The sequence below is a fragment of the Alteromonas sp. ISO5 genome, assembly GCF_058105165.1.
Window position 1 is genome coordinate 3,804,829 of record NZ_CM176572.1, and the last position, 115,343, is coordinate 3,920,171.

Here is a 115,343-nt window from a genome sequence, read left to right on the forward strand (position 1 = left end):
CTGGCCAGAGTGCTGGATAAAAAGCGCAGTAACGTTACGCGTATATTAAACACCAGTCAGTACCATTTGATCACAGACTACCTGGTGTATTTTGCCAACCAGGTGAAAAAGGATTTTACCCCATGACTACTATGACGCTGCTGGTGTTATTGATCGCGGGTCACGTAGTGGCTGATTTTTACCTGCAGCCTTTACAATGGATATCGCAGCGCACTGAGCGTCATTTCTCGGCGCCCTGTTTATATTGGCATGGAGCTGTCCATGGCTTGATTGCCGCAGTGATGTTAGCGCTGGTAACCGATACTCATCCACTTAAGGTGGCAGCTTATGCGGTGCTCCTGGGTGGTTCGCATATAGTAATCGATGGTTTGAAGTCCTACGCCGGCCCATCCATGAGAGCATTTTTAGCCGATCAACTGGCCCACCTGCTCGTAATAGCGTTTGTGGTGTTGTTAGTCTGGCAACCGGAACAAACCATATTAAGTGCCTGGCTGAAGCAAACGCTTAACTATAAGACACTGGCCATCATCACCGGTTACCTCGTGGTGCTGCGGCCGGTATCGATTATTATCAGGCAAATTCTTGCGCCATGGAGTAACGCTATGGAGGCTGACAAACCGGCGGATGAAAGCGAAACTTCATTGCAGGCTGCCGGGCAGAATATTGGCTACCTGGAAAGGGTTCTGGTACTCACCTTTATTTTGCTCAATCAGTTTGCCGCAATTGGTTTTCTGCTGGCGGCGAAGTCGGTCTTTCGCTTTGGCGATTTGCGCCACAGTGAAGATAAAAAACTAACTGAATATGTGTTACTCGGCACCTTAACCAGCTTTGCCTTAACCATTGCCGTAGGATTATTGGCCAGCAGCCTGGCCACACAGCTTCCCATTGGCAAATAACCAAACACGATGTTTACCGGGCGAAATACTGCTGCTGAATGCGCTGACAATAGTCGCTCAGGTTAATGTACTGGCAAGCCAGACGGGTAAGGTCGTTATCGAGCTCCACCAGAATGGTTTCGGCTAAAAACGCATACACGGTGGCATCCAGTGAACAGGGTTTATCACCCAGGCAAAAAGGGTTGTCGCCAATCATTACCGATAACGCGTCGAGTGTTTGTCTGGCAATACCCAGTACCTCTTCTTTATTGTGACGACCGGTTCCCTGATGATAAATCTGTTTGGTTACCCCCCGACGGGCAATCAGCGGCGCAATGATGCTAAGCGGCAAGGGCAGCTTACCAAACAACGCTGTTTTAACCGCTGGCCAACTGGCGTTATCGGCCCAGCGGAAATACACCAGGCACCAGTAAAAATTTTCGTCCAGCGACTTACTCACAAGTGTGGCGGTTGCTTGCTGCGGGAGAGATAAATGGCTGTCGAAATCAGCAACGTAATGGCTTTTGAGATAGTTAATAATAAACGTAGAATCGCAAACGATGGTGCCGTTATCATCGATATAAGGCAACTTTTTCTTAGGCGCTTTAAACACGTAATTGACGTTACCACTGTAGCGATAATCGATATCTGCCAGGCGTAAAAACGCAGCGACTTTGAGTACAAAAGGGCTGGGGTCGTACATGCCTAGCCCCGGGCCAAATCCATACAATGTGATCATCTGTGATGTCCTTATGTCATCAAGCCAGCAGAGCTTGAGTTAATCACAGATAGCCGCAAAAGTAACTAGCGCTGTTTGTACTGGGTAGGACAGTAGCCGCGGTTGATATCGGGCGAGCGAAGCTTAAGGTGTTTGGTGGTGCGCCCGGCAGTGCGTTTGCGCCAGAGCCTGAAACTGGATGGCTTCAGTTCACTGCGCATGATTTTAATCACGCTGTTCTGAGACACGCCATATTCTTTTTCAATGGCTTCAAAGGGGGTACGGTCTTCCCAGGCCATTTCAATAACGCGCGACAAGGTAGCATCTGTTAGTGGGTGTTTTGATGGCATGCAATCTCTCCTGCTAATGCCACCAATACGCTGTAATGTGTCCTTTGGATTGCTTTAACTTACCACAAACTGACTCAGGCCCGTGCGAGTTGAACTGGCCAACGACTGAGCGTGTTCAGCCTGCTCCACGCTGGCGGCCATGGAGTGCTGAATATCCATACTGAGCTGGGTGATTTGGCCGGCAATTTCGGTGGCCTGGGCCTGTTGTGATTCCAGTACGTTTACAGAATTCATAATCAGCTGAAAGGCTTGCATGTTTTGTTTGAAGTCGTCCATCATTTGCTCAAAGGTAGAAGAGGTATCACTGATACTCTGCTGCATCTGACCCGACGCATCAATTAAACGGCTGGACTCTTGCTGGGTTTCGCCCACCAGGGTTTCCATTTCATTCAGAAAACTGCTGATTTGCTGAGTGGCATCAGCCACTTTGGCCGACAGGCTGCGCACTTCATCGGCCACCACCGCAAAGCCGCGGCCTGCTTCGCCGGCGCGTGCTGCCTCAATGGCGGCATTCAGGGCCAACAGGTTGGTTTGATCAGCAAAGCCTTCTACCATTTTAAGAATGTTGCGCACATTGTCGGCGTTGTTCTGTAACCCACGCACTGTTTCTGAAAACTGGTTAAGCAACTGTGTAATACGCTCAATTTGCTGTTTCGAGGTGATCAGAGTTTGATTGGCGGTGGTGGCATTGGCCTGATTTTGACTGTTGGTGGTGGAAACCTGTTCTGAGGCCGACACTATATCGTGAATACTATGACTCACTTGTTGTGACGACTGGCTGATGTTGTCGCTCAGGTGCTTTTGCGTGGCGGCCTGGCTATCAACGTTTTTGACCAGCGCGCAGACTTCCTTATTGGCATCACTGGAACGTTCGGCATCTTTGTAAACCCGTTCAATCAGTTCGCTGAGGTTATGCGCAAACTTATTGTAGGCGGCAGATAGCTCGCTGAACTCATCACAGCTAAAAGCGGGCAGCCGGGTAGAGAGGTCGCCCTGGGTATGATTAATATTGTTAAGCGTGTTCAGCAGGGCTTTAACCGGCTTCACAATAAGGTGATGCATGTAAAAAATGGTAAAGGCAAAACTCAGGGTGCTCAAAATAAACAGCGTAATTAGCGTAAACTGATAACTGTCCTGCGCTTCAGCAGGGCTGCTCATGAGTGCGTAGAACAGGTAAAAATTTGCCAGCTGGAACAAGAACAAAAAGCTGATATTACCGATTATCTTTCTGGTGAGAGTGTAAAAGAACGTTTTTTCAATTACATCGTAAGTGTGCCAAAACCACTGTGTCATAGCGTAAACTTCGCCCTTTTTTATACATTTATAATAGTTTATTACTGTTACTTTAGTATAAGTAACGCATTAAGCCTATGTATAGTGCCAGATCATGCAAGAATAAATGTACAAATTATAGCGAACAGTGGCAACAGCAGCGTTACTGACAGTAGCGCTGCCGGATAAAGGCCTGTAACAACTTAGTGCAGGCGGGTGTTGAGCTCGTCTATCACTTCCGCCCATTCGGCATCTTCAGCCAGCGCCTGACGCAAAAAGCTGGCCTGAGCATCATTCCAGAATGGGGCGTCGGCCAGCGGCTGGGCTGACTTGAGTCCGCGATGCTCACTGATAAATTTTTCGATAGCCGGCTCATCAGATGGTAAACCTAACTGTACAAACAAATCGTTAATACCGGGTTGTTGCGTAAACATAGTTGCCTCCTTGGGTGCGTTTATGTCTCATGTATGGTTACGGGCCGGGCGCAAAATTGGACCAGTTGCAGGCCGCAACAATAATGATTACATTTCACGTGTGAGGCAAATAAAATCGCCGCCGGGTTAAACACCCTTCTGATTAGCCACCGGATGATGGTAATCTACGGTTTGTATCTAGTTTAATTTCAGAGGTAAAAATGAATTCGCGGGTATTATTGTTGGCCGTTGGTGTACTGGTATTGGCATTGGGTATTGGTTTTATGGTGTATGAGCAGGATAACAGTGCTCCTGTTACCACTATTCCGGCCAGCCCTAAGTCGAATTCTGCAGTGATAAATCCGGCTGAAGCTACTGTTAAAGACATGGCGCAGGGTAACGCCATGGCTCTGGTACAGGTAGTAGAATACGCGTCTTTTACCTGCCCGCATTGTGCTTCTTTTCATAATAATGCGTTTAAGCCACTAAAAGAAAATTACATTGATACCGGCAAAATCCGCTTTGTTTTCCGCGAAGTGTATTTCGATCAGTTTGGATTAGTTGCCTCAATGATTGGCCGTTGTTCAGGTGACACCGAGGATTACTTTTCATATGTAGACAAAGTGTTTGGCCAACAGCAAGAGTGGATGGCCAGTCGCGATGGGAATACTATTCTTAATGAGTTGGTCACACTGGGTAAATCAGTGGGATTGAATGACGAACAACTGCAGGCCTGCTTAAGCGATGATGCCAAATCTGAAAGACTGGTTAATTGGTATAAGCAAAATGCTAAAGCCGATGGAATTCGTTCAACACCAAGCTTTGTAGTAAACGGCAAACTGATGTCGAATATGAGCTATGAGGAATTCGCCAAAGTACTGGATGAAGCGCTGGGCGAGTAATCCCGATGTCACATTAGGGGTGATTAAAGGCTTAATTGCCCCGCGTAGAAGCCGATAGGGATGGAAAGCTTAAGGCATTACAGAGGATTACACAGACCCAATCACCCTGTATCTTCAACAGCAACGGACTGAATACTTAATCTATATGGATATAGAATGAAGAAATTTTCATACGCCTATCTGGCGTTGACTGTATCCCCTGCTTTTGCTGTCGACCAGCCTGATTTTGACTATATAGAACTTGCTTATTCACAGTTGCGCCTGGACAGAAACGACAATACGCCATCAGGTGTAGTGCTAAGAGGCTCCTTACCGTTTTGCCCTACCTGTACGTGACCGGGAGTTATATGAGATTAACCGAGAGCATAGACAGGTATGACTTAAAGTATAACAACCTGAGTTCAGGCTTCGGCAGTTAATTTTATGTGTTTGAGAACTGGGCAATCTATGCAGAAATCACCTATGAGAACGAGGATGGCCTGGGCAATGGTTATCAAGACGGTTATGGTGTTGCTGGCGGTGTACGGGGTGGTTTTTTCAGCGCTTGAAAACAGATGTTAAATACAAGTACATAGATCGAGGCCCGTCCTATTCAGAAAGTACCGGCGGTGTTGAATTTACCGCGCATTATTATTTTGATTCGGGTATGGCTGCCGGAGTTGGTTTTGAGATAAACGATGAATACAACGCGGGGACGTTGTCGATTCGTTATTCACTTTGATGCGTGACTAGAGCTGGTCTTCAATACTCATCAATCACCACAAATAAAAAAAGCCTGCCGATTGGCAAGCTTTCTTTATTTGGTGGGCTGGCGGGATTTGAATTTTTCTATTAACTATTTGTTATTTAAAGACTATGCTGATTTTTATTGGTTTTAATGTTACTTGAGGTGTTACTTCGATTTCCTGCTTAAAGTTCCACTGAACTCGCGTCTGAAAATCTTAAAAACCGATTGATTGAGTGTTGTTTAATTATAAATTCTGTTATTGGGACTAAGTGATACGATATTAGTTCTTTATCTTATGCATTCGAAGTTAAAAAGGAATAACTCTAGCTTGTTACTTCGAGGATTGACCAATTACCGGACCTGCTGTTGAGTCGGAGGATTATATCTTAGTTGTACGGGAAGCAGACATTTTATTTTTCACATGAAAACACAGAGAATGTTGTTCTGTGGAAACGAATGTTACTATGAAATCTCAGTAATAAGTTGTTAGGCATTCAGATGAGTATTGATGAAGTTTTAAAGATTGCAGACATATTAGGGAAAATAGGTCAGTTCTTGTTTGGATTGTTTGCACTACTGTTATCGGTTTACGCACTAATCTCTAAAAGAAAGGATGTGTTTAAATCTGAGTTGTCTAAAGCACAATTTCAAGAGATGGGGCGTATTAGAAATTTACTGAATCAAATATTTTACGATGTGTTCTATGTTAAGGATTTTAAGTCTTATTTAGAAGGTTCCAAATGTAGCCTGGTTAATATGAAAAATGAGATGCCAGAACAATGGGAGCAGTTTCAAAATTATAAGAATAACTCTAACGAACTAATTTTCAAGTTATCATTACCTGAAAATTATTTGATTCCAAATTGGATTGAGCCTGAAATTTTATCAAAGCATTGTGAACAAATGAAGCAGTTTGCTCCATTCACAGTGCATGAGACAGGAATCAAAAAAGAGCTGGTTTCGGACTATCAAAATTCGATGCTCGAACTAATAACGTATATAGATGTTCAGATGAAAAAGAATGCTTAACAAGTTACTTAAAAGGACGCAAAACGCTTGGTTTGTGCTCCTTCATTGTCAATACCCAAGCAGTTTCAGTTTCTTAGTACGGCGTTAGCCCTTTGGAGAAAGAATGTTCAATTTGATTATGAGTGGGAACGACACTGCATGGGATTTACCTGCTTACGAATTTCCGACAAGTAGATTCTTAGAATATACGGTTGATTCCGCCCGAATTCAGATAATAAGTGCACCACTCATGGTTAAAGGGTGACAGACGATCAACTGCCTGTTGATGGTATTCTAAAGTCGCCAAACAATTAGAGTATTACCATGAGTTACAAGCAGTTGATCGAGGGACAACGATACCAGATCGAAGCCTACTTACGCGAGGGTTTCAGTTATCGGGAGATTGGAAAGCGTCTGAGTGTAAGTCACAGCACCATTAGTCGTGAAGTTAAGCGCAATCGAATTCGAGATAGCCATTACCTACCGGAAGTCGCTCAGGCCAAGGCATTAAAACGGCGTTGTCAGGCCGCAAAGTACAGGATATCTGAACTGACGATTACCTTTGTTGAGTTCGGGCTTAACGAAAAGTGGAGCCCTGAGCAGATTACTGGTGTAGGTAAAATCATCGGTCATCACGTCAGTCACGAATGGATTTATGGCTACGTCCAGCGTGATAGATTACGCGGCGGTAAATTGTATAAACAGCTACGTCAGAGCCACCGAAGATACCGTAATGGTAGCCGCGCGAAGCGTGTGATTATCCCGAATCGCGTTGGGATAGAGCAACGTCCAGCTATCGTGGACAAGAAAAAACGCTTCGGTGACTGGGAAGCTGACACAGTTCTAGGGAAGCAAGGTACTGGCGCAATTGTCAGCCTGGTAGAGCGTAAAAGTAAGCTGTATCTGATACGCAAAGTGCCAGCGAAAAGTGCAGCCGATGTGGCCCGTGCCATGGTTGGCATGTTGTGGAAATATCGCAGTCATGTCCGAACTATCACGGCGGACAACGGCAGCGAATTCTGTGACCACGAGCTGGTCGCAGAGAAGCTTAAAACGGATATTTACTTCGCGAACCCTTATTCATCTTGGGAACGCGGACTGAATGAAAACTTTAACGGTTTGCTTCGCCAATACATACGTAAAGGCACCGATTTGCGAACAGTAACGGACAAACAAATTGCTGAGATTGAACGGGCATTAAATGCCAGGCCGAGAAAGTGTCTCGGCTTCAGGCAACCTGTCGCGATATTCAATGAATTACGCAAGGCTGCCTAATTTAGCGAGTGGTGCACTTATTATCTGAATTCGGGAATTCTATAAAGTTCAGGTTATTGAAGTTTATGATAATCCAGTCTTGGTAATAAACGAATATTGAAAAATGGAGAAATTTATTAATGGCAGAGGAAGTAGATGCTCAACCGAATTTTATTATTGTTGATGACAAAGTGACAGAATCATCGGGAGAGCACGTTTCAAGTGAAGCTGCTACTGAGGAACGCGATTTACATCGCCAGGTTTTTAATTTAAGTGACTCTGAATCCGAATTAATTAAAAAATCTAGGCGAAAGCTAAGATTATTTGATCCCGAAGGCGTTTATCTATTCAAAGCTTCTAAAATATCCTATCTCCACTCTTTTCTACACGTTACTAGTTTGGTGATGTCGATATCGCTCCTTTTTTTCTATTTCATTTTTTACTTTTCTCTCAGAAAGGAAAATGTTCCTGGTTTAGGTGAAGTAAATGATGCCGCATTACTAGAGCAGCTGTTCATGCTTGGTATTGTAGCTTTGACATTAATCAAGCTGAAGCTGCTTGTAACGGTGAAAGTAACTGATTTTGATATCAGATATAAATTAGCACTTGTTGCCAACTCTTTTAATCGAATATTGATAGATATATTTAGATTCTCGATGTTTCTGGTTGCGATAGAAACAATTGTTATCCTCGTGCATTATCCAGACGAAAAAGTTGATGTTGCATTTTATCTTTTCGAAAACGGGGTGTTAGCAGACACCATGACATTTTTCTCGTGGGTATTTACGTTGCTTATTTTTGTTAGAGCTTACAAGAGAATTGGCAAGGAGTAGGTTTAATGAAATATCTAATAATACTTGTATTATTCTTTGTGACTCAACCTAGTTATACAAAGGAAACGCTACCTACGGATTGTTCTCATCTAGAAAGTGTGAAGGAAGCTAACTTTGTCCTTTTCAATAAGAAAGAACTAATGCAGCTAGGCGAATGTTTAGCGATTACCTACCTGAAAAAAACGGAAAAGCTCAATCTTGTTAAATCATGTAACGAAGTCGATGAGGACAGGCGTAACTTTCTAGGAGTTATGTCATTGTCAAAGCTTGAATCTATTTTGATAGGGCAGTGTGTCGGTGCAATTAATTATGTTTACGAACATTACCATAATGAGAATGTAGGTTATGTTAATGGTTCAATTGCTTACAGAAAAATATATCGATGTATTAAAGGTGAAGAAGCGATTGATATAATTAGGCAAAGTCCGGTTACTGAATTAGATCGCAGAGAGGTTCGTCACTTACTGTGCAAAGAGGTTTATAACTGATGAGTGATGTTGAAGTTCAGTCATTTCTGGAAATTGCCAGGCTAAGTCTCAATACAGAAAAGCTTCCTGATCCTATACGCAATGCTTTAAATACTATCTTCACAAAAAAAGATGGTGCTAATTTATACAGACCAAAAATAGTAAATGAAAAAATTACTGGTATCCGTCAAAACAAACATCCTTTAATCATAGGCAAGAGAAACGCCGTCAGGAATATTCTTTGTATTTGGTATTTGCTAAATGGACATACAGGAGTTACCAAATCCTTCTTACAGGACTATGTAAAAACAGGAATGACTAAGAAATGGATTGATGAATTACGAGAGCTGGCTAATCAGCAATATCTGGAGTTCTTTTGCTTAGGCGTTGTGAGGGAAAATATCCAAAAAATTATTGAGCAACTAAAGTCAGATGAATTTGATTTATTCACCGATAGGCTCTTTTCGCCCTTTTCTGTAAACAAGAATGACCCCTACGATATTACGCCAATGCTAGCAATGTACTCTCAAGAATTTCCTTGGGAAGAGTATTTGAATCGCTATAAAAAGGCTGAAAACTATTTTAACGACAAGCAATATAAACAGGCCAAAGAAGAGCTGATTGAGCTGGAAAAACTTGCTGTCATTCGTCTTCCGGTTGTAGAAGCTTTGAACAAGAATATTCAAGCAATGGAAGCAGAAACAGCCGAAGCTTGGGAGTATTTTCAAAAAATATTGAAGTGACGCTTGTTTGTGCGGCGCACAAGCAGAGCATGGCTATCACCAATTCAAAGGAGGTAGTCATGACAACATTACACACACTTTTCAGCCAGTATAAAGCGGCGGATTGCCGCAAGCATCTTCACAAAGCAATATTAATTGAGCAAGCCTTGGAAGCTGGTATTGATTACGCTTATTTAGGGGGGCAGCAACTAAAACTCGCGAAGCACCTCGTACGGTTTAAGTTAGGGAAATACCGTCTTATCTTCAAGCAAGCTCATGCAGGCTACACTCCCGATAGCCTCATTCAACGAAAGAACCTCCACCGTTTCCTAAAGCGAAGGTAATACATCGTCGTATTACACAAGTCATTTATACAGGAAACATTCATATGACCCATAAACAGAAAATCAAACCACAAGATAATTCGACTAATCAGAAGAACCCTAATAAAGGTACATCTGGAACGAATCGTCAATATGACCAGAAACACGGTAATCGCAGTAAGCAAAAACAGCAGGGGAGCAAATAAGATGAATCTACTATCAGAAAGCAAATCAACAGAACTCAACGGCATAAACGACGTTGCTTCGGTTAATGCAAATGCTGAGCAATGGTCTTTAGTTAATTCGCTAGATTTCACAAAGCTTAAGTGGAAACTTACAAAATCATCCGAAGCAACCTGGACTGATGAGATGTGTGATTTTGCGGAAGAGGAATATAAAAAGTTACTTTTCTTAAAATTGCTCCATCCTAAGGTGGCACTGGTGCCTAGCAAACTGGTTGATAAATTTTGGCATGAGCACATCTTGGACACGATGTCTTATAAAAATGATTGCGACACCGTATTTGGTTATTTCATTCACCATTACCCTTATTTTGGAATTTATGGAGATGATGATCAGCGAGCGTTGCAAGAATCGTTCGATGAGACGATAGCGTTATATGAGGCGAACTTTGGCAAGTATCCCACAGAGGAACTTTTCGGTTCAATGACCAATGCAGCCGCGCGTTGTGGAGACCATGCATGCCACGTGCCGACATCTTGCGCCTGCCGCACGCCTGGTGCTTGCAAGTAAAAAAAGCTAAAAACATTTGAAGTAATAAAAAAGAGCACCCTCGGGTGCTCTACCTTTCTAATCATCCCCCAATCTACATGTCCCATTTGTTTTGCGACCCACATTGGGTTTTTGCCTTGAGAAAGCATCATAGATGCATATGTGTGTCTGCACTGATACGGATAGCGATACGGTATTTTTAGTTCTTCTAAAGTGGGTTTCCAAACATATTTTCGTAACCCGTCAGCATATTTGTACTCTTCATTGTCCTTGGGTCAATGAAAACCCTTTTGGAATCAACGAACTTTGAGAATTTTATCGATGAAACTGCTTGAACAGCAAGTTCATGTAACTCTACAGTTCTAATACCTCCGGCAGTTTTTGGTGTTTTTTCTCTACCTGAAGTTATGTTGACTCGTATATGTGCCTGGCGATTTCGGATATCAACGTCTTCCCAACGCAGCCCCAGCAATTCACCAGTTCGTAGGCCGGTATAAAATGCAAACTGGTAAAACTCTTTGTAAGGGGGCAGCAAAGCTTTAAGTATTTTTTGGATCTCAGATTGATTAAAAGGCTTTGGCTCAATGGTTTCTTGCTTGTATCTTTCGATGCGTTCAACTGGATTAGATTCGATTACACCATCGAAATAGGCTCGTCTATAATCTGACTAAGTACATTTCGGGTTTCGCTAATGGATTTACCAGACAGCAAACTTTCCGATGCCCACTCATCGAACATGCTGGCTTTAAATTCGGTTAGCTTCAAATCACCCCAGTTAGGTTTAATATAAGAATTATACTTCTGGGTATATCCTCTTATTGTAGTGTGTGACCACCGGCGCTGTTTATGTTTAAACCAGATATTCGAGTAATCATGAATAGTATAGTCACAGCTTGTATCAAAAGCTTTCTGAATGATTTTGCTATTTAGAAATTTTTCGGCAATTGATTTGTCATTCATACTGATAGCAAATTTGTATACGGTTTCCCTATCTTCTATGCGCTTTGAAGCTGATTTATTATGTGGGGCAGGGATATTCTCACAATAGCGCTTATTCTCTAATGTGAAATCTGGTAAGGCATAGCAATCAGAGTACCCTAGGGTTTCTGATTACTATCGGTATACATTGAATAGAGCGTTGTCGTGTGATGCTGGCGGGATTTGCGCAGACCATCCATGGTCTGCGTCCTGCGGACCATGCTAAAGCATGTCCCAAAACGTTCCGGACGTTTTGGTGAACCCGGGATCGTCTTCAGCACCCAATCAATCGCCACAAATAAAAAAAGCCTGCCGATTGGCAAGCTTTCTTTATTTGGTGGAGCTGGCGGGATTTGAACCCGCGTCCAGAAAATGTCTACCTTTGGTACTACATGCTTAGTTTGTCTTTTATTTAACTACTTTAGACCCCGACAAACAGGGTTCCTGGTAGCTGTCCTGATACTATTTCGCGGTTCAACCTCAGGAGAGTTTCCCTCGCTAGTCTACTTATATGACCTTCCAAAATCCTGGCTAGCAGACAGAGCTTAGGTGGAAGGGCCTATGCCGGTTATTAAGCGGCTAGTGCGTAGTTTTCGTCGTTTGCGACTATTTAAATGCGGCTTTTTAAGAGGCAAACCGCTCCTCTGCATGCACCTCCAGCTTCCTAGATCCTGTCGAATCCTAATCAGCCCCGGAGATCGTTACTATTAAACCAGAGAGTATTTGCCCTCTGAACACTGTTTAATATGGGGCGGATACTAACGTATTCAAGGGGGAAGTACAAATATTAACGCGGTGATGGAAGCTGGTTGCTGCTTTGCTGAGCAGCTAAGTGCTGATTATCGCTGGATTTACCGCAGTGATATAATCTTTGTTGGTGTTTTTCGCTGAATTGCTTACATTACCAATAAGTAATCTTAAGAAGTTAGTATTATGCAACCCATGGATGTCTCGGTATTAAGCCGGGTGAATGACTGGCTAGCAGCGGGTAAACCGTTTTGGTTTTGTACGGTGCTGGCGACCTGGGGCTCTTCTCCCCGTGAGCCGGGCAGTTTGTTTGCGGCTACTGCCAGTGATGACTGGGTAGGCTCATTATCTGGCGGCTGTGTGGAAGATGATTTTTTGGCCCGTCTTGGCGATAACGAGTTTAGCGCACCGGTGCAAATTGTGCGTTATGGCGAGGAAGGACCTCAGCAATCGATAAGTTTACCCTGTGGCGGGATCCTCGATGTCCTGGTAGAAAAAATCACCCCTGACGAGGTCGGTGCAGTGCACTTCGCTGGTTACCTGAATTGCTTGCTGGGCAAGGATGTGAAGGTGCGTGAAATTAACACCAGCTCTGGTGAAAGACGGCTAACTGAGGTTACAGAACATACTCCGGCTGTCAGCTGGCAACCTGAGTCCCATCATGTCGCACTGCGTATCGGACCGGCCAGGCGTTTAGTTATTGCGGGCTATTCCCCGGTAGCGGAATATTGCGCTCGTTATGCCCAGTCGCTGGGGTTTGAAGTGATTATTTGTGAACACCGCGAAGCAGAGCAGGTATTGTGCAATATAGAAGGTTGCCGGTTTGTGCCAGATTTTGCTGCCGATTACATTATGCAACCTGGTAATGTACACAGCCATACTGCCGTGGTGGCGTTAACGCACGATCCGCGAGTGGATGATCTGACCATGATGGAAGCGGTGCATACCGACGCTTTTTACATTGGCGTGATGGGTTCTAAACGCACATCGGCCAAGCGAGCAGAGCGCTTACAGCGGGTAGGGCAGCTCACAGATGAACAGTTAAACCATATCCACATGCCTATCGGCCTGGACATTGGCAGTAAAACGCCAGCAGAAATTGGTCTGGCGGTGATGGCAGACATTGTGCGGGCGTACCGCCAGCCGGATTAATTGACAGCCTACCTGGTCATTTCATGATAGGTTATAAACTTCTTTGTTTTCTCGGAGCTTTTTCATGAAAGTCTGGCTAATTGCCGTGATGATGAGTGTACTGCCGATGGCTACATCTGCAGGTGAGTCTTTATTGCGTTTACATAATGGCGAGTATGATATCCCTGCCATCATACATTTACCTGAGTCTGAGCAAGCGGTGCCTGCGGTGGTGTTATTACATGGTACCGCGTCACATAAAAATGAGGTAGGAAATCTCTATGCGCGCCTGGCCGAAGCGCTGGGAAAAATGGGTATTGGCTCCATACGTCTTGATTTTGCCGGTACCGGCGATAGCCCGGTGAGCTACCGTAAGTATACGCTTAACAGTGCCGTTCGCGATGCGGGCGTGGCATTGAGCTATTTGCAGTCACAGCCACAGGTGAATAAACAAAAGTTGGGGATTGTCGGCTTTAGCCAGGGCGGGCTGATTGCTCAGTTACTGATTGCTCAGCAGCCAGTGTTTCAATCATTTGTTGCCTGGTCTTCGGTAGCCGGAGATGGTGTGGGCGCGTTTCGCCCGATGTTTGATAAGATGTACCAACAGGCTAAACGTGACGGCTTTGTTACGCAGGAATATACGTGGCGTGCACCGCTGGATATTTCCGTGGCGTGGTTCGAGCAAATGAAGGCCAATAAATCGCTCACCAATATGGCGGATTATAATGGGGCGTTGCTGGCCATCGCTGGCAGTGCCGACAAGGTGGTTCCGGCTGAAAACGCATTGAGGTTAATTAACGCAACACAGGCTTATCCGGCACAGGCCGTTATCATTAAAGATGCCAGTCATATTTTTAATGTGCTGGATGAAAAAGCGGGCGAAGACGAACAGCTATTGCAGTTAACTGTGGAGTGGTTTACGCAAACCTTACACTAGCCACAACAAAACAGGGTGCCATGGCACCCTGTTGTTACAGATTACTTTAAGCTTTGTGTTTCATCACCCGGGCTTTCTGGCGTTCCCAGTCGCGGTCTTTAATAGTGTCGCGCTTATCATGAGACTGCTTACCTTTAGCCAGATAAATTTCCAGCTTTACCCAGCATTTTTTCCAGTACATGGCGGTGGCCACAATGGAGTAACCCTGGCGGTCTCGCGCACCGATAAGGCGGTCGATTTCGCGCTGATTAAGCAGCAGTTTACGGGCACGCTCAGGCTCACAAACAACATGCGTTGAGGCCTGATTAAGCGGCGTGATGCGGGCACCTACAAGATACGCTTCACCGTTTTGGATGATCACGTAGTTATCGGTGATATTCACTTTGCCCTGCCGAATACTTTTAATTTCCCAGCCTTGCAGAGCAATGCCGGCTTCCATTTTGTCTTCGAGGTGGTAATCGTGACGCGCTTTCTTATTGAGCGCGATGGTACCGCTGTTGGATTTATTTTTCTTCATGGCGGCTATTATACTGATTACATAAATGTTGTCTCGCATTTCCTGCGCTGCCCGAGAAAAATTTGCTGCCTTTCTATGTGATCCACAACAGCTTATTTTCAAAATAAATTTTATGGTAAACTCAGCGGCAACTTGCAGGAGTACAAAATTCGTATGCCGAAAATACAGCGCAGCGCTCTGGTTGCTTACAGCGCACAATCCATGTTTGATTTAGTTAATGATGTTGAGTCTTACTCTGAATTTCTGCCCGGCTGCAGCGACAGCAAAATTGTCAGCCAACAGGGTAATGCCATGCAGGCGGCATTGCTGGTTTCCAAGGCGGGGATAAAACAGTGGTTTACCACCCAGAACGTGTTGGATCCTGCTCAGAGTATTAGCATGACCCTGGTGGACGGGCCGTTTAAGCAGTTGAGTGGCGGCTGGACCTTTTCGTCGTTGTCGGAGTCGGCCTGTAAAATAGAACTGTGCCTGCAGTTTGAATTTAAAAGCAAAATGATTGAGCTGGCGTTTGGTAAGGTGTTTAATTCACTTGCCGCCAGCATGGTTAACGCATTTACCCAACGCGCTAAAGTAGTGTACGCCTGATGGATGAACCCATTAATATAGAAGTGGCTTATGCCACGCCCGCCAAGCAGTCGCTGATTGAGCTCACAGTACCGAAAGGCTCAACGGTAGAGCAGGGGATCCTGGCATCGGGCATTACGGATATTCACCCAGAAATCGATATGAAAACGGCCAAAGTGGGTGTGTGGAACCGTGTGTGTAAACCGTCGGTAGAATTGCAGGATGGTGATCGCATCGAAATTTACCGGCCGCTGATTGCTGATCCTAAAGAAGTACGTAAGCGCCGTGCTGAAAAGGCTATCCAGGAAGGGCGTGCCGATAAAGTTACCGGCGGCCGACCCAATACCTTAAAAGCAGATAAACAAAAGGCCGATTAAATCGGCCTTTTTCGTGCAGGTTCATCGCTCAGCGGCCAGGTTCAATCGTGGCGTTCGGTGAGTGTACCAACTGCCAGTACCGGAGAGGCGTCAATTGATTCAGCATCCATCATGGCAGCAATACGCTGCATAGTAGCTATCATCTGGCTCTGTTCCCATTCCGCTAAGTGGTTAAAGCGTTCTACAAAATGCTCCTGCAATGGCCGCGGCGCCGTAGACACCGCCTTTTCACCAGCTTCAGTAAGATAAACACCTACCTTGCGCTTGTCCTGAGTGCTGCGGATTCGGTGCGCCAAATCGCGCGACTCAAGGCGGTCAAGAATATTGGTAATCGTTGCCGGGCTTAAATTAATGCCATCGGCAATTTCTTTTACCATTATGCCTGGTTTTGCTGCGATATTATGTAATACGAGTAGCTGTGGGCCGGTAATGCCCACATCTTTACTCAACTGTTTGCTGCGTAAGTCTACCGCCCGTATTACACGTCGTAACGCTACCAGTAACTCTTCTTCTTTACGCATTAATAGTAATACTCCTGAATGCATTAATTGAGCAGATGCAAAAAGTGTTGATGTTTCTGGAATTGGTCCAGCACATCATTAATCACGCCGTCTTTCGACCAACCCATCAGATCATAATCCTGACCACCTTCTGACAGGTGGACTTCGGCACGATAATACGTTTGGATCGCAGAAGCATCCTCAGGCGCTTCGTTGGTCAGCGTAGAATCGGGTTGTTGGGTTGCAGTTAAGTATACCGCATAAGTAAAGTCATTCTGACCATTAACCAATACCGTCAACTCAACGTGAGTATCACTGGACTGTAAGCTGGCGTCATACTGGCGGCGTTTAAATTCCTCGCACACCTCGTGCAGAGCAGGGTAAACCACGCGTAACATGTAGCCAGACACTTTCTTTTCGTTCGGGAAGGTAACAATTTCACCTAAACGTTCTTTCCAGGGTTTGTCATGCTCAACCACTGCAGTTTGCATTGCGGTAATCGCCAGACTATCCCGTTTGTGCTTCTCAATACGCAATGATTTTAGCAAGCCATACATTGCTACCAACAGAATAATTGAAAACGGCAATGCTGCCACAATTGTCATTGTTTGTAATGCATTGAGTCCGCCAGCATAAAGCAAAACAGCGCCAACAAGTCCAACCCCTAGAGCCCAGTATACACGTTGCCATAATGGCGTGTCGTTACGACCATGGGAGCACAGCATATCAACCACCATAGCGCCGGAGTCACAGGACGTAACAAAGAATACCATCACCATTAGCAGCGCAACAATGCTAATAAAACCACTAAACGGGAAATGCTCCAGAAACACAAATAAGGCAACCGAGGTATCGTCTTTCACCATCGAAGCGAGCTTATCGAAACCTTCGTTAAACACCATGTCGATCGCAGCGTTACCAAAAATCGTCATCCAGAATAAGGTAAAGGCTGTGGGGATCAACAGAACACCCAGAACAAACTCACGCAGCGTACGGCCGAATGAAATACGGGCGATAAACAGGCCAACAAATGGCGCCCAGGCAAGCCACCAACCCCAATAGAAAATAGTCCAGCCGCCGATCCAGTCGGTTTTTTCATAGGCAAACAGGTTAAAGGTGTTACGAATGATATCCGACATATACGCGCCGGTATTTTGTAAATAGGCTTGTAGCAGAAATACTGTCGGGCCCAGTACTAAAATGAATACCAGTAAAACTACCGCGAGTATCATGTTGGTTTCAGACAAGCGTCGGATACCTTTATCCAGGCCGGTCATCACCGAGATAATGGCCAGACCTACCACAAACATCATCAGGGCCATTTGTGTGAAGGTGGTATTGGGCATGCCAAACACATAGCTTAAACCGGCGTTTATCTGACTCGCGCCAAATCCCAGTGATGTGGAGATGCCGAAAATAGTCGCCGTAACAGCCAGAACATCCACTACATGACCTTGCCAGCCATAAATCTTATCGCCAATCAGCGGGTAAAGGGTAGAGCGCAAGGTCAGGGGTAATTGGTGCCTGAATGCGTAATAACCCAGCACCAGAGCCACTACGGCATAGATTGCCCAGGCATGCAGGCCCCAGTGGAAGAAGGTGGTTCTCATGGCTTCTTTTACCGCCTCAACAGTATAAGCTTCTGCTGTGGGCGGCGCCATAAAGTGCATTAACGGCTCAGCAACGCCAAAAAACATCAAACCAATACCCATACCGGCAGCAAACAACATGGAAAGCCAGGTGAGTATCGTAAATTCCGGTTTGGCGTGGTCCGGGCCGAGGCGGATTTCACCGTACTCTGAGAACCCGATATACACAACAAATATCAGGATGGCAGCTACGGTAAATACGTAAAACCAACTGCCGTTTTCCACCACGGCGGCCTGCATGGTTGAAAACAGAGTTTCTGCGGTTTCAGGCATGGCTACTGCAAACAGCAGCAGCATTAGGATGGCGCCTGAGGCTGCGTAAAAGACCGGTTTATTCAGCTTGGCTGGTGCCGGATTTTCGTGCTTGGGCGTAGTTGTCTGACTCAAGTTATATCCTGTTAATTTACGATAAATAAAACAATTTACGTACAATATACAGCAAATCAATGCGTCAAAACACTTTCTTACGAATAATTAGTGTGGAATTAAACGTATGATCCAGCTTGTGTTGATTTACGTAGAGAAATCCCCGTTAATCTCGAAATATTGGTCGATTAATAGTTAGTACAGAAATTTAATATTATTTCTGCTAGGCTATATAGCAATAAAAATGAATCAATAATAAATAATTCAGCTCACTTCAAAAAAATTAGGAACATTGTTTTATGAGAAAAACACACCTTAGTTGTGCAGTCATCGCTGCGCTAGCATCTAATGGCGTGCTTGCCCAGGCAAGCGAATCGAAAGCCTCGATCGAAACCATCGAAGTGACTGCCACCAAGCGTACTGAGTCTATCCAGGACGTGCCGGTAGCGGTATCAGCCTTAAGCGGCGATGCCCTGGAAAACATGGGTATCGACAACTTCCAGGACTACGTAGAGTTTTTACCTAACGTGGTGTTCCAGGGCACCGGCCCAGGCCAGAACGAAATTTATATCCGTGGTGCAGCCACCACGCAATCCAGCATTACGCTGTCGTCAGTTCAGGCACTACAGCCATCAGTTGCGTTTTATCAGGACGAAATGCCAGTTTCTATGGCTGGTCGTAACCTGGATATCTTTGCCACCGATGTTGAACGTGTAGAAGTACTGCCGGGGCCACAGGGTACCCTGTTTGGTGCCAGCTCACAGGCCGGTACGGTGCGTTTAATTACTCGTAAGCCAGACCACGCCGGTTTTTCTGCCGGGTTTGATACAGCCATTGCCACCACTAAAGGCGGTGATATGAGCAATACGGTTGAAGCGTATATCAATATCACGCCAACCGATGACCTGGCACTGCGCGTGGTTGCTTATAATGACAAACAGGGCGGCTGGATTGATAACATCGAAAATGATCCCAATAATGGTGGTTATATCGGCAGTGCGGTGGTGATCGACCGAATATCCGGTGGCTATAATGGTTTGGCGCTGCAAGGCATGGGTGTAGATCCGGTTGCAATGGATAACCGACGAGAAGTGAATGGTTTTGCCCGCAGTGAAGCTTCGGTGATAACGCCGCGTAACAGTGAGCACGTGGAAGATAACTTTAATGACGCGGTCTATGCGGGTGCCCGCTTTGGTTTGTCTTACCACATTAATTCAGACTGGGATTTGCTGGTTCAGCACACCCAGCAAACGCTGGATACCGAGGGTGTATTTGCCTATGACCCAACGGTAGGCGAAAACAAAGCATTGCGTTTTCAGGCCGACGAAAACTCAGATGAGTTTGGTTTAACGACCTGGACAATAGATGGCCGTCTGGACAAGCTCGACGTGGTGTATGCCGGTGGTTATTTAGACCGTGAAATTGATACACTGACCGACTACACTGGTTATACCAACGGTGGCCTGTACTCAGCCTACTATGTGTGTACCCATTATGACACACCGGATAACCCGAACGATGCCCGGTGTCTGGACCCAACCAAATATTATAAAGAAGACACTACCAGCACTCGTATGACCCACGAATTCCGTATCGATACCAAGTTCGATGCGCCGTTCCGTATCACGGCTGGTTTATTTTATGACGATCAGGAAGTCGCGTCGGTAGGTCAGTTTAAAATTGCCAGCCCGGAAATCTTTGAAAACCTCTCTGGCCCGTGGAACAGTCTGGCCGGTGATCGCGGCATAAATAGTAGCGGCGGGCCGTTCTCACCAGAAATCAGTTTTGTGAATGACATTACCCATACCATCGAGCAGGTTGCGGTATTCGGTCAGTTGGAATATGACCTGACTGATACCTTAACCGCCAGCTTTGGCGCGCGCTGGTATCAGATTGATGATACTTACCGCGGTGCAACCTCAACCCGTGACGTAACCGGTCGTCTTGAAGCCTATGGGCAGGGCGTTACCGACCCGAATGTGTACAAAGACTTAGGTCTTGATGGTCAAGGTGTGGTTGATGCCATTGACGATGGTCAGTTGGAAGTGGACCTGCTGGATAACGACGGCGTACTGACCGTGGATGATACCATCATTAAAGTAGGCCTGGACTGGAAAGCCAGCGAAGACCTGCTGCTGTTTGCTAACTACTCGGAAGGTTTCCGTCCGCCGGTTACCAACCGTTTAGGGGGAGATGCAGCAGCTAACCCATCAGGCGCGCCAGCGTTCGAGAACTTCCGGGTACCGGTATACTCCACCACAGATACGCTGGATAACTATGAAGTGGGTATGAAAGGTGATTTCCTCGATGGTATCCTGCGTATTAACGCTACGGCTTACTACTCAGAAATTACCGATCTGCAGACCTCGCGTTTCGACCCGACTAACATCAGCTTTCTGGTATTTACCGACAACGTGGGTGATGCTGAAATTAAAGGTATTGATGCCGATATTACCTGGCTGGCAACCGATGACCTGGTGATTAACTCGGCTTTCAGCTGGCTGGACACAGAGCTTACCAGCATCAATTCGGAGCTTGAAGGTATTGCACCAGGGGTTGGCGCTAAACTGCCATACTCGGCAGATTTCTCGGGTAACATTAACGCGCGTTACTACTTCGAACTGGATGGTGGACAGCAAGGCTTTGTGAATGCATCAGTAGCTTATACCGGTGATCGTTTAGCCGGCATGGTCATGGATGCCTATGTAATGGAAGATGCCACTCAACTTATCTACGGTGCGGGTTCAGGGCTGAAAATTGAAGACGAAGCGGCGGTATTCGATGGTGTGTCTTACCCCGACGCTGACGGTAACACCTTCCGCGGTGGTCGTTACGTGCAGGAAAGCTACGTGATCAGTAACGTGTCGGTGGGCATGACAGATGACAGCTGGAAAGTGGAGCTATTTATCGACAACCTGTTCGATGAGTCGGCTATTCTGAACATCGATACCCAGCAGTTCACACCAAAAGTGGTGACTAACCGTCCTCGCACAGTGGGCGTTCGTTTCTCTTTCGATTATTATTAATAACTGATATTAATAAATAATAAGAACTAAAAGGCAGGCGTGAGCCTGCCTTTTTCGTCATCAGTTAAAAATACAGCAGCCGTTATGACTCAAGATTTTTCAAACCAGTTTCAGGCAATTAAGCAGTCTCTGCAAAGCAAAAACCTCAATGCAGCAATGGGAAAAATCAGCGCTTTGCAAGCGCTTGAGTTACCGGTTGCACTGCGGATCGAACTTTTCTACTTATCAGCTGTAACACAGCGGATGGCAAATCAGTTCAATCAGGCATTGCAGGAGCTTGATGAACTGTTAAATCTGCGGCCGGAACATGGTCGGGCTTATCAGGAACAGGCTTATAATTATCTGGCCCTCAATCAACAGGACAAAGCCGCCAGCGCATTTTTTCGGGCGACCCATTACAATCCGGCGTTGATCAATAGTTGGAAACAATTACTCAACATTTACCGTCAGCACCAGGATAGCACTGCCGAGCAACTGGCAATGCAGCATATTGCCCATCTGGAGCAATTACCGCCTCCCATTCTGGGGGCTTATGATCTGATGTATGAAAAACAGCTCGCTAGTGCAGAAAAAGTCTGCCGTCAGTTTTTACAACAACATAAGCATCATCCCGAAGGGATGCTGTTACTGGCAGAGTTGGGTATTCAACTGAAGGTTTATCACGATGCAGAGTTTTTGTTAGAAAGCTGCGTTGCACTTTATCCGGATAATCTCAGAGCGGTGATTGCTTATCTTGGCCTGCTGGCTAAGCTTGGTAAACATCAGCGGGTGGTGGAAATCAGCGATGAACAGCTGGCTACCTATCCGGACAACTTACAAATTCTGATGGCCAAAGCCAATGCGCTGCTGGGGATTAACCGCACGGAAGACGCCATCGCTATTTTTAGTGCTTTGCTGAGCGTCGACGAGGATCGTCCCGGCGTATGGCTGGCATTAGGCCATGCATACAAAACCACCGGTAATAAACAACAAGCGATTGAGGCGTACCTCAAGGCGGCACACTATCATCAGCAGTTTGGCGATGCTTACTGGAGCCTCGCTAACATGAAATCTTATAGGTTTGACGATAAATCCCTGCAGGATATGGTTGATATTGAAGCACAGTCATCCATCGGTGTTGAAGACCGTGTTCATTTGTGTTTTGCACTGGGTAAAGGGTTTGAGGATGCCGGGCAATTTGAACAATCGTTCACCTACTACGAAAAAGGCAATCGCTTAAAACTTATCTCTACCGGCTACGATATTGCTCGCACCGAAGAAGCGATGGCTGCGCAGGCAGACGCTTGTCGCGGTGAGGGGTTTGCTAACCTTGCTGGCGGTTTCCCGTCACCGGAGCCTATTTTTATTGTTGGTATGCCACGGGCAGGGTCTACCTTACTGGAGCAAATCCTGGCGTCACATTCTGATATTGATGGCACCATGGAGCTGCATAATATCCTTAGTCTGGCTTCTTCTGTCGGGGCGCAATTAAGTGAAAGCGGTAAGCCTTATCCTTATTCAATTGCTGAGCTATCCGCTGAGCAGTGCTATGAGCTGGGCAAACAATATATTCAGCAAACCCGTTACTACCGCAATTCGGCACCATTTTTTATTGATAAAATGCCCAACAACTTTATGCATGTGGGCTTTATTAAACGTATTTTGCCAAATGCTAAAATTATCGATGCCCGCCGTGACCCGCTGGATTGTTGCTTTAGTAACTTTAAGCAACTGTTTGGTGAAGGGCAGGAATTTTCTTACGGATTAGAAGACGTGTCGCGCTATTATCAGGCTTATGAAAAGCTCATGGATCACTGGGATAAAATATTACCCGGTGCGGTATTGCGCGTTCAGCACGAAGATGTGCTGGATGATCTTGAGGGCCAGGTTAGGCGTATGCTGGATTACCTTGGCGTGCCTTTCCAACAAGCTTGCCTGGACTTTCACCAGACCGACCGGTTGATTAAAACGCCCAGCGCAGAACAGGTTCGCCAACCGATTAACCGTAAAGGGCAGGGCCGCTGGCAGCCGTTTGAAGCGCACCTTGGCCCTTTGCTGAAACGCTTTCGCGCTTAGTATTTACGTCGTTGCAGGCCGGTCTCAGCGAGTATTTTTGCTGAGATCTCCTCAATGGAGTACTTGGTACTGTTTAAGAACGGTATTTTCTCTTTACGATATAAATTCTCCACCTCACGAAGTTCCATACGGCATTGCTGAATCGAAGCATAGCGGCTGTTTGCACGGCGTTCCGAGCGGATTTGGCTGAGTCTCGATGCCTCGATAGTCAGGCCAAACAGTTTTTGTTTAAACTGGCGCAGGGCCGGAGGCAGTTTTAGCATGTCTCCCATATCTTCTTCGGTAAACGGGTAGTTGGCGGCTTTTATGCCGTACTGAAGGGCCAGATAAAGGCTGGTTGGTGTTTTACCGGAGCGCGATACTCCCACTAAAATAATGTCTGCTTCTTTATAATCCTTAAGATTTGAGCCATCATCATTAGCCAGTGCGTAGTTAACTGCTTCTATACGAATATCATAAGTTTTTTCATGAATACTGTGAGTGCGATGTTTTTCTGGTTTTGATGGTACACCAATGATCTTTTCCAGTGGCGCTACAAATTGGTCGAGAAAATTGTAGTTAATTCCCACAGATCTTGCGATGACTCGCCGAACATCGGGGTTTACAACTGTGTAAAAAACGAGCGGTCGTTCCCCGGTATCTTGAAAACTTTCAGATATTTTTTCAATTACGGCGTAAGCCTGTGCTTCAGTTTCAACAAAAGGAATTGTCTTGTGATTGAATTCTGTTGGGAAAAGTGACAATAAAGCGTGGCCAAACACCTCTGAAGTAATAGCAGTTCCGTCCGAAATGTAAAATGCAGTGCGCACAACAACTCCTTAACTTTGTCGTAAATTTATTACGAAATGAAATAAAATTTTACTTTCTTATAATCGGCATTTTAGAATTTCCCTATGGAAAAGCCAGCCTGAATTAAAATCAGTGATGGTTTAACCTCTACCCTACAAGTTCGCGCTGAGTGAACGTAAAGAAAAAGTGACAAGCTGGAGGCTGTAAAGTGCAAGAATACGTACTTTGGTATCAAGAGTTAGGCATGCACGATGTGAATCGTGTTGGCGGTAAAAATGCCTCGTTGGGTGAGATGATCTCAAACCTGGCGAACGCGGGTGTAAAAGTACCTGGAGGATTTGCAACAACAGCTTACGCGTTTAATGAATTTTTAGAACAAAGCGGACTTGAAGCTAAAATTCATGAAGTGCTCGACTCGCTAGACGTAGACGATGTATCGGCACTGGCCGAAGCAGGCAAAAATATTCGCCAGTGGATTATCGATACCCCTTTCCAGGGCAAACTCGAAGAAGAAATCCGCACTGCGTTTGTTACCCTGCAGGGTGACGCCGGTGAGGAAGCATCATTTGCGGTGCGCTCTTCTGCCACCGCGGAAGACATGCCGGATGCTTCATTCGCAGGTCAGCAGGAAACATTCCTTAACGTGAAAGGTTACGATGCGGTTATCGTAGCGGTTAAGCATGTGTTTGCTTCCCTGTTTAACGATCGCGCTATTTCTTATCGTGTGCACCAGGGGTACGACCACAAAGGCGTAGCATTGTCTGCCGGCGTGCAGCGCATGGTCCGCAGTGATATCTCTTCGTCTGGTGTTATGTTCACCATCGATACCGAATCAGGTTTCGAAGACGTAGTATTTATTACCAGCTCATTCGGTCTTGGTGAAATGGTGGTACAAGGCGCCGTTAACCCCGACGAATTTTACGTTCACAAACCTACCCTGGATAACGGCAAGCCAGCCATTGTGCGCCGCAACCTGGGCAGCAAATTAACCAAGATGATTTACTCTGAAGATCAGAGCCATGGTAACCAGGTCACTATTGTTGATATCGACCCGGCAGACAGCAAAACGTTCTCATTAACCGATGATGAAGTGATGGCACTGGCTAAACAAGCGCAAATCATCGAAAAACACTACGACCGTCCAATGGATATCGAATGGGCCAAAGACGGTGCTGATGGGCAGCTGTACATTGTTCAGGCGCGCCCTGAAACCGTCCGCAGCCGCGAAGATGCACAAACTATTGAACGTTTCCAGCTTAAAGGCTCAGCAGGCATTGTCTGTGAAGGCCGGGCAATTGGTCACAAGATTGGTGCAGGTAAAGCCAAAGTACTGGGTTCCATCGATGAGATGGACAAGATCCAGGCCGGCGATGTACTGGTGACTGACATGACCGATCCGGACTGGGAACCGATCATGAAAAAAGCCTCGGCGATTGTTACCAATCGTGGTGGCCGTACCTGTCATGCCGCTATTATTGCCCGCGAGCTGGGTATTCCTGCCGTGGTAGGCTGTGGTAACGCCACGGATAGCATTAAAACCGGCGACGCGATAACCGTATCCTGTGCAGAAGGTGATACCGGTTATATTTACAATCAGGAACTGGAGTTTGATGTCACCACGTCACAGATTGATTCCATGCCAGAATCACCTACTAAGGTGATGATGAACGTGGGTAATCCGGATCGTGCTTTCGATTTCGCCCGTCTTCCACACAAAGGGGTCGGTCTGGCGCGTCTGGAATTCATTATTAACCGCATGATCGGCGTGCATCCTAAAGCACTGCTGAATTTCGATACTCAGCCAGAGGAGCTGAAAGAAGAAATCAGCGATATGATTGCCGGTTACGAGTCGCCTAAAGAGTTTTACATTCAGAAACTGGTAGAAGGTATTTCCACTATCGGCGCGGCGTTCTCGCCAGAGAAAGTGATTGTTCGTATGTCTGACTTTAAGTCTAACGAATACTACAATCTGGTTGGTGGTTATCAGTATGAGCCGGACGAAGAAAACCCGATGCTGGGTTTCCGTGGCGCCAGCCGGTATGTATCGGAAGACTTCCGTGACTGCTTTGCGCTCGAGTGTGAGGCCATTAAGCGCGTTCGCAATGTAATGGGCTTAACCAATGTTGAGATAATGATCCCGTTTGTGCGTACCGTAGACGAGGGTCGTCAGGTAATCGAACTGCTGGCTGAGCAAGGCCTTAAGCAAGGCGAGAATGGTTTACGCGTTATTATGATGTGTGAGCTGCCTTCCAATGCGTTACTGGCTGACCAGTTCCTCGACATCTTCGATGGTTTCTCCATCGGCTCTAACGACATGACGCAGCTGACCCTGGGTCTGGACCGTGATTCAGGATTAATTGCCCATTTGTTTGAAGAGCGCAATGACGCGGTTAAAGCATTACTGGCTATGGCTATTCAGGCCGCTAAAAAGCGCGGTAAGTATGTGGGGATTTGCGGACAAGGCCCGTCTGATCACGAAGACTTTGCAGCATGGCTGGTAGAGCAGGGCATTGACTCCGTATCTCTTAACCCGGATACGGTGGTAGAAACCTGGTTGTACCTGGCGGAAAAACTAGGATAACCAGTGGGTGTAATGAAAAGGCCAGCGTAAGCTGGCTTTTTTGTGCGTGTAGACACGGTTCCACTGTAGGTGGTGCTGGCCGGGTGGATGAGAGCACGGCCGTTGAAAAACTTCCTTCTACTTCATCCAGTTAAATTAAATTCATTGCTATTTACGGGGATCGCTATACTCTAAAGGCTCTTCGTTTTGTCATTTATCTCCGATAGCTGGCTGAGCGCTCAATCATTGAGATAGCCAAATGACAAATCTGCGTTTACGCTACCAAACCATTGAGTTTGGGAAAACCGATATTCACCTTTGCACTTTGCGGGATAAACAAGAGTTTTATGATCCTGAAAGTGTAGCCAGTGAGTTGGGCATATCCTCTGCTACCTGGCCTATATTCGGTGTCATCTGGCCGTCTGCCTTAGTACTGGCTCACCATATGCAATCCATCAAAATTGGCTCCAGGCGCATTTTAGAGGTCGGTTGCGGCATGGCTTTGAGCAGTTTGCTCCTGAACAAGCAACATGCTGATATTACTGCCACGGATTATCATCCTGAAGCTGAACTCTTTTTAAAGCGAAACGCCAGCCTCAATGGTGACACGCCAATTCCTTTTGAGCGGACGGGGTGGGCAGATGATAACGATAGTTTAGGGCTCTTTGATTTAATCATTGGTAGTGATCTTTTGTACGAAGATGAGCATATAGCGCTGCTGTCAGATTTTATTCATGCGCACGCGAAACCACAGTGTGAAGTTATTCTTGTTGATCCAGGTCGGGGAAGGAAAAATAAGCTCGTCAAAAAGCTCATGGGATTTGGTTACCAATCGTCGTTAATTAAACCTGACAATACGATTTATCTGGACACCGTTTTTAAAGGACACATTCTCCGTTTTATGCGGCAATAACTAACCTCTCAACTTATCCAGCTAGAGATTTCGTGTGTTAGCGTGTTTGTGTCGGTGGGATAGGGCGAATCATAGTTGGCCGAGATCCTCAGAGCTTAGTTACCTGATACGTGATCTGCTGAGTTTGCGGTTGAGTAATAACTGGTCCAGGCGGCGGGCAGAGCGGGCCATTTGATTCTGAAAAAAACGCAACCACGTACGCGCTCTTGGCAAGTCATAGCTGAGCAGCATTAACCCACCAATCACCAGCAAAATTGAACCTGGTAGCAGAGTAAGCACAATCCCGGTCAGGAAAAGTATGGCACCAAGGCTTAATCGGACGGTCTTCTTCATTGATCTGGACGCCAGCGGTTAATTAATAAACACTAGTTTACCCAGTTATGGCCCGGAAACAAAATCCTAAATGTAATAAAATATATCGCGCTGTGCGCCCAACGTTTGTCTACGCCTTAAATTGCGGTTTGGCTTGCGCCAGCAGGTCATGAAAAGCTTGAGCCGGCATGGGGCGGGCATACAGAAAGCCCTGTGCTGCTCTGCATCCCATATCGTAGAGCATTTGTGCCTGCTCCCGGGTTTCAACGCCCTCTGCTACCATTTTGCAGCCAAAGGACTGAGAAAGCGTAACTGCCGCGGCAATAATTGCCCGATGGCCCTGGTTCGTGGTCAGGTCGGATATAAATGTCCGGTCAATTTTCAGCACATTCACCCGTAGTTCAGACAGATATGCCAGTGAGCTCATGCCGGTGCCAAAATCATCAATCGCCAGACTCACACCTAACTCACGGATTTGTGCCAGGACAGTCTGGATATGGTTAATGTTGATACAGGTTTCGTTTTCAGTGAGTTCAATTTCAAAAAAACGCGGCGGGATTTGATGGCGTGTGAGCGTTTCACCAATAAATTCTGCCAGCCCTGGGTCCAGCAGGTTGTAAGGCGAGAGATTAATGGCGATCGGCACCAGCAGTCCGGCTAAGTGCCATTGTTGAGCCTGAGCGGCTGCGGTAGCGATGATGTAACGGCCAAACTCCTGAACCTTGCCGGAATGTTCAATCAGGTCAATAAACTCAGCCGGGCCGAGTAATCCCAATCGCGGATGCTGCCACCGGCAAAGCGCTTCTGCGCCAATGACATTGCCACTGGCTAAATCAACTTTAGGTTGGTAGTACAGAATGATTTGTTGCTGTGTCAGGGCATCACTGAGCTCTGCACGGAGTTGCAGTATATCTTTATAATCGGCGATTTGTTTATTGTCATACACTTGCCAGCCACTGCGCATCGCCTTAGCTTTATGCATGGCCGTATCGGCACAGACAATTAACCCGGCGGTATCATTGGCCTGGCCTGGATAGTGAGAGATACCAATACTGGCACCACTGTTAACGGTGAGTCCGTTAATTAATATAGGGGAATTACAGGAGTTGACTATTTCTAAAGAAAGCGACTTAGCCTGGTCAATAGTAAAGCCGGGAGCCCAAATAAAAAACTCGTCGCCGCCAGTGCGGATAAGTTCGACAGGTGCACTGATTAACTCTTTTACACGCCGGGCGACTTCTTTTAGCAGGCTGTCTCCTGCCGCATAACCAAAGGAGTCGTTTACTTCTTTAAAGCGGTCGAGGTCAATAATTAATAAACAGCCTTCATCAACCGGCGTGTCGGCGCCGTCAGTCGCCTGACCCAGCGAGTTTTCAAGCAGCTCAATGAGGTATAAGCGGTTAGGGAGTCCGGTGAGAGAGTCGTGGGTGGCGATGTATGCCAAAGACTCATTCACTTTTTCTACCCGTTTCGCAATATATGAGGCCAGGGTCAGGGCCAGCCATACCGCTATCCAGAACACGATAATGGAAGTGATTAGCAGTCGTTTGGCCACAAAACCCAGGGTGATATCCAGTGCCTGGGTCCGCTGTACAAAGGTTACTGTAAACTGATTAATCTGTTGTCGTTGCCACAGGTACGTGTTGCCATCCATTTCAATAGGTTCAACGTTGTTTGCTGCATTGGCGATTTGCCCGAGTAACTTGCCCCGTTCAGAAGCAGACAACGCCAGTTGCTTATGCCATTGCTGCGATGACGTTTTTACGCTGATGAAGGCCGGAGTATCGACCGTCGAAAGCAGAATTTCGGTTAAAACGGAATCGACGTCAGAGGTATTGTTTACCTGACTGAGCTCATTGCTGACCAGACTGGTGATATGCGCCATGGCCTTTAATTCAGAGCTAACCGTAATATCCGCTGTCAGCCGGTAAGACACCGTTACGTAGATAGCCGACACCAGCAGAGCCACACACAAACACGCCCAAATCAGCCTTGTTTTAACTGACTTGTCCTGTTTTATTTTGGCAATTTGCTGCATAGGTATCGCGATGTTGTTTAGTGTTTGCGAGTGTTAATGCCTGCCAGATGGTAAACAGGACACCAGCCTGAAAACAAAGAAATCAGATTCAGTAAACCGAAGACACCCAGCAAAACCTCGATAAACACATCACCGATGATATCACCATTGAATAGTGCAAAGGCAGTTACGCAAATGCCAATTACGCCACGAATAGAACGATCCCATGGGTTGAGGTTCGATGAAAACGCCATTGACGACATCCTGCAGAAATTTTCTTTATATAGCCTGACCTTATAATTCGTTAAATTTAATTGCAAGCGGTAAGGGAATATAGCCGAGTAAATGGTAATAAAAAATCGGTCAGTAACGGTGGAGACACTGCGTTAGCCTAGGTATACTTAGCCGCCTATTCACCAGTGAGAGCGTAGCTTTGAATTTACCTGTTGTACCAGTTGAATCGACCGTTTCTGATGACTACAGAACCTACCTTCAGCGTCTGGAGAAATCCGCTTTTTCCGGCGACATTGAATACAGCTATGGCAGCCGTCTGGCGGTGGCTACGGATAATTCGGTCTATCAGAAATTACCGCAAGCAGTCATTCATCCCAAAGGGATTAACGATTTACAGACTATTGGTGAGCTGGCTAACCAGCATCCACAGGTAAAATTCAGCGCCCGGGGCGGCGGCACCGGCACCAACGGTCAAAGCCTGACCGACGGTATTGTGGTGGACATGTCGCGGCACATGAATAAAGTGCTGGAGATCAATCCGGAAGAGGGCTGGGTAAGGGTTCAGTCCGGGGTGGTAAAAGATGCCTTAAACGATGCATTACGCCCTTATGGTTTTTTCTTTTCGCCGGATTTATCTACCAGTAACCGGGCCACTCTAGGCGGGATGATCAGCACTGATGCATCAGGGCAAGGTTCCCTGGTATACGGTAAAACCAGTGATCACGTACTGGGCCTGACCTCGGTACTGGCCAATGGTGAAATACTACAAACCCAGCCATTATCCGTTGCCGAAGCCGAGCAGCAAGCTACTCGTAGTGACACCCACGGGCGTATTCTGCGCCAGGTGCTCAATACTTGTCGTGGCAAACGACAAGATATTCTGGCCAAATTCCCGCGTATGAACCGGTTTCTGACCGGCTACGATTTAGAACATGCTTTTGATGAAGAAAAGCAGTTAATTGATGTTAGCCGACTGATCACCGGTTCTGAAGGCTCGCTGGTGTTTGTTGCCGAAGCTAAGTTATCGCTGACCAGAATTTCAAAGCATACGGCGCTGGTGAACATTAAATATGATTCATTTGAGTCTGCCTTACGCCATGCGCCGCGCATGATTGCCGCGCAGGCGACCTCGGTGGAAACGGTCGACAGCAAAGTGCTGAATCTGGCCCGCACCGATATCATCTGGCACTCCATTGCTAACTTGATCGAAGATGTTCCGGGCAAGGAAATGCTTGGCCTCAATATGGTTGAGTATAACAGTAACGATCTGGACGAAATTAAACAGCGCATTGCCCGGTTAGAAGAAGAGCTCACAGCGTCGGCTGAAAAAGGCGAATATGGCGTTATTGGCTATCAGCTTACTTTTGACAAAGCGGATATCAATAAAATTTACGCAATGCGCAAAAAGTCGGTTGGCTTATTGGGCAACGCTAAAGGCAGCCAAAAACCCATTCCTTTTGCCGAGGATACCGGGGTGCCACCGGAAAATCTGGCCGATTTTATTATGGAATTTCGTGCCCTGCTTGACGGCCATGGCCTGCAGTATGGCATGTTCGGTCATGTGGATGCAGGCGTATTACACGTGCGCCCGGCGCTCGATTTGTGTGATGTAGAACAAGAAAAACTGATGCATCAGATCTCCGACGAAGTAGTGGCGTTGGTAGCCAAATACGGCGGCCTGATGTGGGGCGAGCATGGCAAAGGTTTCCGCAGCGAATATGGCCCGGCGTTTTTTGGCGAATCACTGTTTGCTGAACTACGTCGCATTAAAGCGGCTTTTGATCCGGGCAATAAAATGAATCCGGGTAAAATCTGTACACCTATAGACAGTGATGATGAACTGGTTAAGGTGAGTGATCCGAAACGCGCGACCCTCGACCGCACCATACCAGTGGCATTTAAAGAAACCTTTAAGCCCGCCATGGACTGTAACGGTAACGGCTTGTGTTTTAACTACGACACCACGTCGCCCATGTGTCCCTCAAGCAAAATTACCCGTGACCGCCGGCACAGCCCTAAGGGCCGGGCCGGTTTGATTCGAGAGTGGCTGCGTTTGCTGGCGAACCAGGGCGTGGATCATCAGGCGTTAATGGACGGACAGTATAAAAGCAGCTGGCTAACGCGCTGGCAAAACTCCCGGGCCGGTACGGAAGACTTCTCCCATGAAGTGCTGGAAGCAATGAACGGCTGTCTGGCCTGTAAATCGTGTTCCAGCCAGTGTCCGGTGAAAGTGGATGTGCCAGAATTCAGAGCGCAGTTTTTAAATGTTTACTATCAGCGCTATTTGCGTCCGCTGAAACATCATCTGGTGGCCAATGTGGAATCGCTTACTCCGCTGATGGCTAAATTGCCGAAGGTCAGCAATGCCCTGATGAATAACGGTTTGGCAAAATCGCTGCTCGAAAAGGTAGCCGGTTATGTGGATGCACCGCCTTTGTCAGTGCCCACTCTGACCGAGCAGGCAGAGGAGGTCATGCAAACATTTGACCTGGCCGAACTGGAGCAGGTTGATGCCGACCAGCGCGACAACTATGTGTTAATCGTGCAGGATCCTTTCACCAGCTATTATGATGCAGAGGTGGTTACTGACTTTGGCCGCCTGATAAGAGCGCTGGGTAAAACGCCGGTATTATTGCCCTTTAAGCCCAACGGCAAAACGCTCCACGTTACCGGCTTTCTGCAGAAATTTGCCGAAACCGCTACCGACACTGCCGCGTTTTTAAATCAGGTTGCGGCGCTTAACATACCTATGGTCGGGGTCGATACGCCATTGGTGCTGTGTTATCGGGATGAGTACAAAGCTATTGGCGCCGCGCGCGGCGACTTTGTTGTGCAGACTGTCCATGAATGGTTGGCGACACTCCCTGAGTCTACCTGGCAGAGTGGCGATACCTCCTCTGACGCGCCGGTCATGGCATTGTTTGCCCACTGTACCGAGAAAACCGCATTACCGAAAACTGAACAAATCTGGCAGGATATCTTTGCCAGAGTAGGGCAAAAGACTGATATCGTGAAAGTAGGATGTTGCGGTATGGCCGGCAATTACGGTCATGAAGCCGAAAATAAAGCCAATTCGCTGGGCATTTATGAGATGAGCTGGCAGCAGGCGGTGTCCCGTTATCAAGCGCAGCAAATTATGGCCAGCGGCTATTCCTGCCGCAGTCAGGTAAATCGTATCGACCAGTTTAAACCAAAGCACCCGCTGCAAGTGTTATTGCAGTGTCTAACTAAAAGAACATAAGCACTATGACAGAACAACTCACAGAAGAACAAATCCAAACCTGGGCCCGCGAAGCCTTTCAGCAAGCAAATCAGTTTCTGGCAAAGGAAGGCGTGCTCTTTGACACCGTACTGACCGAAGAATGCCGTTATCTTGCACCACTGGTTGCGGTGTGGAAAATAAAAGCCATGGATAACAAGATGTATTGGGTACTAACCGGTGATCTACCAACCGATTTTACCCTGGCCGGTAACGCTGAGGATGCCCGCGGTGCGCTGCGTTATTTTTCCATGCGCTGGCAAATTAAAGCTGAAAATCTGTTGCAAAATAACGTTAAAGCCGATGCTAGCCAGACGTCATATGCGCAGTTACTTGCTGATCGGGCAGAGAAAATTTACTCGCTGCAGGAAAATGACGGTCTTTGGGGATAATTCTTGACGCCAGCCTGGATGGCCACTAGTGAATATGGCGCACATCCGGCAGATCAAAGTTTTGCCGGTTACAGACCATTTTCTGCATGGGAATGCCGGCTTCCATAAACACTTTGCCAACCGGTTTAAAGCCTTTCGCGCGGTGAAACTCAACGCTGGCAAGCTCTGATTGTAGTTGAATTTGTTTGATATTCTGCGCTTCGGCGTGCTTTAAGAGTGTGGCAAACAAGAGTTTATAAACTGCCAGGGTGCGATGCCCGGGCAACACTGCTATTCGCCCGAGTTCGCCGTTTGGTGTCAGGCGACCCGTGGCTATCGGGGTATTTTTATCACAAAACAGCAAGACATGCGCTGCCTTACTGTCCAGGTCATCGAATTCTGTAGCTTCAGGAAGTTGCCATTCCAGCACGTACACCGCTTTTCTCAGTGTTTTTAATTGTTCACAGGCTTCTTGCCAAAGAACTTGCTGGACCTTATACGCCATACTAACCCCCTTGTCGCCATGCTGACCACAATGCCAGCATATTACCCCGTTACCCCGGTGGAGTGTCTGCACCTGTATAGCTGATTTTCAGGTCAGAGTTCCCAGTACCCCATGTTTACCAGTGTAGTGAATGTGCAAAAAATGTCCAGTTCGTCCGGGGCGGGCGTCATATCGGTACGATTAATGTCGGGTTGGCTAACCAGTTGGCGCATCACGTGATAATTCTGTTGCGCAAAATTAACGACTTCACCGTTAATGAACAAACAGTCTGGAAATTGTTTATTTAATAGTGGTCGGCATCCGGTTAATTTAACCAGTTTCCCTCCGCTGGCGAGGTGATCCTGCAATACCTGACTGTCTACCGGTTCATTAATGTCGGCTTCGAGACCTTGTTCGCTGAGCATGGTTACCAGACTTTTACTGAATTGGTCGTCGTCGATAGCGCGGTGGAGTAAGCCCTTTAGCGCATTTAAATCCCTGACATCCACTTCGGCGGGGGAGTCAGACATATTGCGCTCAGTATCTGTGTATCGCGCTGAGCAGGATAGCTGGGTTTGTAAATGCTCGGCGAGATAGTTACCCAGCTGAACCTGGTCCGGGGCGCGAAAGCCTATTGAATAAGTGAGGCTTTCTGCCAGCGTTACACCATCATGAGGCCAGCCTGGCGGGATATAGAGAATATCGCCAGGCTGCAGCTCACAATCAATGATCGGCGTGAAAGTTTCTACCTGACAAAGCCCTTTAACCGGTTGGGTGCTTGTCAGGTTTTCTGGTGCACCTACCCGCCAGCGTCTGCAACCTTTTCCCTGGACTAAAAATACGTCGTACTGGTCGACATGCGGTCCCACCCCAGCACCGGGCACCGCGTAGCTGATCATCAGATCGTCTACGCGCCAGTTGGGAATAAAACTAAATTTGTCCATGAGCGCACTGGCTTCTTCAAGGTATCTGTCCACTCCCTGAACCAATAATGTCCATTGTCCCTGACAGGCTGAAAAATCGTTAAAAGGTCCTTGCTGAATTGACCATGCATCAGCCTGTTTACTGATAATCCGACTATCCAGTTCCGGTTCCATGGCGAGGCCTGCCAATTCATGTTCATCAATAAAATCAGTGAAGTCGGGCAGAGCGTTACGAATAACACCGGGTTTCTTCTGCCAGTTATGCTGTAAAAAATCAGTAATATCTAAATTAAGCACAGGTATCTTTATCGTTTTACGTTTACACCATTATCCCCGGGTTAGCGGAGGATTAAAAGCCAAAGCCGAAGGTTGTTATGTGATTTCCAGTTGGTAATAGTATTGGGTTTCGGGGTGTTTCACACTGGCCAGGGGCTGTTTACCGGCTATCAGGTGATTGGGCAGATGCATCACGGTATCGGGGCATGCCGCTATGCTTTCACTAACGGCGTGATGTTCCAGGCAGGCTGCCAGGTTCACGGTTTCGCCCCAGAGATCAAAATAGGGTCGGGTTTTACTGATAATTCCCGCTGTAAGCGGGCCCGTCGCGATGCCGATGCGCACGGTACAACTGAGATGATGGATCTCGCTGAAGCGATTAATGATTCGATGCAAAGCACAGGCGAAATGGTACATGTTCAAACAACATTGGCGATCAGTTTCAGGCTTTAAACCACTCACCACCATATACTGGTCACCATTGGTTTTAATCTTCTCAACCGGATACCGGTCGCATAGCGTATCAATTTGCAGGTAAAGGTTTTTCAGCGCGTTCAGCGTGATACGGTCGCCAAAACGCCGGTTAAGCCTGGTGTAGCCACGGAGATCGGCAAATAGCACGCAGGCAAAAGGGTAGCGCCTGGTTTTGCCGGGTTGCCAGAAACTGGCTGGTTGTTCTGGATCCTTCGGCAATAACTGGTTGAGGGTACTCAGCGATGACTGATGGGCCCCTCGCAACCCGTGCCAGCGGTTAAGTGCTTGTTGGCGAAGTACCTGGTATATACCAAGGCTTAATGCCCCCAGCGTCAGGTCGTTGGTTAATCTTAGTATGCCAAACTCAAGCTGGGGCTGATAGTGAAGGATACTGAACAGGCTGAATAGAAACACTGCGCCGGTCAGGACGGCGGTTTGTGCAAGGCGTTCACTGCGGGTGAATACAAAGCCACTAATCACCACAGCCAGCAAATAATAGTAATGGGTGTTAGATAGCCCCGGCCACAATAATAAAACCCAGGTAAGGTAACTGTAGTAGAGGGTAAATAGCGTTACCTTTAAGCAGTTAAGGGTAATGAAGCGTTGTAACAGGGACAACGCAAACAGGGCCAGGAAATGGCACAGCCAGTTGTAGCTTTGCAAGGATTCCGGGCGGGCATAATAATAGAGTGCCGGCAGTTGCAGTAGCATCGCAACCGTAAATAGCAGCAAGGTTAACCTGAGCGTCAGTCTGACTTGTTCTGTGGTTCGCTGCGAAACAGGAAGGGTAGTTAAAAGTGGCAAGCTGGCAACTCCTTTTAGTGGGAGTTGCCAAGCGTAGCAAACGGTTAGTCGCCCAGTAACTGATCTACCAGACGGATTGCGTCACCGATATAGGCCTGCGGAGACAGCTGTTTCAACTGCTCTTTTGCACTGTCTGGCAATTCGAGGTTATCGATGAACTCTGCGATCACTGCAGCATTGACTTTCTTGCCGCGGGTCAGCTCCTTGAGTTTTTCATACGGCTTTTCGATGCCGTAACGACGCATAACGGTCTGGATAGGTTCCGCCAGCAGTTCCCAGTTGTTGTCCAGTTCGTTACGCAGACTCTGCTCGTTTACTTCCAGCTTGCTGATCCCTTTCAGGGTGGCCTGATATGCAATTACCGCGTAGCCAACACCTACACCCAGGTTACGCAACACGGTTGAGTCGGTGAGGTCACGCTGCCAGCGCGATACCGGCAGTTTCGCTGCCAGGTGGTCGAAGATGGCGTTGGCGATGCCAAGGTTGCCTTCTGAATTTTCAAAGTCGATAGGGTTCACTTTATGCGGCATGGTCGATGAGCCAATCTCGCCAGCGACGGTTTTTTGCTTGAAGTGACCCAGTGCAATATAACCCCAGACATCACGATCGAAATCCAGCAGGATAGTGTTGAAACGCGCAATGGCATCAAACAGCTCTGCGATATAATCGTGTGGTTCAATCTGCGTGGTAAACGCATTCCAGGTAATGCCCAGGCTGGTCACGAAGTCTTCAGAAATCGTATGCCAGTCCAGTTCAGGGTAAGCCGACAGATGCGCATTGTAGTTACCTACCGCACCGTTAATTTTACCCAGCAGGCTGACGGCAGCGATTTGCTCACGCTGGCGTTGCAGGCGCACGGCCACGTTAGCCATTTCCTTACCCATGGTAGTTGGTGAAGCCGGCTGACCATGAGTACGCGCCATCATTGGAATGCTGCGGTATTCGCGAGCCAGGGCTTTGAGGGCATCGATTAACTTATCGCAGTAAGGCAGGATAACCGTATCGCGGGCTTCGCTGCACATCAATGCATGAGACAGGTTATTAATGTCTTCTGAAGTACAGGCAAAGTGGATAAATTCACTAATAGCGTTCAATTCGCTATTGTCAGCGACTTTTTCCTTGAGGAAATACTCGACTGCTTTTACGTCGTGGTTGGTGGTGCGTTCGATTTCTTTGATGCGGCGAGCATCGTCTACCGAAAATTCTGCCACAATACTGTCGAGCAGTTTATGTGACTGAGGAGAAAAGTCAGGGACTTCGGTGATACCGTCCAGCTTAGACAGTTTTTGTAACCATCTTACTTCAACTTCAACCCGGTATTTAAGCAGGCCGTACTCACTAAAAATAGATCGTAACTCGCCTGTTTTAGAGGCATACCGACCATCGACCGGAGAAATCGCCGTTAATTGGGATAGTTCCACCTTTTGCTCCTCAATTAGTTCATTAATCTCAGTGCCTGCTGGGCACTGCGTAGAATTGCTTTACGTTTAAATAAAATCTGTCGGCGCTGACCGCCCAATTGTCGCCACAATACGGCGGCGCGAACACCCGCCAGCAACAGGGCCCGAACCCGGTGTTGATTGAGTGGTTGACTCAGGCAACTTGGATTACCGGCAATTTGAATCTTGGGTGCCAACGGGCTGATCACGTCTGAATAAATGCTCGCCAGCGACGATAAAATCTGCGGGCTTTCAAAATCCATATGCGCCAGCTGGCGTTGCACATGGGAAATACGCTCACCGAGCTCATTCATAGCTTTGTTGTTGCGCGCCAGTTTTCGCTCGAGTCCGAGAACACTGGCGATATAGCGAGTCAGTTCGGTATCTTTTTTAGAGTTATGATCGCCTAACTGCGCAACAATAACCTGAAAACCGGTTTTTAAATTTTCCAGTTGGCCGAACACCTGTTGTGTGGTGTCTGAATCGGTCACCAGTATGCTTGATAAACTGGCCTCTACGGCCTGTTTATCGGCTTCACCGGTACGGGCAATCGACTGCACTAGTCGCGCGGCCTGACAAACACCTGCCAGACCCAGTTGTTTTTCGATGGCTGTATCCAACATTAGCGTAGATAACTCTCAATAATGCCGCCACCCAGGCAGACTTCATCCTGATAAAATACCGCTGACTGACCGGGCGTTACCGCTTTTTGTGGTTCGTCAAAGCTCACCTTCACCTGATCGTCGCCAATGGGCGTGACCAGGCAGGGAATGTCCTGTTGGCGGTAACGGGTTTTCACTGCGGCGCGAAATGGTGCTGTGGGTACCGTACGGTTAACCCAGTGTAATTGCTTGGCAATCAGACCGTCAGAGTAAAGGCGTGGGTGGTTGGCGCCCTGACCAACGATAAGCACATTACGTTCAACGTCTTTGTCTACCACATACCAGGGATCGTCACCATACTCGGCCAGACCGCCAATATGCAAGCCTTTACGTTGTCCAAGTGTGTGATACATCAACCCTTCATGCTGGCCAATTTCCACGCCTTCGGCGGTTTCAATGATACCGGGTTGTGCTGGCAGGTACTGACTCAAAAAATCCTTGAATTTACGTTCGCCGATAAAACAAATGCCGGTACTGTCTTTTTTACCAGCGGTGACCAGGCCTTGTTGTTCAGCAATTTCCCGAACCCGTGGTTTCTCGATGTCGCCCACCGGAAACAGGGTTTTAGCAACATGCTCTTCGCCCAGCGTGTAGAGGAAATAGCTCTGGTCTTTGTTATTGTCCAGGCCGCGCAGCATTTGCCAATGACCGTCAACTTTGCGACGGCGCACGTAATGGCCGGTGGCAATAAAGTCGGCACCTAAATCTTCGGCAGCGTACTCAAGGAAAGCTTTAAACTTGATTTCCTTATTACACATGATATCCGGGTTTGGCGTGCGGCCGGCTTTGTATTCTGCCAGAAAATACTCAAACACGTTATCCCAGTACTCGGCGGCAAAATTGATGGTGTGCAGGTAGATACCCAGTTTATCGGCAACCGCCTGGGCATCGGCTAAATCTTCAGCTGCGGCACAGTATTCGTCGTTGTCGTCTTCTTCCCAGTTTTTCATAAACAGGCCTTCAACTTCGTAGCCTTGTTGCTGGAGCAAATAAGCAGAAACAGAAGAATCCACACCACCGGACATACCGACGATGACTTTTTGTTTATTGGGGGCCAGATCGGCAAGCTGAGACATTAGTTAACCGTGCACTCTCATGTTATTTACGGGGCGCGGAGTTTACCAGAAAATGCAACTTTTGGCACCTCAAAAAGCGCCTTTTTGCGGCGCTCAACGTGTTTTTTGCCGTTGTTTGGGCTTGCTCCGTCGGGCAGGGCGACGGTTTACCTTATCGACAGGTTTCATTGGCGGGCCAGGCAGGCTGACGTATTCACCATTGGCAATGCCATCGAGCGTCCAGTTTCCCACCCGGTAGCGGATAAGTCGCAAAGTGGGGTTTCCCACATGGGCCGTCATACGGCGAACCTGGCGGTTACGGCCTTCGCTGATGGTGATCGACAACCAGGTGGTAGGAATACTTGCCCGTTCGCGAATAGGCGGGGTGCGAGGCCACACCGCAGGGTCAGCCATGCGCTGTACTTTGGCCGGTCGGGTCAGCCCATCTTTTAATTCCACCCCATGGCGGAGTGCTTCGATAGCGGCATCACTGACTTCACCCTCCACCTGTACCCAGTAAGTCTTACTGGTTTTGGCTTTGGGATGGGCGAGTTTATGTTGCAGGCTGCCGTTATCGGTTAATACCAGCAACCCCTCAGAGTCTCTGTCGAGTCGTCCGGCCGCGTAAACATCGGGCACCTGAATATAGTCCTTGAGGGTTTCGCGGCCCTCGGCGTCAGTGAACTGAGAAAGCACCATATAGGGTTTATTGAACAGAATTACAGTTGATGTCATGCAAAAAAACGTCGGCCGGTTTGGTTTGAGTAAACAGTTTATCAAAGTTGTTGTTTAAGCACAGCGCGAACCTGCCAGTGATGGTTTTTTGCTCACTTTGTTGAATGATTTCCCATGAAAACTAGTTTATTAATCATTTTTTCGTAATTAAGACAAAGGTATGACTTGTAACTGGTCCGCTTGACCCTATACTAAAGACCTTATGATTCATGTGCATTACATGGCCAGCGTCAACCTGTAAATTTAGTGAATTAAATACTCAGTAAAGTGGATACTGAGTGTTTGCGTGCGTGAATCGATACTCCCTTCAGGTTGATACATGTAGGTACGCAGGAAAATCACGAGATCCGGTCTCTTGTCAGAACATCATGATCTGAAAAAAGCGGCTGGAATTTGTTGAATGGAAAAAACGCAGCCAGCTACTGCAACTATTGAGGTACATAATGACCAACCGTAAGTCTACAATTATTTATACCAAAACCGATGAAGCGCCAATGTTGGCCACCTATTCGTTCTTACCTATTATTCGTCGCTTTGCCAGCGAAGCTGATATCGATATTGAAGTGAGCGATATCTCTTTGGCTGCACGTGTACTGGCCTGTTTCCCTGATTACCTGACCGACGACCAGAAGGTTGTAGATGCCCTGAACGAGCTGGGCGAAATGACTCAGGATCCAGAAGCTAACATTATCAAGCTGCCAAACATCAGCGCGTCTATTCCACAGTTACGCGCAGCCATTAAAGAGCTCAATGCACTGGGCTTTAATGTGCCGCAGTTTCCTGAAGATCCTAAAAGCGATGAAGAAAAAGATATCCGTGAACGTTACGGAAAAGTGCTGGGTTCTGCCGTAAACCCTGTTCTGCGTGAGGGTAACTCAGACCGTCGTGCACCTACCGCGGTTAAAAACTACGCGAAAAAACACCCACACAGCATGGGAGAGTGGAGTCAGGCATCACAAACTCACGTTGCGCACATGCGCGGCGGCGATTTCTACTCAGGTGAAAAGTCGGTAACAGTAGAGAAAGAAGGTTACGTTAGTATCGAATTTACCGGTAAAGACGGCAGCAAGAAAACGCTTAAGCCGAAAGTTGACTTACTGGCTGGTGAAGTCATCGACGGTATGTTTATGAGCAAGAATGCACTATGCCAGTTCTTCGAAGAGCAAATCGAAGATGCAAAAAACACCGGCATTCTTTTCTCGCTGCACGTAAAAGCCACTATGATGAAAGTGTCTCACCCCATCGTATTTGGTCACTGTGTAAAAGTATTCTACAAAGAGCTATTTGAAAAATACGGCGAACTGTTCGACGAGCTGGGCGTTAACCCTAACAATGGCTTGGGCAGTGTTTATGACAAAATTTCAACTCTGCCTGAGTCGCAGCGTTCTGAAATTGAGCGTGATATCAACAAATGTTACGCCGATCGCCCACCACTGGCGATGGTAAATTCAGATAAAGGTATTTCAAACCTGCACGTACCCAGCGACGTCATCGTAGATGCTTCTATGCCAGCGATGATCCGTAACTCTGGTCAGATGTGGGGTCCGGATGGAAAGCCACATGATACTAAAGCGGTTATTCCGGAAAGTACTTACGCAACTATCTATCAGGAAGTCATTAATTTCTGTAAGACGCACGGTGCATTCGACCCAACGACAATGGGTACGGTGCCAAACGTTGGTCTGATGGCACAAAAAGCGGAAGAGTACGGCTCACACGACAAAACTTTTGAAATGGAAGCCGACGGTATTGTACAGGTAGTTGATCAGGACGGTAACGTACTGATTGAGCACGAAGTTGAAGATGGCGATATCTGGCGTATGTGTCAGGCCAAAGACGCGCCAATCCAGGATTGGGTAAAACTGGCTGTGACCCGCGCCCGTCAATCCGGCATGCCAACGGTATTCTGGCTGGACGACGAACGCGCTCACGATGCGCAACTTATCAAGAAAGTAGAGGCTTACCTGAAAGAGTACGACACTGACGGTCTGGATATTTCAATTATGTCGCCGGTACGTGCTATCCGCTACTCAATGGAACGTGCGATTCGTGGTCTGGATACTATTTCTGTAACCGGTAACGTACTGCGTGATTACCTGACTGACCTGTTCCCAATTCTTGAACTGGGTACCAGTGCTAAGATGCTGTCTATCGTGCCTCTAATGGCCGGTGGCGGTCTGTACGAAACGGGCGCTGGTGGCTCTGCACCTAAGCATATTCAACAGTTTGTTGAAGAAGGTCACTTACGCTGGGATTCTTTGGGTGAATTCCTGGCTCTGGCGGTATCGCTGGAAGATGTTGCTATCAAACACGACAACAACAAAGCGAAAGTGATTGCCACAGCACTGGATAAAGCAACTGAAGCTCTGCTTAACAACGGTAAGTCGCCACTGCGAAAAGTCGGCGAGCTGGATAACCGCGGTAGCCACGTGTATCTGGCAATGTACTGGGCAGAAGAGCTGGCTAAGCAAACGGATGATGCAGAACTGTCAGCGAAATTTGGTCCTGTTTACGACAAGCTGGCAGCCAACATTGATACCATTATCAGTGAAATTGGTGCGACTGAAGGCAAGCCCCAGGATATTGGTGGTTACTACCTGCCTGATGAAGCAAAAACGACTGCAGCCATGCGTCCGAGCGCCACTTTTAATGAAATTCTGGGCGCCTAATCACCGCCTTAATTTCTGATATATGAATAAAACCGGCTTCGGCCGGTTTTTTATTGCCCGTCTTAAACCACCTACTTCAGTAGGTGGTTATCATTCATGAGAGGGCTTTGCCCGTATACCCACCCATGTTAAATCTCCCTTTGATTTTTAGCGAAGTCAAAAAGGAAATTAACATGAGTAGATACGAGAAAGCATCGCATGTGTTCTGGCGATGTCAATATCACATAGTGTGGACACCGAAATATCGGTTTAGGATTTTGAAAAATAAACTAGGGAAGGATGTCTATAGATGCATTCATGTTTATTGGGAGCAACTAGGTTGTATCGTTATGGAATTGAATGTCCAAATCGACCATGTTCACTTAGTTGTAAAGGTCCCGCCCAAGCTATCCATATCGAATTTGATGGGAGCGTTAAAGGGAAAAATAGCTTTAAAACTCATCAGTAAATATCCGCATTTAAGAAAGAATAAGATGTGGGGCAACCACTTTTGGCAGAGAGGCTACTTTGTTGACTCAGTTGGGATAAACGAAGAGATCATAAGACGATATGTTCGTCACCAAGAGAAGGTTGAAAGACAAGAGCAAGCTCAGCTAGCCCTTGAATAGAAGGCCCCCTTTTAGGGGGTTAACGCAAAGCCACCTTCTTTAGAAGGTGGATTCTTTACTGGGTGGAAATACAACCGCTGGTAATGGCAAATGGTTTAAGCTTCGGGCGTGATTTTGAACGGATCCTCGGAGCGATTTTTTATAAAATCAAAAATGTCACGCCGATGCAAACCGATACGCCGGATCTTGAAGGGGCACTAACCGATAAATCTGACCATACTAGACCGTTCAGGTGGTCTGGATATTTTCTTGATTGGTCACGGTCCGGAAGCCAATGAGGCCTTTCATCTGGCTTAGATCAAACCATTTCCCGGAGCCAGAGCCATCATATGGCCGGTATTATTCCAATCTGCAGTTCCATATTTAAGCCCCATATCAGCAAGTTCAAAGCCGGCGGCCATACCGGGTGTAAAAAAAAGGGTAGTCGGTCGTGGATGATGATACGGCCCCGACGAAGATCAAAACTTACGTAAAGGTAATGCAAACCTCATTGCCCCAGGATGAAAAAGAACTGGCAAGGTTACTGGATGACAACCCGGGTTTGTGGATTCGTTTGTACGACAATGTGAGCTCTTTTGTATTGTCGACAATCATAGAGTCGGAGTCAAAATAAAGGGGAGTCGCGGTTACGGTTGAGTCTGCCACTCCTGGTGGATTAAATTATCCGAGGTTATTTAATAGACTTAGTGGACGACGGGAATTTGTTTTCAGGTACCGCCGCATAAGACAAAAGCGATAAAAACGTCAGGCAACCACCGCCCGTATTTATGAAACCCTTTTGATTGATTTACACAAACAAGCCTTACTCGATTTACCGGGTAAGGCTTGTTACTTAATCTATTTCTTGGGGAGATGCGCTACCGCTCTTCGTCCTCGACAATACCAATGTTTTCAGCATGCAGCCCTTTAGGACCCTGCTGAACTTCAAAAGTAACTTCCTGACCTGCTTTTAATGATCGATAGCCTTCCATTTGTATTGTTGAGTAATGAGCAAATATGTCTTCGCCACCTTCCTCGGGCACAATAAATCCAAACCCTTTCGCGTTGTTAAACCATTTAACTTTGCCAACCGCCATACATCGACTTCCTCTTAATCCTTGAACTCACGGGAAACTGTCCCCACAATACAATAAGGCATGGGACAGCTAGTCTTGTGCGTCACTCACAAAACATATTAAAACTGTAGATATTTTGACCGCATTATGCAAGTGCATTTTATTTTTTTTCCGCGCAAATTAATGGTAAAAAAGATGATAAATTGCTTGCAGACGCACTATGATTAAATTATGAGTAAAGGTAACGCCATAAGTATCGATAAGGAACGCTTACTCGAGCAGGAGAGGAAGAAAACTGAACCGCCTCCGATGTATAAGGTCCTATTGAATAACGATGACTACACGCCAATGGATTTCGTGGTAGAAATTTTGATGCGTTTTTTCCGGATGGATGCTGAAAAAGCAAACCAACTGATGCTAACTGTTCATTACCGGGGCAAGGCTGTATGTGGCATTTATACTGCTGAGATAGCAGAAACAAAAGTCATGCAGGTCAATCAATATGCCCGCAAACATCAACACCCATTGATGTGTACGATGGAGCAGGCGTGAGTTATAAACCTAACAGGGGCAATGTATATGCTGAATAAAGAATTAGAGCAGACGTTAAACGAGGCTTTTGTATTCGCAAGAGAGCATCGTCATGAATTTATGACGGTTGAGCACTTGCTGTTGGCCTTGTTAGATAATTCTGCTGCTCAGGAAGCCCTCAAAGCCTGCGGCGCAGATATCGATAATATCCGTGGCGAGCTGGTAGAGTTTGTGAAGGATACCACACCGTTAATCCTCGATGATCAGGCCAGCGATCGCGAAACTCAGCCAACATTGGGTTTTCAGCGTGTGTTACAGCGTGCCGTTTTTCATGTCCAGTCATCGGGTAAAGAAGAAGTCACCGGCGCTAATGTCCTGGTGGCCATTTTCAGTGAGCAGGAAAGCCAGGCAGTATATATACTGAAAAAATCTGACGTAACCCGCCTGGACGTAGTGAATTTCATCAGCCATGGCGTGAGCAAAGCAGAAGACGAAGCGCCTGAATCCAATGAAGCCAGTGAAGAAGCCGCTGAAGGTGAGGAATCCGGCTCGGCATTGGCGAAATATGCCACTAACCTGAACCGTCAGGCGCAGGAAGGGAAGATCGACCCACTTATTGGCCGCGACATGGAGCTGGAGCGGACGATTCAAATTTTATGTCGCCGTCGCAAAAATAATCCACTGTTGGTGGGTGAGGCTGGCGTAGGTAAAACCGCGATTGCCGAAGGGCTTGCCTACCGCATTGTAGAAAAACAGGTACCTGAGGTTATCGAAGAGTGCACAGTTTACTCGTTAGACCTGGGCGGCCTGCTGGCCGGTACCAAATACCGCGGCGACTTCGAGAAGCGCTTAAAAGGCATTCTTAAAGAGTTATCGCGAGATAAAAACGCCATCCTGTTCATCGATGAAATTCACACTATTATTGGCGCCGGTGCGGCATCAGGCGGTGTGATGGATGCTTCTAACCTGCTCAAGCCGAAGTTGAGTTCTGGTGAACTGCGTTGTGTTGGTTCAACCACATACCAGGAATATCAGGGTATCTTCGAGAAAGACCGTGCCCTGGCGCGTCGTTTCCAGAAAGTCGATGTGGTGGAGCCAAGCGTAACTGACACTACCAAGATCCTGCAGGGCCTGAAATCACGCTATGAAGAGCACCACAGCGTGCGCTTTACGCAAAAAGCACTGCAGGCGGCGGCGGAGCTGTCGGCCAAGTATATTAATGAACGTCACTTGCCAGACAAAGCTATCGACGTAATGGATGAAGCCGGCGCTAGCCAGCGCCTGTTACCTCAGTCTAAGCGTAAGAAAGTTATAAATGTCGGCGAGATTGAGCAAATCATTGCCAAGATGGCGCGTATTCCGGAAAAATCGGTATCTGCATCAGATAAAGAAGTACTTAAGAATCTGGGCCGTAACCTTAAAATGGTGGTATTTGGCCAGGATAAAGCTATTGAGTCGCTGTCTGATGCAATTCACCTGTCTCGCGCGGGGCTGGGTACTGAAGAGAAACCCATTGGATCTTTCCTGTTTGCTGGTCCTACCGGCGTAGGGAAAACCGAGGTGACTCAGCAACTAGCGAAGATTATGGGCGTAGAGCTGGTGCGCTTCGATATGTCTGAATATATGGAGCGTCACGCCGTGAGCCGCCTGATTGGTGCGCCTCCTGGTTATGTAGGCTTCGATCAGGGCGGTCTGCTGACTGATGCGGTAATCAAACACCCGTATTCGGTGGTACTGCTTGATGAGATTGAAAAAGCGCACAGTGATATTTACAACATTCTGTTGCAGGTCATGGACCACGGTACGTTAACCGACAATAACGGTCGTAAAGTCGACTTCAGAAACGTAGTGCTGGTGATGACAACCAATGCAGGTGTGCAGGAAACTATCCGTACTTCTATTGGTTTTAAACAGCAGGATCACAGTCACGATGCCATGAGTGAAATCAACAAGGTGTTTTCACCGGAGTTCAGAAACCGCCTCGATTCGATTATCTGGTTTAATCACCTTGATACCGATGTTATTCTGCAGGTGGTGGATAAGTTTATAATTGAACTCCAGGCACAACTGGATACCAAAGGCGTTTCACTGGAGGTGTCACCGGCCGCGAGAGCGCATCTGGCCGAGAAAGGCTACGATAAGTCAATGGGCGCGCGCCCAATGTCACGGTTGATTCAGGAGTCGCTGAAGAAAGAGTTGGCCAACGAGCTATTGTTCGGTAAGTTGAGCAACGGTGGTGATGTCAGAGTGGACCTGGAAGACGATAAACTGGTGTTTGTCTATAACTCTGAAGACCAGACCGAGTCAGCAACTGAGTCCAGTGACTAAGTTAGACGCTGACGACCATGAACAAAAAACCCGAACACTTGGTTCGGGTTTTTTTATGCTTATCACATTATCGCGTAAGCTGGCGTAGGCCGGTATGAATTAACGCGCGCGATAGACAATACGACCTTTAGTCAGGTCATAGGGTGTCATTTCCACAGTCACTTTGTCGCCGGTCAGAATGCGGATATAGTTTTTACGCATTTTTCCAGAGATATGCGCAGTCACTATGTGACCGTTTTCTAATTCAACACGGAACATGGTATTTGGCAGGGTATCCAGTACCGTACCTTCCATTTCAATACAATCTTCTTTCGCCATCTAAAGCAATAACCTCAATTAATCACAAATTTTTCGCCGCGCAGACATTAACCAATTCATAGATATAAGTAAAGGATTAAATAAGCTTATTGGCGAATTGCTGGACTAGCGGAGTAAATCAACCATCAAATCGTTACCGCGATTAGCCATTTCACTTACCTGCTGCGCATTTTCAAAGCGCTGCCACTGATGATTAAAATAGCGTTCGTGGGGTAAAAACCGGTGTTTGTAGTTCATTTTATTGCAGTCATCTATCTGATACCCCAAATACAGGTAATGCCTGTTGTGTGCCTGGGTATGATGGATCTGCTGCAGGATCATCCAGGTGCCCAGCGAACGATGATGATAATCCGGATCATAAAAGGTATACATCGCCGAAAAACCATCGCGCTGATCGTGGGTATCGATGACATCCGTTACCGCAACTGCGATTAGCTTGTCGCCATCATAGGCCTCGACAAACAGGGGAGAATTCCATTCACAGGCCAGAAAGCTTTCAAACTGTGCAGGGTTCGGCGGGTACATGCTGCCGTCTGCGTGGCGTTCAGTGATATAACGCTCGTACAACGGGTAGTAATCTTCGCTGGTTTGGGTAGTGGTAGAAGTCCTGAAAGCCTTATTTTTTTTCAGTATGCGTCGCTGGCTTCGCGATGGTGCAAACTCGGCTACCGGTAGCCGAATAGAATGACAGGCAGTACACTGCTGGCAATAAGGGCGGTATACCTGTTCGCCACTGCGGCGGAATCCGGCCTGAATAAGCTGCGGATAATGCATAGCGCAATCTGAATCACTTCCCACATATACCAGCAGTTGCTCTTCCTTATCAGGCAGATAGCTGCAGTCGAATGTTTGGGTAATGCCAAATTTCATATAGGTTATTCACTTAAATCTTGAGCGCACCAGGTACGTTGATAATCTGAACAAATATAGCCGTCCTTATCAAGGGTTTGGTTGTTACGGTACAGGCGGGAGATAAACCCATCGCGCTCAATACTCACTGCACCCAGACTCATCAGATGTTCCGTGGGCATCTGACAATCGATAAAATCACCGCCGTGTTGCTGCATATGATCAACCAGATAAGCCAGCGCGAGTTTGGATGTATTCGGCAGACAGTGAAACATCGACTCGCCGCAAAATACCTTACCCACCGCTACGCCATACAGGCCTCCCACCAGTTCATCATCTTTCCAGACTTCAACCGAATGAGCCAAACCTAATTCATGTAGCGCCTGATAAGCAGCAATCATGTCTTTGGTTATCCAGGTTGATGTCTGGCCGTACTGAATACGCGGGATATGTGCACACTGGTGAATTACCGCAGCAAAATCCTTATTAAGGGTGATATTGTAGCGTTGCTTTCGCATGAGTTTGCGTAAACTGGTGCTCGCACGAAAGGACTCCAGTGGAATAATGGCACGAGGAGACGGGCTCCACCACAGTATGGGCTCACCTTCACTAAACCAGGGAAAGATCCCCTGACTGTAAGCAGTTAGTAATCTGCCAGGCGAAAGATCGGCACCATAAGCGAGTAGTCCATTAGGATCATCCAGTGCATGTTCGACCGGAGGAAAGGGGCTGTCAGGATCCAGGTAGGGCAGAGAAATCATGCAAAAAGCATGGCTGGCGGCGGTTTTGCAGTCACCGCCAGTCAGGACTATTCCTGTGCGTCCAGGAAACGCTCCGCATCAAGCGCCGCCATACAGCCGGTTCCGGCCGAGGTAATTGCCTGACGGTAAATGTGATCTGACACGTCACCGGCAGCAAATACGCCTGGAACACTGGTTTGTGTGGCCATGCCATTCGTGCCGCTGTTCACCTTAATGTAGCCGTCCTGCATATCCAGTTCACCGTCGAAGATGTCGGTATTTGGCTTGTGACCAATGGCAACAAACAGACCCATTACGTCCAGTTCTTCGGTTGCATCAGAGTCGGTTGCTTTAATCCGTACCCCGGTCACGCCCATCTCATCACCAAGCACTTCGTCGAGGGTCCGGTTAAGATGCAGAACTACATTGCCGTTTTCTGCTTTATCAAGCAGACGGTCGGCCAGGATCTTTTCACTACGGAAACTATCACGGCGGTGAATAACATGTACTTCAGACGCAATGTTAGACAAATACAACGCCTCTTCAACAGCGGTGTTACCACCACCGATGACGGCCACTTTCTGGTTACGGTAGAAAAAACCGTCACAGGTTGCACAAGCAGACACTCCTTTACCCATAAAGGCCTGCTCTGAAGGCATACCCAGATATTTTGCTGACGCACCGGTAGCAATGATTAGGGCGTCACAGGTATAAGTTCCGCTATCACCATAAAGGGTGAACGGACGCTTGCTTAAGTCTGTTTTATTAATGTGGTCAAAGATGATATCGGTATTAAATTTCTCGGCATGTTGTTGCATACGAACCATTAGGTCAGGTCCGGTAAGACCTTCCGGATCGCCAGGCCAGTTCTCTACTTCGGTGGTCGTGGTTAACTGGCCACCTTGTTGCATACCGGTGATCAGAGTAGGGGACAGGTTTGCACGGGCTGCATAAACAGCGGCGGTATAACCAGCCGGGCCTGAACCAAGAATGAGTAGACGAACGTGTCTGCTTTCTGCCATGTTTTTCTCCAGTTAATGCCTGACGCAGCAGTACGCGACAAGCACATCATATTGGTTAATGCGGTAGGTGAAAGGTTATTTGCAATAACACTGCACCGTTATAATAAGCTCAGTTATACGCAGTTGCGTATGCTACAGATTACCTGCCGCCCTGCAATCATACGTTATTAAGAGTCATTGTGCGGACGAATCGAATACTTTCAATAGCCGGCTGTGATATTATCTTAAAAGCGGTCTGGAAATTCATCGTTAAATAAACCATTTTCGACATTCCGGACTATTATTAGTAATCAGGCATCTAGTCTTGCTACGTTAAAGCCACCGAAGGTTGCGGTTTTCAGTCACGAGGTTCACTATGGCCCAGTCAGTTACCACTATGCTTAAAGATGGTCAGGAATATATGAAAACCTGGCCGTTAAAACGGGAGCTTTATAGCTTGTTTCCGGATTGCCGTATTGTGGCGGCTACCCGGTTTGCGGTGCGCTTTATGCCCCCAGTAGCTGTACTGGCCTGCGCCACCATGCTCAATACCTTTGGTACGGATTACTTGCCCCAGGCGATTGCCGTAGGAGCGTTTTTCCTGAGTATGCCAATGCAGGGGTTATTGTGGCTGGGCAAACGATCTAATCAGACCCTGCCTCCACAGTTACGTCACTGGTATCAGGAAATACTTACTAAAATGCGGGCTCAGGGGTGTGCAGTGCAAAATCCCCAGCATAAGCCCCGTTATCGTGAATTAGCCCGCCTGCTAAAAACCGCATTTGAAGACTTAGACAAAGCTTTTACCCGCCAGTGGTTTTAAGCCGAGGGCTCTAATACCTGTCTGCATCGGCGGCATTGATACTGTCGCTGGCCACGTACTACCGCATTATGACGGCGGATACTTAATTCAACATCACCACATTCACAGCGATAGCGCACGCTAGGTATATTTAGCGGTGTCAAATCAAATTCATGGCGGGTTTCGGGGACGCAGTTAAAGACTTCCTGCATCATGGCTTGCCATTCCTTACCGTGAGGCTTCACCCGTCCAAACAACTGGTAAACCAACAGATGACTGACTTCATGGGGCAGCACGTCGGAGAAATAAGCGTCTTTATTGTGAGCAAACAATACCGGGTGCAGGTTTATCCGGTTCTGTTGTAAAAACGCCGTGCCTGCATGTCGGCCACTGCGTCTGAAGGTAAGAATGGGACGCGCAAATGCTCGCTCGAAATAGCTATCCGCCTCGAGATATAAATCTGCGAGGCGGTCTTTGATTAACTGCTTATCGCTGGCGGATATCAATGGTTATCCATGACCCGGCAGCTGACACACAGGGTGTAAATGTTCTGTGGATCGTTGAGCGATGAAATCAGATCAACCTGCGCCATGGTTTCACGCACCAGACCAGTCAGCATGTTGTTGTTATCGATCAGATTCAGCTTCAGGGCGTAAATGACCGCCTGCCCAAAAAATTCTTTCCAGAACAACTCTTTCTCAGACAGCTTACGGGTAACATAAACGGTGTCGTAATCTTCTACACCCGCCAGATCGGCGGCGGCTGTTACGGCATCGTCCAGCGTTCCCAGTTCATCTACCAGACCAATTTGCAGCGCATCGGTACCAATCCACACTCGGCCCTGGGCAATGTCATCAACGGCACTGACATCCATTCCGCGTTCGCTGGCAACCAGCGTTATAAATTCACGGTACTTGCTTTCGATACTGCGCTGAATAAGTTGCTTATACAGCGGTTCAATACCACGCAAGGTTGAAAATCCGGCCATTTCCGTGGTGGCGACACCGTCGGTATCGACACCCAGATAGTCTGCGGCATCCTCAAAGGTAGCCAATGCAGCAAACACGCCAATGGAACCGGTTATTGTGCTCGGGCTGGCGAATATCTTGTCTGCCGAGGCTGAAATCCAGTAACCGCCGGAAGCCGCGTAAGTATTCATTGAAACAATCACTGGCTTGCCAGCGCTACGCAGGTTAAGCACTTCCTGACGAATAATTTCAGACGCCGATGCACTGCCCCCCGGAGAGTCAACCTGCAGCACCACCGCTTTTACCTCGTTATCGAGGCGGGCCTGACGCAATAATTGTGCAGTGCTGTTGCCGCCAATGCTACCGGCGCGTTGTTCACCGTCCATGATCGTGCCCTTAGCCACGACCACCGCAATTTTATCGCCCTGATGGGCAACCATGGGCATAGGCGGATTGATTACCCGATTGTAATTGCGGTAGGTGGTGAGTTTGAAACCGGCTTGGTTGTTGTCGTCTTTGCCAACCAGTGCAATAATTTCCTGACGCACTTCCTCGCGGGTTTTGACCTCGTCTACCCAGCCTTTCTGGATCGCGTACTGGGCCGAATTGCCGCCGGCCTGCTCGAAGTTATCCAGCATTTCCTGCAGACTTTCGTCAAAGTTATTGATGTCGACCCCCCGTGCTGCGGCAACATCTGCTTTATATTGCTCCCAGTACTGATTCAGCCAGCGCTCATTCATTTCTTTGGCTGCGTCTGACATATCCTCACGAATGTAAGGCTCTACCGCTGATTTGAAAGTACCGACGCGGAAAATGTGCATATTCACTTTGAGCTTTTCCAGGGCACGTTTGACGTACATACCGTAGTTGGCATAACCGTCAATAGACACACCGCCAATTGGATTGAGGTATACTTTGTCGGCATGGGCCGCCAGGTAATATTGTGCCTGGGAATAGTAGTCGCCTACCGCAATCACTGGTTTCTCTGAGGTTTTAAAGTCATCGATGGCTTCAGCAACGGTACGCAGCTTATCCAGGCCGCCGCCGCGTAAGCCCTGCAGGTTAAGTACAACGGCCTTAATACGCTTATCTGCCTTGGCGTTTTCAAGCACTTTAACCACATCGCGAACCAGCACTTCCGGGTTATCCGGCTCTTCGTCAAACGCTTCCTGAATAAACTCTGAAACCGGGTCAACGGCTGTTTTCTGGATAACGAGGGCGCCATTCAGGGTAAGCATGAGGGCGCTACCGGGAGTTACCTGTGGGACGCTGTCTTCACGGCTGGCAACGGCAATAATGCCGATAATAATGACCAGAAACACCACATTGAAAAATAATTTTCGACAAAAATTCAGGGCGGTCCATAACCCTACAAACAGTGCTTTGGTCCAGCTTTTACTTTTTTCGGCCATACTGACTACTTACCTAATTGACTAAACAACCTAATGTTATCGATTCCAAAAATTATCGCGAGTTAATTTTGTAATGAAATGTTATTGCCTTTACCTATGACGTTTTCCGGTTGCAGAAGCCGGAGGGGATGTCTCACCACTTTCATCCAGCCAGTGCTGAATCAATTTGGCTATCGCTTTGTGGTGTTCATCAGACAGGCTCATAAGCAAGCGTCCCTGACGTTGCTTGTAATTCACCTTGCGCTGGCCTTTCTGCATTAACTGAGAAAAACGACTCATAGATTGAAAGAAATAACGTTATCCCACGGTCTTGATCGTAACTGGCATTATTGGGGTAAACCGTGGTGAGCGCAATTCTCCGTAAGTTAAATACTAAATTAAATGGGATGGCGGTATCTCTAAGCGGTATTCCTTTATTACTTTTAAGGTTATATCTGGCACCGATTATGGCCCAGGCGGGCTGGCAGAAACTGGCTAACTTCGACAGTACGGTAGACTGGTTTGGTAATCCGGACTATGGGCTGGGGTTACCTCTGCCATTTTTACTGGCAGGACTTGCAGCGCTAAGCGAGTTTATTGGAGCTGCGTTTTTAGTGCCAGGTTTTGCTACCCGGTTAACAGCCATACCGTTAATGATCACCATGGTGGTGGCTATGACTACTGTGCACTGGCAGCATGGCTGGATGGCCATCGCGGATGCCGGTAGTTGGTTGGCAGATGGCACACTGTTAGTGAATGAGTCTGTCATGGCGGCTCCAGAGAAGCTGTCCGCAGCTAAGACCATTCTTAATGAATATGGGTATATTGAATGGTTAACCTCTAGTGGTAATTTCGTGATCCTGAATAACGGGATTGAGTTTGCCGCGACCTATTTCATTATGCTCATGGTGTTGTTCTGCTTCGGTGGTGGGCGTTATGTGAGTGTTGATTATTATCTGGCGCGGCATTTTCACCACCAGTAAATTATTTTGCGGGGATTGCACTAAAACCACTTGTCAGTATGCTGGTCTTTTTGTGAAATAGCCCGTATCAGCACGGTACATTATTTATTTTACCAGAAGGAGAGCACTATGGATGCACTGGAACTCGTTATCAATCGTCGCTCACAACCCAGACTAACCGCGCCAGCGCCAGCAGGTGAGGCATTGGAAAACATTAAACGAGCCGCGTTGCGGGCGCCGGACCACGGGGCTCTTAAGCCATGGCGATTTATTGTTTGTGAAGGTAAAGGGCTCGACAAGCTTGGTGCTTTGTTTGAGCAGTCAGCTATCGATAACGATAAAACTGAGCGTGAAATTCAGCGCGCACCGCAATTACCCACCCGAGCGCCAATGATTATTGTGATCACCACGGCCTATCAGGATCACGAAAAAGTACCTCAGATAGAACAGTTCGCATCGGCTAGTTGTGCAGCCATGGCCATGCAAATGGCTGCTGTGGCCCAGGGTTTTCAGGGCATGTGGCGGACCGGTGAGTATGCCCATTGCAATATTGTAAAAGAAGGGCTGGGTGTGTCTGCAGACAATGAAATTGTTGGTTTCTTATATCTTGGCACACCGGCCCAGGATGTGCCTCTGAAGCCTGAGTTGCTTGCTGACGACTTTTTTACCCACATGAATTAAGCTGAACGATTAACGTGAAGTTCTGTGATGTATTGCAGACATAAAAAAACCGGTGCTAAGCACCGGTTTTCTGTTTATGTTTATTGTACTTATTCAACCACAATAATTTTAATCGCGTCGGTGGCGCCAATAGTCTCCATCCGATCACCGTGGGTCAGGATTACAATATCACCGTTCTCCACCAGATTTTTCTCTTTCAGCAGAGCTACGACATCTTTACGCAGTTCCCCGGGTGCGCTGTCACGAGAGTCAAAGAAAACTGGTTTTACGCCACGGTATAAAGCCATTAGGTTGAGCGTTTCTTCGTGACGGGACATGGCAACAATAGGCAAGGTAGTGGTGATACGCGACATCAAACGCGGCGTGCTGCCACTTTCAGTCAAACCTACAATGGCTTTTACGCCCGGCAGGTGATTGGCTGCATAAACCGCTGATAAGGCGATAGTCTCGTGTACAGAACCAAATAACTCGTCCATACGGTGCTTGGAGATTTTCACGCTTGGGTGCGTTTCTGCGCCTTCACAAACCCGGGCCATGGCTTTTACCGTCTCAACCGGATAGCTACCTGCCGCAGTCTCTGCTGACAGCATTACCGCATCGGTACCGTCAAGCACGGCGTTTGCGACGTCCATAACTTCAGCGCGGGTAGGCATTGGGCTTTCAATCATCGACTCCATCATCTGAGTTGCCGTGATCACTACTTTGTTTAACTGACGAGAACGCGCGATCAGTTTTTTCTGTACACCAACCAGCTCGGCATCACCAATTTCCACACCCAAATCGCCACGAGCAACCATTACCGCATCGGATGCGCTGATGATGTCGTCAATGGCTTCTTCAGTCGCAACGGCTTCGGCGCGTTCAACCTTGGCGCAAATTTTAGCTTTGCAGCCTGCTGCTTCGGCCAGTTCGCGGGCATAGTTTAAATCTGCGCCAGTACGAGGGAACGAAACCGCCAGGTAGTCTACGCCAATTTCAGCAGCCGTCAGAATATCGCGCTTATCTTTCTCGGTCAGCGCTTCAGCCGACAGACCGCCGCCCAGACGATTGATACCTTTATTATTTGACAGTTTGCCGCCTACGGTCACCTTGGTAAGCACTTTACGGCCCTCAACGCCGGTTACTTCAAGTTGGATTCGACCGTCGTCGAGTAACAGGATATCGCCTGTGCTAACGTCGTCAGGCAATGCCTTATAATCGATACCAACCTGTTGTTCATTACCGGCGTCGCGGTCCAGCTCTGCGTCCAGAACAAACGGGTCGCCTTCATTAAGAAAGACTTTATCGTTGGCAAAACGTGAAACCCGGATTTTCGGCCCCTGCAGGTCGCCTAAAATCGCTACGTATTTACCTAGCTTGGCTGCGGCTGCTCGGACACGCTTGGCGCGCTCAATATGATCTTCGGCCTGGCCATGGGAAAAATTCATGCGTACTACGTTTGCACCGGCGGCAATAATCGCTTCAATTTTTTCTTGCGTGTCTGTAGCAGGCCCTAAGGTAGCCAGGATTTTCGTTCTTCTAGTCATGTGTGTTATCGCTTGTTAATAGTTTATGTGGGACAACCAGTGATTAAGTATAGCTGAAAATCTATTTCGTAATTTAATTACAAAATAGTAGACGAATTTGACCAAATTGTGAATGGTTGATTAAAGATTCTTTATGATGGTCCGAACAGCTGTGGCAATAAAAAGTAACACAAATGAACCGCTGACCGCTGAACAGGCGAGCGAATGAAGGGGAATGACAGGGGGATGATTGAACGCTAAAATTTTTGCGGGGCAACATAAAGCGGGTAGGGTAATCGACCCGCTTCGGGATGATCAGCCTTCGTTGCCGCGTTTTTCGTAACGGGATCCGCGCAGCGTATCTTTAACGCGCTTAAGATTTTCACGAAATTTATTGCCTCGACGCAATGTAAATCCGGTGGCAAGCACATCTACCAGGGTTAACTGAGCTATTCGTGAGGCCATGGGCATATACATATCAGTATCTTCCGGCACCTCCAGCGATAAAACATAGGTACACTCGTTAGCCAGCGGGCTGTCAGCCGATGTAATACCCACTACCGTAGCATCGTTAGCTTTGGCTATCTGGGCTATTTCAACCAGACTTTTTGTGCGGCCTGTATGTGAAAACAACATAACGACGTCGCCTGAATTACAGTTCATACAGCTCATGCGCTGCATCAGAATATCTTCAAAATACACGACCGGGACATTAAAGCGGAAAAACTTGTTCAGTGCATCATGGGCTACTGAGGCTGATGCACCCAGGCCAAAAAACGAGATACGCTGCGCCTGGGTTAACAGGTCAACCACCCGGTTGACGGTGTTCACACAAACTGACTGACGGGCAACTTCCAGCGACGCCATGGTAGACTCAAATATCTTATTGGTATATTCATCCGGGCCGTCACTCTCGTCTACATGCCTGTTAACGTAAGGCGTACCGTTGGCCAGACTTTGCGCCAGGTGCAGTTTAAAATCCGGAAAGCCTTTAGTGTCAAGACGACGGCAGAAACGGTTAACCGTTGGTTCGCTAACATCTGACAATTTAGCCAGAGTTGCTATACTGGAATGAATCGCCGACTGAGGATTTGCCAGTATCACTTCTGCCACCTTTCGCTCTGATTTGCTGAACGCAGATTTGTGCTGTGTGATTTTCTCTAAAATATTCATATTATTTTCAATAACACTGAGTGTGAAATGTGTGTTCTCCCAGGCGCTATACTACTGAATATGAAAGATCGTACAAGAAAAATGTAATTTATTAACATGATTTGCGGTATTTCATCTCGAAATTAAACTTCAGGATGATCACATTTGATAAAATGGCGGTTGCTTTAAAATTAATATTGTATGACTAATGGTGGGTGGATAGGCTTAATTTTACTTACATATCGAGCAAAAAGCACTGTTGGTTTGAATAAACGTTACCGTTATACATCGAGTAGCCGGCCGGGTAAAAAGAGGGCTGCAGGCCCTTTTTATAGATTACTACTTTGGTTATATTTAGGCTAAACTTACACGATTAAGTCCTCGCCACTCATAGGTTAGGCTGAGAATCTTAGAAGGAATTTTTTTGTTAATTCAAACGCGAAACAAAAGTTGTAATTTTACTACATTTGTTGTTAACTATATGACAACAAATTACCACGATGGCATGCTGTAACACAGCAGCCGACTGTATAAATTGAAATAAGGCCAAATTCATGGTGATGGATAGTTCTTTTGAAGCCTGCGATTTTGTGTTGTTCGGTACCAAAGGTGACCTCTCTAGGCGCAAACTGCTGCCGTCTTTATACCAACTCGAAAAAGCAGGGTTGTTGCATCCGGATACAACGATTGTAGGTGTGGCTCGTCAGGAGCTTACTTCCGAAGATTACGTTGAAGAAGTCAAGAATGCACTGGCTGAGTTTGCCGGTGAAACGGTTTGCGAAGACACCTGGGACAAATTTAAAGAAAGACTCGCGTATGCGCAAATCGATATGAAAGATATCGCCAGCTACGCAACATTAGAGTCTCATGTTAACCCGGACCGCACCATGGTTTGCTACCTGGCCACCCCTCCAGCCATCTATGGTGACATCTGCCGCGGTTTACATGGTTGTAATATCATTGACTCAAGCGTGCGCCTGGTGCTGGAAAAGCCTATCGGCCATGATTTAAAATCGTCAAAAGTCATCAATGAACAGGTGGCTGAATATTTCAATGAAAACCAGATTTACCGTATTGACCACTACCTGGGCAAAGAAACGGTACTTAACCTGATTGCGTTGCGTTTCGCTAACTCTATTTTTACCACTAACTGGGATCACAACTGCATTGATCATGTACAGATTTCAGTGGCGGAGTCGGTGGGCATTGAAGGCCGCTGGGGTTACTTCGACGATGCTGGTCAGATGCGTGACATGGTGCAAAACCACCTGTTACAAATTCTCTCGCTGGTTGCCATGGAGCCGCCTGCAAACCTTAACGCCGATAGCATTCGGGACGAAAAGCTAAAAGTACTTAAAGCCTTACGTCCAATTAATGCCAGTAATGTGAATGACGTAACCGTACGCGGTCAGTACACCGCTGGTTTTGTTAAAGGCAAGGAAGTCCCGGGGTATCTCGAGGAAGATGACGCCAACACGGTAAGTAAAACCGAGACTTTCGTGGCGATTAAAGCCGAAATCGACAACTGGCGCTGGGCTGGTGTGCCGTTTTATCTTAGAACCGGTAAACGTCTGCCTACCAAGGTGTCTGAGGTTGTTATTTACTTTAAACGCCAGCCACACAACCTGTTTACGGAAAGCTTCAGCGCACTACCACCGAACAAGCTGGTGATTCGCCTGCAACCTGATGAAGGTGTAGAAATCACCGTAATGAACAAGGTGCCAGGGCTAACCAGCAGAGGGTCAATGGATTTACAGAAATCCAAGCTTAACCTGAGTTTTTCGGAAGAGTTTTCGGACGACCGGATACCGGATGCTTATGAAAAACTATTGTTGGAAGTGATGCTTGGCAACCAGGCGCTGTTCGTACGTCGTGACGAAATTGAACAGGCGTGGACCTGGGTTGATTCAATACTGGCAGCATGGCGCACCAGTAATGAACCGCCAGAACCTTATCAGGCAGGCACATGGGGGCCGGTGGCTTCGATTGGATTGCTGGCTCGTGAAGACCGCAGCTGGTACGAAAGTAAAATCACAAAGAAAAAATAATATGCCATTAACACAATCATTATATGAAAGTGCTGAAGCGCTGAATGAGGAATTTGCTGCAGAGGTCGCTGAAAAGCTGTCCGAGGGCATTGCTCAGCGCGGGCGGGCAAGTCTGATGGTCAGCGGTGGTCGTACACCGTTACCGCTGTTTAAAGCTTTGAGTGAAACCGATATCGACTGGGCCAGTGTCGATGTTTCACTGGTGGACGAACGCTGGGTTGAAGAGAGCAGTGATGCCAGTAACACCCGGTTGGTCAAAGAAAACCTGTTGGTCGGCAAAGCCCGTGCAGCGCGTTTTATCGAGATCAAATCGGCTGAGGCCGACGCCACCGACGCTGCGGTAGCCTGCGAAAGCCGTTTATCAGCGATGTCACAGCCATTTGACGTGCTGATCCTGGGCATGGGCGAAGACGGACACACTGCTTCATTGTTCCCATGCTGTGAACAACTCGAAGATGGCCTGTCCATGAACAGCGGTCGTGTGTGTATTGCTACGCAGCCGACTACCGCCCCGCATCAGCGTATGTCGCTGACACTGCCGGCTATTGTAGCCAGCCGAAATATCTATCTACACCTGACCGGTGATAAAAAACGTCAGGTACTTGAAGACGCAGTTGCCAATGCCACGGCCACTGAAAAGCCAATTGTTGCTGTGATTAACGCAGTACAAGTGACCTTGAAATGGGCACCGTAGGAGTCAGTAATGAATATACAGGTAAACGAAGTTACGCAGCGCATCATTGAGCGCAGTAAAGCCAGCCGTCAGGCCTATCTGGCAAAAATCGAGCGCGCCCGGGGACAGGGGCCACACCGTGGCGTGTTGTCCTGCGGTAACTTAGCGCACGGATTTGCAGCCTGTAACACCAGTGACAAATCAGATCTGCGTAGCATGACAAAAGCTAACATCGCGATTGTGTCATCGTATAACGATATGCTGTCAGCACACCAGCCTTATGAAACATACCCGCAGATTATTAAGGAAGCGGTTAAAGAAGTGGGCAGTGTGGCACAGTTCGCGGGTGGCGTACCGGCCATGTGTGACGGCGTTACCCAGGGTAACCCGGGCATGGAACTGAGTCTGATGAGCCGCGACGTGATTGCCCAGGCGGCAGCCGTTGCCTTATCTCACAACATGTTCGACGGTGCCATGATGCTGGGTATCTGTGACAAGATTGTGCCCGGCTTGCTAATCGGCTCGTTGTGCTTTGGTCACCTGCCTACTGTATTTGTACCAGCCGGCCCGATGCCAAGTGGTTTGCCTAATAAAGAGAAAGCCCGGGTTCGTCAGGCTTTTGCTGAAGGCAAGGTTGGCCGCGATAAATTACTTGAAGCAGAGTCCCAGTCTTACCATTCAGCGGGCACCTGTACTTTCTACGGTACCGCTAACAGTAACCAGCTAGTGGTTGAAATGATGGGGCTGCATTTACCTGGTTCATCTTTTGTTAACCCAGGCACTGAAATGCGTGATGCGCTGACCAAAGCCGCCTCACGCCAGGTAACACGCCTGACTGCGCTGGGCGATAACTACACGCCAATCGGTCATATCGTTGACGAGAAAGCTATTGTTAACGGTATTGTGGCATTACTGGCGACGGGAGGGTCAACTAACCACACCATGCACCTTATCGCCGTTGCACGTGCCGCCGGCATTATCGTGACCTGGGATGATTTTTCAGAGCTGTCTAATGCGGTGCCGCTGTTAACCCGGATTTATCCGAATGGTTCTGCTGATATTAATCACTTTGTGGCGGCAGGCGGCATGGCGCTGTTGTTCAAACAGTTACTCGATGCCGGACTTATCCATAACGATGTGAAAACCATCGTTGGTGACGGATTGGAGCTATATACCAAGGAACCCGCACTGCAAGACGGTGAAATTACCTGGCGTGATGGCCCGGTTAAATCTCATGACACTGAAGTATTCGCCAGTGTTGAAGCACCCTTTAAACCTGATGGTGGCCTGAACGTATTGTCAGGTAACCTGGGCCGGGCAGTGATCAAAACATCTGCACTGCGTAATCCGCATTGTACGCTTAAAGCACCAGCCGTGGTATTTGAAGACCAATACCAGTTGGACGCCGCGTTCAAGTCTGGTGAACTGGATAAAGACTGTATTGTGGTTGTACGTTTCCAGGGGCCTGCTGCGATTGGTATGCCAGAACTGCACCGTTTAACACCACCTCTGGGTGTACTGCAGGATCGTGGCTACAATGTCGCACTGGTTACCGATGGCCGTATGTCCGGTGCATCCGGTAAAGTACCGGCCGCCATCCATGTCACACCAGAAGCTTTCTTAGGTGGCCTGTTGGCAAAAGTTGAAACAGGCGACATGATTGAGTTGGATACCAAAACGGGTGCTCTGACGCTGCACGTTGACGAAGCGACACTGGCGCAACGTACCCCGGCAGTAGCAGACCTGACCATGCAGCATGAAGGCATGGGGCGCGAATTATTTGGTGGTATGCGTGGTGTGATTTCTGGTGCTGAAGAAGGTGCCTGTACACTGTTTTACACGCAGGAGCAAAATGTATGAGCGCCTGGTTTGTCGCAGATGTGGGCGGCACGAACATTCGTGTTGCCACAATAACCGAAAGCGGCTTGAGCAATATTAAGAAGTATCTTTGTAACGACTTTGCCAGCATTGATATTGCTCTTAAACAGTATTTCTCAGATACCGGCGAAACCTTCAGTGCCGGCTGTATTGCCATTGCCTGTCCGGTTACCGGTGATGAAGTCGCGATGACTAATCACAGCTGGACTTTTTCGCAGCGCGCCTTAAAGCAGCAGCTCGAACTTCACGATTTGCATGTGATAAATGACTTTACTGCCGTCGCCCACTCACTGCCGGTATTAGGCGCTGAACAACTTGTCCAGATTGGCACCGGTCAGTCTGTTGATAAAGGTAACGTTGCAGTTTTTGGTGCCGGCACCGGTTTAGGGGTTGAGCACATGATGCTCACTGCTGAAGGGTGGAAGACGCTCGACGGCGAAGGTGGTCATGTAGACTTTGCACCGGTGGATGAAACAGACATCGTAGTTTGGCGTCATCTGCAAAACGAACTTGACCGGGTATCTGCCGAAGATGTGTTATCAGGTCGCGGATTAGTCAATATCTATCGTGCTCTGGCGTTGCATCAGGGTATAGAGCCCGCAATTACCGATCCGTCTCAGGTGACTGAACAGGCATTAAATGGGCAGTGCGAAGTCTGTTTATCAGCGTTGACCCAATTCTGTCGGATCATGGGGAGTTTCGCCGGTAACCTGGCACTGAATCTGGCTACAACCGGTGGTGTGTTTATTGGTGGCGGCATCGCTACCCGCTTCACGGAGTTTCTGGTCAACAGTGATTTCAGAGCCCGTTTTGAAGCCAAAGGACGCATGAAACATTACGTTAAAGATATTCCGACATACCTGATTAATGAACCGGACCACGGATTATTAGGCGCATCAGCGTATTTACAACAACAGATTGCGAGTTGATTTTATGACTAATTGGAAATGTTCACCTGCAGACATCTTCGCCGCAGGTCCGGTAGTGCCGGTACTGGTTATTGAAGATGTGGAAAAAGCGGTGCCGCTGGCTCATGCTCTGATGGCAGGTGGTATTAAAGTACTGGAAGTGACCTTACGTACACCGGCTGCGCTGGATGTAATTAAACGAATTGCAGATGAAGTTCCTGATGCGTTAATCGGTGCTGGCACAGTGACCAATGCTCAGCAGCTAAAACAGGTCGTAGAGGCGGGCGCTAAGTTCGCAATCAGCCCGGGTATGACTGATGACCTGTTAAAAGCGGGTCACGACTTTGAAATCCCACTTATTCCTGGTATTTCATCAACCTCTGATCTGATGAAAGCCAAAGACGCTGGTTATACTTACCTGAAGTTTTTCCCGGCTGAAGCGTCTGGTGGTGTTAAAGCCATTAAATCTATCAGTGGTCCTTTCCCTGAAACGGTATTTTGTCCTACCGGCGGTATTGGTCCGAATAACTACAACGAATACCTGGCGTTACCGAACGTACGCTGTGTAGGAGGTTCGTGGTTGGCGCCGGATGATGCTATCAATAACGGCGATTGGGATCGCATTACCCAACTGGCCAAAGAAGCAGTAGCTAACGCCAGCAAATAGTATTTTTTGCCAGAAAACAAAAAGGGTACGTTTTCGGACGTACCCTTTTTTCATGCTTCTATTTTTATGTTTCTCGGCGGCAAGACTGATTAACTAATTACCTGAGTAAGCGTATGGACATCGCCCGGATTAAGGGTCGTGCCATTAGTTACCGCGGATTCGACACACAGCATTTGCTTATAACCGAAAGCATCCATGTCGCTCATGCTGGCAGCTGATTGCCAGGGATTCCACACCACAATGCTATCGTGACCGGCTGAGCCAATAGTAATATAAGGCGTCTGATTGGCGACGATGGTTAACGTTTGTGGCGACTCCTGATGGATCCGATCGGTTTCGCCACTGAACGTGTACGGCGCTGGTGTCGGCTTTACTGCCCAATTTTCCAGTTTGTCTTTATATTCACCAGAGAAGCCTTCTAGCACCACGTCGGCGATGTTGTTCACATCGAAATAGGTATGCAGGGCGCAATTCAGTGTAAATGCCCGTTGTACTTCAAGGTTGGTGGTTTCAAGACTAACTGTCAGCTCGCTGGCTATTTTGAGGCGTAACTTTACCGCGCAGTCATAGGTAAATCCGGGCCCTTGAGTTGTGGCTGGTGTCAGTACCATCTCAGAGGTCGTACCGTCGCAGTTAAACTCACAGATGTCCCACATCTGGGTGCGCAGAAAACCGTGTGAGGGCAGATCGCCTTTAGCTTTGCCATGGGCATCACTAAACCAGGGCCAGCAAAGCGGAATACCGCCGCGAATAGGGCGTTCACCATTAAGAACGGCTACCGGGCTAACCCATAAGCGGTCGCGGTTGTCATGGCTGGGAATAAACGACAGCACGTGTCCGCCAAACAGACTAATACGACAATTTGCTGATGCGTTGGAAACGGTAACGAAGCGATTACCGTCTTTCTCTTCTATTTGGTAAGATTGGTCATTCATTCGTGATATCCCTTGACCCTGTTTGTTGGTCAGTTAAGTCTGTACTTAATGCCATTTATTGTTGTTGACATCCGTGTCACCTCAATTTACTTCTGGCCACGCTGTGTAACGGGCAATGAGCAGAATTATACACCTTTGCCAGTCAGACTAACCGCAACGCGCTGATGTCGAACATTCTGAGGTGGCGCGGCAACGCTTATCTTGCCTGATAAATAAAAAAGGTGCGATAAAAATCGCACCTTTTTCATCACAAGCGGAACGGATTACTTGCTGATGTGAGCAACCAGTTCAAGTACCTTGTTTGAATAACCCCATTCGTTGTCGTACCAGGATACGACTTTCACGAAAGTATCGGTCAGGGCAATACCTGCGGTAGCGTCAAATACACTTGTACGTGCATCGCCAACAAAGTCAGTGGAAACTACTGCATCTTCGGTGTATCCAAGAACGCCTTTCAGCTCGCCTTCAGAAGCGGCTTTCATGGCTTCACAGATGGCTTGGTAGCTGGTTGGTTTGGCCAGGTTTACGGTCAGGTCAACCACAGATACGTTAGGCGTAGGCACGCGGAACGCCATACCGGTTAACTTACCGTTAAGGGCAGGAATGACTTTACCTACCGCTTTTGCTGCACCAGTTGATGAAGGAATGATGTTCTGACCCGCACCGCGGCCACCACGCCAGTCCTTATGAGACGGGCCATCAACGGTTTTTTGGGTTGCAGTGGTGGCGTGAACCGTCGTCATCAGACCGTCAACAATACCAAACTTGTCGTTCAGTACTTTAGCCACTGGCGCCAGACAGTTAGTGGTACAGGATGCATTAGAAACAATGCTCTCACCCGCATAGCTGTCGTGGTTTACACCCATAACAAACATCGGTGTGTCATCTTTTGAAGGTGCAGACATGACTACTTTCTTAGCGCCGGCTTCGATGTGCTTGCTGGCGGTCTCTTTCGTCAGGAATAAACCGGTAGATTCGACAACAACGTCGGCATCCACTTCTGACCAGTTTAACTGGGCCGGATCTCTTTCTGAAGTAACACGGATCTTCTTACCGTTAACGATCAAATGGCCGTTATCAACGCTTACGTCAGCGTCGAAGATGCCATGTGTCGAATCGTACTTTAATAGGTATGCAATGTAATCTGGGTCTAATAAATCATTAATACCAACTATTTCAATATCTTGTCTGCTTTGTGCAGCACGCATCACGAGTCGTCCGATGCGGCCAAACCCATTGATCCCGACGCGAATTGTCATAACATGCCTCTGTATCGTTAGTTAATAGATTGAAAAATAATTACGTAAAGTATGGATCAAAACTACACCCAAGGCAAAACTTTATGCTAGTTTTGTTGCAAAATTACAGAATTGCCAATGCAAACGTATTCAATTTTACGTCTGAACATCTTCAACAATAATGTAGAGTATTGTTAAATGGCTTATGCCACACGGTTTGCTTTTCAGGCGAACCTCACACACAGGAACAACTATGACTAATCAGGTTTTGCAAAAGCTTGTCGAAATGCGGGGCGTAGAAACCCAATACGTTGATGCATGGGGTAACCCAGCGACAATTTCCGAAACCAGTAAAGCGAAACTTCTTCAGGCTCTCGGGTATGACATCAGTAACGAATCAGTGATAGCTGAACAGCTCGATACGGAAATCGCTACGGTATGGTCTCAGCTGCTCGATCCGGTTTGTGTGCAGCGCAATGATGACGAAAAACAAATTCGCCTACGCTTGCCACTGGCTTCGGTCAATACGGAATTCACCGTTAATATCGACCTCGAAGAAGGCGAGAACCATACTTTTACAGTTATACCAGTTGATCAAACGTTGCTCAATGTTGGCGTTGTTGATGACCTGGAATTTCATGAATACAGTATAGCACTTCCACAGCAACTGCCCTGCGGCTACCATGGTATCTCATTGTGTGAAGGGCAAACCGTTATCGCAGACATGCGCTATATCGTAGCCCCCACTGCCTGTTATCAGCCTGAGGCCATCACGGCAGGCAAAAAGTTGTGGGGCCTGAGTGTGCAACTCTATTGTTTGCGCAGCGAAAATAACTGGGGCATTGGTGACTTTTCTGATTTGGCCCAGTTAGTCAGTAAAGCCGCCAAACAGGGCGCAGGATTTATCGGTCTGAATCCTATTCATGCGCTTTATCCTTCAAATCCTGAAGCGTGCAGCCCTTACGGACCGTCTTCCCGACGCTGGTTAAATTTTCTTTATATAGATGTCACGGCATTACCCGAGTATAACAGTGCTGCAGTACAGGCTGTGGTGAACGCGGCGGACTTTCAGGCTCGCCTCGAAACAGCACGACGCGTGGAGTATGTCGACTACAGCCTGGTGACAGAGCTTAAAATGGCCGCACTGAACAGCTTGTTTGATGAGTATTACAACGCTTACCTGAAGAAGAACAGCAAACAAAACCGTGAATTTAAGGCTTTTATTCAGGCCGGTGGTGAAAGCCTTCAGATGCAGGCCACTTATGATGCCATGCAGGAATCCCTGCAAAATGAGGGTAAGGATGCCTGGGGCTGGCCGGTATTCCCGGAAAACTGGCGCGATTTCCACAATGAAGCGGTGGCAAAATTTGCCAAAAAACACAAAAAGCGCGTGCAGTTTTACATGTTCCTGCAATGGCAGGCGGCAGAGCAGCTCGAAGCAGCCAATCAGGCTGCTATTGCTGCCGGTATGCCAGTAGGGATTTATCGTGACTTAGCGGTGGGGGTAAGCGAGGGCAGTGCCGAAATCTGGGGTAATAAAGACCTTTATTGCACCGCTGCCAGTGTGGGGGCGCCGCCGGATATTCTTGGTCCGCTCGGACAAAACTGGGGCTTGCCACCGATGGATCCTGAAATACTCTATCAACAGGCCTATCAACCGATCATTGATCTGTTTACCAGCAATATGCAATCTTCCGGCGCGCTGCGGATTGACCATGCCATGGGACTGTTACGCCTGTGGTGGGTATGTCAGGGAGATCACGCTAAAGAAGGTGGTTACGTGTATTACCCGCTGGCAGATTTGCTGGGCATTCTGGCGCTGGAAAGTCATCGTCATCAGGCGATGGTGATAGGCGAAGACCTGGGAACTGTACCGGAAGAAATTCGTCAGGTACTGGCTGATAACGGCGTGTATTCTTATCGCGTATTCTTTTTTGAAAAGGCTGAGGACGGCGGTTTTTATTCACCGGCTCACTATCCTCAGCAGAGTATGTCTACCCTGACCACCCATGATATGCCAACCCTGATTGGCTACTGGCATTGCCTGGATTTGGAACTGGGTAAGCAATTAGGCTTGTATACCGACGACGATGTGCTACAAACCCTGTATGCTTCCCGTCACGAAGATAAGCAGGAAATTCTTAACTCACTGCACGGCCATGGTCGGGCAGGGGATGAAGTTGGTAGAGATGTAAATGTCACTGGTATGAGCCGTGAACTCAACTTCGCCTTGCAGACCCATATGGCCTATGGCAGCAGTGCGTTACTGAGCCTGCAACTTGAAGACTGGCTACAAATGGATAAACCGGTCAATATTCCGGGAACGTTTATGGAGTATCCAAACTGGCGACGTAAGCTATCACGCAATCTTGAAAGCATTTTCGCCGATGAGGATATTCAGGCGCTTGCCGCTGGCATTGAAGCGGGCCGTCAGGAAGCCGGTCGCCAAAACACCGATCGCTAACAGGACAGAACGTAAGTTAATCGCAACGCCGCAAATGAAGTAGGAGTCAGGAATGCAATTTGAAGGACAGTTAGCCCAGGCACAGTGCCAGCACCCGTTCGCCGTGTTAGGCCCGCAATTTAATGGCACGAATACCTTTGTGCAGTACTGGCAACCAGGCGCGCAGGCCGTTGAAGTGGTCGATGCAGTGTCGGCTGAATCGCTGGGTACGCTGGCATCTATAAACGGAGACGGGCTGTTCAATGGCGTCATTGAAGGGCTCAGCCGCACGTCTGCCTATCAGTTGAAAGTTACCACTGAAGACGGTGAATCGCTGGTTACTGACCCGTATCAGTTTCAGACCGAAGCCTATCATGCTGTGCACTTTATTGATCATCAGCCGCAAAACCTTTACCGTCAGGCTGGGGCGCAGCATATTACCCTGGAACGCGACGGATTCAGCGGCCAGGCCATAAGATTTGCGGTGTTTGCACCAAATGCCTCGGCGGTATCGGTGATTGGCGACTTTAACGGCTGGGACGGGCGCTGCCACCCAATGCAAAAAACCGATATGGGGTACTGGGTGCTGGTTGTTCCCGGTCTTGCTGATGGTACGCGGTACAAGTATCAGGTGAAGGATGCTAATGGTCATCAGTTACCGCACAAAGCCGATCCGCTGGGATTTTATGCCGAACAATATCCTTCCCATGCGTCGTTGATTTACGATCACGAACGCTATGAATGGCAGGATGCAAAGTGGCTTGAAAAAACAGCAAGGCAGAATAAATACCAGACTCCCATGAGCGTGTATGAGGTGCATCTGGGCTCGTGGAAGCGGCCGGGTAACCCTGAGCAGCGCTATCTCAGTTACCGCGATCTGGCTGAACAACTGGTCGCCTATGTGACTGAACTGGGCTACACCCACATTGAGTTGTTGCCGGTTTCTGAGTTTCCGTTCGATGGCTCCTGGGGCTATCAGCCGGTGGGTTTATTTGCTCCCACCAGTCGGTTTGGTTCGCCTGACGATTTTAAGTTTTTTGTTGATATCTGCCACCAGAATGATATTGGCGTTATTATTGATTGGGTACCGGCACACTTCCCGGAAGATGGCCATGGTCTCGCCCGTTTTGACGGCAGTCATGTGTATGAGTACGCCGATCCACGGCGCGGCTGGCATCCCGACTGGAACTCCTGTATCTATGACTTTGGTAAGGATACGGTGAGACAGTTCCTGGTTGCCAATGCCCTGTACTGGCTCGAGCACTTTCACGTTGATGGTCTGCGCGTCGACGCGGTGGCCAGTATGTTGTACCTGGATTATTCACGGGAAGATGGCGAATGGATCCCCAATGTTCACGGCGGTAATGAAAACCTCGAGGCAATCAGTCTGCTGAAATGGATGAACGAGGAAGTCTATCGTCATTTCCCGCACGCGATGACGATCGCCGAAGAATCTACCAGCTTTCCGAAAGTGTCACGGCCGGTTTTTGATGGCGGGCTAGGCTTTGGTTTTAAGTGGAACATGGGCTGGATGCATGACTCTTTGCATTATATCAGCAAGGATCCGGCCTATCGTACTTACCACCACTCTGAAATGACCTTCAGCATGGTATATGCCTTTGACGAGAATTTTGTGTTACCGATTTCCCATGACGAAGTCGTCCATGGCAAAGGCAGTCTGATCGGTAAAATGCCTGGTGACGAATGGCAGCAGGCGGCCAATCACCGCTGTTATGCCGCTTTTATGTTTGGTCACCCGGGCAAAAAGCTCAATTTTATGGGCAATGAAATTGGCCAGAGTAGTGAATGGAATCATGATGCATCGGTTGACTGGCGTTTGTTGGACTTTGACAAGCACCAGGGTATACAACGCCTTTACCGTGATTTAAATCACCTTTACAAGGCTTTGCCAGCCTTACATGAACAGGACCACGATCCAGCCGGGTTTGACTGGATTGACCTGCATAACCATGAACAAAGTGTGTTCTCTTTTGTGCGTCACAGCTTAACTGGTATACAGCAGGTTTATGTGATTAGTAACATGACACCTGCACCGCGGGAAAACTTTCGCCTTGGCGTGCAGCGGCCGGGAGAATACCAACTGGTATTAAACACCGATGATCGCGTATATTGGGGCAGTGGCGCTGCAACACCGCAGCAGTGTGTGGCTGAACCGGTACCATGGAATCAACAGCCTTACTCGATTAATGTGAACTTACCCCCACTGGCAACTTTATTCATCGTATTTAACAAGGAGTGACCTTGAGCGGCGCACGGAATTATTCCTCCAGGGAGGTAAATTTAGGCAGTCCTTTTCCATTGGGCGCTACGCTAACGGAAGATGGCTGTAATTTTGCGGTGACTTGTACCGACGCAAGAGCGGTTATTCTGTGCCTGTTTCACGCGGACACCGAAGAAACCCTTGATGAGATTGTCATGCCGGCGAAATCCGGGGATGTGTGGCACGCCCGGATCAAAGGCGTGGGCGAGGGTATGCTATATGGCTATCGCGTTGACCGCGGTAGCGAGAGTCTGCACTATTCACCCACCGATAAATTACTGATCGATCCTTACGCCAGGCAGTTGAGTCGGCCAATGCACTGGAATGCCCGCCAGTATAAGGGTGACAGCCAGTTTATGGTAGCGAAAGGGGTCGTGGTCGCCGCAACTGAGGTCGCATCTCGCCCACCGAAGCCGGTCATTGAAAAACATCGACGTATTCTTTATGAGACCCACGTAAAGGGGCTCACGCAGCGCCATCCACAGGTTCCAGCGGAACAACAGGGTAAATATCTGGGCGCCAGTCATCCGGCGGTGCTCAACCACCTGACGTCGCTGGGTATCACCTCAGTGCAGTTTATGCCGTTAGCATCATTTATGCCTGAACCTTACATTACCGAAAAAGGGCTGACTAACTACTGGGGCTACAATCCGGTAAATTACTTTGCCCCTGAGCCACGCTATGCTCACAGCGATCCGCTTAACGAGTGTAAGGCCATGGTAGACGAATATCATAAGGCAGGCCTGGAGGTTATAGTCGACGTGGTTTACAACCACACCGCAGAGGGCGGTAAAGACGGCCCGGTGTTGTGTTTCAGAGGCATGTTTCCTCATCAGGCCTATCTGATGGAACAAACGGCAAAAGGCTCATTGGTTTATAGTAATCACTCCGGCTGTGGCAACACCGTATACTCGGCACATCCTATCATGACCACGCTTATCATGGATGCGTTGCGATACTGGGTAAGCGACATTGGCGTAGACGGTTTTCGTTTCGACCTGGCCGCCTGTCTGGGACGAGATCCTCAGCAATTCTCGGTGTTTGCCGGATTGCTTCGAGCCATTTATCAGGACCCGGTATTAAAGTCTGCGGTCTTGGTTGCTGAGCCATGGGACATTGGCCCCGGAGGCTACCAGCTTGGCACCTTTGGTGCTCGTTGGCTGGAGTGTAATGATAAATTTCGCGACTGTGTCAGGGCGTTCTGGCGCGGTGATAACGGCACGACAGCCGATTTTGCTACGCGTTTGATGGGGTCGCGCGATGTGTTTCATAAAGGCTATCGTTCCATCAATACCTCGGTAAATAACGTGACCTATCATGATGGGTTTACGTTACAGGATCTGGTGAGCTATGCCGAACGGCATAACGACGCCAATGGCGAAGAAAATCGCGATGGTCACGGCCATAATCTCTCGGCCAATTACGGTGTGGAGGGGGAAACTCAGGAGAAAACGATTCTGGCCTTGCGGGCGCAGCAAAAACGTAACCTGTTTGCCACCTTGCTGTTTTCCCAGGGCACGCCGCATATTCTGGGCGGTGATGAGCTGAGTCGCACCCAGAAGGGTAACAATAATGCCTATTGCCAGGATAATGAAATCAGTTGGTATGACTGGGAACTGGATAAGTACCGGCAGGATTTTCTGGCCTACTGCCAGCAGGTCATTGCCATTCGCCAGCAGTCTGAGCTATTGAGTCGAATGTATCTGCCAGACGATACTTATCAGTTACATCCCAATATCTCTGAAGTTAACTGGTATAAGCCTGATGGTTCCGGCAAAGGGGATGACGATTGGCAGGCCGGCGGTAATAAAGCCTTTGCGGTTGAAATTATTGGCCATCAGGAAGCAGGCGATAAGTGTGAACACTGGCTGCTGTGTTTTAACGCCAGCGATCGGAATATTAAGTTTAATACCCCGTTAAAATCGCCTAACGGCGCCTGGTCTTTGATATTGGATACCCGTTACAGTCACCCGGCCAAGCAACCCAGCCTGCGCATTCAGCATCTGTTCTTACAGGCGGCGTATTCCTTTGCATTGTTCCGGTATACCAGTTTTCCACGCTAGCGAACGCCGGCAGCGGCAAATTCGAAGTTGGCCGCTAAACACTGTTATACTACCAGTATCTGTCTGAAGCCGGCTGTTGTAACGGTTAACCAGCATCATCAGTGGCTGTCAGCCAGAGCTGTTGAGTGGCACAAAATAGCGTTAATCGGCCGGTTGTGCTTTTCATTCCGTAAGGCGATGGTATTATGCCCACCCATCGAAGTGTAGAGGGTTTCTTGATGCAAAATAGTGGCGGTTCTCAGCCGAATAATTCATGTGATATTGGTGTCATTGGTTTAGGTGTTATGGGTAAAAACCTGGCGCTCAACCTGGCTGATCATGGTTATCAGGTAGCGTGTTTTGATTTGGACGCTAAACGAATTGATGCCATTGTTGCTCAGGACCGCTACGAAAATGGTGCTGATTCCACCCGGATCGTATCAGTGCATACCCTCGAAGCGCTGCGCAGTTCATTGGTTTCTCCCGCTGTTATTTTACTTTCAATTCCAGCTGGTAAACCGGTGGATAGGGTATGTGAACAACTTATCGCCGCCGGCATTGATAGCGATGATGTAATCATCGATACCGGTAACAGTTTGTGGAGTGACTCAGTAGCGCGTGAACAACGCTTTGCGGATAAGTTCCTGTTCTTTACCACTGCCGTTTCCGGCGGTGAGGTAGGCGCCCGCTTTGGTCCTTCACTGATGCCTTCCGGGTCTGAAAAAGCCTGGCAACGCGTTGGTCCGATGTTGCGTGCTATTGCTGCCAAGGTCGATCCTGAAACCGGTAAGCCTATTGAAACGGCAACGCCCGGAGAGCCGGTTAAACATGGCGAGCCCTGTGCTGCTTACATTGGCCCTAATGGTGCGGGTCACTACGTTAAAATGGTCCACAATGGTATTGAATATGCCGATATGCAGCTAATTTGTGAGGCCTACCAGATTATGCGTGTCGCGCTGGGTATGACGCCTGGCGAAATTGCCGCTGTTTTCCGACGCTGGAATCAGGGCCCGCTGGACTCCTACTTAATTGAAATCAGCGCGGAAGTACTCGACCAGCAAGATCCTGAAACACAGCAGCCGTTGGTTGATGTTATTCTCGACAAAGCGGGGATGAAAGGTACTGGTCTGTGGACTGCTGTAAGCGCTCTGCAAACTGGCAGCCCGGCCCAAACTATCGCCCAGGCCGTATTTGCCCGCAGCCTGTCGGCGCTTAAATCCGAACGGGTTGAGGCGGCTAAGGTGCTGACCGGCCCGGAACTGGCAGAGGTTAGCGAAGCTCAGCGCGAAGCGGTAATTAATCAATTGGAACATGCGCTGTATTGTTCCAAAATCTGTGCTTATGCCCAGGGCTTCCAGCTTATGAACGCGGCCGCACAAGAGCAGGGCTGGACACTACATTTTGCTGAAATTGCCAAAATATGGCGTGCTGGCTGTATTATTCGAGCCGTATTCCTGCAGTCTATTTCCAATGCATTCGATCGGGATATCAACCTGCCCAACCTGTTGGTCGATCCGTTCTTTGCTGAACAAATTGCTACCTATCAGGCGGACTGGCGGGCCACCGTTGCGCTCAGCGCAGTACAGGGCGTTGCTTGTCCTGCTATGATGTCAGCGCTAAGTTACTATGACTCTTACCGCACGGCGGTGCTACCAGCAAATTTGTTACAGGGGCAACGGGATTTCTTTGGCGCTCACACTTTCTCGCGCACCGATAAACCGGCCGCAGAGAAATACCATATTGAATGGAGTGATCCATCTCGTCCGTTACAGCTTATCCAGTAGCAAGCCTGTCAGTGCGAGGAGGGAATTATGACTGATACCGATCAATGGCGCGACAAACTCACCGACGAGGAATACCGGGTTACCCGCCTTGCCGGCACTGAGCGGCCTTTCTCCGGTACCTTATTGTATGAGTCACGCAGTGGCAGCTACGTGTGTAAATGCTGTGGCGTAAAACTGTTCGACGATACCAGTAAGTTTGAATCCGGCTGTGGGTGGCCATCATTCTTTTCCCAAAGTAACGATGACAATGTTGGTTATCGCTTTGATGAAAGTCACGGAATGCGACGTACCGAAATTTATTGCAAAAACTGTGATGCCCATCTTGGTCACGTCTTCAGCGATGGCCCGGCGCCTACCGGTCAGCGATATTGTGTTAATTCTGTCAGTCTGGATTTTAATCCGGACTAGATTACGGACTCCTTTTAGCAGGCGGCCACAAATCGGCTCGCCTGCTGAAAAATATTCGTGCTATTTCTGGACGCAATAACCAATATTTGAAAAAAAATGAAGTTTTTTTCTGTAATTAAATTTCAAATATGCCATCACAGACGATCAATTTTCAACGCGTGGGCGTCGAAGTTCCGGGCTTCAATTGCGTCGGTTATATCGTCTGCCAGTCGATCGAGAATGTCTACCGGTAAGCTGTACTGATTGCTTAATGCCGTCAACTGGCTGTTATCGATACTGTCGGCAAAATGATTGGTTACCTTGGTCCAAACATACGCCATACGGTAATTTTCAATGTCCATCGACAGCGACATCAGCATACTGGTGATATGACCGTCAATTTCCTGCTCAACGTTGGCGTACTGACTTAGTGCCATAAACAGGGCATCCCGGGCTGCCAGTGGATCATCGGCAATCAGAATGCTGGCCAGGTCGATATAGTACTTCGGTTCACTGAACACACCTTGTCTGGCAGCCGCCACAAAACGCGCTCTGGCATCCTCGTAGCCGAATCTAGACCATTGATAATAAGAGATATAAGGGTCCGATGAGTTCTTGGTTTGCCATTGTAATTGCTTTAATGCTTTGTTGATGGAAACCGTGGCTTCCTTACGGGCAAACTCTTTATCGCGGTATTTGATGTATTCTATTTGCGATGCTTTAGTGATACACGACTCGTAGTTTTCATAATTAACCAGTAAATCAAATTTGGGACGGTCGCTGTCATCGTCTTTGAAGTTAAATCGATGACGAATGATTTCTGAACGTTCTGCCCGGCACCAGCCATCGGTGTTCAAATCGGCACAAAAATGCGGGTAATCCTCACAAATAGTTTTAATGCTGGGCGCAAATAAATCGCCACACGCAGTGATAAACAGTGCAGAAGCAAGATAAGCAACACCTTTTAAAAGTGTGGAAAAATTACTTAATAAATACCGCTGTTTTATTGTTTTTTTTGATTTTCTGAAATTTTTCAACAATTTGGAGTTACCTCTTCGATTATTTAGAATACCTGCCGACGGGAATAAGCGGTGAGAGTGTTCTGACGTACAACCACATATTCCTGTACACATCGTCAATTTTATACATGATTTATTTGATGAAGGCACTAGTATGAACCAACCCTTTGAGCAAGAATTGCAATCCAGCTGGCAGGAGCGCCAGGAATACGCAGAAATGATGTTACCGATTATCGGTAAATTATACCGTAATAAGTCTATCGAAATCTCTGTGTACGGTCGCACGCTGCTAAACGCCAGTGCGATTGATGTAATCAAAGCTCATCGTAAAGTCCGTCTGCACGAAGGCATTAAATTGCGCCTGCGCGAGAGCTACCCCATTTTAGAAGCCATCAATGACATGCAACTGGCACCAGCCCAGATTGACATTGGTAAACTGGCGTTTGATTTCCATTATGGCAGTGCCGTTGATAAAACTGATCTTACCGCATATCTGAAGGATAAGTTAGCCGCGGTGGTTGATAAATCAGATGATCATGAACCACAGGACGTTGTGCTATACGGTTTTGGCCGCATCGGTCGTTTACTGGCGCGCCTGATGATTGAGCGTCAGGGACAAAACAACAAGTTGCGCTTACGGGCGATAGTGGTTCGCGGTGGCCGTGACGGCGACCTTGAAAAACGTGCCAGCTTACTGCGTCGTGATTCAGTACACGGGCCATTTAACGGCAGTATTACAATCGATCATGAACGTAACGCTCTGAAAGCCAACGGCTCTTATATTCAGGTTATCTACGCCAACAGCCCGGATGAAATTGATTATACCGAGTATGGTATTAACAACGCGCTGGTAATTGATAACACGGGTATCTGGCGTGACCGCGATGGCCTGGGCCTGCACCTTAAAGCGAAAGGTACCGCTAAAGCCCTGCTGACCGCGCCGGGTAAAGGCGATATTAAAAACATCGTGTACGGCGTAAATAATACCGATATTACTGAATCTGATACCATTGTCTCGGCAGCAAGTTGTACCACCAATGCAATCACGCCGGTACTTAAAGCGCTGGATGAAGAGTACGGTATTCTTAACGGTCACGTTGAAACGGTCCACTCTTACACGAATGACCAGAATCTGATTGATAACTATCATAAAGGCGAGCGTCGTGGCCGCAGCGCACCACTGAACATGGTTATCACCGAAACCGGTGCCGCCAAGGCTGTAGCCAAGGCGTATCCAAAACTGGCCGGTAAACTTACCGGTAACGCTATTCGGGTACCTACACCTAACGTGTCGATGGCGATTCTGAATCTGAATCTGAATAAAACCACTGACAAAGTAGCGGTGAATGAATTCCTGCGTGATACGGCTTTGTTCTCATCATTGCAGCATCAGATTGATTACACGGCGTCTACCGAGGTGGTATCCACCGATATGGTTGGTACTCGTGCGGCGTCGGTGGTTGATTCGCAGGCAACCATCGTCGCGGATAATCGCTTAACCCTTTATGTTTGGTACGATAACGAATTTGGCTACAGCTGCCAGGTAATGCGTGTGGCGATGGATATGGCCGGCATTACCGTGCCGACATTGCCAGCTTAAACTACAATTGTACAAGCTTTAAACGGCACCTTTAGTGGTGCCGTTTTTTATCCGCGCTTAACTGACTAATAGTTAGCCAGAATCCATAAAAATCCGCTTTTCCCCGTTTAAGTGCATAGTATTGTTAAACTCGACTGTGTTAAATTACTGCTATTCGCACACCCAAATAAAACAGATAACTATAACGACAGATGCAGATTTCCAGCCTATTTGACAGCGGTAATATCCGCGTAATCCGTGCCGAGCAGCCTGATGACATCATGCTCGCGATCAATAAAGACAATCAATCCGATTTTTATCAGTGGTTTCACTTTCGCCTGACCGGTGAAGTCAACCGACTACATACCCTGCACATCAGTGATCTGGCTTCTTCGGCTTATCCAAAAGGCTGGGAAGGATACAATGTGCTGGCCTCCTATGACCGCCAGACCTGGTTTCGGGTCGACAGTGACTTTAACGGCGATAGTCTTACCTTTAGCATTGCGCTGGAGCAGCCACAGGTTTATTTTGCTTACTTTATCCCGTACAGCTACGAGCGCCATCTCGACCTGTTAGCCGATGCGCAGTGTTCACCACTTTGTGAGCTTAAGTATCTGGGGGATACCCTTGACGGCCGCGACATGTCGATGCTGGTGATTGGTGAACCCGCAGAAGACAAGCGTAATATCTGGATCACCGCGCGCCAACACCCGGGTGAAAGTATGGCCGAGTGGTGTGCCGAAGGCATTATCGCCCGTTTACTGGATGAACAGGACGGTCTGAGCCGGGCACTACTGGAAAAAGCAGTGTTTTACATTGTGCCAAACATGAATCCTGACGGTAGTGCCCGTGGGCATCTACGCACCAATGCCGTGGGCACTAACCTTAACCGCGAGTGGAAAACACCCACCCTTGAGCGCAGCCCGGAAGTGTATTACGTGTTGAATGCCATGCGTGAATTTGGCGTCGACATGTATCTCGATTTGCACGGCGACGAAGCGCTGCCGTATAACTTTGTAGCAGGCGGCGAGGGGATCCCAGCTTACAACGATAAACTCAAAGCGCTGGAAAATCAGTTTAAAGATGCCTTACTGATGGCCACGCCTGAGTTTCAGGATGAATTTGGCTATGCCAAGGACAAACCCGGACAAGCTGACCTGACTATTGCGTCTAACGCAGTAGGTCAAGCGTTTGAATGTCTGGCCTATACGATAGAAATGCCTTTTAAAGATAATAATAATTTACCTGATCCATTATTCGGCTGGTCTGTGCAACGATGCCAGCAGTTTGGCGAAGATATCCTGGTCGCCGCGTACAACGTGGTTGGCAGTTTAAGGACATAACAACAATAAACATTAACAACAAGGGGAACTGGTTTGGAAGGCTTGTTTAATTTTTTGACGTCGCTTGACGGGATGCTCGGGGGAGCCGACTGGTTTCCCTTTGTGCTGTTAGGCGTCGGTCTGTTTTTTACGATCTATCTTAAATTTCCGCAAATTCGCTTTTTTAAACATGCGTGGAAAGTGGTTACCGGCAAGTACGATCATAACGACGATCCGGGCGATACCACACACTTTCGGGCACTCACCACTGCCTTATCCGGCACGGTAGGAACAGGTAACATCAGTGGTGTGGCGTTTGCGATTTTCCTGGGTGGTCCGGCGGCGTTGTTCTGGATGTGGGCAACGGCATTTTTAGGCATGACAACCAAGTTTGTTGAGGTCACGCTGTCACACAAATACCGGGTAAAAACCGAAGATGGCACCATGGCAGGCGGCCCTATGTATTTCATGGATCGTGGTCTGAACATGAAATGGCTGGCGGTTGCTTTTGCTATTGCGACGGTTATTTCGTCTTTTGGTACCGGTAACCTGCCACAAAGTAACGGCATTGCCACCAGTATCGAAACCACCTTTGGTTTTGAACCATGGATCGTAGGAAGCGTACTGGGTATTTTACTGGCACTGGTTATTCTCGGTGGCATTCAGCGTATTGCTGCGTTTACTGCCCGGGTTGTCCCCTTTATGGCGGTGGTATACCTTATTGGTGCGCTGGCAGTGATTTTTGCCAATATTGAGAATGTAGTGCCGTCGTTTATGTCGGTGATTAGTGATGCCTTTACCGGTTCAGCGGCAGCAGGGGGCTTCCTTGGTGCGTCACTGGCTTATGCGTTTAATCGCGGGGTAAACCGGGGATTATTCTCTAACGAAGCCGGGCAGGGCTCAGCGCCAATTGCTCACGCGGCGGCCAAAACCAAAGAGCCGGCGTCGGAAGGGATGGTGTCATTGCTTGAGCCGTTTATCGATACCATTATTATCTGTACCATTACGGGTCTGGTGATTTTGTCGTCTGGTGTCTGGAAAGAAAAGCACGAAAACGTGTTTGACCGTTCTGACATGGTGTTTGTGGCCGGTGAGTATACCGACAAAGCCGAAGCCGATAAGTCGCAACTCTACGGTTTCTTAAACAGTGTTGATGGCAACGAAGTAGAAAGTTATACCGGTGCGATTACAGTGGTAAATGGTTCTGCTGTAACCGGTGGCTTCACGCTGATCAACGCCCGTTCTGTTGCCGAGGACGTTCAATACCTGGTGGGCAGCGAAGATCCATTCTCTGGTACCCTGCAGATTGAAAACGGCAAGCCGCTGAAAGAAAACCTGATTATTCAGGGAAAGTCGTTGGTACATTCCGCCTCGCTGACGACTATTGCTTTTACCCGTGGCTGGTTTGGTGACTTCGGTCAGTACATTGTATCCATTGGCTTGTTGTTATTTGCCTTCTCAACCGCCATTGCCTGGTCTTACTACGGTGACCGTGCCATGACTTATTTGTTAGGGCCACGTTCAATTATGCCGTACCGGGTAATATATGTGGCCGGGTTTGTTTGGGCATCATTCTCTGATACAACCCTGGTGTGGGCACTCTCAGCGGTGGCAATTGTGGTAATGACCCTGCCTAACCTGTTCGGTATTTTATTACTGAGTAAAGAGATGAAAGAGACTGTCGATCATTATTGGCAGCGTGTTAAAGAGAACGAAAAGTAAAAGTAAACCAGAGCCGGCTTTTGTCAGTAAAAACACTGACGCCGCCGGCATTGTTTGAAAAGCCAGGGGGGATGCCTGGCTTTTTGATATGGTGTTTAACTGTGCCTCGCAAAGGCGCGAAGTGTGATAGTTTTTTCACTGGCCGGTCTGCGAGGCTGGCAGTCAGACATCCGGAAAAAACGATTAGAGGAGATAGAATGGCGTTAATTGATTGTCCGTCGTGTGGTAAGAAGATGTCAGATAAAGCCAAGACTTGCCCTAACTGCGATTTTTCTTACGGCGAAGCCTCGGTAGAGGATATCGAGCGTAAGGAAAACATGAAACGGTTTAAGAAAATGCACAGTATTCAAAACCAGTCTATGCTCGCTATGCTGTTATTTATTGGTGGTTTCGGCTTTATGTACTGGGGGGGGGTATCGCCAGGCGACACTCAGCATTCCGCAGCCCTGATGGCCTGTGTAATCGGTTTTTTATGGTATGGCATCAATCGCGTGCGAATTGTGCTTTTAAAACGGTCGAGTAAATGAATGTAGAACAACTTCTCGCAGCCATGACGCCAGACGTTTACGAACGTTTGCGCCTGGCAGTCGAAACGGGTAAATGGCCTGATGGCAAGGTGCTGTCTGACGAACAAAAAGAAAATTGTCTGCAGGCGGTATTGTTGTACCAGGCCAGAGTCGCTCAATCCAACGAACATATGACGGTTGGCGAAAGTGGCGAGATTATCCACAAGAGCAAAAGTGAGCTGCGTCGCGAATTACGCGAAAGCCAGTCTAATGAACAATCCATTGCGCGGTTTAAACAGGATGATATTTAGTCGATTTTTTTCGCCTTCCCATAGTAGTAATGATCCGGACACAAGAATTAAAGCCATTGAAAAATTATCGCCAGATTCGCCTAACGAAAGACGCATCCTGCATGAATTAGCCTTTAATGATTCGGCCACGGCAGTCAGTCTGGCGGCCTTGGAAAAGCTTAACTCTTTTGCTCTGTGGCTGAAAATGTCACAGATTGCCAAAGAGCCGCGGCTAGTCACTGCTGCTCAGGCCAGGGTTGAATGTGCCCTGATTGATGGTAATGCTGAGATCAGTCAGCAGGAAATCAAAGAGTACCTGCTCAAATCTGCCCCGGCGGAGCAGGTGATTAAGTGTCTGCCGCTGATGACAGAGTTGCATCAGGATAAAACCTTTTGCCTGGATATTCTTAACGATCTGGGACGCAGCAGTTTTACCCAACAGCTGTTTTCAGCGACCCCTGAGTTAGCGTTAAAACTCGCTATTATCGAACAAAGCCAGGATTCTGATTTATTACAAAAGCTGTTGCGTAAAGCAACCGATGAAACTGTGCAACAGGCTTTATCAAAGCGCCTTGAGCATTTACAGGAACTGACACAAAAACCGGTTCGACTGGGCCGGGAAGTCACCCTGGTGTTATCGAAACTGCTAGCGTTACTGGATAAATCCGACTTTCAGCAGATCAGTGCTGACCAGGCTTCACTCAACGAGGAGTATCAGGCCCTAAAAGCTGATTTTGACTGCCTCGATGAGGATACACGGCAAGAATATAAAGCTAAGTTAACGTCGCTCAATGAACGCGTTTCAGCGCTGTTAGCCCGGCTTAAGCCAGAGTTTGAGGCACAGCAGCGGGCCGCTGCTCATAAAGAAGCCCAACAGGCCTGTACCGAGGCTGTGGCAGAAGTGAAACGACTGCACAAGCAATTACAGGGCGAACAAATACTCAGTCTGACTCTGGGTGAAGTCACGGTTTTTCAGCAGGCTGTTGAGAAAGCCGAAAAAGCGCTGGCAGCGTTACAGGAATATGCCACGCCGACGGAAGAAATTGAAAGCATGCTGGAGAGTTACCGGCATATCTGGGATCGACTGCCGGATTTACAGCGCCAGGTCGCGGCGCTGCAAACACAATTACACGCCTGGCAGCAGTGGCTGGAAGATGACAGCGTCACCTGGCAGCTTAACGAGATCAAAACCAGCTGGCGGGAACAAACAGCGTCGATGGCCGTTGTTCCGGCGTTTTTACGTTCTCAATGGCAAACTTTGCTGGAGCAATTGAAAGTCCGCGAACAACAGCGCCAGTCGAGCCAGCAGCGCCACCTCAAGCACTGTCGTAAGCATATTAACATCATCAATAACATGGTGGAGCAGGGCAAATACCGTGCAGCCATGGCGCGTTTCCAGCAGCTTGAAAAGGATTATCAGAGCCTACCGTCTGATACCCGGGCCATGCTTGAGAAACGTTTTGAACAAACTCGGGAGCAAATTGCCCGGCTGGAAGGCTGGCAGATTTATCTGGCCGCACCGCGTAAGCCGGAACTTATCGAGCAGGCCGAAGCGCTACTGCAAGAAAGCCAGAATGATATGCCGGGCAGGGCGCGCTCAATCAAATACCTCAGGCAGCAGTGGCAGAGTCTGGGTGAGTCAAATACGGTGGAAGATCAGGCCTTAAATACTCGCTTTGACGAATTACTGGAGCAGGCTTTTGAGCCGTGCCGCCGCTATTACGCCGAACTGGAATTACAAAACGATAAAGCCGCCGCCGAGCGTCAGCAATTAGTTGACCAGATACTGACGTTAGCCGTCGAATCAGATGATCCGGCGCAGCAGTTTCAACAGTTTGAAACCCTGAAAAAGCAGTGGCAGCAGGCTGGACAAACCGACAGCGAGCGTTACCGTCAGTTACGCGAAGCCTGGGATCAGGCCTGTAGTGCCGTGACTGAGGTGATTACTCCATGGTTACAACAAAACCGTCAGGCTAAACAAGAGCTCATTGATCAGGTTAACGCTCTCAACGAGCTCGACGACATTCAGCAGGCCAGAACTCAGGCCAAGGCACTCCAGGCCCGCTGGAAAACTATCGGGCCAGCGGGTAAGCGCTTTGAGTCGAAACTGTGGTTTGCGTTTAAGGCGGCTAACGACAGCCTGTTTAACAAGGCTAAGTCAGTGCAGGCTGAGCAGAAAGCAGCCCAGTCACAGGCCGCTAACCAGTGGCGTGAACAACTGCAGCAGATTCAGCAAGTAATGGAGAGTCAGCAGAGCTCACCTGGCGATATTCAGCACTTGCTTGATGAATGCCAGTTGGCCTTAAAAGAGTTGAACGACAGTAAGCTTCAAAAGACGCTGACTAAAGAGCTGGCATCGGTGCAGGCAGCGCTGGATACCTTGGTTGATCAACAACTGAATGATGCCTTTGCCAGTGCCACGGAGCAAATGTTGGAGCAGTTGCTATCCGCTGAACAGCCAGCTTCAGCTTTGAATGGAGATTACCCGAAGTTGCCGTCTTTGTGGTTTAAGGGAAATGGCGTCGACGAACCCCAGGAGTGGCTTAAAACGTTACTCACCCTTGAAGTACTGGCACAACTGGACTCACCAGAAGCGGATGGCTCGTTGCGTTCTACCGTGCAACTACAACTGATGCAGGCAAAGCTTAATGGCGAGTCGCTGCCATCGGCTTACCATTTGATTAGTGAGCTGTTGGCCAGTCAGGCCGTGCTGGCCAAGCTCGACACGCAGCCTTTCAGACAACGATTGTTTGACGTGTGTGTGCACTTTGGCTTACACGGAGAAGAGTAAGTTGTGAAGAACAGTGTTGAATATAAATTTCCCACACAGCCGCTGGCTTACCGTTTTTTAAATACGGTGAAACACTTTGACGCCGAGCAACTGGTGGTAAAATACGGCCAGACAAACCACCATGTCAAAGTGAGCTATCGTATTAAAACGGAAGACTTTGATCCTACCCTGGGCGAACTTGACGATTTAGCGCGCCAGATGGAAGGTGAGGAAGTCTGACCAAAGCAGGCAGGTCTGAGTTCGTCAGACCTGCCTGGGCTCGGTTAATCTGCGCTGAATTCCACCTCATAGCCTGCATACTTACGAATATTAATCACCCGGTCACCGTCCAGCATCCAGTACTGGCCTTTTATCCCGGTTAACACACCGCTGAATTCGGGGGTTTTATCCAGGTTAATGGATTTAATCTTAACCGGATAGTCCTCAACCGGGTAGCCAATTTCATGACTCACATCATCCACCGTAGTCACCGCCTGTATCCCTTTGTCTGCGGTGATTTGAGCTAAATCATCCGCCAGTTTTCCGAGCATTTGATGTTTGAGGGCAATTAAATCCTGTTGTTCAGGCTGTCCCTTCAGCATGGTCCGCCAGTTGGTTTTATCGCCAATATACTGCGTACATAATTGTTCAACCTTACCGCTGGTGAGGCGGTCGGGCACTCTTAGCATGACGGTTGCCTGGCTGGCGCCCTGATCTATCCAGCGGCTGGATATGCCATCGGTGACATGGCGGGTAATGCCCACTTTCAGGTTTCCGGTATTGGCCAGATAAACAAAATGATCGGAAAAACAGTTTTCTTCTCCCCACTCAGGCTCGCGACAGGTGCCTTCGTGGTAGTGGCACTTTTCTGGTTTAATAATACAGGTATCGCACTGAGCCAGTGAGATAACGCAGGGGTAACAATACCCCTGATTAAAACTTTTTTTGGTTTTACGTTGGCAATGGGTGCAATAAATATTGCCCGTATGCACGACGTTGACCGGTTTACCGATCAGCGGATTCATGGTGACTGAGTTGTCACCTACCGGCAGTTCGTAGTGGGCCACGTGGTTGGCATCAGTGCTGACGCGCATCTTTCTGAGGGTTCCTGAATACTGCATGATTCTCTGTTCCTGTTAGTTACTCAGCTCACCCTGTAAGCTCTTGCCAAGCTGGCGTTTAAGCTCGTCGAATGACAGTGACTGACTGAGTAAGTAGTGTAATTTTGCCAATGTGGCTTCCGGTGTCATGTCGAAACCAGAAACAACACCTGCCTGAGAAAGGCCGTGGCCAGTTTTATAACCGCCCATATTGACCCGACCTTTAAAGCACTGGGTGCAGTTAACCACTACGATTTGTCGCGCAGCGGCGGTTTCTAACTGAGACAGCAATTGTTTGTTTTGGGGGGCGTTGCCCACCCCGTAACTGAGCAAAATCAGCGCGTTGACCGGTTGTTGTAAGGTATTCTCAATCACCATAGGCGAGATACCCGGATACAGACTCACCAAACCAATGGGTTGGGCGGTCACTTTGCTCACTTTCAGTTCGGCGTCGTCAGGCTCTGCCATTTTTCCAGCCTTTATCCGAATATTGATACCCGCTTCCAACAGGGGTGGGAAGTTGGGGGAGTCGAAGGCGTCAAAGCCATCCGCATCCACCTTGCGACTGCGGTTGCCACGAAAGAGTTTGTTATTAAAAAACAGGCTGACTTCAGCGATGGGGTAATTGGCGGCAATATACAAAGCATTCAATAAATTCACCTGACCATCGGAGCGAAGCTCTGCTAACGGAATTTGCGAGCCAGTGACAATCACCGGTTTACTCAGGCCCTGTAACATAAAGCTCAGTGCCGAGGCGGTATACGCCATGGTGTCAGTGCCGTGAAGGATGATAAAGCCATCAAATTTGTGATAATTCGCCGCAATATCATCGGCGATAAATTGCCAGTCGGCCGGGCTCATGTCTGATGAGTCCATTAGCTCGTCATATTCACGCAGCGTGAACTGCGGCATCTCCGGGCGATGAAATTCCGGCATTGAGGCCAGGGTTTTGGCCAGGAAACCGGCTGCCGGCACGTAGCCCTGGGAGGAAGGCCGCATACCGATGGTGCCGCCGGTGTAGGCAATGTAAATTTGTTTACGCATGGTCTTACCATAAACTGCTGTCATTTGCGTGATTGTAACAAGGGAGGAGCGCCAGACTAAATGCTTATTGTGTTAAACATTGGATTGATGAGTTCACTTTGGCCGAAAGTTAACTGATAATACAGGTAACTCACTCAATAATGACAGGTAAATAAATGAATAATAAAGGATCTTTAGTGTGTGTGGGCCCTGGCATGATACTCGGGGCACATATGACAGAGCGCTGTAAAAATCATATCCAGCAGGCCGATGTGGTGTTTACCAGTTGTCATCCTATTATCGAGCAATGGATAGCCACAATGAACCCCAGGACGCAATCCCTTCAACATTTTTATGGCGACAGTAAAGACCGCCGTAACACTTACCGGGAAATGCAGGCGGCAATACTTGCCAAAGTGCGGGATAACAAGCGGGTTGTTGGCGTATTTTACGGTCACCCTGGCGTGTTTGCCCAAGTGCCGCATTACAGTATCCAGCAAGCGCTACAGGAAGGCTATCAGGCCTGGATGGAGCCGGGTATTTCCGCAGATGCTTGTCTGTATGCTGATATGGGCATTGATCCGGGAGCTTATGGCTGTCAGCAGTTTGAAGCAAGTCAATTTATGTTTTATCAACGCCAGCTTGATCCCAGCGCCTATGTTATAATGTGGCAATTGGGACATGCCGGGGATGTGTCGTTGACACCACGGTTAACAGGGCCAGCGGAACGGGAACTTTTAGTAGAAATGTTGTTGGCATACTACGAGCCTTCACATCAGGTAGCGATTTATGAATCACCATTTTTACCGACTGAGAAACCCAAAATTATTTGGTTTCGGTTGGATCAATTACCAGGTGCCGATGTTTCATTGATTTCGACCCTTGTGATCCCTCCCGGACATCGTTTGGTCCCAAATGATGAAATCGTAATAAGATTAAAGTCGATTTATGCGGCGACGCGTGATAGAAATACAGATGATGAATAAAAGACAGCATAAGGAATAAGCAATGGGTGCAATCTCTCTGTTAGAAAAACTCGGTATGGATCCGAATTTTGATATATCCGATTTGACTCCTTCACAGCGCGCTGAGTTGGATGAATTAGTCGAAACCATAGGGTCAGCTAAGAATAATCCGATTTTATCTATTAATGAACCAACTGAACCCACTAAACCTGACGATGATGAGCCACCTGAGGATGAGCAGGTTTAACGGTTTACAAAGTAAGGTAGTTAGTTCAAATGCGAAGTTTGCTTTGGATCGGTATTATTTGGTGTGTTTGCGCTCCAGTGTTTTCTTCGGAATATATCGATGATCTGCGTACAATCGACAGTATAAGGTTAGCTGATCATGAAAAGGCTAAATCCAGGCTTGCCGACATTCCGATTGCCTCATTGGACGAGGACGAGACCTATTATTACCGTTACCTGCAAGCACTTATTCTCACGGTGGATAGTGAGCTTTCTGACGTAATTGCTCGCTATGAGGCACTTTTAAACGAGCCAATACAAGCTGAGCTTAAGGTTCGTATTCTGGGGTCGATGATCAATCTGCAAGGGGTGATCCGCGACTGGAAAAGTGGTTTGCAGCGGGTAGAGGAGCTGCTGGCATTGCTACAGGAGCATCCTGAGTCCCCATATAAGCCTGATGCCTTCCTGAATCTTGCCCATTTTCATTTAAATATCCGTCAGCCGGAAACGGCGTTACATTTTGCCGAAAGAGTATTTTCAAGTGAAGTGCTCATTCCGCGGATAAAATGCGGCACTTACCTGGTTATTGTTGCCAGTAAAGTGAAGTTACAGCTGGATGATTTGAGCCTTAGCGAGTTTTCTGAAGCAGAAACTCAATGCGCAAATGCCGGTCAGCAGTACTCAATGATTAATTTGAGTATTCTGAAGGCCAAATGGTTAATCCAGCAGCAACGGTTCCCTGAAGCACAAACTGTATTAACCACTACCTTGATGCAAGCCAAAAAGTTACCTGCAGATGGTCAGCTTATAGAAATTTATTATTTATTCGCATCAGTGTTTTATACCAGAAAAGATTATGAAAATGCCAAATTCTATGCCGACAAGACGCTACAAGTAGAGCTTCGTAATGGCTTTCCCCAGCCATTGGTTGATACTTATGATATACTGCGCCAGTTGGCCGAGCGTGAGCAGCACTATAAGTTGGCTTATGAATACCTGACGACCCGTCAGCAATTAGAACAAAACCTTTTTCAACAGCAACTGGCGGATGAAATTGCCATCCAGCAGGCGCGTTTTGACATCGATGCCAAGCAAAATGAAATTGAGTTACTGGATAAACAGAATGAACTGTTAAAAGCCGAATCCATGCTCATTAACGAGCGGTTGGAGAATTCATTACTGGCACTGGCTCTTGTCTCGATATTGTTGTCCTCGTTGTTATTCTGGTCGTATCGCAGCCGTAAAGTGCAGTCACAATTAAAGAGGTTTGCGGAAACTGACGCGCTGACGCAGATTGCCAATCGTGGCCACTTTACCGATTGTTTAACCAATAAATTAACTCAGGCGCAGAAAAACGGTAGTCTGATTGGTCTTATCCTGCTCGATCTTGACCATTTTAAAAATATTAATGACACCTATGGCCACCAGGTCGGGGACTGGGCATTAATTCAAACCGCAAAAGTTATCAAAGAGAGTGTTGGCGAAGATGCTATAGTGGGCCGGTTGGGGGGCGAAGAGTTCGGCGCAGTGATTACCGGTAAGCCGGAGGGCGAGATTATGCATATTGCCGAGCGCTGCCGGGTTGCGATTGAAAATATTCAATCAACGATGAGCGAGTACCAGTTTAAATTAACGGTTAGTGCTGGTGTCAGCAATTCTACTCAAACCGGTTATAAGCTTGAAAACCTCTATGCTGCCGCTGATCTGGCGCTTTACCAATCAAAACACTACGGCCGTAACCGGGTATACGAATACTCTTCGACAATGGTAAGTTAATTCACTGCATTTACCGGTATACCGTGGCAGAGTTTTGCGCCTGTATGCATTAGAAATTAGTCTGTCTGAAGTTAAGGTCAGTTGATTTGGTAATGCCAATCATCGCCAGCCTGGCAAGGGAGTTTCTCTATGTCACCTGGTCACTTATATGAGTCCTATCGTCGCCTGTAAACGCTACGGAGTCGCTCAACTGGATGACCGGAGACTAACTGACAGTTTTGGTGTATTCGATACCAAACAGGTAGGAAAGAAACCGTACTCGCTTATCAGTGGCACCGCTCTCACCATGTATCAGGCGAAAAAAACCGGACGTCGCCAGGCCGCGATGTATTCGATAGAATATGCAGGAAAAGAAGAGGCTATTTAACCTCTTCTCCGGCCGCCTGACGGTCAGCATGGTAACTGGAGCGTACCATCGGGCCACACGCGGCATGGGTAAAGCCTAATGCTTTAGCGGTATCGCCAAGTGAATTAAATTCATCCGGGTGCACATAGCGTTTTACCGGGAAGTGGTGACGGCTCGGCTGCAGATACTGGCCCAGTGTCAGCATCTCCACATCGTGCGTACGCAGGTCTTTCAGGACCTCAGCTATCTCTTCCTGGCTTTCTCCCATGCCCATCATCAGACCAGACTTAGTTGGCACGTCAGGGTGCTGGGCTTTGAATTTTTTCAGTAAGTCGAGTGACCACTGGTAATTGGCGCCAGGACGACATTCGCGGTACAAACGTGGAATGGTTTCCAGGTTGTGGTTAAACACATCTGGTGGCGCGTCTTTGAAAATTTCCAGCGCGCGGTCCATACGGCCACGAAAATCTGGTACCAGTACTTCGATTTTAGTTGCCGGGCTGTGTTCACGAATGGCTTTAATGCAATCTACAAAGTGCTGAGCGCCGCCATCTCGCAGGTCATCGCGGTCTACCGAGGTGATCACCACATATTTCAGCGCCATTTCTTTAATGGTGGTGGCCAGTTTAAGCGGCTCCTCGGCGCTTGGAGGTAATGGTTTACCGTGGGCAACATCACAGAACGGGCAACGACGGGTACATATATCGCCTAAAATCATAAACGTGGCGGTACCATGATTAAAACATTCTGCCAGATTAGGACAGCTTGCTTCTTCACAGACCGAGTGCAGGTTATTTTTGCGCAGGGTATTCTTGATATGATCAATTCTGTCGGTGGTGCGAGGCAGCTTAATTTTGATCCATTCCGGCTTACGGAGCATTTCCTCTTTTTCGGTAGGAACGATGGTAACCGGAATGTGCCTGACCTTTTCATCATCGCGGAGTTTAACTCCGGCTTTTGCCTTTACGTTACTCATTAAAGCCTTCTATTGTTTGCAAAGTTGGCAGAGCGAGTTCGGCCTGTAAGTGGCTCAGCATCAACTCTGTCGCTGTTTGAATATTATCCGGCCCACCAAGGCGGGCGCAGTCAGTCATGGCCATTCCCTGATAGCCACAAGGATTTATCCGCTGAAATGGCTGAAGGTCCATGTTCACGTTAAGTGCCAGACCATGAAAAGAGCAGCCTTTACGGATGCGCAATCCCAATGAGCAGATTTTCTGACCGTCAACATATACGCCGGGGGCATCGGGTCGGGCATAGGCCGTTATACTGCTATCTGCCAGTGTGCCTATTACAGCATTCTCCATGGCACTTACCAGCTCGCGGACACCCATTTTTCGGCGTCGTACATTGAGCATCAGGTAGATAACCAACTGACCCGGACCATGGTAAGTCACTTGTCCGCCACGGTCGACCTGAACCACCGGTATATCACCGGGCATCAGAATGTGCTCAGCTTTACCGGCCTGACCCTGGGTAAACACGGGTTCATGTTCAACCAGCCATACCTCATCGGCATCATCAGCAGTGCGTTGATCAGTGAAGGTTTGCATGGCCTGCCAGACCGGCTCATAAGCTCGCTTGCCCAACTGCCTGACAATCACCTTATCCTGGGCGACCTTATTAACGGCGTCTGTCACTTAAAGTACAACTCTCACTAATTCGATTTTGGCCAGTTCGGTGTAAATTAATTCCATATGTTCTTTGCTCGTTACCGTTACGGCAATCGATACAGAGTGGTAATTCCCTTTAGCGCTTGGCTTTACCGTTGGCGCATAGTCACCCGGTGCGTGTTCCTGCAGGCAGGATACCACATGCATGGGTAAATCTTCGTGAGCAATGCCCATCACTTTAAAGGTTTGAACCGTGGGGAAGTCCAGCAGTTCGTCAAATCGAGTGTCTAATTTAGTCACTTTGCTTACCTCTCAAAATAGCACGGCACGAATTCTACCAATTCGTGCCGTACACCACCAGATGCATGTATGATACAAGCGATTATCTGGAATTAATCATTCAGACCTAACTGTAATGTTACATAATCGAGCAACCTGTCGAAGAGGCCACCTTCTTTCACTTCTTGTAATGTTACTAATGGGTACTGAGCCACGTCTTCACCTTCTAACTGGATATACAGGGTGCCAACTACTTCGCCTTTAGCAAGAGGTGCTTCCAGATTCTTATCCAGCTCAAAGTTTGCTTCCAGGTTTGCCACCTGGCCGCGCGGTATAGTAATCGGTGTTGACTGGTTAATACCTAAATCCACCGTGTCGCGATCTCCCATGTAAATACGGTGCGAAACAAAGCTGTCGCCGGCTTTGTAAGGGGTGACAGTTTCATAAAAACGAAAGCCATATCGCAGCAGTTTTTTATTCTCAACCTTACGTGCACGTTCACTGTCAGTGCCCATTACCACTGATACCAGGCGCATATCACCCTGAGTGGCAGAGGTAATCAGCGAGTAACCGGCATCCGAAGTATGGCCGGTTTTTATGCCGTCTACGTTGAGGCTCTGATCCCAAAGTAAGCTGTTGCGGTTGTACTGTTTAATGCCGTTGTAAGTGAATTCTTTTTCACTGTAGATTTTATACATCTCAGGAGTTTCTTTAACCAGCGCACGAGAAAGCGTCGCCATGTCGCGTGGTGAGGTGTAATGATCAGGATCATGCAGGCCATGGGCGTTAACAAAATGACTGGCATTCATTCCCAGGTTGGCGGCATGGGCATTCATCATGCTGGCAAACGCACTTTCAGAGCCGGCAATGTGTTCTGCCATGGCCACGCAGGCGTCGTTACCAGACTGTACAATAATGCCTCGTAGCAGGTCGTGCACGGTGACTGTGGTGCCCACTTCAATAAACATTTTCGATGAGTCCGGAAAATTCTTTGCCCAGGCATTTTCAGAAATTTTCACTTCGTCATCTAACGAAATATTCCCGGCCTGCAACTCTTTACCAATAACGTAAACCGTCATAATTTTGGTTAGACTGGCAGGTGCCAGCTGCATGTCGGCATTCTGTTCGGCAATACTGGTGCCGGTTTCATAGTCGAGTAGCACGAAGCCGGCAGCGGCAACGGAAGGGGGCGGTGGAATAACAACCGCAGCTCTGGCGGTTTGCCAATAAGCACTGAGTAAAAGGACAGTGCTGAGTAGCAAGGCAGACAGGAAAGACGGTTTAGCGCGCTTTATTTTATTATGCATGGTTTTACCGTTTGAGTTGAAAGCGAAAATCTGTTGTATCAACGGCATTTTAACGTATGCCGTAGGCTTGGACTAGAGTCGGGGCAAAAAGTTTAATTTCAATGAGGCTGCGGGACATTTTCTGTGATTTTTATTACTACAGACTGGCCGCTACTTTGTACGCCCCCGGATAGCCATTTTGTTTGAGTTCATCAAGTAACATATTGAGCTTAAAACGGTCGGTGAGAGGTCCGAGTCGTAGCCGGTAAATATCATCGATGAGTGGAAACTCGGCCGGCACCTGATACAGTGACGATAGTCCGTCAGACAGCTTTTTAGCGCGTTCGGCATCAGACAGCGCAGCCACCTGAATATAGTAACCCTGACTGGTAGCAATGTCATTAAGAGCCGTACTGTCACTTTGTTCGGTTGCCAGGGGATCCGGGCCTGAATCAATGGGGGCCTGACTGGCTGTTTGCAATACATCCTCGGCAGGTAACTCGCCGGCATAAAGCGCGTAGGGTACTGGCGGTTCAGTGCCGACGGTGACCATCTCGTCGCTGTCGACGTGGATAACTTCGAGTTTTACCCGGGTGGTGCCATGCTGGTGAAAACCCAATTTTTTAGCCGCAGCGTAGGATAAATCAATGATCCGTTCAGAATGAAACGGGCCACGATCATTCACCCGTACAATGGCCTGGCGCTGATTGTCGAGGTTGGTTACCCGCACGTAGGAGGGCAGAGGCAGGGTTTTATGGGCGGCTGTCATACCAAACATGTCGTACACTTCACCATTAGAGGTGAGGTGGCCATGAAATTTCTGACCATACCATGAGGCTTTCCCCATGGCCGTATAGCCTTTGCCCGTTTTCAGCGGACGGTAGTATTTTCCCAGTACCTCATAGGGTAAGCTGTTTTGTTCCCGATAGGGTTCATACTTCGGCTCCGCATCTTCCATGGGCGGCTCCGGATAAATAAAATCCGGTGCTGAATCGGTTGCCTGAGTATAGCGTGACGGTGCCTGACAAGCGCTCAGTAACAGCGTAACAGAAAGGCTAAGTAAGAGTGAATACCGGGTCATTAGCGCGACAATAATCGTTTTTGTGTGCCGATGCCCATAAGCATGCCAAATCCGGCTAATAAAGTCACCATTGATGTGCCACCGTAACTTACCAGTGGTAAAGGCACCCCGACTACCGGCAGAATACCCGATACCATGCCCATATTCACAAACACGTAGACAAAGAAGGTCAGCGTGATACTGCCGGCCAGTAATTTGCTGTAGGCGTTCTGGGCACGTACCGCCAGCATCAGGCCGCGTACAATTATGAACAGGTAAATAGCCAGTAACAGTAACACGCCGGTCAGGCCAAACTCTTCACTGAACACGGCAAAAATAAAATCGGTGTGGCGCTCCGGTAAGAACTCCAACTGCGACTGGGTACCCTGCAACCAGCCTTTGCCTTCGAGCCCGCCAGAGCCGATGGCAATTTTAGACTGGATAATGTGATAACCAGCACCCAGCGGATCACTCTCCGGATTCATAAAAGTGGTAACCCGCTGCTTTTGATAATCCTGCATCAGGAAGAACCACATGATAGGCAGAAACGCACCGCCAAGGCCGGCCACTATGGCAATCAGCCGCCAGCTCATCCCGGCCAGAAAAATAGCAAATACCCCGGAGCTGGCAATCAGCAGGGAAGTCCCGAGGTCCGGTTGCTTGGCAATTAAGATAGTGGGGATCACCACCAGCATAAAACCAATAATAATCTGCGGCAGCCGCGGGGGCAGGGTGAAATTACTGATATACCAGGCTACCATCATGGGGACGGCCAGTTTCATTGCTTCAGAGGGCTGAAAACGAATAAATCCCAGGTCAAGCCAACGCTGGGCCCCCTTACCGACATCCCCGAACACCAGCACACCTATCAGCATCAGAATACCGGCGCCGTAGGCGTAAATGCTCAATCGCCTGAAAGCCATGGGTGGTACCTGGGCGAGCACGACCATCACACCGATGGCAATGCCGAGTCGCACTACCTGGCGCTCAATCAGCGCCATATCCTGACCACCTGCAGAATAGATGGTGACCAGCCCCACCCCCATCAGTACCAACAGGCCGAACAGTAACGGCAGGTCAATATGGATCCGATCCCAAAAACTGATATGGTTTTCTCTTAACGTGCTGCGCTTCACTGGGACAACCCTCCGTTAGTCTGTTGTTCTGCAGTAAAGAGTTCAGGCTGATACAATTTGAAATAGGCATCCATCATCAGTCGTGCCATAGGGGCTGCATTTTTACTGCCGCCGCCGGCGTTCTCCAGGACCACGGCCACGGTTATTTCTGGCTTGTCATAGGGCGCATAGCCAATGTACATCGCGTTGTCGCGCAGGCGTTCGTCGACTTTTTCTGCTTCATATTCTTCGCCCTGAGCAACCGAAAATAACTGCGCAGTACCGGTTTTACCGGCTGAAATGTACGGTGTATTGGCAAAAGCGAAGCGGGCACCACCACGTTCACCGTTTACCACCTGGTACATGGCATCCTGGATGATATCCCAGTTATCGCGGTTAACGATATCGATAGGGCGCAAGAATTTAAGGGGTTCAGGTTGCATCGTTCCGTCGGGCCCACGGTAGCCCTGCAGGATCTGCGGCACAAACCGGGCACCGTAATTAACCAGCGCATTAGTGGCATGAACCAGCTGAATTGGGGTGGTTGTCCAGTATCCCTGGCCAATGCCTACCGCAATGGTATCACCAATGTACCAGGGCTGATTGAAGCGTGCCCGTTTCCAGCCACGACTGGGCATGTTGGCGTCGCTCTCTTCGTATAAGTCGATACCGGTATAATCGCCAAAGCCGAACTCCGACATGTAATCACTGATACTATCGATGCCCATTTCATAGGCCAGATCATAAAAGTAAGTATCGCAGGATACTTCGACCGCGCGGGTCATGTTTACCTCGCCATGTCCCCATTTACGCCAGTCGCGCCAAACATGAGAGACATTGGGCAAACGGTACTGACCGGTATCGGTAATCGAGTATTCAGGTGTCACCGTATCGGTCTCGAGCCCCAGTAATCCCAATAGCGGCTTAACTGTTGAAGCCGGAGGATACTGCCCCTGCGTGGCGCGATTAATTAACGGTCGGTCTGGCGAGTTGAGCAATGCCGAGTAATTTTTACTACTGATACCATGAACAAACAAATTGGGGTCATAACTGGGGTTAGAATACATTGCCAGGATACCGCCGGTATGTGCCGAGGAAATAATGATAGCCCCGCGCTGATCCTGCAGTGCTTCCTGCGCAGCTTGCTGCAGACGAATATCAATATTCAGTACAATATCGCGACCCGGTGTGGGAGGCTGTACATCGAGGGTACGAATAATCCGGCCCTGACTGTTGACTTCCACCTGTTGATAACCGACTTCGCCGTGGAGAATGTCTTCGTGGTATTTCTCGATCCCCAGTTTGCCAATATCGTAGGTCGCGGCATAGTTGGCTTCCTCGCCGGCCTCCTGGATTTTTTGCAGGTCTTTTTTATTGATTTTAGATACGTAACCCAGCGCATGAGTGAGTATTTCTTTATAAGGATAGTACCGGGCCAGACGCGCTTCGATAGAAACACCTGGAAAACGATGGCTGCGGCTGGCAAAGCGAGCCACTTCCTCTTCTGTTAGTCGGGTGCGTAGCGCCACAGGTTTAAAGCGGCGCTGTCCGCGCAGGGATTGCTTAAAATCTTCCACCTCATCATCGGTGATCCCCATCAGCGCCTGCAGGAAGATCAGCGTATGTTCCAGATTCTCGACTTTCTCGGGGATAATTTCCAGGCTGTATACCGGCCGGTTTTCTGCGAGCAACACGCCGTTACGGTCGTATATGAGTCCGCGATTAGGGGCAATGGGCAATATTTTAATTCGATTGCCATTTGACCGAGTCTGGTAATCCTCAAAGTGCTCTACCTGCAAATAGTAGAGGTTACTCACAACCATTGCCAGCAGGGCAAATACCACCAACCCGGCAATCACTGCACGGCGGGCAAACAAGTTTGCCTCAGCCGTGTGGTCGCGGATGGTCTGACGCTTAATCGGCATGCATTATTCTCTGTGGTAGGGGTGGTTCTGGGTAACAGACCAGGCCCGGTACAGAGATTCGGCGACGATGATTCGTACCAAGGGGTGCGGCAACGTGAGAGGGGATAATGACCAGCGTTGTTCTGCCAGGTCGCAACATGCCGGAGCAAGGCCTTCCGGTCCACCGATGAGCAAACTGATATCGCGTCCATCCATTTTCCAGCTGTCTAACTGGCGGGCCAGGGCAGGCGTGTCCCAGGGGCGACCGGTGACTTCCAGCGTGACCACTTTATCGGACTTACCAATGGCAGCAATCATAGCTTCGCCTTCCTTTTGCAGGATGCGTTTAATATCTGCATTTTTTCCCCGTTTGCCCGGCGCGATCTCGGTAATCGTCACCGGCATATCTGCCGGAAACCTGCGCAGAAACTCGTTGGTGCCGGTGCTCACCCAGTCTGGCATTTTATTACCAACCGCAATTACCTGTATGCGCACAGTTTACTAACTCCGTGTCGACCGGGGAGTTAACCCCAAAGCTTTTCCAACTGATAAAAATCCCGGGCTTCATCCTGCATGATATGTACAATGATATCGCCTAAGTCGACCAGTACCCAGTCGCCGGTTTCCTTGCCTTCAACATTTAACGGCGCATGACCGGCGTGCTTGGCTTCTACCTGAACATGTTCGGCAATAGAACTGACATGGCGTTTGGAATTACCCGAACAGATAACCATGGTATCAGTGACGGTTGATTTTCCTTTTACATTTAATTCAACGATATCCCGTCCTTTCATATCGTCAATTTTGTCTAAGACAAACGCTTTGAGTTGCTCGTGTTGCAAAAGTTCTCCTCACTGACACCTTAAATGGTGCCGTATAACTTATGTTGTTTAATATAGTGCAGTACTGCCGGGCTAAGCCAGTCAGCGACCACACGGTCAGTTGTTTGCCTGGCAGACAGCGCATCCCGTAATTGCGTGGAAGACACGGTATAGTCCTGACTGTCGGTATAATACACCAGCCCGGAGGGTTGGTTATAAAACGTTTCTAATTGCGTGCACAGACGCCCGGTAAGCCATGCGTTTAGTGCTTCACCCGGTTCGCCGGCAGAGGCAGGTCGCCGCATAACTACAATGTGACAATAGTCTGTCAACGATTGCCAATGATACCAGCTCGGTAGATTATACAGTGAATCTTCACCCAACAGAAAAAACAATGGCTCACTGCCCAGGGTGTGGCGTAAATGCTGTAGTGTCTTTACCGTGTATGAGGGGGCCGGCAAGGACAACTCCAGCGGCTCAACGTACAACGCGGGTTCATCCCGACAGGCCAGCTCGAGCATTTTTAATCGATGAGCCGTAGTCGTTTCTGGCGCCGTTTTATGCGGTGGCAGTTTACAGGGTAATAATCCCAGCCGCGCAACGCCAATTTCCTTTATGGCTTCCAGTCCCGCCTTTATATGACCCTGATGTGGCGGGTTAAAGGTGCCCCCTAATAACGCTAGCATCAGATGATATCTGTACTTTCAGCAAACGCCATATGCGCCAGTGGCACACCGGTGAATAACAGGCATAAATGGCAAAGTTTGATATATGGCCTGACTACAGAGGATTGCTTAAACAGCTGGTCGGCTTCGGTAAGCTGCTCACCAATCAGCGTCAGGTCAGGTTTCGACAAGCGTTGCATTGCCTGTTGATAGTAACCCTGGCGGTTTTTCCAGATCCCCAGTTTTGGCCAGGTAATTGTCTGGCCGCTGTGTTGTAAATGATTCAGCTTCCACAGGGTCTGCCATTCCCGTATTAATGCCCAGATGATAATGTTGGGTTCAATGCCTTCACTTTCCAACCGCTGTAGTATTTTGACGCAGCGGGTACGATCGCCCTGCAGCATGATATCCACCAGTTGAAAAACATTGAAGCGCGACTGATCCACCAACGCGCTGGCCAGCCTTTCCTCGTCCAGTTGTTTATCAGGATAGGTCAGAGTCAGTTTTTCAATTTCCTGGGCGGCAGCCATCAGGTTGCCCTCGCTAAAGTCTGCGATTAGCTTCACGCAGGCGGGAGAAAACTGAAACGACTCTGCCTGAAGGCGCTGTTGGATCCATTTGTGCAACTGGGCACCTTCCAGCGGATAGCAAATGGTGAATACACCTATGGCGTCGAGGGCTTTAAACCATTTGGTTCGCTGCACGTCCTTGCCAATTCTGCCGCCATGGATGATGAGCAGCGTATCGCTCGATAAGTTTCCGGCCAGATCGGTAAGGATACCGGCGCCTTCGGTGCCAGGTTTGCCGGTGGGCAATTCGAGCTCAATTAACTGGCGGGCCGCAAACAGCGACATGCTCTGGGTCGCATCGATTAAACGTGACCAGCTGAATTCGCCGTCGGCCACCAGAACCGTGCGCTCATCAAAGCCTTGTTGTTTGGCTGTCGTTCTTAATGCCTGCAGAATTTCAAACTTTTGCTGTGGCTCATCACCAAAAACCAGATAGCAGCCCTTAAGACCCTCTTTTAAGGTTTGCCTGAAGCGTTCGGGATAAACCTGCACCTGACTATAGCCCCGCGTACTGACTGGATAACAGTCGAATGATACGGTCAGCCGCTTCCAGGCGCATTTCACTTAGTACCAGGTTAAGCTCGCGCGACTTTGCCAGTACCTGATCGGGGTCATCCTGATATTCCCGCAGTACTTCAAAGGAGGTTTTCAGTTCCTCGCCATTGGGAAACAACACCGTATAGCGAACGCCATATATCAGCTCGTATTCTGCGACCTGACCGGTGGCAAATACCGACAGTAAACGGCGGTCCAGAGACTCAGGCTGCAGGCGCAGGGTAATCGTTGTTTTTTCAAGATCGGGAGCAGCTTCGGGGCCGCCTTTGATTTGATACACATTCATGCGATTTTCCAGCGCTCTCACCAACGGTGCATTTTGACTGGTCGCCTGAACGTACAAGTAGTCGGTGTCGCTTGGCAGTGTTTTATCGCTGCGCAAATGAAAACCACAGCTGGCCAAAGCCAGTGTGGTTATCATCAGGATCAGTGTTTTGTTGATAGCGGACAAACTGCGCATTAGTTAGCCACGATATTCACCAGTTTACCTGGTACCACAATGACCTTACGGATGGTCTTGCCTTCGGTAAACTGCTCTACATTGGGCTGGTCTTTGGCCAGTTGTTCCAGCTCGTCTTTACTGGCATTGGCTGAGACGGTAATTTTAGCCCGTAGTTTACCGTTAACCTGAACAATGATGAGCTTTTCGTCCTCAACCAACGCGTTTTTATCAGCCACCGGCCACGGCGCTGTTTCGATGTTGTTGGTATGGCCAAGTTTGGCCCACAGGTAATGACATATATGCGGGGTGATTGGATTCAACAGCAAGACAATGCTATTAACCGCTTCACGCATTAACGCGATATCCTGGCTGCTTTCCTGCGGTGCTTTTTGCAGGTGATTAAGCAGCTCCATGATCGCCGCTACCGCCGTATTAAACGTCTGACGACGACCCAGATCATCACTGACCTTGTCGATGGTTTTATGCAGCTCACGGCGCAGGGCCTGCTGGGATTTATCCAGCGTTTTAACATCCAGTGTTTGTGGTGTGCCGGCAGCAAGGTGGTCATTAACCAGTTTCCATACGCGGCGCAGGAAGCGGTTAGCGCCTTCTACCCCTGAGTCTACCCACTCCAGAGTTTGCTCCGGTGGCGCTGCAAACATAGTAAATAAGCGCACCGTATCGGCACCATACTGATCGATAACCTGTTGCGGGTCGATGCCATTGTTTTTGGACTTCGACATTTTGGTCATGCCGCCGTGCTGAACCGGCGTGTTATCGGTGGTTAGCCAGGCTTTGACGATCCGGCCCTTGTCATCTTTTTCGGTGGATACTTCAGTAGGCGAGTACCAGGTTTTCTTCCCTTTCTCGTCTTCACTGTAATAGGAATCAGCCAGCACCATGCCCTGACAAAGCAAACGCTTGTATGGTTCGTCAGATTCAACCAGACCCTCATCACGTAATAGTTTGTGATAGAAGCGGGAATATAGCAGGTGCAAAATAGCATGCTCGATGCCGCCAACGTATTGATCGACCGGTAGCCAGTAATTCGCCTTGGCCGGATCCAGCATGGCATCATCGCTAGTGGCACAGCTGTAGCGCGCGTAGTACCAAGAAGACTCCATAAAGGTGTCAAAAGTATCGGTTTCGCGCAGCGCCGCTTCGCCGTTGTAAGTGGTTTTAGCCCATTCAGGATCGGCTTTAATCGGCGAAGTAACCCCATCCATTTCGACATCTTCAGGTAACACGACCGGCAGTTCATCGGCTGGAACCGGAACCGATTCGCCGTTTTCCAGATTCAGCATCGGGATCGGAGCACCCCAGTAACGCTGACGGCTCACGCCCCAGTCACGCAGCCGGTAGTTCACTTTGCGCTGACCACAACCTAAAGAAACCAGCTTATCGGCAATACCATTAAAAGCAGCGTCAAATTCCAGTCCGTCAAAGTCGTTGGAATTAATCAGTACGCCTTTTTCGGTGAAGGCTGCAGCGCTTAGATCACACTCAACATTGCTGCCTTGTTGCGGCTCGATTACTTGTTTGATGGGCAGGTTGTAGCGGGTAGCAAATTCCCAGTCACGCTGATCGTGACCCGGTACCGCCATCACTGCGCCTGAGCCGTAATCCATCAATACGAAGTTGGCAATCCAGACCGGCAATTGTTCACCAGTTAATGGATGAACGACGCAAAAGCCTGTTGAACAGCCTTTTTTCTCCATGGTTGCCAGTTCTGCCTCGGCGACCTTAGTATTTTTACATTCGTCGATAAATGAGGCTACATCAGCGCTGCTCTGTGCAGCGGCCTCGGCCAGCGGATGCTGTGCAGCCACCGCAACATAAGTGACACCCATAAAGGTATCCGGGCGCGTGGTGTAAACGGTTAAATCGCTGACGTCATTGACCTCTTCAGCCATTTTAAAGGTAATTTCGACGCCCTCTGAGCGACCAATCCAGTTGGCTTGCATGGCCCGAACCTGTTCCGGCCAGTCTTCCAGTTGTTCTAGATCCTGTAACAGTTCTTCGGCGTAATCGGTAATCTTGATAAACCACTGGGGGATTTCTTTTTGTTCAACGACTGCACCTGAACGCCAGCCGCGTCCGTCAATAACCTGCTCGTTGGCGAGTACAGTCTGATCTACCGGGTCCCAGTTAACGGTTGAATTCTTCTTATATACCAGGCCTTTTTCATACAGGCGGGTGAAAAACCACTGTTCCCAGCGATAGTAGTCTGCTTTACAGGTGGCTACTTCGCGGTCCCAGTCGTAACCAAAGCCCAGCGACTTAAGCTGGTTTTTCATATAGTCGATGTTGGCGTAGGTCCACTTGGCCGGCGCGGTGTTATTATTGATCGCCGCATTTTCGGCCGGCAGGCCAAAGGCATCCCAACCCATGGGTTGCAGCACATTTTTGCCCTGCATCCGCTGAAAACGGCTGATTACGTCACCGATGGTATAATTACGCACATGTCCCATGTGGAGGCGGCCACTGGGGTAGGGGAACATAGACAGGCAATAAAACTTCTCTTTACCCGGCTCTTCTGTCACCTTAAAGGCATTGGTGTCTTGCCAGTGCTGCTGCACCGCACTTTCGATTTCTTGTGGGTTGTACTGATTTTCGGCCATTTACCTGAGGCTTCCGCTTTATTTAACTTTAACAACTGTACCGGCAGCAGGTGTGAAAAGGAGTCTGAACACTACCACCAGCAGATTATGGGTATAATAACCTAATAGAATAACTTAGCGGTGGCGTATGTCACAATAGGCTGAACCCAATGAAGCAGAATATTTGGCTTAATTGACCGTAATTTAATCGTTCCCGAGGTAATTTGCCAGGCCCTGTAATTGTAAACCCTGCACCTGAGCTACAACGAACGCCAGCTTGCTAAAGCTAAGCCATCGGGGGGAGCCTTGTACACGATAAGTGAGGGGAATCCGAGTACCGTTCTGGTCTGATTCGAACACATAGTCCAGCGAACCAACTACGCTATACCCTGCACGGGATTCAGGGCACCGGTTATGCTGAGTCATTTTTCCGGATCCACAAAAACCATCTCCGGCGTTCGCCTGCAGGGTAAACAGGGCTGGTGACTTCATGTGGGGGGGCGATCGCAGGGATATGAATTAATGCGTCAGACTAGTATGGAAATTGAGCAAACACAAGTTTAGGGTTTGACAGCCAGGGGGATTCAGGATTCACTGTAGTGAGAGTAAATAAAGAAGAATATAGCTATGACCTGGGAGCGGTTACCTGCCATACAGCTCACCCCTAATATAAATCGTCGGGCCATCAATCAGGCGCTTAAAGACGATGCGGCGTTAAATTCGACCTTTATCGGTCAGGAACGGGCCCGCGAAGCCCTCACTTTTGGTTTAAATATTGATTCTACCGGTTATAACCTGTATGTGATGGGCGAGCATGCCACGGGCAGATTCACCCTGGTTAAGGAATACATCGAACGGCATGTCAGTAAACTGGCCACGCCGGACGACTGGTGTTTCATCAACAATTTTGAAGAAGAGCGTGAGCCTTTGGTGCTGCGCATGCATCCTGGCGGTGCGCGGGAATTTGCCCGGGATATGGCGAATCTGGTGGATGAATTGCTCGATACCTTTCCGGCGGCCTTTGATAACCCTGGATATCAGCGTAAAAAAGCGGCAATTGCCAGACATTTCGAGCAAAAATACGATGAAGCTATCAACAGTGTAGAACGCTTTGCCCAGGCCAATTCAGTGGCCATGCATGAAGAGCAGGGAACCGTTAGCTTTGCCCCCATTGTTAATAATAAACCCATTGATGACAGTGAATTTGCGCAGCTTACCGAGCAGCAGCGCGAAGGTTTTTACAAGTTAATCGATGAACTGGAAAACCGGCTAAGCGAGAGTTTGCTGTCGTTACCCGTGTGGAAGCGGGAAAATTCAGAGCAGTTACGCAAGCTGAACAGGGATACTGCAGAACACGGCATTCGGCCACTGCTTAAGGAATTGGAGCATAAGTATTCTGGTGACCTTGGGGTACTGAAACACCTGCGACAGTTGAAGTCTCACCTGATTGAAGCGGTGATTGCTTTTCTGACCGAAGAACCCAAAGCTGAAAAGCTGGATGAACGGGACCGCCGGGAGATCCTCGAAGAGCATTTTTTGCCAAATGTTATCTGTGCCCATAGTCTGGAGGGTGGTGCGCCGGTGGTGTATGAGCCTAACCCAACTTATCAGAATTTGTTTGGCTTAATTGAGTACACGCATCTGGGCGGGGCAATGTACACCAACTATAAAATGATCCGCCCGGGCGCGCTGCACAAGGCCAACGGCGGCTATCTGCTGCTCGACGCGGATCAACTGCTACATCAGCCCTACGTGTGGGAAGCGCTTAAACTGGCGGTCAAGTTTGGTAAGTTAAAAATGGACTTACCGCAACAGGATGTAGGTATGGCCAGTGCCATGACACTGATGCCCCAGGCAATAGACTTAAAAGTGAAAGTTATCCTGATGGGTTCCCGCGACCTTTACTACACCTTGCAGGATTATGACTCAGAGTTTAATGAGCTGTTTCGGGTGCTGGTTGATTTTGATCATGAAATCAGCGCGACCCGGCAAAACCTGTTTGATTTTGTTGGCCGGGTGCGCAAGAAAATCATTCAGCTTGGCCTGACGGGAATTACCCAGCCCGCTATGTACCGGCTGGTCGAATATTCGTTACGCATGGCTGAGCATCAGGAAAAGCTGTCGGCGCATTTTGCCGATGTCATTGAATTGCTCAATGAGGCCCATTATTTCTGTATGAAAGTGGGTGATAAACACATTGATTTAAGTCACCTGAACTCGGCTCTGATGGCTAAAAAGCGTCGCACCGGTCGGGTGAGTACTTCGCTACTTAACGATATAAAGGAAGGCCAGGTACTCATTGCAACGCAAGGCAAGGCCATCGGAAAAGTGAATGGCCTTACGGTCATGGATATTGGTGATACGGCATTTGGCACGCCGGCACGGATTACCGCGACAGTTTATGCCGGTGCCAGTGGGGTGGTGGATATTGAAAGGGAAGTCGAGCTTGGTCAGCCGATCCACTCTAAAGGGGTTATGCTACTCACCGGTTATCTCGGCAACAAATATGCGCAGTCCTTCCCGCTGACGGTATCAGCGAATATTGCGCTTGAGCAATCCTACGGCCACATCGACGGCGACAGTGCTTCATTAGGCGAACTGGTGGCGCTGATTTCTGCCATTACCGACATTCCTGCTCGTCAGTCGCTGGCGATTACTGGCTCGATTAATCAGTATGGTGAAGTGCAGGCGGTAGGCGGCGTTAATGAAAAAATAGAAGGCTTCTTCGATGTTTGTCAGCATCGAGGTTTAAATGGTGAACAAGGGGTGATTATACCCAAATCCAATGTTCGTCACCTGGTACTCGATAAAGCCGTAGTGGATGCGGTGAAAAAAGGCCAGTTTGCCATATACAGTGTGGAAACCGTTGATGATGCGCTGGAGTTACTGATGGAGAAAGAAGCCGGTGTGCTTTCAAGTCGCGGGCGTTATCCCAAAAATACCATTAATGACCTGGCGGTTAAGCGCTTGTATCAGATTGCCTGTACGGTAAACGGGGCAGAAGAATAAACACGGGGTGGCTTCGAGCGGGCTGGTAAGCAGCCCGTTAATTCAGTTTTACCCGGAGTTATTTAGGCTGCATCCTTAATGCGCCATCAAGACGGATCGTTTCGCCGTTAATATAGCTATTCTGGCAAATATGCTGCGCCAGTTGAGCAAACTCTTCAGGGTGCCCCAGGCGGGCTGGGAAAGGGACATTCGCTCCCAGTGCGTCCTGCACTGGCTGAGGCATGGCGGTAAGCAAAGGTGTACCCATCACACCCGGTGCAATGCTGTTAACCCTAATCCCCAGGTTCGACAGGTCCCTCGCCATCGGGAGTGTTAAGCCAATAATTGCCGCTTTACTTGCTGCGTAGGCAGTTTGACCAATTTGCCCTTCGTAACCAGCAATGGAAGCAGTGTTGATGATCACGCCGCGTTCGCCAGTGTCTGGCTGTGGCGCATTTTTTGCCATCTGTGCTGCGGCTAGCCGGGCTACGTTATACGTACCACTGAGGTTAATTGACAGGGTCTGATTAAAACGTGTCAGACTGGCGGGCTCCCCTTGCTTATTCAGCACACGCTCGGCCGGGGCGATACCGGCACAGTTTACGCAAAAATGAATTGCACCAAAGCGTTCCACGGCGGTTTCCAGCGCAGCAGTAATGGCTTGCTCACTGGTTACGTCGGCATTGATAAACAGGGTTTTGTCAGCACCTAACTCAGCTTGTTGTTTGGCGCCGGCCTCAGAATTGATATCGATGAGAACAAGATTAGCGCCCATTGACACCAGTTGTTTGGCTACCGCGAGGCCCAGCCCTGAACACCCACCGGTGATCACCGCGGTATGGTTGGCTATCTGCATTGCGACTCCGTTTATTGTTAGTAAAATGTTAAGTTTATTTTACCTGACGTTTACGGAAAGGGAATGTGCAGGACGTGATAAGGTTTCTTATTTTGGCAACTGAATTTTACACTCTTCGCTGGGGCGGTACAGAATCAGCGTGTGGCCAATTATCTGCAGCTTTTCGCTGGCGGTTTCGCGAATAATGGCGTCCATAATAAGCGCCTTTTCTTCACGGTCATCCGATGGGACTTTTACCTTAATTAATTCATGATGATTCAGCGCGTTGTCGATTTCAGCCAGTACACCTTCTGTTAAACCATTGCCGCCAAGCTGAACAACGGGTTTTAACGGGTGGGCCAAGCCTTTAAGGAATTGCTTTTGTTTATTTGAAAGTTTCATTATTTAAGTTTTTCTTACAATTTAAGTGCAAAGTCTGTCTTGAAAAAGCGTATTCTAACGCCATCTCGACTACAATCCTAATGAGATTGTGTGGTAAAGACAAAAAAGACGTCTCAGGCCAGGGTTAACCGTTGATTAATTGACCATTTCGTTTAGTTATTGGGTTGACTCGCTTAACAGGCAAGGCGGAATACGCGAAATACTTTTAATCTTCGCATTGAACAGAATGATTGGTTAAGCCGTAGAAAGGGACGAGATAGCACGGTTGTTAAAGATAGTGGAGCAAGATTCCTCTGGATAAAGTGTTTTCACAGCTAACAGAGGGTTTGCGCAGTAGATGACTGGAACCTGACAACAGATTGGTAGTCTTATTGCGTAACAGCGGGGAACGTTCGGGTGGTTTTTAAGCGTTAATAAAACACAGTCTGAACCGTTAGATTAGGCGTGCCGGAACTGCCCGGAGCGCGTTGCAGAGAAGCGTATTAGGTAGCAAGCGTCTATAAAGTGTAGTAGGCTTGGATATCGCGTTTTTGAGACACTCACCGGTAGTTTTAGGGACCGGATGATATTTACAGAGGTTGGTAGCATTGAGCGACATGGCAAAAAACTTAATCTTGTGGTTGGTGATCGCAGTAGTTTTAATGGCGGTTTTCCAAAGTTTTTCACCCAGCGAATCTAGCCGGGCACAAACTGACTACACCACATTTCTAAAGGAAGTAAAACAAGGCACCATTCGTGAGGTCCGCATCAGCAGTGACAATAACGAAATCCGTGGTGTGAAGCGTTCAGGTGAAACCTTCAAGACTTACATCCCGTATTTTGACGACCAATTGATTTCAGATTTGGTGAAACAGGATGTTCGTGTGCTGGGCGAGCCGCCTGAACAGCCGTCAATTCTGACGTCAATTTTCATTTCGTGGTTCCCGATGCTGCTGCTTATCGCAGTGTGGATTTTCTTCATGCGACAAATGCAAGGCGGTGGTGGCCGTGGTGCGATGTCATTTGGGAAGAGCAAAGCGCGTTTACTCAGTGAAGACCAAATCAAAACGACTTTTGCCGACGTTGCCGGTTGCGACGAAGCTAAAGAAGATGTGTCTGAGCTGGTAGATTTCCTGCGCGACCCATCCAAGTTCCAGAAGCTGGGCGGTAAAATACCTAAAGGCGTACTGATGGTGGGCCCTCCTGGTACCGGTAAAACCCTGCTGGCAAAAGCGATTGCCGGTGAAGCGAAAGTACCGTTTTTTACTATATCAGGTTCTGATTTCGTTGAAATGTTCGTTGGTGTTGGTGCGTCACGGGTTCGCGACATGTTTGAACAGGCACGCAAAGCGGCACCCTGCATTATTTTTATCGACGAAATCGATGCCGTTGGTCGTCAGCGTGGTGCCGGTTTAGGTGGTGGTCACGACGAGCGTGAGCAAACCCTCAACCAAATGCTGGTGGAAATGGACGGCTTTGAAGGTCATGAAGGTATCATTGTCATCGCGGCGACGAACCGTCCGGATGTGCTTGACCCGGCGCTGTTACGTCCTGGTCGCTTTGACCGTCAGGTTGTGGTGGGTTTACCGGATATTCGCGGTCGTGAACAGATCCTTAAAGTACACGTACGTAAGGTACCGGTTGCTGACGACGTTGAACCATCGGTAATTGCCCGTGGAACACCAGGCTTCTCTGGTGCCGATCTGGCCAACCTGGTAAATGAAGCCGCATTGTTTGCTGCCCGGGCGAACCGTCGAATGGTATCGATGGAAGAGTTTGAGAAAGCTAAAGATAAAATTATGATGGGCTCTGAGCGTAAGTCTATGGTGATGTCTGAAGAAGAGAAAACCATGACTGCTTATCACGAGGCGGGCCACGCAATTGTGGGGCGCTTGGTACCAGAGCACGATCCGGTATATAAAGTGTCAATCATTCCACGCGGTCGCGCGTTAGGCGTCACTATGTATCTGCCAGAGCAGGATCGGGTAAGCCATACCAAACAACACCTGGAAAGTATGATTTCCAGCTTATTTGGCGGACGTCTTGCTGAGCAAATTATATATGGTTCTGAAAAAGTCACCACTGGTGCGTCCAATGATATTGAACGTGCCACGGACATTGCCCGTAAGATGGTGACCCAATGGGGACTGTCAGACAAGATGGGGCCTATGCTGTACGCCGAGGAAGAAGGCGAGGTGTTCCTGGGCAAGTCCATGTCAAAGGCATCAAACATGTCTGATGATACTGCCCGAGCCATTGATGCTGAGATTAAGTCAGTCATCGATCGCAACTATGACCGTGCCCAGCAGATCCTTGAAGAAAACATCGATATTCTGCACTCAATGAAAGACGCACTGATGAAGTACGAAACCATTGATGCAAAGCAGATTGATGACCTGATGTTGCGTCGCGACGTGCGGCCACCAGCCGGTTGGGATGATCGTCCATCAAGTGGCGATAAGCCTAGTGGTGGCACACCCAGCAAAGAAGGTGAAATTACCGATGATGGCGTTGATAAACCGTCAGTAGGTAAACCTGGAGACCTGCCAGGCTAAGCCCAGGCCAATTAATTAAAAGCGCCGGTAATCCCGGCGCTTTTTTGTATTTACTGTGACCTATTATCCGTTATGCAAATCAGATCGATAACCTTATCTAGCTCTCAACCCCAGGTCATGGGGATCCTTAACGTTACGCCGGATTCGTTTTCCGATGGCGGGCGACACAATACTCTGCAAGCTGCGCTTGAGCAGGCCAGGGCGATGGAAGCGGCCGGCGCGACTATTATTGATATCGGCGGGGAGTCAACCCGACCCGGTGCGCCACCTGTCAGCCTTGAGGAAGAGCTCGAACGGGTAGTGCCCGTAGTGGCGGCCTTGCGGGCACAATCTGATATCGTGATCTCCATTGACACCAGCAAAGCGTCAGTCATGCGCGAAGCGCTGGCAGCAGGGGGCGATATTATTAACGACGTTCGGGCGCTACAGGAAGCCGGCTGTCGAGAAGTGGTGGCCGAGTTTGGCGTACCGGTGTGTCTGATGCATATGCGGGGGCAGCCGAGAACCATGCAGGCCAATCCCCATTATGAGGATTTGTTGAGTGATGTTGAAACCTTTTTCACGCAGCAAATAGCGGCCTGTGAAGCCGCTGGTATTAGTCGCAACAAAATCCTGCTTGACCCGGGGTTTGGCTTCGGTAAGACTCTTGAACATAACTATCAGTTATTAAATGAGCTTGAGCGATTTCACCGGTTTAATATGCCGTTACTGGTGGGCATGTCGCGCAAATCCATGATAGGGAATTTAACCGGTCAGCCCGTAGATAAAAGGCTGGCAGGTAGTTTAGCTGTGGCAGCCATTGCGGCGCTGAAAGGCGCACAAATAATAAGAGTGCACGACGTCGAGGAAACTGCTGATGTTGTGAAAGTTGCCAGCTATATCAATACATTATAATTAGGAAATAGTTTATGGGCGCTAGAAAATATTTTGGTACTGATGGTATCCGCGGCAAAGTGGGTGAAAGTGCCATTAACCCGGAATTTGTTATTAAACTGGGCTGGGCGGCAGGCAAGGTGTTGGCCGGCCAAGGTACAAATAAGGTTCTGATAGGTAAAGACACCCGGATATCCGGTTACATGCTGGAATCTGCACTGGAGGCAGGCCTCTCTGCTGCGGGTATCAACAGTGGTTTATTGGGGCCAATGCCGACGCCGGCAATTGCCTACCTGACTAAAACCTTTCGTTCTGAGGCCGGGATAGTCATTAGTGCTTCGCATAATCCTTATTACGATAACGGTATCAAATTTTTCTCTTCCGATGGGTTTAAGCTCGATGACGATATCGAAATAGCCATTGAAGAAATGATGGACAAACCGATGACGTGTGTTGCCTCAAACAAACTGGGTAAAGCTAGTCGTATCAACGATGCGGCGGGGCGGTACATTGAATACTGTAAAGGCACGTTTCCATCCGAGTTATCCTTACAGGGGCTAAAAGTGGTTGTCGACTGTGCACACGGTGCCACGTACCACATAGCGCCGAATGTGCTGGCTGAACTGGGGGCAGAGGTGATAGAGTTGGGGACCAATCCCAACGGGCTCAACATTAATGAAGGGGTCGGTGCTACCAGCATGCGTGCTACGGTCGAAGCCGTGCTGGAACACAACGCTGATCTGGGCTTTGCGTTGGACGGCGATGGTGACCGCATTATGATGGTGGATCATCTGGGTAATGTGATTGATGGCGATCAGGTGTTATTTATTATTGCTCGTGATGCACTGAAAGGTGGCAGACTCAATGGTGGCGGTGTAGTGGGTACCCTGATGAGTAATCTGGGCCTTGAGATAGCGTTGAATAAGCTGGGTGTTCCCTTTGAACGTTCAAAGGTGGGTGACCGTTATGTGATGGAATTACTGCAGCAGAAAAACTGGACTATCGGTGGCGAAAACTCAGGGCACGTACTTAACCTCAACCTGGCATCTACCGGAGACGGGATTATAGCCGGCCTGCAGGTTGTTTCAGCCATGCTGCGCGCCAATATGACATTGCACGATTTAGCCAGTGGTTTTGACAAATTCCCGCAAACCCTGGTCAACGTCCGTTTTGAAAACCCTGATAGCGATCCATTAAACAGTGATGAGGTGCTGACCGCAAAAGCAGAAGCAGAAAACGCACTGGGTAAACAGGGCCGGGTTTTGCTGCGTAAGAGTGGTACTGAACCGTTAATTCGGGTTATGGTTGAGTCGGATGATGAACTGGCTTCTACGACCTGGGCGGAGAAAATCGCCGACGCTGTTCGTAATGTGTCCAGTTAGTCTGTTTTAGCTCAATATTTTACGGTTTTTTACTTGTATAATCGTAAGGGAATAGTTAATATCACGCCCGCTTTGACGCCGGGATGAAGTCAAACACAGTTGGAAAACGATAGATGAGAAAGCCAATCGTAGCTGGAAACTGGAAAATGAACGGCAGCCGTTCATTGGTGAAAGAATTTTCAACACTAATGGATGGTGTTGATAGCGCCGCGGTACAGGTAATTGTTTGCCCACCGGCTTGTTATCTCGGAGAATTTTCCGGGTCTGATTTTGCGATAGGCGGTCAGACACTGAGTGAGCTGGATAATGGTGCTCATACTGGTGATATATCCGCACAAATGCTTGTTGAGCTTGGTTGCGATTATGTCATTGTCGGTCACTCTGAACGACGTGATGATCATGGCGAGTCGAGTGAACTGGTTGCCCAAAAAGCGGCGAAGGCGATTGCGAGTGGTCTGACACCCATTATTTGTATCGGTGAGTCCCTGGCAACCCGCCAAGCAGGTAAGTTAGAAAGCTTTTTGGCGGCCCAACTTGATGCACTGACAAACCTTATGAGTGCAGAGCAGTTAAGTAAAGCAGTAATTGCCTATGAGCCTATTTGGGCTATTGGCACAGGTGTTACGGCAACACCTGAACAGGCACAGGAAGTTCATGCGTTTATACGCAGCCATTTGGCTAACTTCAGTGATGACCTGGCTTCGACGATGCAAATCCTTTATGGTGGCAGCGTTAAAGCATCGAATGCGAAAGAATTATTTGCTCAGCCGGATATCGACGGTGGTTTAATAGGCGGAGCAAGTCTGAAAGTAGAAGAATTTAGACAAGTTTGCCAGGCGGCAGGCTAGCGAGGATAGAAAATGGTTTATCAAGTGCTTTTGGTTGCATACCTGGTTGTAGCACTGCTGTTAATTGGCTTTGTGCTGATTCAACAGGGTAAAGGTGCCGACATGGGCGCTTCATTTGGTGCTGGCGGTTCCAATACCGTATTCGGCTCCAGTGGTTCAGGTAATTTTATGACCCGTGCCACGGGTATCTTGGCGACAGCATTCTTTGTTATCAGTTTGTTATTAGGTAATATTACCGCCCGTCAGGAAAAAGCCCCTGATGAGTGGGAGAATCTGGAAGTACCGGCATCTCAGCAGGCTGCACCGTCTGATAGCGACGTACCGGCCGTACCGGTTGAAGATAATACTGGTAATACGCCTGACTAAGGGCATATAGAAACGATTTTGCGGAAGTGGTGGAATTGGTAGACACGCCATCTTGAGGGGGTGGTGGCTTAGGCCGTGCGGGTTCAAGTCCCGCTTTCCGCACCAAACAAAAAAACCGCCGATATGGCGGTTTTTTTATGCCTGAAAAGTACTGAGATAAGCGATGAAGCTAATGAATTACTATCTTCAGTTACTGCTTACATTGCTGCTACCGCCGCTTTCGGTCTATTTAAGTTGCCGGATAGCAGGCAGTAAACCTGATCCTCACTCTGTTAGGCTTTGTAGCGGAGGTGGTTCATCCGCGCTACACTGTGGTTGTGTCACATCAGGGCTAAGCCGAATTACTATGAGCCCGGCATACGAAGCGTGTCAGGGTAACCAGCAGAACTATCAGGATCAGCACTAACATCAGGCCTGCCATAAGCAAGCCGTAGGTATTTCGCTGTAATGGTGAGAGTAGCAAAAATAGCTGTGTTATTAAGGGGATACCACTCATCAGATAGATCACCAGCTTCAGCATGTTCATAGCGTTCTCCGGTTACGCCAGTTCGCTCATTTCATCACGATAAGTTTCAGCCAGCGCTTTTTTCTGCTTCTCGTTTAATATACGACCGGCGATTTGGAAAAATTCTTGCTCTTCGTCATCGAGATGATGTTCAACCTGTTCTTTGAGTTGTTTAAGATAACGTAACCATGCGGGTGATCTAAATTCTGTACCATCGAGTTTTTCCACTAATTCATCAATCTCGTGGTGTTCGGCAATACCGTGACGCGAGAGCTCAACAGCATTGTCATTATCCATCAGCGGTACGTAAAAGTGGCGCTCTTCGGCGGTGGCGTGACGTTCCAATTCATCCTTAAGTTCATCGAAATACTCGCGGCGAGCGGCTGTGTCGCCGTGGGTTTTTACTAATATCTTTAATAATAAACGTTGCTTTTCGTGATCCTGACGCAATGCTTCAAAAATGTTCATAAGCTGCTCCTGACTAGTTGTTGGGGAGTAATCATTGAGTGTCACCCTGCAAGTTACGGTTTACTATTCGCAGTTTGATAATTACCGTTTGCTAACATCTATTTGATAGCTGCAAAACTTATGCCTTTAGATAAGTATTGGATTTTAAAAGGGTGTTTATGTTTTTTTGGGAGTGGAGGGGGTAGGCCAAGGGTAAATTTTACCCTTGGTTATGTAATCGGGAAATGCTATTCACTGACCTCATAGCTTTCATCAAAACGCTTGCTGTCGGCCAGTATATTCAGATTCCTGGCCTGACAGCTAATCGTGATTTCGTTGGCAGAGTAGGTTTCACCATCAATCACGTAGGTTTGCTCTTCAGGGAGTTTTATATTGACCTCCTTAGCCCGTTTGTGATGAATAATTTGTGACGACTTCTTCGATTGCTCATTGCCGAATACCAACTCAGCCACGGTAAATAATGGCATGTCATCTTCAGTAGGTGTCAGCCAGGTGATATCCAGTTCACCGTCAGTCATATCCGGAAGGTTTCCGCCCTGAGCGAGTGCGGTGCTGAGAGGGGCCGCATTGGCAATGACAAATGAAGGGGTATTGAGCTCAAAGGTTTCATTATCAAGCACCACTGTTAGCTTTTGCGGACTACTGGTGTTCATTGCTTTCCATAAGCCTTCCAGATAAGCCATCTGACCACCGTTATTCTTTTCCTCACGGTCAGCATGTTCAATCATTTGAGACTCAAAGCCAATAGCAGAGACCAGTAGCATTAATTTACCATTACATTCTGCAGTATCTACCGGGGTATATTGCTGTTTACAAATTACTTCACAGGCGCGAGTGATGGGTGCAAGCTTACTACGCAGTCCATACACAATCTGGCTTAGCGCATTGGCGGTGCCGAGAGGAATGATGCCTAGCACCTTTTGGTGTTCACGGGTTACCGTGGCAACTTCTGTTACGGTTCCATCGCCGCCACAGGCAATCAAAATTTCGTTGCCA

The 115,343-nt window shown here is 48.3% G+C and carries 112 protein-coding genes, 1 tRNA gene and 1 other RNA gene (2 of these 114 only partly in view); 59 read left to right on the forward strand and 55 right to left on the reverse strand.

From position 1 onward, the window contains the following. Positions 1-126: the 3' portion of a hypothetical protein gene (locus tag AC2T0J_RS17040; protein WP_489806962.1), read on the forward strand. 531 nt of this gene lie to the left of the window's left edge; the window shows 126 of its 657 coding nt (coding positions 532-657); the start codon falls outside the window, past its left edge; its stop codon occupies positions 124-126. Next, positions 123-896 carry a DUF3307 domain-containing protein gene (locus AC2T0J_RS17045; protein ID WP_489806963.1) on the forward strand — a complete coding sequence of 258 codons (774 nt, stop codon included), beginning with the start codon at positions 123-125 and terminating at the stop codon, positions 894-896. Before AC2T0J_RS17040 ends, AC2T0J_RS17045 begins: the two co-directional genes overlap by 4 nt. A 13-nt stretch (positions 897-909) precedes the next feature. Here the strand turns inward: AC2T0J_RS17045 and AC2T0J_RS17050 are convergent, their stop codons facing one another. The 4 genes from AC2T0J_RS17050 to AC2T0J_RS17065 form a co-directional block, all read right to left on the reverse strand. After that, positions 910-1,614 (reverse strand): glutathione S-transferase family protein, encoded by a 705-nt coding sequence (locus AC2T0J_RS17050; RefSeq protein ID WP_489806964.1) that lies wholly within the window; start codon positions 1,612-1,614, stop codon positions 910-912. 65 nt (positions 1,615-1,679) lie between these two features. After that, entirely contained in the window at positions 1,680-1,943 is a 264-nt protein-coding gene (locus AC2T0J_RS17055; RefSeq protein ID WP_489806965.1) for a TIGR03643 family protein, read from the reverse strand. 54 nt (positions 1,944-1,997) lie between these two features. Next, complete coding sequence (locus AC2T0J_RS17060; protein ID WP_489806966.1) at positions 1,998-3,236, reverse strand: methyl-accepting chemotaxis protein; 1,239 nt, start codon at positions 3,234-3,236, stop codon at positions 1,998-2,000. Positions 3,237-3,418: 182 nt separating this feature from the next. Continuing rightward, on the reverse strand, positions 3,419-3,649 hold the full coding sequence (locus AC2T0J_RS17065) for a DUF2789 domain-containing protein (RefSeq protein ID WP_105933999.1): 231 nt from the start codon (positions 3,647-3,649) through the stop codon (positions 3,419-3,421). A gap of 200 nt (positions 3,650-3,849) precedes the next feature. On the opposite strand from AC2T0J_RS17065, the gene AC2T0J_RS17070 reads away from it, so the two are divergent. The 11 genes from AC2T0J_RS17070 to AC2T0J_RS17120 all read left to right on the forward strand — a co-directional run bounded on the left by AC2T0J_RS17070 (position 3,850) and on the right by AC2T0J_RS17120 (position 10,617). Then, positions 3,850-4,530 carry a DsbA family protein gene (locus tag AC2T0J_RS17070; RefSeq protein ID WP_489806967.1) on the forward strand — a complete coding sequence of 227 codons (681 nt, stop codon included), beginning with the start codon at positions 3,850-3,852 and terminating at the stop codon, positions 4,528-4,530. Between the two features lie 156 nt (positions 4,531-4,686). Beyond that, positions 4,687-4,866, forward strand: a complete 180-nt coding sequence (locus tag AC2T0J_RS17075) for a hypothetical protein (protein ID WP_489806968.1) — start codon at positions 4,687-4,689, stop codon at positions 4,864-4,866. An 89-nt stretch (positions 4,867-4,955) separates the two neighbouring features. Further along, positions 4,956-5,078: a hypothetical protein gene (locus AC2T0J_RS17080; protein WP_489806969.1), complete on the forward strand. Its 123-nt coding sequence runs from the start codon at positions 4,956-4,958 to the stop codon at positions 5,076-5,078. Continuing rightward, on the forward strand, positions 5,075-5,251 hold the full coding sequence (locus AC2T0J_RS17085) for a hypothetical protein (protein WP_489806970.1): 177 nt from the start codon (positions 5,075-5,077) through the stop codon (positions 5,249-5,251). The genes AC2T0J_RS17080 and AC2T0J_RS17085 overlap by 4 nt, the downstream gene beginning before the upstream one ends. 504 nt (positions 5,252-5,755) lie before the next feature. Further along, positions 5,756-6,286, forward strand: coding sequence for a hypothetical protein (locus AC2T0J_RS17090; protein WP_489806971.1), 531 nt, complete (start codon positions 5,756-5,758; stop codon positions 6,284-6,286). Positions 6,287-6,589: 303 nt separating this feature from the next. Further along, positions 6,590-7,540, forward strand: coding sequence for an IS30 family transposase (locus tag AC2T0J_RS17095; RefSeq protein ID WP_489806972.1), 951 nt, complete (start codon positions 6,590-6,592; stop codon positions 7,538-7,540). Positions 7,541-7,659: 119 nt separating this feature from the next. Next, complete coding sequence (locus tag AC2T0J_RS17100; protein WP_489806973.1) at positions 7,660-8,352, forward strand: hypothetical protein; 693 nt, start codon at positions 7,660-7,662, stop codon at positions 8,350-8,352. 5 nt (positions 8,353-8,357) lie between these two features. Then, a complete protein-coding gene (locus AC2T0J_RS17105) occupies positions 8,358-8,840 on the forward strand; it encodes a hypothetical protein (RefSeq protein ID WP_489806974.1) in 483 nt (160 codons plus the stop codon). Beyond that, on the forward strand, positions 8,840-9,562 hold the full coding sequence (locus AC2T0J_RS17110) for a hypothetical protein (protein WP_489806975.1): 723 nt from the start codon (positions 8,840-8,842) through the stop codon (positions 9,560-9,562). The genes AC2T0J_RS17105 and AC2T0J_RS17110 overlap by 1 nt, the downstream gene beginning before the upstream one ends. 59 nt (positions 9,563-9,621) lie before the next feature. Beyond that, positions 9,622-9,885, forward strand: a complete 264-nt coding sequence (locus AC2T0J_RS17115; protein ID WP_489806976.1) for a hypothetical protein — start codon at positions 9,622-9,624, stop codon at positions 9,883-9,885. Positions 9,886-10,071: 186 nt separating this feature from the next. After that, a complete protein-coding gene (locus AC2T0J_RS17120) occupies positions 10,072-10,617 on the forward strand; it encodes a glycine-rich domain-containing protein (RefSeq protein ID WP_489806977.1) in 546 nt (181 codons plus the stop codon). A 187-nt stretch (positions 10,618-10,804) separates the two neighbouring features. Here AC2T0J_RS17120 and AC2T0J_RS17125 read toward each other — a convergent pair whose 3' ends face one another. The 3 genes from AC2T0J_RS17125 to ssrA form a co-directional block, all read right to left on the reverse strand. Then, positions 10,805-11,131, reverse strand: coding sequence for a tyrosine-type recombinase/integrase (locus AC2T0J_RS17125; protein WP_489806978.1), 327 nt, complete (start codon positions 11,129-11,131; stop codon positions 10,805-10,807). A 98-nt stretch (positions 11,132-11,229) separates the two neighbouring features. After that, the gene (locus tag AC2T0J_RS17130; protein ID WP_489806979.1) at positions 11,230-11,556 is read right to left on the reverse strand and encodes a tyrosine-type recombinase/integrase; all 327 of its coding nucleotides are present in this window, start codon (positions 11,554-11,556) and stop codon (positions 11,230-11,232) included. Positions 11,557-11,909: 353 nt separating this feature from the next. Continuing rightward, positions 11,910-12,267, reverse strand: a transfer-messenger RNA (tmRNA) gene (gene ssrA / locus AC2T0J_RS17135). A gap of 240 nt (positions 12,268-12,507) precedes the next feature. Here ssrA and AC2T0J_RS17140 point away from each other — a divergent pair. Further along, entirely contained in the window at positions 12,508-13,473 is a 966-nt protein-coding gene (locus AC2T0J_RS17140; RefSeq protein WP_489806980.1) for an XdhC family protein, read from the forward strand. Between the two features lie 64 nt (positions 13,474-13,537). Beyond that, positions 13,538-14,389, forward strand: a complete 852-nt coding sequence (locus AC2T0J_RS17145) for an alpha/beta hydrolase family protein (RefSeq protein WP_489806981.1) — start codon at positions 13,538-13,540, stop codon at positions 14,387-14,389. A gap of 46 nt (positions 14,390-14,435) precedes the next feature. On the opposite strand, the gene smpB is transcribed toward AC2T0J_RS17145, so the two are convergent. Further along, a complete protein-coding gene (smpB, locus tag AC2T0J_RS17150) occupies positions 14,436-14,906 on the reverse strand; it encodes an SsrA-binding protein SmpB (protein WP_489806982.1) in 471 nt (156 codons plus the stop codon). Positions 14,907-15,059: 153 nt separating this feature from the next. Between smpB and AC2T0J_RS17155 the strand changes: the two genes are divergently transcribed. Further along, positions 15,060-15,491, forward strand: coding sequence for a type II toxin-antitoxin system RatA family toxin (locus AC2T0J_RS17155; RefSeq protein ID WP_489806983.1), 432 nt, complete (start codon positions 15,060-15,062; stop codon positions 15,489-15,491). Further along, positions 15,491-15,847 carry an RnfH family protein gene (locus AC2T0J_RS17160; protein ID WP_489806984.1) on the forward strand — a complete coding sequence of 119 codons (357 nt, stop codon included), beginning with the start codon at positions 15,491-15,493 and terminating at the stop codon, positions 15,845-15,847. The genes AC2T0J_RS17155 and AC2T0J_RS17160 overlap by 1 nt, the downstream gene beginning before the upstream one ends. Before the next feature lie 41 nt (positions 15,848-15,888). Here AC2T0J_RS17160 and AC2T0J_RS17165 read toward each other — a convergent pair whose 3' ends face one another. After that, positions 15,889-16,368 (reverse strand): MarR family winged helix-turn-helix transcriptional regulator, encoded by a 480-nt coding sequence (locus AC2T0J_RS17165; protein WP_489806985.1) that lies wholly within the window; start codon positions 16,366-16,368, stop codon positions 15,889-15,891. 23 nt (positions 16,369-16,391) lie between these two features. After that, positions 16,392-18,383, reverse strand: coding sequence for a BCCT family transporter (locus tag AC2T0J_RS17170; protein WP_489806986.1), 1,992 nt, complete (start codon positions 18,381-18,383; stop codon positions 16,392-16,394). 278 nt (positions 18,384-18,661) lie between these two features. Between AC2T0J_RS17170 and AC2T0J_RS17175 the strand changes: the two genes are divergently transcribed. Both AC2T0J_RS17175 and AC2T0J_RS17180 read left to right on the forward strand, forming a co-directional pair. Beyond that, positions 18,662-21,388 (forward strand): TonB-dependent receptor, encoded by a 2,727-nt coding sequence (locus AC2T0J_RS17175; RefSeq protein WP_489806987.1) that lies wholly within the window; start codon positions 18,662-18,664, stop codon positions 21,386-21,388. Positions 21,389-21,472: 84 nt separating this feature from the next. Continuing rightward, positions 21,473-23,443 carry a tetratricopeptide repeat-containing sulfotransferase family protein gene (locus tag AC2T0J_RS17180; protein WP_489806988.1) on the forward strand — a complete coding sequence of 657 codons (1,971 nt, stop codon included), beginning with the start codon at positions 21,473-21,475 and terminating at the stop codon, positions 23,441-23,443. On the opposite strand, the gene ppsR is transcribed toward AC2T0J_RS17180, so the two are convergent. Next, positions 23,440-24,252 carry a posphoenolpyruvate synthetase regulatory kinase/phosphorylase PpsR gene (ppsR, locus tag AC2T0J_RS17185; RefSeq protein ID WP_489806989.1) on the reverse strand — a complete coding sequence of 271 codons (813 nt, stop codon included), beginning with the start codon at positions 24,250-24,252 and terminating at the stop codon, positions 23,440-23,442. The two genes, AC2T0J_RS17180 and ppsR, sit on opposite strands and share 4 nt — an antisense overlap. A 188-nt stretch (positions 24,253-24,440) precedes the next feature. Here ppsR and ppsA point away from each other — a divergent pair, with 188 nt between their 5' ends. Next, on the forward strand, positions 24,441-26,813 hold the full coding sequence (gene ppsA, locus AC2T0J_RS17190; protein ID WP_489806990.1) for a phosphoenolpyruvate synthase: 2,373 nt from the start codon (positions 24,441-24,443) through the stop codon (positions 26,811-26,813). Positions 26,814-27,051: 238 nt separating this feature from the next. Next, positions 27,052-27,705, forward strand: a complete 654-nt coding sequence (locus tag AC2T0J_RS17195) for a class I SAM-dependent methyltransferase (RefSeq protein ID WP_489806991.1) — start codon at positions 27,052-27,054, stop codon at positions 27,703-27,705. Between the two features lie 99 nt (positions 27,706-27,804). Here the strand turns inward: AC2T0J_RS17195 and AC2T0J_RS17200 are convergent, their stop codons facing one another. The 3 genes from AC2T0J_RS17200 to AC2T0J_RS17210 form a co-directional block, all read right to left on the reverse strand. Continuing rightward, positions 27,805-28,038 (reverse strand): PGPGW domain-containing protein, encoded by a 234-nt coding sequence (locus AC2T0J_RS17200; protein ID WP_489806992.1) that lies wholly within the window; start codon positions 28,036-28,038, stop codon positions 27,805-27,807. Positions 28,039-28,147: 109 nt separating this feature from the next. Next, a complete protein-coding gene (locus AC2T0J_RS17205) occupies positions 28,148-30,055 on the reverse strand; it encodes a putative bifunctional diguanylate cyclase/phosphodiesterase (protein ID WP_489806993.1) in 1,908 nt (635 codons plus the stop codon). Positions 30,056-30,072: 17 nt separating this feature from the next. Beyond that, positions 30,073-30,288 (reverse strand): YgaP family membrane protein, encoded by a 216-nt coding sequence (locus AC2T0J_RS17210; RefSeq protein WP_489806994.1) that lies wholly within the window; start codon positions 30,286-30,288, stop codon positions 30,073-30,075. Between the two features lie 179 nt (positions 30,289-30,467). Here AC2T0J_RS17210 and ydiJ point away from each other — a divergent pair, with 179 nt between their 5' ends. Then, positions 30,468-33,509 carry a D-2-hydroxyglutarate dehydrogenase YdiJ gene (ydiJ, locus tag AC2T0J_RS17215; protein WP_489806995.1) on the forward strand — a complete coding sequence of 1,014 codons (3,042 nt, stop codon included), beginning with the start codon at positions 30,468-30,470 and terminating at the stop codon, positions 33,507-33,509. 5 nt (positions 33,510-33,514) lie between these two features. Continuing rightward, on the forward strand, positions 33,515-33,919 hold the full coding sequence (locus tag AC2T0J_RS17220; protein WP_489806996.1) for a DUF4826 family protein: 405 nt from the start codon (positions 33,515-33,517) through the stop codon (positions 33,917-33,919). Between the two features lie 25 nt (positions 33,920-33,944). Here AC2T0J_RS17220 and AC2T0J_RS17225 read toward each other — a convergent pair whose 3' ends face one another. The 7 genes from AC2T0J_RS17225 to AC2T0J_RS17255 all read right to left on the reverse strand — a co-directional run bounded on the left by AC2T0J_RS17225 (position 33,945) and on the right by AC2T0J_RS17255 (position 40,750). After that, positions 33,945-34,403 carry a GNAT family N-acetyltransferase gene (locus tag AC2T0J_RS17225; protein WP_489806997.1) on the reverse strand — a complete coding sequence of 153 codons (459 nt, stop codon included), beginning with the start codon at positions 34,401-34,403 and terminating at the stop codon, positions 33,945-33,947. A gap of 92 nt (positions 34,404-34,495) precedes the next feature. Next, positions 34,496-35,602 (reverse strand): JmjC domain-containing protein, encoded by a 1,107-nt coding sequence (locus AC2T0J_RS17230; RefSeq protein ID WP_489806998.1) that lies wholly within the window; start codon positions 35,600-35,602, stop codon positions 34,496-34,498. 75 nt (positions 35,603-35,677) lie between these two features. Continuing rightward, complete coding sequence (locus AC2T0J_RS17235; protein ID WP_489806999.1) at positions 35,678-36,859, reverse strand: adenylate/guanylate cyclase domain-containing protein; 1,182 nt, start codon at positions 36,857-36,859, stop codon at positions 35,678-35,680. Positions 36,860-36,903: 44 nt separating this feature from the next. Then, complete coding sequence (gene purB, locus AC2T0J_RS17240) at positions 36,904-38,280, reverse strand: adenylosuccinate lyase (RefSeq protein WP_489807000.1); 1,377 nt, start codon at positions 38,278-38,280, stop codon at positions 36,904-36,906. A gap of 14 nt (positions 38,281-38,294) precedes the next feature. After that, complete coding sequence (gene hflD / locus AC2T0J_RS17245; RefSeq protein ID WP_489807001.1) at positions 38,295-38,921, reverse strand: high frequency lysogenization protein HflD; 627 nt, start codon at positions 38,919-38,921, stop codon at positions 38,295-38,297. Beyond that, complete coding sequence (gene mnmA / locus AC2T0J_RS17250) at positions 38,921-40,036, reverse strand: tRNA 2-thiouridine(34) synthase MnmA (RefSeq protein ID WP_489807002.1); 1,116 nt, start codon at positions 40,034-40,036, stop codon at positions 38,921-38,923. Before mnmA ends, hflD begins: the two co-directional genes overlap by 1 nt. Positions 40,037-40,129: 93 nt before the next feature. After that, positions 40,130-40,750, reverse strand: a complete 621-nt coding sequence (locus AC2T0J_RS17255; protein ID WP_489807003.1) for a pseudouridine synthase — start codon at positions 40,748-40,750, stop codon at positions 40,130-40,132. Between the two features lie 443 nt (positions 40,751-41,193). Between AC2T0J_RS17255 and AC2T0J_RS17260 the strand changes: the two genes are divergently transcribed. From AC2T0J_RS17260 to AC2T0J_RS17270, 3 genes are all read left to right on the forward strand, one after another. Beyond that, positions 41,194-43,419 carry an NADP-dependent isocitrate dehydrogenase gene (locus tag AC2T0J_RS17260; protein ID WP_489807004.1) on the forward strand — a complete coding sequence of 742 codons (2,226 nt, stop codon included), beginning with the start codon at positions 41,194-41,196 and terminating at the stop codon, positions 43,417-43,419. A gap of 173 nt (positions 43,420-43,592) precedes the next feature. Then, positions 43,593-44,027 carry an IS200/IS605 family transposase gene (gene tnpA / locus AC2T0J_RS17265; RefSeq protein ID WP_489807005.1) on the forward strand — a complete coding sequence of 145 codons (435 nt, stop codon included), beginning with the start codon at positions 43,593-43,595 and terminating at the stop codon, positions 44,025-44,027. Positions 44,028-44,457: 430 nt separating this feature from the next. After that, positions 44,458-44,640, forward strand: coding sequence for a hypothetical protein (locus tag AC2T0J_RS17270; protein ID WP_489807006.1), 183 nt, complete (start codon positions 44,458-44,460; stop codon positions 44,638-44,640). 244 nt (positions 44,641-44,884) lie between these two features. Here the strand turns inward: AC2T0J_RS17270 and cspD are convergent, their stop codons facing one another. Then, positions 44,885-45,103 (reverse strand): cold shock domain-containing protein CspD, encoded by a 219-nt coding sequence (cspD, locus tag AC2T0J_RS17275; RefSeq protein WP_105933969.1) that lies wholly within the window; start codon positions 45,101-45,103, stop codon positions 44,885-44,887. A gap of 210 nt (positions 45,104-45,313) precedes the next feature. Between cspD and clpS the strand changes: the two genes are divergently transcribed. Next, positions 45,314-45,634 (forward strand): ATP-dependent Clp protease adapter ClpS, encoded by a 321-nt coding sequence (gene clpS, locus AC2T0J_RS17280; RefSeq protein WP_105933968.1) that lies wholly within the window; start codon positions 45,314-45,316, stop codon positions 45,632-45,634. A gap of 27 nt (positions 45,635-45,661) precedes the next feature. Then, entirely contained in the window at positions 45,662-47,941 is a 2,280-nt protein-coding gene (gene clpA / locus AC2T0J_RS17285) for an ATP-dependent Clp protease ATP-binding subunit ClpA (protein WP_489807007.1), read from the forward strand. 99 nt (positions 47,942-48,040) lie between these two features. Here clpA and infA read toward each other — a convergent pair whose 3' ends face one another. The 4 genes from infA to trxB all read right to left on the reverse strand — a co-directional run bounded on the left by infA (position 48,041) and on the right by trxB (position 50,870). Further along, entirely contained in the window at positions 48,041-48,259 is a 219-nt protein-coding gene (gene infA, locus AC2T0J_RS17290; RefSeq protein ID WP_489807008.1) for a translation initiation factor IF-1, read from the reverse strand. 105 nt (positions 48,260-48,364) lie between these two features. Further along, on the reverse strand, positions 48,365-49,129 hold the full coding sequence (locus AC2T0J_RS17295) for an arginyltransferase (RefSeq protein ID WP_489807009.1): 765 nt from the start codon (positions 49,127-49,129) through the stop codon (positions 48,365-48,367). Between the two features lie 5 nt (positions 49,130-49,134). Next, positions 49,135-49,869, reverse strand: a complete 735-nt coding sequence (gene aat / locus AC2T0J_RS17300) for a leucyl/phenylalanyl-tRNA--protein transferase (RefSeq protein ID WP_489807010.1) — start codon at positions 49,867-49,869, stop codon at positions 49,135-49,137. A gap of 47 nt (positions 49,870-49,916) precedes the next feature. Further along, entirely contained in the window at positions 49,917-50,870 is a 954-nt protein-coding gene (gene trxB / locus AC2T0J_RS17305) for a thioredoxin-disulfide reductase (RefSeq protein WP_489807011.1), read from the reverse strand. A gap of 355 nt (positions 50,871-51,225) precedes the next feature. On the opposite strand from trxB, the gene yfbV reads away from it, so the two are divergent. Beyond that, positions 51,226-51,672 carry a terminus macrodomain insulation protein YfbV gene (yfbV, locus tag AC2T0J_RS17310; protein ID WP_489807012.1) on the forward strand — a complete coding sequence of 149 codons (447 nt, stop codon included), beginning with the start codon at positions 51,226-51,228 and terminating at the stop codon, positions 51,670-51,672. Here yfbV and AC2T0J_RS17315 read toward each other — a convergent pair. The 3 genes from AC2T0J_RS17315 to AC2T0J_RS17325 all read right to left on the reverse strand — a co-directional run bounded on the left by AC2T0J_RS17315 (position 51,669) and on the right by AC2T0J_RS17325 (position 54,310). Next, the gene (locus AC2T0J_RS17315; RefSeq protein WP_489807013.1) at positions 51,669-52,157 is read right to left on the reverse strand and encodes a SprT family zinc-dependent metalloprotease; all 489 of its coding nucleotides are present in this window, start codon (positions 52,155-52,157) and stop codon (positions 51,669-51,671) included. The two genes, yfbV and AC2T0J_RS17315, sit on opposite strands and share 4 nt — an antisense overlap. Further along, entirely contained in the window at positions 52,154-54,031 is a 1,878-nt protein-coding gene (gene sppA, locus AC2T0J_RS17320) for a signal peptide peptidase SppA (RefSeq protein ID WP_489807014.1), read from the reverse strand. Before sppA ends, AC2T0J_RS17315 begins: the two co-directional genes overlap by 4 nt. Positions 54,032-54,121: 90 nt before the next feature. Beyond that, on the reverse strand, positions 54,122-54,310 hold the full coding sequence (locus AC2T0J_RS17325) for a hypothetical protein (protein WP_489807015.1): 189 nt from the start codon (positions 54,308-54,310) through the stop codon (positions 54,122-54,124). A gap of 107 nt (positions 54,311-54,417) precedes the next feature. Between AC2T0J_RS17325 and AC2T0J_RS17330 the strand changes: the two genes are divergently transcribed. Both AC2T0J_RS17330 and AC2T0J_RS17335 read left to right on the forward strand, forming a co-directional pair. Then, positions 54,418-54,993, forward strand: coding sequence for an HvfX family Cu-binding RiPP maturation protein (locus AC2T0J_RS17330; RefSeq protein WP_489810359.1), 576 nt, complete (start codon positions 54,418-54,420; stop codon positions 54,991-54,993). 108 nt (positions 54,994-55,101) lie between these two features. Then, complete coding sequence (locus tag AC2T0J_RS17335; RefSeq protein WP_489807016.1) at positions 55,102-55,653, forward strand: NAD(P)H nitroreductase; 552 nt, start codon at positions 55,102-55,104, stop codon at positions 55,651-55,653. 89 nt (positions 55,654-55,742) lie between these two features. Here the strand turns inward: AC2T0J_RS17335 and pyk are convergent, their stop codons facing one another. Further along, positions 55,743-57,179: a pyruvate kinase gene (gene pyk / locus AC2T0J_RS17340; protein ID WP_489807017.1), complete on the reverse strand. Its 1,437-nt coding sequence runs from the start codon at positions 57,177-57,179 to the stop codon at positions 55,743-55,745. A 294-nt stretch (positions 57,180-57,473) separates the two neighbouring features. Continuing rightward, positions 57,474-58,331, reverse strand: a complete 858-nt coding sequence (locus AC2T0J_RS17345; RefSeq protein ID WP_489807018.1) for a MurR/RpiR family transcriptional regulator — start codon at positions 58,329-58,331, stop codon at positions 57,474-57,476. Positions 58,332-58,864: 533 nt separating this feature from the next. Between AC2T0J_RS17345 and zwf the strand changes: the two genes are divergently transcribed. Genes zwf through AC2T0J_RS17370 form a run of 5 tightly spaced genes read left to right on the forward strand, consistent with a single transcriptional unit; the run spans position 58,865 to position 64,484 of the window. Further along, on the forward strand, positions 58,865-60,358 hold the full coding sequence (zwf, locus tag AC2T0J_RS17350; protein ID WP_489807019.1) for a glucose-6-phosphate dehydrogenase: 1,494 nt from the start codon (positions 58,865-58,867) through the stop codon (positions 60,356-60,358). A 1-nt stretch (position 60,359) separates the two neighbouring features. Beyond that, complete coding sequence (pgl, locus tag AC2T0J_RS17355; RefSeq protein ID WP_489807020.1) at positions 60,360-61,052, forward strand: 6-phosphogluconolactonase; 693 nt, start codon at positions 60,360-60,362, stop codon at positions 61,050-61,052. A gap of 9 nt (positions 61,053-61,061) precedes the next feature. After that, positions 61,062-62,891, forward strand: coding sequence for a phosphogluconate dehydratase (gene edd / locus AC2T0J_RS17360; RefSeq protein ID WP_489807021.1), 1,830 nt, complete (start codon positions 61,062-61,064; stop codon positions 62,889-62,891). Then, positions 62,888-63,838, forward strand: coding sequence for a glucokinase (locus AC2T0J_RS17365; RefSeq protein ID WP_489807022.1), 951 nt, complete (start codon positions 62,888-62,890; stop codon positions 63,836-63,838). Before edd ends, AC2T0J_RS17365 begins: the two co-directional genes overlap by 4 nt. 4 nt (positions 63,839-63,842) lie before the next feature. Further along, on the forward strand, positions 63,843-64,484 hold the full coding sequence (locus AC2T0J_RS17370; protein ID WP_489807023.1) for a bifunctional 4-hydroxy-2-oxoglutarate aldolase/2-dehydro-3-deoxy-phosphogluconate aldolase: 642 nt from the start codon (positions 63,843-63,845) through the stop codon (positions 64,482-64,484). Between the two features lie 89 nt (positions 64,485-64,573). On the opposite strand, the gene AC2T0J_RS17375 is transcribed toward AC2T0J_RS17370, so the two are convergent. Together AC2T0J_RS17375 and gap are read right to left on the reverse strand one after the other, a co-directional pair. Beyond that, positions 64,574-65,419 carry a D-hexose-6-phosphate mutarotase gene (locus AC2T0J_RS17375; protein WP_489807024.1) on the reverse strand — a complete coding sequence of 282 codons (846 nt, stop codon included), beginning with the start codon at positions 65,417-65,419 and terminating at the stop codon, positions 64,574-64,576. Between the two features lie 263 nt (positions 65,420-65,682). Further along, a complete protein-coding gene (gene gap / locus AC2T0J_RS17380; protein ID WP_489807025.1) occupies positions 65,683-66,678 on the reverse strand; it encodes a type I glyceraldehyde-3-phosphate dehydrogenase in 996 nt (331 codons plus the stop codon). A gap of 232 nt (positions 66,679-66,910) precedes the next feature. Between gap and malQ the strand changes: the two genes are divergently transcribed. The 5 genes from malQ to msrB all read left to right on the forward strand — a co-directional run bounded on the left by malQ (position 66,911) and on the right by msrB (position 75,615). Next, on the forward strand, positions 66,911-69,121 hold the full coding sequence (gene malQ, locus AC2T0J_RS17385; RefSeq protein ID WP_489807026.1) for a 4-alpha-glucanotransferase: 2,211 nt from the start codon (positions 66,911-66,913) through the stop codon (positions 69,119-69,121). 52 nt (positions 69,122-69,173) lie between these two features. Further along, the gene (gene glgB, locus AC2T0J_RS17390) at positions 69,174-71,360 is read left to right on the forward strand and encodes a 1,4-alpha-glucan branching protein GlgB (RefSeq protein ID WP_489807027.1); all 2,187 of its coding nucleotides are present in this window, start codon (positions 69,174-69,176) and stop codon (positions 71,358-71,360) included. Between the two features lie 2 nt (positions 71,361-71,362). Further along, on the forward strand, positions 71,363-73,444 hold the full coding sequence (gene glgX, locus AC2T0J_RS17395) for a glycogen debranching protein GlgX (protein ID WP_489807028.1): 2,082 nt from the start codon (positions 71,363-71,365) through the stop codon (positions 73,442-73,444). A 218-nt stretch (positions 73,445-73,662) separates the two neighbouring features. Next, positions 73,663-75,207: an NADP-dependent phosphogluconate dehydrogenase gene (gndA, locus tag AC2T0J_RS17400; protein WP_489810360.1), complete on the forward strand. Its 1,545-nt coding sequence runs from the start codon at positions 73,663-73,665 to the stop codon at positions 75,205-75,207. Positions 75,208-75,234: 27 nt separating this feature from the next. Then, positions 75,235-75,615 (forward strand): peptide-methionine (R)-S-oxide reductase MsrB, encoded by a 381-nt coding sequence (gene msrB, locus AC2T0J_RS17405; RefSeq protein ID WP_489807029.1) that lies wholly within the window; start codon positions 75,235-75,237, stop codon positions 75,613-75,615. A gap of 134 nt (positions 75,616-75,749) precedes the next feature. Here the strand turns inward: msrB and AC2T0J_RS17410 are convergent, their stop codons facing one another. Beyond that, the gene (locus AC2T0J_RS17410; protein WP_489807030.1) at positions 75,750-76,634 is read right to left on the reverse strand and encodes a DUF2989 domain-containing protein; all 885 of its coding nucleotides are present in this window, start codon (positions 76,632-76,634) and stop codon (positions 75,750-75,752) included. Positions 76,635-76,767: 133 nt separating this feature from the next. Between AC2T0J_RS17410 and AC2T0J_RS17415 the strand changes: the two genes are divergently transcribed. The 7 genes from AC2T0J_RS17415 (at position 76,768) to AC2T0J_RS17445 (ending at position 85,042) form a co-directional block, all read left to right on the forward strand. Then, a complete protein-coding gene (locus tag AC2T0J_RS17415; protein ID WP_489807031.1) occupies positions 76,768-78,213 on the forward strand; it encodes a glyceraldehyde-3-phosphate dehydrogenase in 1,446 nt (481 codons plus the stop codon). A 191-nt stretch (positions 78,214-78,404) separates the two neighbouring features. After that, complete coding sequence (locus tag AC2T0J_RS17420) at positions 78,405-79,535, forward strand: M14 family metallopeptidase (RefSeq protein ID WP_489807032.1); 1,131 nt, start codon at positions 78,405-78,407, stop codon at positions 79,533-79,535. Between the two features lie 33 nt (positions 79,536-79,568). Continuing rightward, a complete protein-coding gene (locus tag AC2T0J_RS17425; RefSeq protein ID WP_489807033.1) occupies positions 79,569-81,236 on the forward strand; it encodes an alanine/glycine:cation symporter family protein in 1,668 nt (555 codons plus the stop codon). Between the two features lie 197 nt (positions 81,237-81,433). After that, positions 81,434-81,763: a zinc ribbon domain-containing protein gene (locus AC2T0J_RS17430; protein WP_279321115.1), complete on the forward strand. Its 330-nt coding sequence runs from the start codon at positions 81,434-81,436 to the stop codon at positions 81,761-81,763. Continuing rightward, on the forward strand, positions 81,760-82,053 hold the full coding sequence (locus AC2T0J_RS17435) for a YeaC family protein (protein WP_296044376.1): 294 nt from the start codon (positions 81,760-81,762) through the stop codon (positions 82,051-82,053). Before AC2T0J_RS17430 ends, AC2T0J_RS17435 begins: the two co-directional genes overlap by 4 nt. Then, complete coding sequence (locus AC2T0J_RS17440) at positions 82,043-84,823, forward strand: DUF349 domain-containing protein (protein WP_489807034.1); 2,781 nt, start codon at positions 82,043-82,045, stop codon at positions 84,821-84,823. Before AC2T0J_RS17435 ends, AC2T0J_RS17440 begins: the two co-directional genes overlap by 11 nt. Before the next feature lie 3 nt (positions 84,824-84,826). Then, entirely contained in the window at positions 84,827-85,042 is a 216-nt protein-coding gene (locus AC2T0J_RS17445; protein WP_489807035.1) for a hypothetical protein, read from the forward strand. Between the two features lie 44 nt (positions 85,043-85,086). Here the strand turns inward: AC2T0J_RS17445 and AC2T0J_RS17450 are convergent, their stop codons facing one another. Both AC2T0J_RS17450 and ansA read right to left on the reverse strand, forming a co-directional pair. Further along, complete coding sequence (locus tag AC2T0J_RS17450; RefSeq protein ID WP_489807036.1) at positions 85,087-85,923, reverse strand: DUF2797 domain-containing protein; 837 nt, start codon at positions 85,921-85,923, stop codon at positions 85,087-85,089. Between the two features lie 15 nt (positions 85,924-85,938). Next, complete coding sequence (ansA, locus tag AC2T0J_RS17455; protein WP_489807037.1) at positions 85,939-86,946, reverse strand: asparaginase; 1,008 nt, start codon at positions 86,944-86,946, stop codon at positions 85,939-85,941. A gap of 155 nt (positions 86,947-87,101) precedes the next feature. Here ansA and AC2T0J_RS17460 point away from each other — a divergent pair, with 155 nt between their 5' ends. The 4 genes from AC2T0J_RS17460 to AC2T0J_RS17475 all read left to right on the forward strand — a co-directional run bounded on the left by AC2T0J_RS17460 (position 87,102) and on the right by AC2T0J_RS17475 (position 90,258). Next, positions 87,102-87,911 carry an SAM-dependent methyltransferase gene (locus tag AC2T0J_RS17460; protein ID WP_489807038.1) on the forward strand — a complete coding sequence of 270 codons (810 nt, stop codon included), beginning with the start codon at positions 87,102-87,104 and terminating at the stop codon, positions 87,909-87,911. Positions 87,912-87,933: 22 nt separating this feature from the next. Then, positions 87,934-88,137 carry a hypothetical protein gene (locus tag AC2T0J_RS17465; RefSeq protein ID WP_489807039.1) on the forward strand — a complete coding sequence of 68 codons (204 nt, stop codon included), beginning with the start codon at positions 87,934-87,936 and terminating at the stop codon, positions 88,135-88,137. A gap of 29 nt (positions 88,138-88,166) precedes the next feature. Further along, a complete protein-coding gene (locus AC2T0J_RS17470; RefSeq protein ID WP_489807040.1) occupies positions 88,167-89,891 on the forward strand; it encodes a GGDEF domain-containing protein in 1,725 nt (574 codons plus the stop codon). 148 nt (positions 89,892-90,039) lie between these two features. Beyond that, complete coding sequence (locus AC2T0J_RS17475) at positions 90,040-90,258, forward strand: hypothetical protein (protein WP_489807041.1); 219 nt, start codon at positions 90,040-90,042, stop codon at positions 90,256-90,258. On the opposite strand, the gene lipA is transcribed toward AC2T0J_RS17475, so the two are convergent. The 14 genes from lipA to AC2T0J_RS17545 form a co-directional block, all read right to left on the reverse strand. Beyond that, positions 90,251-91,213 (reverse strand): lipoyl synthase, encoded by a 963-nt coding sequence (gene lipA / locus AC2T0J_RS17480; protein ID WP_489807042.1) that lies wholly within the window; start codon positions 91,211-91,213, stop codon positions 90,251-90,253. The genes AC2T0J_RS17475 and lipA overlap by 8 nt on opposite strands. Continuing rightward, a complete protein-coding gene (gene lipB / locus AC2T0J_RS17485) occupies positions 91,206-91,790 on the reverse strand; it encodes a lipoyl(octanoyl) transferase LipB (protein ID WP_489810361.1) in 585 nt (194 codons plus the stop codon). Before lipB ends, lipA begins: the two co-directional genes overlap by 8 nt. 87 nt (positions 91,791-91,877) lie before the next feature. Beyond that, positions 91,878-92,084 (reverse strand): DUF493 family protein YbeD, encoded by a 207-nt coding sequence (ybeD, locus tag AC2T0J_RS17490; RefSeq protein ID WP_489810362.1) that lies wholly within the window; start codon positions 92,082-92,084, stop codon positions 91,878-91,880. Between the two features lie 158 nt (positions 92,085-92,242). Next, positions 92,243-93,436, reverse strand: a complete 1,194-nt coding sequence (locus tag AC2T0J_RS17495; protein WP_489807043.1) for a serine hydrolase — start codon at positions 93,434-93,436, stop codon at positions 92,243-92,245. A 136-nt stretch (positions 93,437-93,572) separates the two neighbouring features. Beyond that, positions 93,573-94,496 carry a septal ring lytic transglycosylase RlpA family protein gene (locus AC2T0J_RS17500; RefSeq protein WP_489807044.1) on the reverse strand — a complete coding sequence of 308 codons (924 nt, stop codon included), beginning with the start codon at positions 94,494-94,496 and terminating at the stop codon, positions 93,573-93,575. Further along, positions 94,496-95,611: a rod shape-determining protein RodA gene (gene rodA / locus AC2T0J_RS17505; RefSeq protein ID WP_489807045.1), complete on the reverse strand. Its 1,116-nt coding sequence runs from the start codon at positions 95,609-95,611 to the stop codon at positions 94,496-94,498. Before rodA ends, AC2T0J_RS17500 begins: the two co-directional genes overlap by 1 nt. Further along, entirely contained in the window at positions 95,608-97,515 is a 1,908-nt protein-coding gene (mrdA, locus tag AC2T0J_RS17510; RefSeq protein ID WP_489807046.1) for a penicillin-binding protein 2, read from the reverse strand. The genes rodA and mrdA overlap by 4 nt, the downstream gene beginning before the upstream one ends. Positions 97,516-97,518: 3 nt before the next feature. Next, positions 97,519-97,989: a 23S rRNA (pseudouridine(1915)-N(3))-methyltransferase RlmH gene (gene rlmH / locus AC2T0J_RS17515; protein WP_489807047.1), complete on the reverse strand. Its 471-nt coding sequence runs from the start codon at positions 97,987-97,989 to the stop codon at positions 97,519-97,521. A 29-nt stretch (positions 97,990-98,018) separates the two neighbouring features. Continuing rightward, positions 98,019-98,336 carry a ribosome silencing factor gene (gene rsfS / locus AC2T0J_RS17520; RefSeq protein WP_105936807.1) on the reverse strand — a complete coding sequence of 106 codons (318 nt, stop codon included), beginning with the start codon at positions 98,334-98,336 and terminating at the stop codon, positions 98,019-98,021. Positions 98,337-98,356: 20 nt separating this feature from the next. Continuing rightward, positions 98,357-99,001 carry a nicotinate-nucleotide adenylyltransferase gene (gene nadD, locus AC2T0J_RS17525; protein WP_489807048.1) on the reverse strand — a complete coding sequence of 215 codons (645 nt, stop codon included), beginning with the start codon at positions 98,999-99,001 and terminating at the stop codon, positions 98,357-98,359. Then, a complete protein-coding gene (gene holA / locus AC2T0J_RS17530; RefSeq protein WP_489807049.1) occupies positions 99,001-100,041 on the reverse strand; it encodes a DNA polymerase III subunit delta in 1,041 nt (346 codons plus the stop codon). Before holA ends, nadD begins: the two co-directional genes overlap by 1 nt. Positions 100,042-100,045: 4 nt before the next feature. Further along, positions 100,046-100,564, reverse strand: coding sequence for an LPS-assembly lipoprotein LptE (locus AC2T0J_RS17535; RefSeq protein ID WP_489807050.1), 519 nt, complete (start codon positions 100,562-100,564; stop codon positions 100,046-100,048). Continuing rightward, the gene (leuS, locus tag AC2T0J_RS17540; protein ID WP_489807051.1) at positions 100,564-103,167 is read right to left on the reverse strand and encodes a leucine--tRNA ligase; all 2,604 of its coding nucleotides are present in this window, start codon (positions 103,165-103,167) and stop codon (positions 100,564-100,566) included. The genes AC2T0J_RS17535 and leuS overlap by 1 nt, the downstream gene beginning before the upstream one ends. Positions 103,168-103,350: 183 nt before the next feature. Continuing rightward, entirely contained in the window at positions 103,351-103,638 is a 288-nt protein-coding gene (locus tag AC2T0J_RS17545) for a hypothetical protein (RefSeq protein ID WP_489807052.1), read from the reverse strand. A 135-nt stretch (positions 103,639-103,773) separates the two neighbouring features. Here AC2T0J_RS17545 and AC2T0J_RS17550 point away from each other — a divergent pair, with 135 nt between their 5' ends. Next, positions 103,774-106,155 carry a Lon protease family protein gene (locus tag AC2T0J_RS17550; RefSeq protein WP_489807053.1) on the forward strand — a complete coding sequence of 794 codons (2,382 nt, stop codon included), beginning with the start codon at positions 103,774-103,776 and terminating at the stop codon, positions 106,153-106,155. Between the two features lie 58 nt (positions 106,156-106,213). Here the strand turns inward: AC2T0J_RS17550 and AC2T0J_RS17555 are convergent, their stop codons facing one another. Both AC2T0J_RS17555 and yhbY read right to left on the reverse strand, forming a co-directional pair. Then, positions 106,214-106,990 carry an SDR family NAD(P)-dependent oxidoreductase gene (locus tag AC2T0J_RS17555; RefSeq protein ID WP_489807054.1) on the reverse strand — a complete coding sequence of 259 codons (777 nt, stop codon included), beginning with the start codon at positions 106,988-106,990 and terminating at the stop codon, positions 106,214-106,216. A gap of 87 nt (positions 106,991-107,077) precedes the next feature. Next, the gene (gene yhbY / locus AC2T0J_RS17560) at positions 107,078-107,371 is read right to left on the reverse strand and encodes a ribosome assembly RNA-binding protein YhbY (RefSeq protein WP_489807055.1); all 294 of its coding nucleotides are present in this window, start codon (positions 107,369-107,371) and stop codon (positions 107,078-107,080) included. A gap of 587 nt (positions 107,372-107,958) precedes the next feature. On the opposite strand from yhbY, the gene ftsH reads away from it, so the two are divergent. The 6 genes from ftsH (at position 107,959) to AC2T0J_RS17590 (ending at position 113,479) form a co-directional block, all read left to right on the forward strand. Beyond that, the gene (ftsH, locus tag AC2T0J_RS17565) at positions 107,959-109,905 is read left to right on the forward strand and encodes an ATP-dependent zinc metalloprotease FtsH (RefSeq protein ID WP_489807056.1); all 1,947 of its coding nucleotides are present in this window, start codon (positions 107,959-107,961) and stop codon (positions 109,903-109,905) included. A gap of 72 nt (positions 109,906-109,977) precedes the next feature. Next, positions 109,978-110,799, forward strand: a complete 822-nt coding sequence (gene folP, locus AC2T0J_RS17570) for a dihydropteroate synthase (protein WP_489807057.1) — start codon at positions 109,978-109,980, stop codon at positions 110,797-110,799. 14 nt (positions 110,800-110,813) lie between these two features. Continuing rightward, on the forward strand, positions 110,814-112,160 hold the full coding sequence (gene glmM / locus AC2T0J_RS17575; RefSeq protein WP_489807058.1) for a phosphoglucosamine mutase: 1,347 nt from the start codon (positions 110,814-110,816) through the stop codon (positions 112,158-112,160). A 113-nt stretch (positions 112,161-112,273) separates the two neighbouring features. After that, the gene (gene tpiA / locus AC2T0J_RS17580) at positions 112,274-113,008 is read left to right on the forward strand and encodes a triose-phosphate isomerase (protein WP_489807059.1); all 735 of its coding nucleotides are present in this window, start codon (positions 112,274-112,276) and stop codon (positions 113,006-113,008) included. A 12-nt stretch (positions 113,009-113,020) separates the two neighbouring features. Further along, positions 113,021-113,374 carry a preprotein translocase subunit SecG gene (gene secG, locus AC2T0J_RS17585; RefSeq protein ID WP_489807060.1) on the forward strand — a complete coding sequence of 118 codons (354 nt, stop codon included), beginning with the start codon at positions 113,021-113,023 and terminating at the stop codon, positions 113,372-113,374. 20 nt (positions 113,375-113,394) lie between these two features. Next, positions 113,395-113,479 (forward strand) — tRNA-Leu (locus AC2T0J_RS17590). 226 nt (positions 113,480-113,705) lie between these two features. On the opposite strand, the gene AC2T0J_RS17595 is transcribed toward AC2T0J_RS17590, so the two are convergent. The 3 genes from AC2T0J_RS17595 to AC2T0J_RS17605 form a co-directional block, all read right to left on the reverse strand. After that, positions 113,706-113,900 (reverse strand): hypothetical protein, encoded by a 195-nt coding sequence (locus tag AC2T0J_RS17595; RefSeq protein WP_489807061.1) that lies wholly within the window; start codon positions 113,898-113,900, stop codon positions 113,706-113,708. Positions 113,901-113,912: 12 nt separating this feature from the next. Further along, complete coding sequence (locus AC2T0J_RS17600) at positions 113,913-114,347, reverse strand: hemerythrin domain-containing protein (RefSeq protein ID WP_489807062.1); 435 nt, start codon at positions 114,345-114,347, stop codon at positions 113,913-113,915. A gap of 227 nt (positions 114,348-114,574) precedes the next feature. Beyond that, a protein-coding gene (locus tag AC2T0J_RS17605) for a diacylglycerol kinase family protein (RefSeq protein WP_489807063.1) crosses the window boundary here: on the reverse strand, positions 114,575-115,343 show its 3' portion. Its footprint extends 875 nt past the window's final position; the window shows 769 of its 1,644 coding nt (coding positions 876-1,644); the start codon falls outside the window, past its right edge; the stop codon is at positions 114,575-114,577.

Bases quoted from the DNA above. Each gene is read 5' to 3' on its own strand.
- AC2T0J_RS17045 (WP_489806963.1), top strand. From the start codon at position 123: ATGACTACTATGACGCTGCTGGTGTTATTGATCGCGGGTCACGTAGTG.
- AC2T0J_RS17050 (WP_489806964.1), bottom strand. From the start codon at position 1,614: ATGATCACATTGTATGGATTTGGCCCGGGGCTAGGCATGTACGACCCC.
- AC2T0J_RS17055 (WP_489806965.1), bottom strand. From the start codon at position 1,943: ATGCCATCAAAACACCCACTAACAGATGCTACCTTGTCGCGCGTTATT.
- AC2T0J_RS17060 (WP_489806966.1), bottom strand. From the start codon at position 3,236: ATGACACAGTGGTTTTGGCACACTTACGATGTAATTGAAAAAACGTTC.
- AC2T0J_RS17065 (WP_105933999.1), bottom strand. From the start codon at position 3,649: ATGTTTACGCAACAACCCGGTATTAACGATTTGTTTGTACAGTTAGGT.
- AC2T0J_RS17070 (WP_489806967.1), top strand. From the start codon at position 3,850: ATGAATTCGCGGGTATTATTGTTGGCCGTTGGTGTACTGGTATTGGCA.
- AC2T0J_RS17075 (WP_489806968.1), top strand. From the start codon at position 4,687: ATGAAGAAATTTTCATACGCCTATCTGGCGTTGACTGTATCCCCTGCT.
- AC2T0J_RS17090 (WP_489806971.1), top strand. From the start codon at position 5,756: ATGAGTATTGATGAAGTTTTAAAGATTGCAGACATATTAGGGAAAATA.
- AC2T0J_RS17095 (WP_489806972.1), top strand. From the start codon at position 6,590: ATGAGTTACAAGCAGTTGATCGAGGGACAACGATACCAGATCGAAGCC.
- AC2T0J_RS17100 (WP_489806973.1), top strand. From the start codon at position 7,660: ATGGCAGAGGAAGTAGATGCTCAACCGAATTTTATTATTGTTGATGAC.
- AC2T0J_RS17105 (WP_489806974.1), top strand. From the start codon at position 8,358: ATGAAATATCTAATAATACTTGTATTATTCTTTGTGACTCAACCTAGT.
- AC2T0J_RS17110 (WP_489806975.1), top strand. From the start codon at position 8,840: ATGAGTGATGTTGAAGTTCAGTCATTTCTGGAAATTGCCAGGCTAAGT.
- AC2T0J_RS17115 (WP_489806976.1), top strand. From the start codon at position 9,622: ATGACAACATTACACACACTTTTCAGCCAGTATAAAGCGGCGGATTGC.
- AC2T0J_RS17120 (WP_489806977.1), top strand. From the start codon at position 10,072: ATGAATCTACTATCAGAAAGCAAATCAACAGAACTCAACGGCATAAAC.
- AC2T0J_RS17130 (WP_489806979.1), bottom strand. From the start codon at position 11,556: ATGAATGACAAATCAATTGCCGAAAAATTTCTAAATAGCAAAATCATT.
- AC2T0J_RS17140 (WP_489806980.1), top strand. From the start codon at position 12,508: ATGCAACCCATGGATGTCTCGGTATTAAGCCGGGTGAATGACTGGCTA.
- AC2T0J_RS17145 (WP_489806981.1), top strand. From the start codon at position 13,538: ATGAAAGTCTGGCTAATTGCCGTGATGATGAGTGTACTGCCGATGGCT.
- smpB (WP_489806982.1), bottom strand. From the start codon at position 14,906: ATGAAGAAAAATAAATCCAACAGCGGTACCATCGCGCTCAATAAGAAA.
- AC2T0J_RS17155 (WP_489806983.1), top strand. From the start codon at position 15,060: ATGCCGAAAATACAGCGCAGCGCTCTGGTTGCTTACAGCGCACAATCC.
- AC2T0J_RS17160 (WP_489806984.1), top strand. From the start codon at position 15,491: ATGGATGAACCCATTAATATAGAAGTGGCTTATGCCACGCCCGCCAAG.
- AC2T0J_RS17165 (WP_489806985.1), bottom strand. From the start codon at position 16,368: ATGCGTAAAGAAGAAGAGTTACTGGTAGCGTTACGACGTGTAATACGG.
- AC2T0J_RS17175 (WP_489806987.1), top strand. From the start codon at position 18,662: ATGAGAAAAACACACCTTAGTTGTGCAGTCATCGCTGCGCTAGCATCT.
- AC2T0J_RS17180 (WP_489806988.1), top strand. From the start codon at position 21,473: ATGACTCAAGATTTTTCAAACCAGTTTCAGGCAATTAAGCAGTCTCTG.
- AC2T0J_RS17195 (WP_489806991.1), top strand. From the start codon at position 27,052: ATGACAAATCTGCGTTTACGCTACCAAACCATTGAGTTTGGGAAAACC.
- AC2T0J_RS17200 (WP_489806992.1), bottom strand. From the start codon at position 28,038: ATGAAGAAGACCGTCCGATTAAGCCTTGGTGCCATACTTTTCCTGACC.
- AC2T0J_RS17205 (WP_489806993.1), bottom strand. From the start codon at position 30,055: ATGCAGCAAATTGCCAAAATAAAACAGGACAAGTCAGTTAAAACAAGG.
- AC2T0J_RS17210 (WP_489806994.1), bottom strand. From the start codon at position 30,288: ATGGCGTTTTCATCGAACCTCAACCCATGGGATCGTTCTATTCGTGGC.
- AC2T0J_RS17220 (WP_489806996.1), top strand. From the start codon at position 33,515: ATGACAGAACAACTCACAGAAGAACAAATCCAAACCTGGGCCCGCGAA.
- AC2T0J_RS17225 (WP_489806997.1), bottom strand. From the start codon at position 34,403: ATGGCGTATAAGGTCCAGCAAGTTCTTTGGCAAGAAGCCTGTGAACAA.
- hflD (WP_489807001.1), bottom strand. From the start codon at position 38,921: ATGTTGGATACAGCCATCGAAAAACAACTGGGTCTGGCAGGTGTTTGT.
- mnmA (WP_489807002.1), bottom strand. From the start codon at position 40,036: ATGTCTCAGCTTGCCGATCTGGCCCCCAATAAACAAAAAGTCATCGTC.
- AC2T0J_RS17255 (WP_489807003.1), bottom strand. From the start codon at position 40,750: ATGACATCAACTGTAATTCTGTTCAATAAACCCTATATGGTGCTTTCT.
- AC2T0J_RS17260 (WP_489807004.1), top strand. From the start codon at position 41,194: ATGACCAACCGTAAGTCTACAATTATTTATACCAAAACCGATGAAGCG.
- tnpA (WP_489807005.1), top strand. From the start codon at position 43,593: ATGAGTAGATACGAGAAAGCATCGCATGTGTTCTGGCGATGTCAATAT.
- cspD (WP_105933969.1), bottom strand. From the start codon at position 45,103: ATGGCGGTTGGCAAAGTTAAATGGTTTAACAACGCGAAAGGGTTTGGA.
- clpS (WP_105933968.1), top strand. From the start codon at position 45,314: ATGAGTAAAGGTAACGCCATAAGTATCGATAAGGAACGCTTACTCGAG.
- clpA (WP_489807007.1), top strand. From the start codon at position 45,662: ATGCTGAATAAAGAATTAGAGCAGACGTTAAACGAGGCTTTTGTATTC.
- infA (WP_489807008.1), bottom strand. From the start codon at position 48,259: ATGGCGAAAGAAGATTGTATTGAAATGGAAGGTACGGTACTGGATACC.
- AC2T0J_RS17295 (WP_489807009.1), bottom strand. From the start codon at position 49,129: ATGAAATTTGGCATTACCCAAACATTCGACTGCAGCTATCTGCCTGAT.
- aat (WP_489807010.1), bottom strand. From the start codon at position 49,869: ATGATTTCTCTGCCCTACCTGGATCCTGACAGCCCCTTTCCTCCGGTC.
- trxB (WP_489807011.1), bottom strand. From the start codon at position 50,870: ATGGCAGAAAGCAGACACGTTCGTCTACTCATTCTTGGTTCAGGCCCG.
- yfbV (WP_489807012.1), top strand. From the start codon at position 51,226: ATGGCCCAGTCAGTTACCACTATGCTTAAAGATGGTCAGGAATATATG.
- sppA (WP_489807014.1), bottom strand. From the start codon at position 54,031: ATGGCCGAAAAAAGTAAAAGCTGGACCAAAGCACTGTTTGTAGGGTTA.
- AC2T0J_RS17325 (WP_489807015.1), bottom strand. From the start codon at position 54,310: ATGAGTCGTTTTTCTCAGTTAATGCAGAAAGGCCAGCGCAAGGTGAAT.
- AC2T0J_RS17330 (WP_489810359.1), top strand. From the start codon at position 54,418: ATGGCGGTATCTCTAAGCGGTATTCCTTTATTACTTTTAAGGTTATAT.
- AC2T0J_RS17335 (WP_489807016.1), top strand. From the start codon at position 55,102: ATGGATGCACTGGAACTCGTTATCAATCGTCGCTCACAACCCAGACTA.
- pyk (WP_489807017.1), bottom strand. From the start codon at position 57,179: ATGACTAGAAGAACGAAAATCCTGGCTACCTTAGGGCCTGCTACAGAC.
- AC2T0J_RS17345 (WP_489807018.1), bottom strand. From the start codon at position 58,331: ATGAATATTTTAGAGAAAATCACACAGCACAAATCTGCGTTCAGCAAA.
- zwf (WP_489807019.1), top strand. From the start codon at position 58,865: ATGGTGATGGATAGTTCTTTTGAAGCCTGCGATTTTGTGTTGTTCGGT.
- pgl (WP_489807020.1), top strand. From the start codon at position 60,360: ATGCCATTAACACAATCATTATATGAAAGTGCTGAAGCGCTGAATGAG.
- edd (WP_489807021.1), top strand. From the start codon at position 61,062: ATGAATATACAGGTAAACGAAGTTACGCAGCGCATCATTGAGCGCAGT.
- AC2T0J_RS17365 (WP_489807022.1), top strand. From the start codon at position 62,888: ATGAGCGCCTGGTTTGTCGCAGATGTGGGCGGCACGAACATTCGTGTT.
- AC2T0J_RS17370 (WP_489807023.1), top strand. From the start codon at position 63,843: ATGACTAATTGGAAATGTTCACCTGCAGACATCTTCGCCGCAGGTCCG.
- AC2T0J_RS17375 (WP_489807024.1), bottom strand. From the start codon at position 65,419: ATGAATGACCAATCTTACCAAATAGAAGAGAAAGACGGTAATCGCTTC.
- gap (WP_489807025.1), bottom strand. From the start codon at position 66,678: ATGACAATTCGCGTCGGGATCAATGGGTTTGGCCGCATCGGACGACTC.
- malQ (WP_489807026.1), top strand. From the start codon at position 66,911: ATGACTAATCAGGTTTTGCAAAAGCTTGTCGAAATGCGGGGCGTAGAA.
- glgB (WP_489807027.1), top strand. From the start codon at position 69,174: ATGCAATTTGAAGGACAGTTAGCCCAGGCACAGTGCCAGCACCCGTTC.
- gndA (WP_489810360.1), top strand. From the start codon at position 73,663: ATGCAAAATAGTGGCGGTTCTCAGCCGAATAATTCATGTGATATTGGT.
- msrB (WP_489807029.1), top strand. From the start codon at position 75,235: ATGACTGATACCGATCAATGGCGCGACAAACTCACCGACGAGGAATAC.
- AC2T0J_RS17415 (WP_489807031.1), top strand. From the start codon at position 76,768: ATGAACCAACCCTTTGAGCAAGAATTGCAATCCAGCTGGCAGGAGCGC.
- AC2T0J_RS17420 (WP_489807032.1), top strand. From the start codon at position 78,405: ATGCAGATTTCCAGCCTATTTGACAGCGGTAATATCCGCGTAATCCGT.
- AC2T0J_RS17430 (WP_279321115.1), top strand. From the start codon at position 81,434: ATGGCGTTAATTGATTGTCCGTCGTGTGGTAAGAAGATGTCAGATAAA.
- AC2T0J_RS17435 (WP_296044376.1), top strand. From the start codon at position 81,760: ATGAATGTAGAACAACTTCTCGCAGCCATGACGCCAGACGTTTACGAA.
- AC2T0J_RS17440 (WP_489807034.1), top strand. From the start codon at position 82,043: ATGATATTTAGTCGATTTTTTTCGCCTTCCCATAGTAGTAATGATCCG.
- AC2T0J_RS17450 (WP_489807036.1), bottom strand. From the start codon at position 85,923: ATGCAGTATTCAGGAACCCTCAGAAAGATGCGCGTCAGCACTGATGCC.
- ansA (WP_489807037.1), bottom strand. From the start codon at position 86,946: ATGCGTAAACAAATTTACATTGCCTACACCGGCGGCACCATCGGTATG.
- AC2T0J_RS17460 (WP_489807038.1), top strand. From the start codon at position 87,102: ATGAATAATAAAGGATCTTTAGTGTGTGTGGGCCCTGGCATGATACTC.
- AC2T0J_RS17465 (WP_489807039.1), top strand. From the start codon at position 87,934: ATGGGTGCAATCTCTCTGTTAGAAAAACTCGGTATGGATCCGAATTTT.
- AC2T0J_RS17470 (WP_489807040.1), top strand. From the start codon at position 88,167: ATGCGAAGTTTGCTTTGGATCGGTATTATTTGGTGTGTTTGCGCTCCA.
- AC2T0J_RS17475 (WP_489807041.1), top strand. From the start codon at position 90,040: ATGAGTCCTATCGTCGCCTGTAAACGCTACGGAGTCGCTCAACTGGAT.
- lipA (WP_489807042.1), bottom strand. From the start codon at position 91,213: ATGAGTAACGTAAAGGCAAAAGCCGGAGTTAAACTCCGCGATGATGAA.
- lipB (WP_489810361.1), bottom strand. From the start codon at position 91,790: ATGCAAACCTTCACTGATCAACGCACTGCTGATGATGCCGATGAGGTA.
- ybeD (WP_489810362.1), bottom strand. From the start codon at position 92,084: ATGGGCATTGCTCACGAAGATTTACCCATGCATGTGGTATCCTGCCTG.
- AC2T0J_RS17495 (WP_489807043.1), bottom strand. From the start codon at position 93,436: ATGCATAATAAAATAAAGCGCGCTAAACCGTCTTTCCTGTCTGCCTTG.
- AC2T0J_RS17500 (WP_489807044.1), bottom strand. From the start codon at position 94,496: ATGACCCGGTATTCACTCTTACTTAGCCTTTCTGTTACGCTGTTACTG.
- mrdA (WP_489807046.1), bottom strand. From the start codon at position 97,515: ATGCCGATTAAGCGTCAGACCATCCGCGACCACACGGCTGAGGCAAAC.
- nadD (WP_489807048.1), bottom strand. From the start codon at position 99,001: ATGCTAGCGTTATTAGGGGGCACCTTTAACCCGCCACATCAGGGTCAT.
- AC2T0J_RS17535 (WP_489807050.1), bottom strand. From the start codon at position 100,564: ATGCGCAGTTTGTCCGCTATCAACAAAACACTGATCCTGATGATAACC.
- leuS (WP_489807051.1), bottom strand. From the start codon at position 103,167: ATGGCCGAAAATCAGTACAACCCACAAGAAATCGAAAGTGCGGTGCAG.
- AC2T0J_RS17545 (WP_489807052.1), bottom strand. From the start codon at position 103,638: ATGAAGTCACCAGCCCTGTTTACCCTGCAGGCGAACGCCGGAGATGGT.
- AC2T0J_RS17550 (WP_489807053.1), top strand. From the start codon at position 103,774: ATGACCTGGGAGCGGTTACCTGCCATACAGCTCACCCCTAATATAAAT.
- AC2T0J_RS17555 (WP_489807054.1), bottom strand. From the start codon at position 106,990: ATGCAGATAGCCAACCATACCGCGGTGATCACCGGTGGGTGTTCAGGG.
- yhbY (WP_489807055.1), bottom strand. From the start codon at position 107,371: ATGAAACTTTCAAATAAACAAAAGCAATTCCTTAAAGGCTTGGCCCAC.
- folP (WP_489807057.1), top strand. From the start codon at position 109,978: ATGCAAATCAGATCGATAACCTTATCTAGCTCTCAACCCCAGGTCATG.
- glmM (WP_489807058.1), top strand. From the start codon at position 110,814: ATGGGCGCTAGAAAATATTTTGGTACTGATGGTATCCGCGGCAAAGTG.
- tpiA (WP_489807059.1), top strand. From the start codon at position 112,274: ATGAGAAAGCCAATCGTAGCTGGAAACTGGAAAATGAACGGCAGCCGT.
- secG (WP_489807060.1), top strand. From the start codon at position 113,021: ATGGTTTATCAAGTGCTTTTGGTTGCATACCTGGTTGTAGCACTGCTG.
- AC2T0J_RS17595 (WP_489807061.1), bottom strand. From the start codon at position 113,900: ATGAACATGCTGAAGCTGGTGATCTATCTGATGAGTGGTATCCCCTTA.
- AC2T0J_RS17600 (WP_489807062.1), bottom strand. From the start codon at position 114,347: ATGAACATTTTTGAAGCATTGCGTCAGGATCACGAAAAGCAACGTTTA.